This window comes from Exiguobacterium sp. RIT452 (assembly GCF_003598705.1).
GTDB classification, from domain to species: Bacteria; Bacillota; Bacilli; order Exiguobacteriales; family Exiguobacteriaceae; genus Exiguobacterium_A; species Exiguobacterium_A undae.
This window is the reverse complement of sequence record NZ_QXJB01000005.1, coordinates 57,672-173,014: the sequence shown is the minus strand read 5'-3', so window position 1 is coordinate 173,014 and position 115,343 is coordinate 57,672. Positions and strand designations below refer to the sequence as shown.

Annotated in this window: 113 protein-coding genes, 3 tRNA genes, 1 riboswitch and 1 other annotated feature (2 of these 118 cut by a window edge); of the genes, 43 read left to right on the top strand and 73 right to left on the bottom strand. The window is 46.5% G+C overall.

The window, feature by feature from the left end:
- Nucleotides 1–1,349, top strand: the 3' portion of a protein-coding gene (locus D3D03_RS12415; protein ID WP_119923729.1) for a sensor domain-containing diguanylate cyclase. 451 nt of this gene lie to the left of the window's left edge; only the last 1,349 of its 1,800 coding nucleotides appear in the window; its start codon lies off the left edge, out of view; it ends in the stop codon at nt 1,347–1,349.
- An 86-nt stretch (nt 1,350–1,435) separates the two neighbouring features.
- Here the strand turns inward: D3D03_RS12415 and D3D03_RS12410 are convergent, their stop codons facing one another.
- The 3 genes from D3D03_RS12410 to D3D03_RS12400 are packed head-to-tail and all read right to left on the bottom strand — an operon-like array spanning nt 1,436 to nt 3,712.
- On the bottom strand, nt 1,436–2,080 hold the full coding sequence (locus tag D3D03_RS12410; protein ID WP_119923728.1) for a hypothetical protein: 645 nt from the start codon (nt 2,078–2,080) through the stop codon (nt 1,436–1,438).
- Complete coding sequence (locus D3D03_RS12405; protein WP_119923727.1) at nt 2,077–3,252, bottom strand: DEAD/DEAH box helicase; 1,176 nt, start codon at nt 3,250–3,252, stop codon at nt 2,077–2,079. Before D3D03_RS12405 ends, D3D03_RS12410 begins: the two co-directional genes overlap by 4 nt.
- Before the next feature lie 28 nt (nt 3,253–3,280).
- On the bottom strand, nt 3,281–3,712 hold the full coding sequence (locus D3D03_RS12400; RefSeq protein WP_119923726.1) for a hypothetical protein: 432 nt from the start codon (nt 3,710–3,712) through the stop codon (nt 3,281–3,283).
- A 347-nt stretch (nt 3,713–4,059) separates the two neighbouring features.
- Here D3D03_RS12400 and pflB point away from each other — a divergent pair, with 347 nt between their 5' ends.
- From pflB to abc-f, 3 genes are all read left to right on the top strand, one after another.
- Nucleotides 4,060–6,309 carry a formate C-acetyltransferase gene (gene pflB, locus D3D03_RS12395; protein ID WP_119923725.1) on the top strand — a complete coding sequence of 750 codons (2,250 nt, stop codon included), beginning with the start codon at nt 4,060–4,062 and terminating at the stop codon, nt 6,307–6,309.
- 21 nt (nt 6,310–6,330) lie between these two features.
- Entirely contained in the window at nt 6,331–7,053 is a 723-nt protein-coding gene (gene pflA / locus D3D03_RS12390; RefSeq protein WP_026833823.1) for a pyruvate formate-lyase-activating protein, read from the top strand.
- 270 nt (nt 7,054–7,323) lie between these two features.
- Nucleotides 7,324–9,000 carry a ribosomal protection-like ABC-F family protein gene (abc-f, locus tag D3D03_RS12385; protein WP_119923724.1) on the top strand — a complete coding sequence of 559 codons (1,677 nt, stop codon included), beginning with the start codon at nt 7,324–7,326 and terminating at the stop codon, nt 8,998–9,000.
- A gap of 82 nt (nt 9,001–9,082) precedes the next feature.
- Here abc-f and rsgA read toward each other — a convergent pair whose 3' ends face one another.
- Entirely contained in the window at nt 9,083–10,132 is a 1,050-nt protein-coding gene (rsgA, locus tag D3D03_RS12380; RefSeq protein ID WP_026833825.1) for a ribosome small subunit-dependent GTPase A, read from the bottom strand.
- Nucleotides 10,133–10,403: 271 nt separating this feature from the next.
- Here rsgA and D3D03_RS12375 point away from each other — a divergent pair, with 271 nt between their 5' ends.
- The 5 genes from D3D03_RS12375 to D3D03_RS12355 all read left to right on the top strand — a co-directional run bounded on the left by D3D03_RS12375 (nt 10,404) and on the right by D3D03_RS12355 (nt 13,894).
- Nucleotides 10,404–10,781, top strand: coding sequence for a lmo0954 family membrane protein (locus D3D03_RS12375; protein WP_026833826.1), 378 nt, complete (start codon nt 10,404–10,406; stop codon nt 10,779–10,781).
- Nucleotides 10,782–10,843: 62 nt separating this feature from the next.
- Nucleotides 10,844–11,467 carry a PspA/IM30 family protein gene (locus D3D03_RS12370; protein ID WP_119923723.1) on the top strand — a complete coding sequence of 208 codons (624 nt, stop codon included), beginning with the start codon at nt 10,844–10,846 and terminating at the stop codon, nt 11,465–11,467.
- Between the two features lie 59 nt (nt 11,468–11,526).
- On the top strand, nt 11,527–12,246 hold the full coding sequence (liaF, locus tag D3D03_RS12365) for a cell wall-active antibiotics response protein LiaF (protein WP_119923722.1): 720 nt from the start codon (nt 11,527–11,529) through the stop codon (nt 12,244–12,246).
- Nucleotides 12,243–13,268, top strand: a complete 1,026-nt coding sequence (locus tag D3D03_RS12360) for a sensor histidine kinase (RefSeq protein ID WP_035414238.1) — start codon at nt 12,243–12,245, stop codon at nt 13,266–13,268. Before liaF ends, D3D03_RS12360 begins: the two co-directional genes overlap by 4 nt.
- Complete coding sequence (locus tag D3D03_RS12355; RefSeq protein ID WP_119923721.1) at nt 13,265–13,894, top strand: response regulator; 630 nt, start codon at nt 13,265–13,267, stop codon at nt 13,892–13,894. The genes D3D03_RS12360 and D3D03_RS12355 overlap by 4 nt, the downstream gene beginning before the upstream one ends.
- Nucleotides 13,895–13,998: 104 nt before the next feature.
- Here the strand turns inward: D3D03_RS12355 and D3D03_RS12350 are convergent, their stop codons facing one another.
- The 11 genes from D3D03_RS12350 to D3D03_RS12300 all read right to left on the bottom strand — a co-directional run bounded on the left by D3D03_RS12350 (nt 13,999) and on the right by D3D03_RS12300 (nt 24,897).
- Nucleotides 13,999–15,690: a b(o/a)3-type cytochrome-c oxidase subunit 1 gene (locus tag D3D03_RS12350; RefSeq protein WP_119923720.1), complete on the bottom strand. Its 1,692-nt coding sequence runs from the start codon at nt 15,688–15,690 to the stop codon at nt 13,999–14,001.
- Complete coding sequence (locus tag D3D03_RS12345) at nt 15,691–16,161, bottom strand: cytochrome c oxidase subunit II (RefSeq protein ID WP_026833832.1); 471 nt, start codon at nt 16,159–16,161, stop codon at nt 15,691–15,693.
- Nucleotides 16,162–16,173: 12 nt separating this feature from the next.
- The gene (locus D3D03_RS12340; protein WP_119923719.1) at nt 16,174–16,287 is read right to left on the bottom strand and encodes a cytochrome C oxidase subunit II; all 114 of its coding nucleotides are present in this window, start codon (nt 16,285–16,287) and stop codon (nt 16,174–16,176) included.
- Between the two features lie 200 nt (nt 16,288–16,487).
- Nucleotides 16,488–17,195, bottom strand: a complete 708-nt coding sequence (locus tag D3D03_RS12335; protein WP_026833833.1) for a Crp/Fnr family transcriptional regulator — start codon at nt 17,193–17,195, stop codon at nt 16,488–16,490.
- A gap of 149 nt (nt 17,196–17,344) precedes the next feature.
- On the bottom strand, nt 17,345–18,523 hold the full coding sequence (locus D3D03_RS12330) for a CDP-glycerol glycerophosphotransferase family protein (protein ID WP_233550702.1): 1,179 nt from the start codon (nt 18,521–18,523) through the stop codon (nt 17,345–17,347).
- Between the two features lie 21 nt (nt 18,524–18,544).
- Nucleotides 18,545–18,934 (bottom strand): glycerol-3-phosphate cytidylyltransferase, encoded by a 390-nt coding sequence (gene tagD, locus D3D03_RS12325; protein ID WP_028106910.1) that lies wholly within the window; start codon nt 18,932–18,934, stop codon nt 18,545–18,547.
- Nucleotides 18,931–20,148: a CDP-glycerol glycerophosphotransferase family protein gene (locus D3D03_RS12320; RefSeq protein ID WP_119923717.1), complete on the bottom strand. Its 1,218-nt coding sequence runs from the start codon at nt 20,146–20,148 to the stop codon at nt 18,931–18,933. The genes tagD and D3D03_RS12320 overlap by 4 nt, the downstream gene beginning before the upstream one ends.
- A 67-nt stretch (nt 20,149–20,215) precedes the next feature.
- Nucleotides 20,216–21,598 carry an aldehyde dehydrogenase gene (locus D3D03_RS12315; protein WP_026833837.1) on the bottom strand — a complete coding sequence of 461 codons (1,383 nt, stop codon included), beginning with the start codon at nt 21,596–21,598 and terminating at the stop codon, nt 20,216–20,218.
- Between the two features lie 101 nt (nt 21,599–21,699).
- On the bottom strand, nt 21,700–22,407 hold the full coding sequence (deoD, locus tag D3D03_RS12310; RefSeq protein ID WP_026833838.1) for a purine-nucleoside phosphorylase: 708 nt from the start codon (nt 22,405–22,407) through the stop codon (nt 21,700–21,702).
- 25 nt (nt 22,408–22,432) lie between these two features.
- A complete protein-coding gene (locus D3D03_RS12305; RefSeq protein WP_035387673.1) occupies nt 22,433–23,137 on the bottom strand; it encodes a response regulator transcription factor in 705 nt (234 codons plus the stop codon).
- Entirely contained in the window at nt 23,137–24,897 is a 1,761-nt protein-coding gene (locus D3D03_RS12300; protein WP_233550701.1) for a cache domain-containing sensor histidine kinase, read from the bottom strand. The genes D3D03_RS12305 and D3D03_RS12300 overlap by 1 nt, the downstream gene beginning before the upstream one ends.
- Before the next feature lie 206 nt (nt 24,898–25,103).
- Here D3D03_RS12300 and D3D03_RS12295 point away from each other — a divergent pair, with 206 nt between their 5' ends.
- Nucleotides 25,104–26,396, top strand: coding sequence for an NCS2 family permease (locus tag D3D03_RS12295; protein WP_119923716.1), 1,293 nt, complete (start codon nt 25,104–25,106; stop codon nt 26,394–26,396).
- Nucleotides 26,397–26,443: 47 nt separating this feature from the next.
- Here the strand turns inward: D3D03_RS12295 and D3D03_RS12290 are convergent, their stop codons facing one another.
- The gene (locus tag D3D03_RS12290) at nt 26,444–27,727 is read right to left on the bottom strand and encodes an ABC transporter substrate-binding protein (RefSeq protein WP_026833842.1); all 1,284 of its coding nucleotides are present in this window, start codon (nt 27,725–27,727) and stop codon (nt 26,444–26,446) included.
- Between the two features lie 189 nt (nt 27,728–27,916).
- Between D3D03_RS12290 and D3D03_RS12285 the strand changes: the two genes are divergently transcribed.
- The gene (locus tag D3D03_RS12285) at nt 27,917–29,380 is read left to right on the top strand and encodes a potassium/proton antiporter (protein ID WP_026833843.1); all 1,464 of its coding nucleotides are present in this window, start codon (nt 27,917–27,919) and stop codon (nt 29,378–29,380) included.
- A 49-nt stretch (nt 29,381–29,429) separates the two neighbouring features.
- Here D3D03_RS12285 and D3D03_RS12280 read toward each other — a convergent pair whose 3' ends face one another.
- The 5 genes from D3D03_RS12280 to D3D03_RS12260 form a co-directional block, all read right to left on the bottom strand.
- Nucleotides 29,430–30,023, bottom strand: a complete 594-nt coding sequence (locus D3D03_RS12280; RefSeq protein WP_026833844.1) for a DedA family protein — start codon at nt 30,021–30,023, stop codon at nt 29,430–29,432.
- Nucleotides 30,024–30,040: 17 nt separating this feature from the next.
- Nucleotides 30,041–30,262, bottom strand: a complete 222-nt coding sequence (locus tag D3D03_RS12275; protein WP_014969583.1) for a hypothetical protein — start codon at nt 30,260–30,262, stop codon at nt 30,041–30,043.
- Between the two features lie 172 nt (nt 30,263–30,434).
- Nucleotides 30,435–31,409 carry an aspartate--ammonia ligase gene (asnA, locus tag D3D03_RS12270; RefSeq protein ID WP_119923715.1) on the bottom strand — a complete coding sequence of 325 codons (975 nt, stop codon included), beginning with the start codon at nt 31,407–31,409 and terminating at the stop codon, nt 30,435–30,437.
- 67 nt (nt 31,410–31,476) lie between these two features.
- Nucleotides 31,477–31,736: a binding site (T-box leader), on the bottom strand.
- A 142-nt stretch (nt 31,737–31,878) separates the two neighbouring features.
- Nucleotides 31,879–32,766 carry a carbohydrate ABC transporter permease gene (locus D3D03_RS12265; protein WP_035387674.1) on the bottom strand — a complete coding sequence of 296 codons (888 nt, stop codon included), beginning with the start codon at nt 32,764–32,766 and terminating at the stop codon, nt 31,879–31,881.
- Nucleotides 32,763–33,653 carry a carbohydrate ABC transporter permease gene (locus tag D3D03_RS12260; protein WP_026833847.1) on the bottom strand — a complete coding sequence of 297 codons (891 nt, stop codon included), beginning with the start codon at nt 33,651–33,653 and terminating at the stop codon, nt 32,763–32,765. The genes D3D03_RS12265 and D3D03_RS12260 overlap by 4 nt, the downstream gene beginning before the upstream one ends.
- Nucleotides 33,654–33,819: 166 nt before the next feature.
- Between D3D03_RS12260 and D3D03_RS12255 the strand changes: the two genes are divergently transcribed.
- Both D3D03_RS12255 and D3D03_RS12250 read left to right on the top strand, forming a co-directional pair.
- Nucleotides 33,820–35,499: a formate--tetrahydrofolate ligase gene (locus D3D03_RS12255; RefSeq protein ID WP_028106920.1), complete on the top strand. Its 1,680-nt coding sequence runs from the start codon at nt 33,820–33,822 to the stop codon at nt 35,497–35,499.
- 19 nt (nt 35,500–35,518) lie between these two features.
- On the top strand, nt 35,519–36,472 hold the full coding sequence (locus D3D03_RS12250) for an alpha/beta fold hydrolase (RefSeq protein WP_081776050.1): 954 nt from the start codon (nt 35,519–35,521) through the stop codon (nt 36,470–36,472).
- A gap of 49 nt (nt 36,473–36,521) precedes the next feature.
- Here the strand turns inward: D3D03_RS12250 and D3D03_RS12245 are convergent, their stop codons facing one another.
- A complete protein-coding gene (locus D3D03_RS12245; protein WP_026833850.1) occupies nt 36,522–36,941 on the bottom strand; it encodes a hypothetical protein in 420 nt (139 codons plus the stop codon).
- A complete protein-coding gene (locus D3D03_RS12240) occupies nt 36,938–37,483 on the bottom strand; it encodes an imm11 family protein (RefSeq protein WP_233550700.1) in 546 nt (181 codons plus the stop codon). Before D3D03_RS12240 ends, D3D03_RS12245 begins: the two co-directional genes overlap by 4 nt.
- 370 nt (nt 37,484–37,853) lie before the next feature.
- Between D3D03_RS12240 and D3D03_RS12235 the strand changes: the two genes are divergently transcribed.
- Together D3D03_RS12235 and D3D03_RS12230 are read left to right on the top strand one after the other, a co-directional pair.
- A tRNA-Gly gene (locus tag D3D03_RS12235) sits at nt 37,854–37,927 on the top strand.
- 175 nt (nt 37,928–38,102) lie between these two features.
- Nucleotides 38,103–38,912 (top strand): MBL fold metallo-hydrolase, encoded by an 810-nt coding sequence (locus D3D03_RS12230; protein WP_026833852.1) that lies wholly within the window; start codon nt 38,103–38,105, stop codon nt 38,910–38,912.
- Nucleotides 38,913–39,369: 457 nt separating this feature from the next.
- Here the strand turns inward: D3D03_RS12230 and argF are convergent, their stop codons facing one another.
- From argF to argC, 7 genes are read right to left on the bottom strand one after another with little or no spacing between them, the layout of a single operon-like run.
- The gene (gene argF / locus D3D03_RS12225) at nt 39,370–40,314 is read right to left on the bottom strand and encodes an ornithine carbamoyltransferase (RefSeq protein WP_119923714.1); all 945 of its coding nucleotides are present in this window, start codon (nt 40,312–40,314) and stop codon (nt 39,370–39,372) included.
- The gene (carB, locus tag D3D03_RS12220) at nt 40,311–43,343 is read right to left on the bottom strand and encodes a carbamoyl-phosphate synthase (glutamine-hydrolyzing) large subunit (RefSeq protein WP_119923713.1); all 3,033 of its coding nucleotides are present in this window, start codon (nt 43,341–43,343) and stop codon (nt 40,311–40,313) included. Before carB ends, argF begins: the two co-directional genes overlap by 4 nt.
- Nucleotides 43,330–44,385, bottom strand: coding sequence for a carbamoyl phosphate synthase small subunit (locus D3D03_RS12215; RefSeq protein WP_119923712.1), 1,056 nt, complete (start codon nt 44,383–44,385; stop codon nt 43,330–43,332). The genes carB and D3D03_RS12215 overlap by 14 nt, the downstream gene beginning before the upstream one ends.
- Nucleotides 44,382–45,524 (bottom strand): acetylornithine transaminase, encoded by a 1,143-nt coding sequence (locus D3D03_RS12210; RefSeq protein ID WP_119923711.1) that lies wholly within the window; start codon nt 45,522–45,524, stop codon nt 44,382–44,384. The genes D3D03_RS12215 and D3D03_RS12210 overlap by 4 nt, the downstream gene beginning before the upstream one ends.
- Complete coding sequence (gene argB, locus D3D03_RS12205; RefSeq protein WP_119923710.1) at nt 45,490–46,263, bottom strand: acetylglutamate kinase; 774 nt, start codon at nt 46,261–46,263, stop codon at nt 45,490–45,492. Before argB ends, D3D03_RS12210 begins: the two co-directional genes overlap by 35 nt.
- Nucleotides 46,260–47,477, bottom strand: coding sequence for a bifunctional glutamate N-acetyltransferase/amino-acid acetyltransferase ArgJ (gene argJ / locus D3D03_RS12200; protein WP_119923709.1), 1,218 nt, complete (start codon nt 47,475–47,477; stop codon nt 46,260–46,262). Before argJ ends, argB begins: the two co-directional genes overlap by 4 nt.
- A gap of 14 nt (nt 47,478–47,491) precedes the next feature.
- Nucleotides 47,492–48,523, bottom strand: coding sequence for an N-acetyl-gamma-glutamyl-phosphate reductase (argC, locus tag D3D03_RS12195; RefSeq protein WP_119923708.1), 1,032 nt, complete (start codon nt 48,521–48,523; stop codon nt 47,492–47,494).
- 499 nt (nt 48,524–49,022) lie between these two features.
- On the opposite strand from argC, the gene nhaC reads away from it, so the two are divergent.
- Together nhaC and D3D03_RS12185 are read left to right on the top strand one after the other, a co-directional pair.
- The gene (gene nhaC, locus D3D03_RS12190) at nt 49,023–50,396 is read left to right on the top strand and encodes a Na+/H+ antiporter NhaC (RefSeq protein WP_119923707.1); all 1,374 of its coding nucleotides are present in this window, start codon (nt 49,023–49,025) and stop codon (nt 50,394–50,396) included.
- Between the two features lie 236 nt (nt 50,397–50,632).
- Nucleotides 50,633–50,842, top strand: a complete 210-nt coding sequence (locus D3D03_RS12185; RefSeq protein WP_119923706.1) for a DUF3006 family protein — start codon at nt 50,633–50,635, stop codon at nt 50,840–50,842.
- Nucleotides 50,843–50,935: 93 nt separating this feature from the next.
- On the opposite strand, the gene D3D03_RS12180 is transcribed toward D3D03_RS12185, so the two are convergent.
- The 5 genes from D3D03_RS12180 to nfsA form a co-directional block, all read right to left on the bottom strand.
- Entirely contained in the window at nt 50,936–51,385 is a 450-nt protein-coding gene (locus D3D03_RS12180; protein ID WP_119923705.1) for a hypothetical protein, read from the bottom strand.
- Between the two features lie 3 nt (nt 51,386–51,388).
- On the bottom strand, nt 51,389–51,934 hold the full coding sequence (locus D3D03_RS12175; RefSeq protein WP_119923704.1) for a TlpA family protein disulfide reductase: 546 nt from the start codon (nt 51,932–51,934) through the stop codon (nt 51,389–51,391).
- A gap of 142 nt (nt 51,935–52,076) precedes the next feature.
- Nucleotides 52,077–52,787 carry an SDR family oxidoreductase gene (locus D3D03_RS12170; RefSeq protein WP_026833864.1) on the bottom strand — a complete coding sequence of 237 codons (711 nt, stop codon included), beginning with the start codon at nt 52,785–52,787 and terminating at the stop codon, nt 52,077–52,079.
- Nucleotides 52,788–52,866: 79 nt separating this feature from the next.
- A complete protein-coding gene (locus D3D03_RS12165; RefSeq protein WP_233550699.1) occupies nt 52,867–54,090 on the bottom strand; it encodes an LCP family protein in 1,224 nt (407 codons plus the stop codon).
- A gap of 14 nt (nt 54,091–54,104) precedes the next feature.
- Nucleotides 54,105–54,851 (bottom strand): oxygen-insensitive NADPH nitroreductase, encoded by a 747-nt coding sequence (nfsA, locus tag D3D03_RS12160; protein ID WP_119923703.1) that lies wholly within the window; start codon nt 54,849–54,851, stop codon nt 54,105–54,107.
- A 188-nt stretch (nt 54,852–55,039) separates the two neighbouring features.
- On the opposite strand from nfsA, the gene D3D03_RS12155 reads away from it, so the two are divergent.
- Nucleotides 55,040–55,951, top strand: coding sequence for a hypothetical protein (locus D3D03_RS12155; RefSeq protein ID WP_026833867.1), 912 nt, complete (start codon nt 55,040–55,042; stop codon nt 55,949–55,951).
- Nucleotides 55,952–56,012: 61 nt separating this feature from the next.
- Here the strand turns inward: D3D03_RS12155 and D3D03_RS12150 are convergent, their stop codons facing one another.
- Nucleotides 56,013–56,276, bottom strand: coding sequence for a hypothetical protein (locus tag D3D03_RS12150; RefSeq protein WP_026833868.1), 264 nt, complete (start codon nt 56,274–56,276; stop codon nt 56,013–56,015).
- Between the two features lie 116 nt (nt 56,277–56,392).
- Here D3D03_RS12150 and D3D03_RS12145 point away from each other — a divergent pair, with 116 nt between their 5' ends.
- On the top strand, nt 56,393–57,232 hold the full coding sequence (locus D3D03_RS12145) for a GNAT family N-acetyltransferase (RefSeq protein ID WP_119923702.1): 840 nt from the start codon (nt 56,393–56,395) through the stop codon (nt 57,230–57,232).
- Here D3D03_RS12145 and D3D03_RS12140 read toward each other — a convergent pair.
- The 4 genes from D3D03_RS12140 to D3D03_RS12125 form a co-directional block, all read right to left on the bottom strand.
- Entirely contained in the window at nt 57,221–58,153 is a 933-nt protein-coding gene (locus tag D3D03_RS12140) for a hypothetical protein (protein ID WP_119923701.1), read from the bottom strand. The two genes, D3D03_RS12145 and D3D03_RS12140, sit on opposite strands and share 12 nt — an antisense overlap.
- A gap of 115 nt (nt 58,154–58,268) precedes the next feature.
- Nucleotides 58,269–58,628: a hypothetical protein gene (locus D3D03_RS12135; protein ID WP_119923700.1), complete on the bottom strand. Its 360-nt coding sequence runs from the start codon at nt 58,626–58,628 to the stop codon at nt 58,269–58,271.
- A gap of 56 nt (nt 58,629–58,684) precedes the next feature.
- The gene (locus D3D03_RS12130; protein WP_119923699.1) at nt 58,685–59,152 is read right to left on the bottom strand and encodes a GNAT family N-acetyltransferase; all 468 of its coding nucleotides are present in this window, start codon (nt 59,150–59,152) and stop codon (nt 58,685–58,687) included.
- Between the two features lie 30 nt (nt 59,153–59,182).
- Nucleotides 59,183–59,698 carry a GNAT family N-acetyltransferase gene (locus tag D3D03_RS12125; protein WP_119923698.1) on the bottom strand — a complete coding sequence of 172 codons (516 nt, stop codon included), beginning with the start codon at nt 59,696–59,698 and terminating at the stop codon, nt 59,183–59,185.
- Between the two features lie 265 nt (nt 59,699–59,963).
- On the opposite strand from D3D03_RS12125, the gene murB reads away from it, so the two are divergent.
- A complete protein-coding gene (murB, locus tag D3D03_RS12120) occupies nt 59,964–60,878 on the top strand; it encodes a UDP-N-acetylmuramate dehydrogenase (protein ID WP_026833874.1) in 915 nt (304 codons plus the stop codon).
- Between the two features lie 74 nt (nt 60,879–60,952).
- Here murB and D3D03_RS12115 read toward each other — a convergent pair whose 3' ends face one another.
- On the bottom strand, nt 60,953–62,176 hold the full coding sequence (locus D3D03_RS12115) for an aminopeptidase (RefSeq protein ID WP_119923697.1): 1,224 nt from the start codon (nt 62,174–62,176) through the stop codon (nt 60,953–60,955).
- 98 nt (nt 62,177–62,274) lie between these two features.
- Between D3D03_RS12115 and D3D03_RS12110 the strand changes: the two genes are divergently transcribed.
- The gene (locus D3D03_RS12110) at nt 62,275–62,694 is read left to right on the top strand and encodes a DUF1232 domain-containing protein (RefSeq protein ID WP_233550698.1); all 420 of its coding nucleotides are present in this window, start codon (nt 62,275–62,277) and stop codon (nt 62,692–62,694) included.
- A 112-nt stretch (nt 62,695–62,806) separates the two neighbouring features.
- Here D3D03_RS12110 and D3D03_RS12105 read toward each other — a convergent pair whose 3' ends face one another.
- Together D3D03_RS12105 and D3D03_RS12100 are read right to left on the bottom strand one after the other, a co-directional pair.
- Nucleotides 62,807–63,643, bottom strand: a complete 837-nt coding sequence (locus tag D3D03_RS12105) for a formate/nitrite transporter family protein (protein ID WP_026833877.1) — start codon at nt 63,641–63,643, stop codon at nt 62,807–62,809.
- A 183-nt stretch (nt 63,644–63,826) separates the two neighbouring features.
- Nucleotides 63,827–64,435: a hypothetical protein gene (locus D3D03_RS12100; RefSeq protein ID WP_119923696.1), complete on the bottom strand. Its 609-nt coding sequence runs from the start codon at nt 64,433–64,435 to the stop codon at nt 63,827–63,829.
- A gap of 141 nt (nt 64,436–64,576) precedes the next feature.
- Here D3D03_RS12100 and D3D03_RS12095 point away from each other — a divergent pair, with 141 nt between their 5' ends.
- On the top strand, nt 64,577–65,446 hold the full coding sequence (locus D3D03_RS12095; RefSeq protein WP_026833879.1) for a YitT family protein: 870 nt from the start codon (nt 64,577–64,579) through the stop codon (nt 65,444–65,446).
- 167 nt (nt 65,447–65,613) lie between these two features.
- A complete protein-coding gene (locus tag D3D03_RS12090) occupies nt 65,614–66,231 on the top strand; it encodes a CHASE3 domain-containing protein (protein ID WP_119923695.1) in 618 nt (205 codons plus the stop codon).
- 62 nt (nt 66,232–66,293) lie between these two features.
- Here D3D03_RS12090 and D3D03_RS12085 read toward each other — a convergent pair whose 3' ends face one another.
- From D3D03_RS12085 to D3D03_RS12055, 7 genes are all read right to left on the bottom strand, one after another.
- Nucleotides 66,294–66,659: an ArsR/SmtB family transcription factor gene (locus tag D3D03_RS12085; RefSeq protein WP_026833881.1), complete on the bottom strand. Its 366-nt coding sequence runs from the start codon at nt 66,657–66,659 to the stop codon at nt 66,294–66,296.
- Nucleotides 66,660–66,793: 134 nt separating this feature from the next.
- Nucleotides 66,794–67,234, bottom strand: coding sequence for a hypothetical protein (locus tag D3D03_RS12080; RefSeq protein WP_026833882.1), 441 nt, complete (start codon nt 67,232–67,234; stop codon nt 66,794–66,796).
- A 20-nt stretch (nt 67,235–67,254) separates the two neighbouring features.
- The gene (thiE, locus tag D3D03_RS12075; RefSeq protein WP_119923694.1) at nt 67,255–67,893 is read right to left on the bottom strand and encodes a thiamine phosphate synthase; all 639 of its coding nucleotides are present in this window, start codon (nt 67,891–67,893) and stop codon (nt 67,255–67,257) included.
- A complete protein-coding gene (gene thiM / locus D3D03_RS12070; protein WP_119923693.1) occupies nt 67,883–68,653 on the bottom strand; it encodes a hydroxyethylthiazole kinase in 771 nt (256 codons plus the stop codon). The genes thiE and thiM overlap by 11 nt, the downstream gene beginning before the upstream one ends.
- Nucleotides 68,637–69,443 carry a bifunctional hydroxymethylpyrimidine kinase/phosphomethylpyrimidine kinase gene (thiD, locus tag D3D03_RS12065; RefSeq protein WP_119923692.1) on the bottom strand — a complete coding sequence of 269 codons (807 nt, stop codon included), beginning with the start codon at nt 69,441–69,443 and terminating at the stop codon, nt 68,637–68,639. The genes thiM and thiD overlap by 17 nt, the downstream gene beginning before the upstream one ends.
- A 126-nt stretch (nt 69,444–69,569) precedes the next feature.
- Nucleotides 69,570–69,680: riboswitch (TPP riboswitch) on the bottom strand.
- Nucleotides 69,681–69,739: 59 nt separating this feature from the next.
- Nucleotides 69,740–71,032 carry a murein hydrolase activator EnvC family protein gene (locus D3D03_RS12060; protein ID WP_119923691.1) on the bottom strand — a complete coding sequence of 431 codons (1,293 nt, stop codon included), beginning with the start codon at nt 71,030–71,032 and terminating at the stop codon, nt 69,740–69,742.
- A gap of 207 nt (nt 71,033–71,239) precedes the next feature.
- Nucleotides 71,240–72,679, bottom strand: coding sequence for a murein hydrolase activator EnvC family protein (locus D3D03_RS12055; protein WP_119923690.1), 1,440 nt, complete (start codon nt 72,677–72,679; stop codon nt 71,240–71,242).
- 255 nt (nt 72,680–72,934) lie between these two features.
- On the opposite strand from D3D03_RS12055, the gene D3D03_RS12050 reads away from it, so the two are divergent.
- Entirely contained in the window at nt 72,935–73,342 is a 408-nt protein-coding gene (locus D3D03_RS12050) for a VOC family protein (RefSeq protein WP_119923689.1), read from the top strand.
- 57 nt (nt 73,343–73,399) lie between these two features.
- Here D3D03_RS12050 and D3D03_RS12045 read toward each other — a convergent pair whose 3' ends face one another.
- The 6 genes from D3D03_RS12045 to D3D03_RS12025 form a co-directional block, all read right to left on the bottom strand.
- Nucleotides 73,400–73,912 (bottom strand): type 1 glutamine amidotransferase domain-containing protein, encoded by a 513-nt coding sequence (locus D3D03_RS12045; RefSeq protein ID WP_026833889.1) that lies wholly within the window; start codon nt 73,910–73,912, stop codon nt 73,400–73,402.
- 29 nt (nt 73,913–73,941) lie between these two features.
- Nucleotides 73,942–74,112: a hypothetical protein gene (locus tag D3D03_RS16820; RefSeq protein WP_167498388.1), complete on the bottom strand. Its 171-nt coding sequence runs from the start codon at nt 74,110–74,112 to the stop codon at nt 73,942–73,944.
- A gap of 28 nt (nt 74,113–74,140) precedes the next feature.
- Nucleotides 74,141–74,581: an Ohr family peroxiredoxin gene (locus D3D03_RS12040; RefSeq protein ID WP_026833890.1), complete on the bottom strand. Its 441-nt coding sequence runs from the start codon at nt 74,579–74,581 to the stop codon at nt 74,141–74,143.
- A 142-nt stretch (nt 74,582–74,723) separates the two neighbouring features.
- On the bottom strand, nt 74,724–76,088 hold the full coding sequence (locus tag D3D03_RS12035; protein WP_051524049.1) for a hemolysin family protein: 1,365 nt from the start codon (nt 76,086–76,088) through the stop codon (nt 74,724–74,726).
- Nucleotides 76,089–76,251: 163 nt separating this feature from the next.
- A complete protein-coding gene (locus D3D03_RS12030; RefSeq protein ID WP_026833892.1) occupies nt 76,252–76,734 on the bottom strand; it encodes a DUF456 domain-containing protein in 483 nt (160 codons plus the stop codon).
- A gap of 62 nt (nt 76,735–76,796) precedes the next feature.
- Complete coding sequence (locus tag D3D03_RS12025) at nt 76,797–78,002, bottom strand: DUF2254 domain-containing protein (RefSeq protein WP_119923688.1); 1,206 nt, start codon at nt 78,000–78,002, stop codon at nt 76,797–76,799.
- 196 nt (nt 78,003–78,198) lie between these two features.
- On the opposite strand from D3D03_RS12025, the gene D3D03_RS12020 reads away from it, so the two are divergent.
- Complete coding sequence (locus tag D3D03_RS12020) at nt 78,199–79,683, top strand: aldehyde dehydrogenase family protein (protein ID WP_081776051.1); 1,485 nt, start codon at nt 78,199–78,201, stop codon at nt 79,681–79,683.
- A 63-nt stretch (nt 79,684–79,746) separates the two neighbouring features.
- A complete protein-coding gene (locus D3D03_RS12015) occupies nt 79,747–80,136 on the top strand; it encodes a tautomerase family protein (protein ID WP_119923687.1) in 390 nt (129 codons plus the stop codon).
- Between the two features lie 68 nt (nt 80,137–80,204).
- Here D3D03_RS12015 and yidD read toward each other — a convergent pair whose 3' ends face one another.
- A complete protein-coding gene (gene yidD, locus D3D03_RS12010) occupies nt 80,205–80,471 on the bottom strand; it encodes a membrane protein insertion efficiency factor YidD (protein WP_026833896.1) in 267 nt (88 codons plus the stop codon).
- A gap of 101 nt (nt 80,472–80,572) precedes the next feature.
- On the opposite strand from yidD, the gene D3D03_RS12005 reads away from it, so the two are divergent.
- From D3D03_RS12005 to D3D03_RS11995, 3 genes are all read left to right on the top strand, one after another.
- Nucleotides 80,573–81,538, top strand: a complete 966-nt coding sequence (locus D3D03_RS12005) for a quinone oxidoreductase family protein (RefSeq protein WP_119923686.1) — start codon at nt 80,573–80,575, stop codon at nt 81,536–81,538.
- 216 nt (nt 81,539–81,754) lie between these two features.
- Complete coding sequence (locus D3D03_RS12000; protein WP_119923685.1) at nt 81,755–84,112, top strand: YhgE/Pip domain-containing protein; 2,358 nt, start codon at nt 81,755–81,757, stop codon at nt 84,110–84,112.
- Entirely contained in the window at nt 84,099–84,659 is a 561-nt protein-coding gene (locus tag D3D03_RS11995) for a TetR/AcrR family transcriptional regulator (RefSeq protein WP_026833899.1), read from the top strand. Before D3D03_RS12000 ends, D3D03_RS11995 begins: the two co-directional genes overlap by 14 nt.
- A gap of 407 nt (nt 84,660–85,066) precedes the next feature.
- Here the strand turns inward: D3D03_RS11995 and D3D03_RS11990 are convergent, their stop codons facing one another.
- Nucleotides 85,067–85,801 carry a metallophosphoesterase family protein gene (locus tag D3D03_RS11990; RefSeq protein WP_119923684.1) on the bottom strand — a complete coding sequence of 245 codons (735 nt, stop codon included), beginning with the start codon at nt 85,799–85,801 and terminating at the stop codon, nt 85,067–85,069.
- 337 nt (nt 85,802–86,138) lie between these two features.
- Here D3D03_RS11990 and D3D03_RS11985 point away from each other — a divergent pair, with 337 nt between their 5' ends.
- Complete coding sequence (locus tag D3D03_RS11985; RefSeq protein ID WP_026833902.1) at nt 86,139–87,161, top strand: PTS sugar transporter subunit IIC; 1,023 nt, start codon at nt 86,139–86,141, stop codon at nt 87,159–87,161.
- Between the two features lie 93 nt (nt 87,162–87,254).
- Here D3D03_RS11985 and D3D03_RS11980 read toward each other — a convergent pair.
- Nucleotides 87,255–87,327: transfer RNA gene (locus D3D03_RS11980), tRNA-Val, on the bottom strand.
- 174 nt (nt 87,328–87,501) lie between these two features.
- On the opposite strand from D3D03_RS11980, the gene D3D03_RS11975 reads away from it, so the two are divergent.
- The gene (locus D3D03_RS11975) at nt 87,502–90,618 is read left to right on the top strand and encodes an efflux RND transporter permease subunit (protein ID WP_119923683.1); all 3,117 of its coding nucleotides are present in this window, start codon (nt 87,502–87,504) and stop codon (nt 90,616–90,618) included.
- A gap of 42 nt (nt 90,619–90,660) precedes the next feature.
- Here the strand turns inward: D3D03_RS11975 and D3D03_RS11970 are convergent, their stop codons facing one another.
- Both D3D03_RS11970 and D3D03_RS11965 read right to left on the bottom strand, forming a co-directional pair.
- Nucleotides 90,661–91,137, bottom strand: coding sequence for a DUF456 domain-containing protein (locus tag D3D03_RS11970; protein ID WP_119923682.1), 477 nt, complete (start codon nt 91,135–91,137; stop codon nt 90,661–90,663).
- Between the two features lie 92 nt (nt 91,138–91,229).
- Complete coding sequence (locus D3D03_RS11965) at nt 91,230–92,042, bottom strand: D-alanyl-D-alanine carboxypeptidase family protein (protein ID WP_026833905.1); 813 nt, start codon at nt 92,040–92,042, stop codon at nt 91,230–91,232.
- Between the two features lie 234 nt (nt 92,043–92,276).
- On the opposite strand from D3D03_RS11965, the gene D3D03_RS11960 reads away from it, so the two are divergent.
- The gene (locus D3D03_RS11960) at nt 92,277–92,822 is read left to right on the top strand and encodes a methyltransferase family protein (protein ID WP_026833906.1); all 546 of its coding nucleotides are present in this window, start codon (nt 92,277–92,279) and stop codon (nt 92,820–92,822) included.
- Nucleotides 92,823–92,844: 22 nt separating this feature from the next.
- The gene (locus D3D03_RS11955; RefSeq protein WP_026833907.1) at nt 92,845–94,332 is read left to right on the top strand and encodes a phytoene desaturase family protein; all 1,488 of its coding nucleotides are present in this window, start codon (nt 92,845–92,847) and stop codon (nt 94,330–94,332) included.
- Between the two features lie 48 nt (nt 94,333–94,380).
- Here the strand turns inward: D3D03_RS11955 and D3D03_RS11950 are convergent, their stop codons facing one another.
- The 3 genes from D3D03_RS11950 to D3D03_RS11940 are packed head-to-tail and all read right to left on the bottom strand — an operon-like array spanning nt 94,381 to nt 97,007.
- The gene (locus D3D03_RS11950) at nt 94,381–94,947 is read right to left on the bottom strand and encodes a histidine phosphatase family protein (protein WP_119923681.1); all 567 of its coding nucleotides are present in this window, start codon (nt 94,945–94,947) and stop codon (nt 94,381–94,383) included.
- A 13-nt stretch (nt 94,948–94,960) separates the two neighbouring features.
- Nucleotides 94,961–95,641 (bottom strand): response regulator transcription factor, encoded by a 681-nt coding sequence (locus D3D03_RS11945; protein ID WP_026833909.1) that lies wholly within the window; start codon nt 95,639–95,641, stop codon nt 94,961–94,963.
- A 4-nt stretch (nt 95,642–95,645) separates the two neighbouring features.
- Nucleotides 95,646–97,007, bottom strand: coding sequence for a sensor histidine kinase (locus tag D3D03_RS11940; protein WP_119923680.1), 1,362 nt, complete (start codon nt 97,005–97,007; stop codon nt 95,646–95,648).
- A 160-nt stretch (nt 97,008–97,167) separates the two neighbouring features.
- Here D3D03_RS11940 and D3D03_RS11935 point away from each other — a divergent pair, with 160 nt between their 5' ends.
- A complete protein-coding gene (locus tag D3D03_RS11935; protein WP_026833911.1) occupies nt 97,168–97,737 on the top strand; it encodes a YdhK family protein in 570 nt (189 codons plus the stop codon).
- A gap of 40 nt (nt 97,738–97,777) precedes the next feature.
- Here the strand turns inward: D3D03_RS11935 and D3D03_RS11930 are convergent.
- Nucleotides 97,778–97,850: transfer RNA gene (locus D3D03_RS11930), tRNA-Val, on the bottom strand.
- A gap of 162 nt (nt 97,851–98,012) precedes the next feature.
- Nucleotides 98,013–98,639, bottom strand: coding sequence for a nitroreductase family protein (locus D3D03_RS11925; protein WP_026833912.1), 627 nt, complete (start codon nt 98,637–98,639; stop codon nt 98,013–98,015).
- Between the two features lie 193 nt (nt 98,640–98,832).
- On the opposite strand from D3D03_RS11925, the gene yhfH reads away from it, so the two are divergent.
- On the top strand, nt 98,833–98,979 hold the full coding sequence (gene yhfH / locus D3D03_RS11920) for a protein YhfH (RefSeq protein WP_251135546.1): 147 nt from the start codon (nt 98,833–98,835) through the stop codon (nt 98,977–98,979).
- Between the two features lie 69 nt (nt 98,980–99,048).
- On the opposite strand, the gene D3D03_RS11915 is transcribed toward yhfH, so the two are convergent.
- Nucleotides 99,049–100,056 carry a serine hydrolase domain-containing protein gene (locus D3D03_RS11915; RefSeq protein ID WP_119923679.1) on the bottom strand — a complete coding sequence of 336 codons (1,008 nt, stop codon included), beginning with the start codon at nt 100,054–100,056 and terminating at the stop codon, nt 99,049–99,051.
- A 310-nt stretch (nt 100,057–100,366) separates the two neighbouring features.
- Between D3D03_RS11915 and D3D03_RS11910 the strand changes: the two genes are divergently transcribed.
- The 3 genes from D3D03_RS11910 to D3D03_RS11900 all read left to right on the top strand — a co-directional run bounded on the left by D3D03_RS11910 (nt 100,367) and on the right by D3D03_RS11900 (nt 102,877).
- On the top strand, nt 100,367–101,215 hold the full coding sequence (locus tag D3D03_RS11910; protein ID WP_233550697.1) for a polysaccharide deacetylase family protein: 849 nt from the start codon (nt 100,367–100,369) through the stop codon (nt 101,213–101,215).
- Between the two features lie 12 nt (nt 101,216–101,227).
- A complete protein-coding gene (locus tag D3D03_RS11905) occupies nt 101,228–101,878 on the top strand; it encodes a YkyA family protein (protein ID WP_233550696.1) in 651 nt (216 codons plus the stop codon).
- 93 nt (nt 101,879–101,971) lie between these two features.
- Nucleotides 101,972–102,877, top strand: a complete 906-nt coding sequence (locus tag D3D03_RS11900; protein WP_119923677.1) for an EamA family transporter — start codon at nt 101,972–101,974, stop codon at nt 102,875–102,877.
- A gap of 28 nt (nt 102,878–102,905) precedes the next feature.
- Here the strand turns inward: D3D03_RS11900 and nagE are convergent, their stop codons facing one another.
- The 3 genes from nagE to D3D03_RS11885 form a co-directional block, all read right to left on the bottom strand.
- Nucleotides 102,906–104,414 (bottom strand): N-acetylglucosamine-specific PTS transporter subunit IIBC, encoded by a 1,509-nt coding sequence (gene nagE / locus D3D03_RS11895; protein ID WP_026833917.1) that lies wholly within the window; start codon nt 104,412–104,414, stop codon nt 102,906–102,908.
- A gap of 157 nt (nt 104,415–104,571) precedes the next feature.
- Nucleotides 104,572–104,769: a CsbD family protein gene (locus D3D03_RS11890; RefSeq protein WP_026833918.1), complete on the bottom strand. Its 198-nt coding sequence runs from the start codon at nt 104,767–104,769 to the stop codon at nt 104,572–104,574.
- 100 nt (nt 104,770–104,869) lie between these two features.
- Nucleotides 104,870–106,072 (bottom strand): ornithine--oxo-acid transaminase, encoded by a 1,203-nt coding sequence (locus D3D03_RS11885; RefSeq protein WP_119923676.1) that lies wholly within the window; start codon nt 106,070–106,072, stop codon nt 104,870–104,872.
- Nucleotides 106,073–106,242: 170 nt separating this feature from the next.
- Between D3D03_RS11885 and D3D03_RS11880 the strand changes: the two genes are divergently transcribed.
- Nucleotides 106,243–108,276, top strand: coding sequence for a sensor domain-containing protein (locus D3D03_RS11880; protein ID WP_119923675.1), 2,034 nt, complete (start codon nt 106,243–106,245; stop codon nt 108,274–108,276).
- A gap of 78 nt (nt 108,277–108,354) precedes the next feature.
- Here the strand turns inward: D3D03_RS11880 and D3D03_RS11875 are convergent, their stop codons facing one another.
- Nucleotides 108,355–109,752, bottom strand: coding sequence for a basic amino acid/polyamine antiporter (locus D3D03_RS11875; RefSeq protein ID WP_199700019.1), 1,398 nt, complete (start codon nt 109,750–109,752; stop codon nt 108,355–108,357).
- 115 nt (nt 109,753–109,867) lie between these two features.
- On the opposite strand from D3D03_RS11875, the gene D3D03_RS11870 reads away from it, so the two are divergent.
- Both D3D03_RS11870 and D3D03_RS11865 read left to right on the top strand, forming a co-directional pair.
- Nucleotides 109,868–110,551 carry an MgtC/SapB family protein gene (locus D3D03_RS11870; RefSeq protein WP_026833922.1) on the top strand — a complete coding sequence of 228 codons (684 nt, stop codon included), beginning with the start codon at nt 109,868–109,870 and terminating at the stop codon, nt 110,549–110,551.
- 109 nt (nt 110,552–110,660) lie between these two features.
- Entirely contained in the window at nt 110,661–112,295 is a 1,635-nt protein-coding gene (locus tag D3D03_RS11865) for a peptide ABC transporter substrate-binding protein (protein WP_026833923.1), read from the top strand.
- 87 nt (nt 112,296–112,382) lie between these two features.
- Here the strand turns inward: D3D03_RS11865 and D3D03_RS11860 are convergent, their stop codons facing one another.
- Together D3D03_RS11860 and ade are read right to left on the bottom strand one after the other, a co-directional pair.
- The gene (locus D3D03_RS11860) at nt 112,383–112,640 is read right to left on the bottom strand and encodes a hypothetical protein (protein ID WP_026833924.1); all 258 of its coding nucleotides are present in this window, start codon (nt 112,638–112,640) and stop codon (nt 112,383–112,385) included.
- A 185-nt stretch (nt 112,641–112,825) separates the two neighbouring features.
- Entirely contained in the window at nt 112,826–114,556 is a 1,731-nt protein-coding gene (ade, locus tag D3D03_RS11855; RefSeq protein ID WP_026833925.1) for an adenine deaminase, read from the bottom strand.
- A 124-nt stretch (nt 114,557–114,680) separates the two neighbouring features.
- Between ade and D3D03_RS11850 the strand changes: the two genes are divergently transcribed.
- Nucleotides 114,681–115,220, top strand: coding sequence for a gamma carbonic anhydrase family protein (locus tag D3D03_RS11850; protein WP_119923673.1), 540 nt, complete (start codon nt 114,681–114,683; stop codon nt 115,218–115,220).
- Nucleotides 115,221–115,328: 108 nt separating this feature from the next.
- On the top strand, nt 115,329–115,343 hold the beginning of the coding sequence (locus D3D03_RS11845; protein ID WP_028106962.1) for a hypothetical protein. Its footprint extends 183 nt past the window's final position; the window shows 15 of its 198 coding nt (coding positions 1–15); the start codon lies at nt 115,329–115,331; its stop codon lies beyond the right edge, outside the window.

The following is a 115,343-nucleotide window of genomic DNA, read 5'->3' as shown; positions in this document are numbered from 1 at the left end:
ACGGTCTTAACGAATGGGTCAATCCTGCAATCAATCCGTTTCCCTATTCGTTAGTCGTCATCATCAATACATCACTTGGTCTGTTCGTATTTTTTTACTTTTTCTTCATCCAAGAGACCCATTGGGTCTCACGGACGACTCTATTTTTACTGTTTTTGTCGATTTTTATTCGGGGCATTTATGAAATATCATCCGTCTATTTCCCGGAATTCACGGCTCAATATTTGATTTTTTCACCGATATTGATTCGTTTAGCTCAAAGTGCAGCAATCCTTTGGCACATCGACCATATTTATGAGGGTTCGGATACGTCATCGATCGTTCAAAGAGCCTGGCTTCCCTTTTTGTCCTTACCTTTATTTGTTCACTACCTGATCGAGCAAGAAGGTGAGAAACGTGACATCTTTATCATTTTATTTTTATTGATCATCCGACAGATTTTGATTACGAGACAACATACATCGATCGTCAAACAATTAGATACACGAAATGAACAATTGGCGACACGCATTCAACACCGGACAGAACAGATCAGGGAAAGTGAACAGCAGGTCATCCCGCTTTTTTTAGGTCACCCTGACCCGATCGTCCGGTTGAATCAAACACAACAAATCATCTATGCAAATCGTTCTGCTCAACAGCTCTTCAAGTTATCCGCCATGACGATTGATACGCCGACAAATGAACTCCAACACTTGCAAGCGGCACTGGCTAAAGGAATTACCCGCTATCACAATGAAGCGCATCAACAATTTGAATTGATTCCGATTCCCATCAAAATCGCCACAGTACCTGTTGGCCATTTTTTGATTCTTCACGACATTACAGAGCGGATGAAACGAACACAACGGATTGAATACCATGCTTACCATGATGGATTAACGGATATCGGAAATCGCCGTTCACTCGAACGAACGTTTCATCAAAAATCGTCCTCCCTCAACTATCTGGCACTCATCGATCTGGACGGCTTTAAGCTCATCAACGATACGCACGGCCATGAAGCCGGTGACTTCATCCTGATCGAAGTCGCGCAACGTCTTTCCGCTGAACTGCACGGGGAGGAATCCGTTTATCGTCTTGGCGGAGATGAATTCGCCTTGTTGACGTCCGCTGAAGATGAGCTGTCGTTACGCCGGCGTTGTAAACACTTCTTGACGTTGCTGTGTCAACCGTACGTTTATCACGATCAAGCTTTATCTGTCACCGCTAGTATCGGCATCGCCCGTCAAGAGGACGGGGCTGATTTGGAACAATGGATCAAACAAGCTGATCTTGCCATGTATCGGGTTAAAAACCACGAAAAAAACGGGATTGGCGTATACCGATCCGACGAAAAAAACGAGTAACTTCGTCTGAACGAGAATGGGGGGCCGATTTTTACATCGGCCCCCCATTCTGTATAACGGCCAACTTTTGCGTCAGCCTTTTCTTCTTATGCTTCCGGACGTGGTGCGATATTGCCTTCTTCGATGTCGAGCAACAAATCAATCAGCTCGGCGCAAAATTCAGGGTATTGCCGTAACAGTGCATCTTCTCCGACCTCATCCACAAAATCAGCTAACAGAATCCGGACTTCCGGAACAAGTGCTTTAGCAACTTTCATATAGGCAATCGCAAAACGCCACTTGCCTGAGATATACAGCAACTTCCCAATCAGTAAGTCTCCTGTTTCGACCTCAATCTCCGCTAAGTCAGTCTGATACGTCTGTTTTGACATGATGTCGACGACGCCTTCTTCTTCGACGAGAAACAGCGACGGAACCGGATCCGCCAATCCTCTCAGCGCCCGATACAAACTCGGTGACATGTCTTCCTTGACTTGCTCCAAGAAACGACCGTGTGGTGTTTTTCCCTGTTCATCGGTTTCATAAAAAATCGCCCAATCGACAAACAGATCACGGAATAATTCAGCATCCTTTAGATACCAACGGCCTTCCGTTGCAATTTCTTCGATGAAGGCGACCCAGTCCGAACTTCGGGCAGTCGCCGCTTCTTGATACATCGTTTTAAGCGCTGTATTCATCTCTGCTTCCGATACAGTCGTCGGAAAAGGGATTATCTTTCGCTCACTTTTCATCGTGTCGGTCCTTTCCGGTGTGGGTTCGCCGGTCGTTTGATTGTTTCCGGTTCAGTGACTTCCCGTTTCGGAATCACTTCTCCCCGATAGATCTCCATCTCTTCCATCTCCACACCCATTTGTTTCGTCAATGTTTTCAGGTGTCTTAAATCGTGATCCGTGACAAGAGCTAACACCATTCCGGAAGCATTCCCACGTCCCGTACGTCCCGAACGGTGAACAAAGTCATCAAATGATTCAGGTAAATCATAATGCACGACATGTGTGACGGCTTCGATATCGAGTCCGCGTGCGGCTAATCCCGTTGTCACGAGTAACGGGAACTCTCCGCGTTTATACGAACGCAGCGTCTCCATCCGTTCCCGCTTTCCTTTTTCAGCATCTAAAATCCGATACTTCAATGAAAACTTGCTTAATTCTCCATTAAGCGGTCCCAAGAAAGAACGGTTATTGATGAAGGTCAGTACTTTTGCTCCCTGCATGTTTGCCAACCGGCGTAAATATTCAGGCTTGAGACGGCGTGACATTTCGATATAACCAAATTTCACTTGTGTGCTGACGGCACGTTCGACGCGAATGCGTTCCGGCTCGTTTGCAAACAATGTTTTCCCCCACTCGGCTGTCCGCTCCGGTAATGTTGCCGAAACAAAAGCCAACTGCCGGTCACGGAGTGCACTGTTGGCAATCCGCGTTGCCGATGCACTCATGCCGCTCTCATAAATTTGATCCGCTTCATCTAAAACAATCAGCTTTACTTTGTGCATCTTGAGTTTTTTAGAATCAATCAATTCCACCAGACGTCCCGGTGTCCCGACAATGATTTGAGGTTTTTTCTTCAACCGTTCGTGTTGACGTTTTAATTCGACGCCACCGATGAAGGCACCTGATTTAATCCCGCTGCCTTGTGCAAACAGTTGAATGACTTGGTGAATCTGCATGACGAGTTCACGTGTCGGTGCTGTGATGACGACTTGAATATGCGGCTCCGCTGCGTCAATCAATTCTAACGCCGGAATGACATAAGCCAATGTTTTTCCGGTTCCGGTCGGTGCTTCGACCAACACATCTTTTCTGTCCCGTAACAACGGAATCGCCTGTTCTTGGACCGGCATCATCGTCTCGAAACGTGCACGCTCCCATGCTTCTGTAATAAAAGGTTTCATAAAGTCCATAACGTGTATTCTCCTACTCTCTTCTGCATCATTCTGTGACATATTCAAATTGATCGGTCGTTTCGTCACGCAGACCACGTAACGTTTGTGTGTATTCGTTTCCGGCGTCGATGAGCCGGATGTGATATACCACTTCCTGGTCATTCTTTATTTCTTCCGTCAAAATATCGAACCCTTGAATGACCCGGTCTTGCAGTTCATTCGCCAGTTTCGGAAACTGACTGAGCACCGGGTAATCGGATCGGACATCACTCGGGCGACGAATCAGCTTCGCCAAGTATTTTTCTTTATATCCGATGAAGTCTTCAAAATCAAAGTCATCTTCAAAACGAATCCAAAAGCCGTCTTCCTCAAACTCCGTAATCATTCCCGTTCGCGGTGTTCCTTCAGTCGATACTTTTAACGTCACCCAATCACCTGCTCTATAATCGGCACGGTCTTCCAACAGCAAAAAATCCATTTTATGCACCTCCACGGTCTATATTCCCTTTTTCATTGTCAACGATACTTCATAAAATTACAAGACAACCTGATGTGACTTTTATCACAACACAAACTGTCCCTTTGCTTTTTGGAAAAAAAGAGTGATACAGATTCAGAATTCCTGTTTCTTTCCGCCAATCTTCTGTTTTTCCGCTGCTCGGCGATGAATGATACAGAACACGCGGAATCTAGTCATACCAACACTTTTCACATTCGCTGAGCTTTCACAGGGATGTAAAACTCTCGCATACGAATGTTTGTTACACTATTCACATAAGGGATATGTGTTGAACTGTCTACCTTACAAACGAAGGAGTGTTCATGATGTTACTCGAAAAAACGCAAGCATGGCAACAATTTGAAGCAGGACAATGGTCCAATCAAATCGATGTAGCCGACTTCATTCGACGGAATCGGACGGAATACCGCGGCGACGATCAATTCTTGGCCGGTCCGACGGCCGCGACAGAAACACTGTGGCAACAAATCATGAGTTTGACAAGCGAAGAACGGACACGTGGTGGTGTATATGCCGTTGACGCTGCGACACCCTCAACGATCCTGTCACACGGTCCCGGATACCTCGATCGTGACTTAGAAAAAGTCGTCGGTCTCCAAACCGATGAACCGTTCAAACGCTCGATTCATCCGAACGGCGGCATCCGGATGGTTAACGATGCGCTCGAAGCCTATGGTTTTAAGGCAGACCCTGTCGTGACCCGGACGTTCAGTGAATACCGGAAAACACATAATCAAGGCGTGTTCGATGCCTATACTCCCGAAATGCGCGCCGCCCGAAAAGCCGGTATCATCACCGGACTTCCAGATGCTTACGGACGCGGTCGGATCATCGGTGATTACCGTCGTGTTGCGTTATACGGAACAGCGTACTTGATTGAGCAACGGAAACAAGACTTACAGAACCGTGGTGGCTTTTTGTCCGAATCGATGATCCGCGACCGAGAGGAAATGAATGAGCAAATTCGCGCGTTGCAGGAACTGACCGAACTCGGCAATCGTTATGATTGTGACCTGTCCCGTCCTGCGGAAACGGCACAAGAGGCGTTCCAGTGGGTCTACCTCGCCTATCTTGCTGCCATCAAGGAACAAAACGGTGCCGCGATGTCACTCGGCCGTGTCTCAACGTTCCTCGATATCTATATCGAACGTGATTTGCAGACCGGACGCTTGACGGAACAAACTGCTCAGGAGCTCGTCGATCATTTTGTCATGAAACTCCGGATCGTCAAATTCCTTCGGACACCGGACTACAATGATTTGTTCTCCGGCGATCCAACCTGGGTCACGGAATCGATCGGCGGGATGAGTGAAGACGGCCGCTCAAACGTCACGAAAAGTTCGTTCCGCTTCTTACAAACACTCGTCAATCTCGGTCCGGCCCCTGAACCCAACTTGACCGTCCTTTGGTCGACGCAATTGCCGCGCGGCTTCAAGGAATTTTGTGCAAAAATGTCGATTCTGTCCAGTTCGATACAGTATGAGAACGACGATTTGATGCTGCCGGTTTATGGCGATGATTACGGCATCGCGTGTTGTGTCTCTGCCATGAAAATCGGAAAACAGATGCAATTTTTCGGAGCACGCGCGAACTTGGCAAAAGCACTTCTCTATACGTTAAATGGCGGCATCGATGAAAAACTCAAAATCCAAGTTGCGCCGAAAACCGATTTGATCCTCGATGATGTCTTGGATTATGAAACGGTCATGGCGGCTTACGACCGTCAGCTCGACTGGTTGGCCGAACTGTACGTCAACACATTAAATGTCATCCACTTCATGCACGATAAATACAGCTACGAACGCATCGAGATGGCGTTGCATGATCCGGAAATCCTCCGGACGATGGCATGCGGGATCGCCGGACTGTCCGTCGTCGCTGACAGTCTGTCCGCCATCCGCTATGCCAAAGTCTCACCGGTTCGCGACGAGAACGGACTCGCCGTTGACTTCAAGATCGAAGGAGACTTCCCGAAATTCGGAAACAATGATGCCCGTGTCGATCAGATGGCGGTTGATCTCGTCAAACTCTTCATGGAAAAAATCCGGAAACATCCGACTTACCGCGATGCATTACCGACTCAATCCGTCTTGACGATTACTTCAAATGTCGTCTACGGCAAAAAGACCGGGAATACACCAGACGGTCGTCGTGCCGGCGAGCCGTTCGCACCCGGAGCCAATCCGATGCACGGACGGGATACGAATGGCGCTGTTGCTGCACTGACATCCGTCGGAAAATTACCGTATGAGCATGCACTCGACGGCATCTCCTATACGTTCTCGATTGTTCCAAAAGCACTCGGTAAGGATGAATCGACACGGATTCAAAACACCGTCGGACTGCTCGACGGCTATATGGGTGGAACCACCTCGAAAGGACACCATTTAAACGTCAATGTCTTTGACCGCGAAACCTTGCTCGATGCGATGGAACATCCGGAACTCTATCCACAACTGACAATCCGTGTTTCCGGTTACGCCGTCAACTTCATCAAGTTGACCCGTGAACAACAGATCGATGTCATCAACCGGACATTCCACGGAGCACTTTAACGAAGAAAGGACTGAAGGATTATGACATACGGAACGATTCATTCTGTTGAATCTTGCGGGACAGTGGACGGACCCGGTATTCGCTTCATCGTCTTTACGCAAGGTTGCCCCTTACGTTGCCAATATTGCCATAACGCGGATACGTGGGAATTCGGATGTGGTCGTTCCGTCTCCGCAACAGCGATTGTCGAAGAAGCGGAAAGTTATCGGTCCTTCTTTGATGCGACAGGCGGCGGTATCACGTTTTCCGGCGGAGAGCCGCTTGCCCAACCGGAATTTCTTGAAGCTGCCCTGCGTGAAGCGAAACAAAAAGGATTGCACACGGTCATTGACACAGCCGGCTCGGTCGTTCCTAAAAATCTCGATCGCATCCTCGACTACACGGATCTGGTTTTACTCGATATCAAACATATCGATGACGCGACCTGCCGGCTGCTGACCGGTCGGAGTAATGCCAATACACTTGCCTTTGCAAAACGGTTAGCCGAACGAAATATTCCGGTTTGGATCCGCCACGTGCTGGTCCCGGGTTTGACGATGACGGAAACTTTCCTCCGTCAGACCGGTGAATTCATCCGAACGCTCGGCAATGTCGAACGGGTCGAAGTCCTTCCCTATCATCAGCTCGGCGTCTACAAGTGGGAAGCACTTGGTCTTGACTATCCGTTAAAAGACGTCCTTCCCCCGAGCACGGAAGAAGCAACGGCTGCTCAAGCATTACTCGATTCTTACTTGTCTTGCTGACCACAAGTTGCTACACTGAACACATAGTCTATGAATAGGAGGTACAATACCGAAATGAAGCATTCACTCGCTACTGTCTAATGATGAAAGAATTCATCACTTTCGCAATGAGTTGCGGATGACTGACGCTACGAGTCTGCTCATTTTCGGTATTTCCCTCATCAGGAAGATACCTTCTTTGATTTGCACTCCTGCACACCATCCGCTCGCTTTCGGATGGTGTGTTTTCATTTCATCTGTATCGAAATGAACTCCTAAGGAGCTGAGAATATGCCTACTGAAATCTTATCGATTCACGATCTACACGTTGAGCTTCCGCAACAGACGTTGTTCCAACACATCTCGTTTTCCGTTCATCCGGGTGAGCATGTCGCCTTGGTCGGTGCCAATGGCGTCGGGAAGACCACGTTATTACAGATCATCCTCCAGCAGATCAAGCCGACGTCCGGCGAGATCTTCCGTGCCTATACAAACGCCGGTCATGTCGCCCAACACCTCTCTTCTGATGAACCGGCACTCCGCCTGGTCGAACAAGCCGATCAAGTTCGTTATCAGGCACGGGAACAAACACTCCACTCGACATCCATCGAAGCGTACCAAGTCGCGCTGGATGCTGATGCTTTTTCACTCGAAGCGGACGCAGCACGTGCATTAAAAGAAGTTCAATTGCCTGAACATGTCTGGTCCCACCCCTTTGACACACTCAGCGGCGGCGAACAGACCCGGATCCAACTCGCCTGTCTGTTGGTCCAACAACCCGATTTCATTCTGCTAGACGAGCCGACCAATCACTTGGATGCCGACACATTGGATTGGTTGATTGACTGGATGCACCAGACACCCATCGCGATTCTTTACGTGTCACATGAGCGTGCCTTCATCGATGCAACGGCCGATGCCGTCATTGAGCTGACACCGAGTCTCGCAACACGTTATAAAGGCAACTACCAAACGTATCGCCAGCAAAAAGAACAGGAACGCCTGACCCAGGAACGCGAATATGAAAAACAGGAAAAAACACGCAAGGAACTGAAGCGGATGATCCATCAATACCAAAACTGGCATCAACAAGCTGTCGCCCACGCAAGTGAACGAGATCCATACGCCAAGAAAAAGGCAGCCAAACAAGCTAAAAAGTTTAAAGCAAAAGAAAAACAGCTTGAACAGGTGCTGGATCAACGGGTTGCCAAACCAGAAGCGGCACCGTCCGTTCATGTCGCGTTTGAAGCCGCATCCTTTGCAGCCAAGCAGTTGCTTTCATTAGATGCCGTTTCCTTTTCTTACGCGAGTCTCCCACTATTGGAACAGCTGACCTTCTCCATCCGGCAAGGAGACCGGATTGCCGTCATCGGTCGGAACGGTTCCGGAAAAACGACGCTGCTCCGTCTGATTCAAGGTGAACTGAATCCGACTCACGGAACCATCACACGTCATCCGTCCCTGACGACCGGCTATTTTTCTCAGGCACTTTCGAATTTGCCGACTTCCGGTTCCCTGTTGGACGCTTTGATGGAAGAGACAACGATTACCGAAACCGATGCGCGGACACTTCTCGCCTGTTTTTTATTTCGGCGTGACCGTGTCTATCAACCCATTAACGCAGCGAGCATGGGCGAGCGATGCCGAATCGCCTTCTTACGGCTCTATTTTTCCGGTGCCCGTCTGTTGATTTTGGATGAACCGACCAACTACTTGGATTTAACGACCCGCGAACAAATCGAGGCGGCTCTCGATGTCTTTCCGGGTGAACTGTTGTTCGTTTCGCACGATCGTTACTTCAATGATCGACTCTCGAACCGGACGATCCTGCTAGATCAAGAAGCTGCCGTCCATCCTGTCGGAACGAAGCTACTCCGGGAACAACAACCAAGTGACATTCAAGCGATCCAGGACGATTTAAGACGTCTCGATGAATTGACGGGAACGATTCATTTTGATCAGGATTGAATCCTTTATCTATTTTTACAAAACGAACGACGCCTCTCTGTTTAATCAGAAGGGCGTCGTTCGTTTGTGATGTTAACTCACATCAGCGTTTTTGATATTTTAGTTTCGTCCGGGCCTGTGCCTGCTTGTGGATCTTCTTCCACTTCTCTTTTTCCGCTGCCTGCATAGCGACATTTTGTTTTCGTTCCGCATATGCCACCTCGCGTTGCAACTTCAGAAAACTTTCCCAACGCTCGTGCGACAAGCTTCCGTTCGCCAAAGCGGCGTGCACCGCACAGCCTGGTTCTTCGCCGTGCTGACAGTCGCGGAAACGGCAGGACTCTGCCAGCGTCTCGATGTCTGAAAACGTCGATGCCAGCCCTTCGGTTCCATCCCATAATCCAAGTTCACGCATACCCGGTGTATCGACGAGTAACAAGCCACTCGACAACCGTTTTAATTCCCGGTGTGTCGTCGTATGACGTCCGCGCTCATCGTCCTCCCGAACGCCACCCGTTTCCATCAGCTGTTCTCCTGCCAAGGCATTAACGAGTGTTGATTTTCCGACACCGGACGATCCGACCAACACAATCGTCTCATTGGGTTGCAATACTTCCTGTAATGCACCCAGCCCGTCTCCCGTCAGCGAGTCAACGGCAAAATAGGGTGTTCCGAAGGCGATGGCTTCAATCTCGGAAAGTGAATCGTCCACTGAATCGATTAAACTTTTTTTCGTTAAAACGATGAGTGGTGTGACCCCGGCCTCCCAGGCAAGCGTCAAATACCGTTCCAGGCGGCGGACGTTGAAATCGTGTCCAAACGCCATGACGAGTAATGCCACATCAACGTTCGCACAAATAATTTGTTCTTCGGTCTCCGTACCGGCTGCCTTTCGGGAAAATTGTGAGGTCCGCGGAAGGACACGTTCGATTCGTCCTTTTCCAGCTTCTCGCTCAGTCTGAATCACCCAATCGCCGACTGCCGGCAGTTCGGCTTTCGTCAATGCATCAAAACGTATCTTTCCCGACAATTCGCTTAATGTTTCCCCATCAGCCGTCATCACGCGGTACTGCTTTTGGAAGACCGCCGTGACACGTCCTAGTTGTTCATTTGTTCCGACCTTGTCTGTCGGTACTTTACCCCATTCGTTCAAATGGTTTCCTCCTCTGATTTTAAGGGAGGGAAACCCCTCCCTGTACTCCGGTAATGTGATCTGTTACGTGGCTAGTTGCACTCATCAAACACCACTCCTCTCGTTTCTGTTAGTCGAATTTTACCATATTATACGGACCGCACCTAGCGAAGCTTTGGAAGTCAGACCTTCACACTCCGCCTCAAGTCGGAGACAAGTACGGTCCGAAGGGCGTCGTGCCTCCCTGCGTCTTCCCTTAAGATAAGAGTATCAAGAAAAAGGAGGCTTCATCATGAAGCAATCAAAAGGAAAACAGGTCTTGATGGCACTTGCCGGTCTCGCCCTTCTCGCTGTCGTCATCGGTACATTACCGCACATGATCGGACTCGGGCTCGGTGCGCTCCTCGCATTTTATGCCATCAGTAAGTTTGTCCAAACATCAAAAGTTTTCGCAAAAATCGGATTCGGATTACTCGCTGCACTCGGAATCGGTCTTGCCTTGTCGAACATTTGGGCTGTCGTCGGAATCGCTGCTGCACTCGGACTTTACATCGGATACATGCGTATGAAAATGCAACGCGTCGATTTAAATCAATTGTTTGCCCGCCGTCGTCCAACCACTTCGACCCACTTTGAAGCCGATTGGAAAGACCTCGATCAGAAACGCTGACACGCAGACAGTACATCACTGCCAAACATTTTGCTAACCTAACATCCAAGGAGGAATTTTTCATGAAAAATGTATTTGATCAATTAAACGAGTTTGCGAACCAAATGATGACGGAAGTAAAAAAAGCGGCCGATCAAGGGGAAGCGCCGGCTAAGAAGCTGGTCCGCCACATTCGGACGACTGAGTCGGATTTAAAAGAAATTGATCGTTTACTTGAACGTCAGCGGACGTTGCTTGTCGAACTGACGCATAAACAAGATGAAGCCAAAGAGTTGGCAGACAAACGCTTTACGCAGGTCGAAATCGCCAAAGAAGCAGGAGAACAAGAGCTTGCCGAACGGGCTGCCATCGAGTCGAAGCACTACGGCGAACAATTCCGCTTCTTCGAGGAACTGATCGAAGAGACGAAACGCGAATTAAACGAACTTGAGCGGGAAGCACTTGAATTAAAACTAAAACTCGAAGATTTACAAAACAAACGATATGAATGGATGATGCGTGAAAACGTCTCGAATTTAAAATCGAAGATGAACCAGGTGCTAGAACGTGAACCAAATGCTACTATTAAACAAGAACCACATCCATTCACAACAGAGGAAACTGAAACGAAGGTAGAGGAAGCTCCTATCGCAGAAGATGATATCGATGCCCGGATTGCCGATCTCGAACGTCGTTTCCAAAAATAAGTATTCGGACGAAGGAGGCATTGATGCCTCCCTTTGTCATGTCAGGAAGGAGATTGCCCGTGCGACGATTAAGTACAAAACAATTAGTCGGCTACGTGTCGATCCTGTTCGCCCTCGGACTCTTTTATGATTTGATGACAGGTGCAGGAAATGTGTTATTCGGGATTCTTTTCCCGTTCTTGCTGTATTATGTCGGCATTCATTTCCGAAAAAGAAATCATGAAAAACTGGCTATCTTGTTTTATGTCGTGGGTACCATCATCTTAGCCGGTGTCGTCCTCAGTTCAGCAGCAATCGGATTCGTCATTGCCGGAATCCTGCTGTATCTCGGAATCATTCTCGTGACCCGCCACTCCGTCCGGGAATTTTTCTTCTCTAAGATTTCACCGAGTCTTTACGAAGAAGAAGGCATTAAGATTCAACCCGCCTATTCATTTGCGACACAACAAGAACTTCCGTATGTCTTAAAAGATTTGAGCGAACAGTTCATCGTCCGCGATTTGGAAATCGACTTGACGCACGCCTATGTCCCGGAAGGCGAAACGCTAATCGTCGTCAGTGGTGTCGTCGGAGACGTCCGGATTTTATTGCCGTCCGGTTACGACTATACACTCGATACGTCAATCGGGTTCGGCAGTGTCAAAACAGATGTCCGACGTATTCCGACGTTCTTTAACCGCCGAATCCAGTACCGGGCGCCTGAATATGATGAAGCGACCCGAAAAGTCCGGATTCACGTCATGCTTGGTATCGGAAATGTCGAGGTGACTTCCATATGAAACGTGATCAATTCCCGCTTGGTGTCATCGCGCTCCAAGTCATGACCGGTTTTTTGACTGCCGTGATGACGACGTTATTGTTTTTAAGTACACGCCAAGTTGATTGGCATGTACTTTTCGTCCGTCAACAGGACTTTCCCGTTTTCCTGCTGGTCGTCGGCTTATCGCTCTTATTGCCGTTAGCAATCGGAAGTATCCACTACTTCTTTTTGCGCCGTGATTTTAAAAAAGTCACGACTGCCATCATCGAACTGGAGCAAGGAAAAGAAGTCACGATCGTGAATGGTCCTTACTTCCACACGTTGACACGTCTGTCCCGTATCGGCAAACGGATTGACGAGCAGGTCGAAACCGTTCAAAAAATCAGCACCCGCCCGCAACACATTGAGCAAGTCCGCGTTCAGGCCATCACGGAGGAACGAAAACGGCTTGCCCGTGATTTGCACGACTCCGTCTCCCAGCAGCTGTATGCGATTTCGATGATGACGACAGCCGCGAAACAGACGATTCTGACTCAACCTGAAACCGCTGCGAAACAAATCGATTTGGTCGAAACGATGGCCCAGACCGCTCAGTCCGAAATGCGTTCCCTGTTGTTACAGTTACGCCCGGTCGAACTGGAAGGCATGACCCTCCAACAAGGATTAACGCAACTGTTAGAAGAATTATCTAGAAAGCAGTCCACTGAGTTGAGTTGGAAGCTCGAAGCCATCGAACTCCCCCGTCCGATTGAGAATGAACTGTTCCGGATCGTCCAAGAAGGGTTGACCAACGCGTTACGCCATGCGAAAGCGTCACATATGGATATCGAGTTGCGTCAATTTAATGATACGGTCATCTTAAGCATGAATGATGACGGTGTCGGCTTCATCGTCGATGAGAAAAAACTCGCTTCTTACGGGATCAATTCGATGCGGGAACGGACAGCTGAGATGGGTGGAACGATTCGCCTCGTCAGTGTTCCGGGACAAGGGACTCAAATTGAAGTAAAATTAAGAAAAGATCGGATGGTGCAAGTATGATACGTGTGTTATTAGTCGATGATCATGAGATGGTCCGTGCAGGTGTATCCGCTTTTTTATCGACACAGCCAGATATCGAGGTCGTCGCGGAAGCATCAGACGGGCAAGTCGGAGCGGAACTTGCCTTGGCACATCGCCCTGATGTGATTTTAATGGATTTAGTCATGGAACCGGTTGACGGTGTTGAGGGAACACGCTTGATCCGCAAAGAGTGGCCGGACGCAAAAATTCTTGTCGTTACAAGCTTTTTGGATGATGAGAAAGTGTATCCGGTCATCGAAGCCGGTGCAATGAGTTACGTCTTAAAAACAGCCAGCGCCTTCGAGATTGCGGAAGCCATCCGGAAAACAGCGGGTGGTCAATCCGTCATGGCTGCTCAGGTGACCGGTAAAATGATGGAACGATTACGAAAACCGACCAGTCATCTTCATGATGATTTGACAGAGCGCGAGCAGGAAGTCCTGCAACTGATGGCCCGTGGTATGGCGAATCAGGAAATCGCCGATGAACTCTTCATTTCATTAAAGACGGTCAAAACACATGTTTCGAACATTTTATCGAAGCTTGATGTCGTGGACCGGACGCAAGCCGTCGTCTATGCTTTTAAACACGGGATCGTCAAATAATCTTCAGCATTTTTCTTATACTTATAATTGCTCTTATACTCAACGAAAACGACCGGATTCCCCTGTATGCCAGAGGAACCCGGTCGTTTGTCGTTTTAAGTGGCTTACCATAATTTCCATCCGGGTGCCCCCGGCGGTGCATTTTCAATCATATGCCAAATCGGAACGGTGTAAGCAAACGCAATCAAAGCAAAGGTCACAAAAATCCACAACTTCCAATTCTCAAAGAAAAGTGGCGTCTGCATCGCTGCTTCTTCTGTTTCCGCAACCGGAAACGCTTCGACACCTTTTGGAGCACGGAAAGCGAGCTGGAACATGGCGAACAGGAACAACAGAATTGAGATAAACAAAATCGTTCCGCCGATCGCCATCGCAACGTGATACGGAATCCAGTCGGCAACCAGTGAATCTTTAAAGTACGCGGCCGGACCGGTCCGTCTCGGGTTACCAAGCAGACCCGAAATATGCATCGCGGTCGACATGAAAAGCATACCGATGGTCCACGTCGCCGTCTGGATTAGTCCGATGCGATTGATTCGTTTCGTCAACGTCCGTCCTCGCAGTAATGGTACGAGCCAATAGGCTGTTCCAAAAAATGTTAAAGCAACGGCCGCTCCGACCGTGATATGAAAGTGACCGGTGACCCAAAGTGTATTGTGGACAACGATATTCAATTGATGCGACGCATTGATGACTCCCCCCGCTCCAGCCGGGATGAAAAATAGCATTCCGACAAAAGGAGCCAAGAAACGAACGTCTCGATACGGCATCTTCTTGATCCATCCGAATAAGCCGGTTGCCCCTTGACGCCGCCCTGCCAATTCAAAAGTCGCAAACATCGAGAACGCCGTCATCAAGGACGGAATGATGACAAGAAACGTCAACACGACTTGAATGTATTTCCAAAAAGCCGATATCCCCGGTTCCAGTAATTGATGGTGAAAACCGACCGGGAAGGAAAACAGCAAAAACAATAAAAAGGACATCCGGGCCAACGCATCTGAAAAAATCTTTCCACCGACGATTTTGGGAATCACGGTATACCAAACGATGTACGCCGGAAGTAACCAAAAATACACAAGCGGATGTCCAAAGTACCAAAAGAGCGTCCGCGATAACTCAATCCCGACCTTATCCGTCCAACCAAGCGACAACGGCAAGAGTTGGAATAAAATCGTCGCGGCGACACCAAGCGTCGCGACCACCCACAACAATACCGTCATGATGCTCATGTATGCCTGCAGCGGCGGATGAACACCTGTATGCTCCCGCTTATAATCCGCATACATCCGGAACATCGCTGCTGAAGAGATCCATGTTCCGACGACGAAGATGACAAGTCCGATATAAAAGACAGGATGTGCTTTTAACGGCGCATAGAACGTATACAACACGGATGCCTCACCCGCCAGCACCATCCATGTGACGAGTACGACACCAAACATCATGAACCAAAAACCGACCCAACCGAGCCGTCTCGGAAACTCTTCAAAACGACCAAACGATTGTCCTAAAAAAGAAAACAATAATCCAAAAATAAATAAGGTCGTAAACACAATCGCTAACATCAATCCATGGGCCGTCAGCAATTCATAATACCCGATTCCTGCAATTTCCGGAATGACACCTGTCCGGACAAGCGTTTGTAACAATCCGCATAATCCACCGATCAACAAGGCGACAAGAGAAAAGCTGACGTGTGCAAAGGCCAGTTTCGCTTCCTTTAGACCGATTTCTGTCGCCGGCATTCCGCGCTCCATCTCAAACTCTTTTAATTTTTGGGAAATGGCATTCATTTAGTCCACCACCTTAATTTTTGTCGACATCATATGGTGTGCTGTGCCGCAATATTCGTTACAGACAATCAAATAATCGCCTGCCTTTTTAAAGGTGTACTCGATCGAGTTGATATGACCGGGTACCACCATCATGTTGACGTTAGTCTTCACAATCTCAAACCCATGAACGACGTCTTTTGAGGTCACCAGAAAATTAACGGTCGCGCCTTTTTTGATCACCATATCTTGCGGGGTGAATTGAAAAGCTTGGGATACCATGACCGCTTCATATTTGTTGTCGTCAATCTTTTTCAGACCCGGTTTATCAAACGGTTTTGTCTGATCAACTTGCGTCGGATCAATCAGTGTCGCGTCAGATGGCGGTTGATTTCCGGATGCGAACGCCGAAACACCGATGATGCCTAAAAAGACAGCCAACATGACGCAACCAAACCCCAACCAAATTTTCTCTAAGCGATGAATATGCATCGTCTTTCCTCCTTATCTGGAACTGAATAATAGAAAAATGGATCCCCACATCCCGATGATGACGCCGGCGACGATAAAAACGGCGACGAGTGTGCCATGTAAGTTTGATTCTGGTTTTATGTTCATTTTGCTGTCTCCCTTCTTTTTTAACTTGATGTCGTATCTTCATTTTAGAAAAGCAACATGGTCCGAGACCGTGATAAAGATCACATCATTTGTGACAATTTCGCTGTTTCGCTTTGAAAAACACACACAAAGTTCACATACTGGATCTGTATGCACAAAAAAATCCCCTTGTCTTAAAGACAAGGGGATTGGTTGCATCTTTAGATCCGGCAAACACCGACCGGGCATCCTTCACAATGGCATAAATCTCTCAGATATTTGGCATCATGAACGATAATTTTAGTTGTCGTGGATGAAATGACCTTCTCTTTTTTCCATTGGGAAAACATCCGGTTGACGGTTTCACGCGGTGCTCCGATCAATTGACCCAGTTCACTGTCGGATGGACGTTTTGACAGGACATAATCTTCTCCGACTTGTTTTCCGTTCATTGCAATCAACCGAAGTAAGGTCGAGGCGAGTGCCCCTTGTTTTCCGAACAGCAGCAGGTCCCGTAACTTCGTTTCGGACTGCTTGCGCATCAATGCCTGCCAACGCATGATTTCCAGCGCGAACACACCGTCCTGCTTCATTAATTCCTCCAGTTTACTCTTTGCAATCACACCGAGTACACTGTCTTCCATCGTTTCCACGCTGTAGGAGCTGGGGAATGCTTCTCCGACATCAAACTCGCCAAACAGGTCCCCTTTGAAATATAAAAACATCATCAAAGGACTTCCTTTTTTCGTCAGCTTCGACAGTTTGACGCCTCCTTGCTTCACGTAAAACAGTTTATCGTTTAACTCCCCTTCCCAACAAACGATGGAATCTTTTTTGAAAGTCACTTCTGTCATGAAGTCCTCCAGTATCATCCGGGTCTCTGTCGATAAGACAAACGTGTTCGCTTCTGTCGTTCCGCAAGCAAGCATTCCGCATTCTCCTTTCCTTGATTCCTTCTGACCTTAGTATAGAACATCACACGTCAGAAAGGCGTTTTTTCAAAAGATTGTCAAACATTGTTCACCTTTTCACAATTTATTTTAAATAAAAAAACGATTTAAGGTCTCAGCAAGAACACTTAAATCGTTTTTTGATAGTAATGGTTGATAATTCTGCTTGTCGCTTGTCCCGGTTGTTCCGTATACCAGAGCGTCTTGAATTGTTCCATCGCCCTCCGGCTTTCCTGTAGAGCTGTATCGGAATCAATCCAGTTCAGCACACCGTCAAATTGTGTCGTAGACATGACAGGTAACGGATTCGGATACGAATCAACGATCCCCGGAATTTGCCGATACGTATCGAGATCGGGTGTGTAAAGGATCGTCGGAATGCCGAGAAGGCAACTTTCAAACGGAATCGAAGAATAATCAGTGACAAGGACGTCTGTAATCAATAGATAATCATTGATGGAAAACTCATCGGTGACGAAATGAACATGTGTTTTCTTGTGCGTAAACATCGTCCGGACCGTCGGATGTAACTTCACGAGAATCGTCCATCCACGATCAGTCAGCTGTTCGAGCTGACGAACCGTCTGCCCTTCCATCCCGTTATACTCGCGGTAGGTCGGAGCATATAATAAAATGCGACGATCCTCTCTTGCATAGGCACTTTGGAGCTCTTCTTTAATGGATTCGTGCTGCTCATTAAACCAATAATCCGTCCGTGGGACACCAAATGATTTAAATACGCTTTTCTTTAAATCATGTGGTGCCATGAACTGCTCGGCACATGACTCTCCCGGGACGATGAAGTCCCCGTACCGCTGATAAACACGTTTAAAGCGTTGAAGAATCGGTTTGGATACGATCAAGCTTCGGGCAGACGTCAATCCGAATTTCTTTAACGTACCCGCTGCGTGCCAAAGTTGTACCCGTTGTGTTCCTTTTCGAATCGGTGCGACGCTGAACTCACCGATGTAATTATCGATGAAGACATGTTTAGACGTCGCCAGTAAATAAGCCAATCGAATGAAACGAAGTCTGCGGTACGGCAAAATCCGTTCGGTCGACCAGCTTTCTGGATACTTCACGAACTTTCTATCGTAAATCAAATAACGTTTTTCTTTCGGAAATCCCGTCAGGAGTGCATCATTAATCGGTTTTACATTATCACCGTATGTGACCCAAAAGAGCGTTACCGGCTTCACGGGTAACAAACAGAAGATACGATAGAAGATCCGAAAAAGTAGCAAATAGATTTGCACGATACTCTCTCTCACGTTAATCCCGTCCTTCCAAGAAGAAAGACCGCACATATCGTGTGGTCTTGTTGTTTCTTAACCGTTCCCTAATTCAGTTTTAATTTGGCTTGTCGAAATGCCTTCCGTCCGACTGAGATATACGACTTCACAATACTCTTTCAGGAAGTCAAATTCACCCTTCCAGTCGTCGCCCATGACAAACGTATCGATTTGGTGTTCTTGTACATCACTGATTTTTTGATCCCAATTGTTTTCAGCAATGACTTCGTCCACATACCGGATCGATTCCAAAATCAATTTACGGTTTTCAAAACTATGGTACGATTCCTTGTGCTTTAAGCGGTTAAACTCATCCGTAGAAATCGCCACGACTAAATAATCGCCCATCTCTTTTGCCCGTTTGAGGATATTGATGTGTCCCCAGTGTAATAAATCAAATGTTCCGTACGTGATGACTTTTTTCATGATGATTCTCCTTTATGCTGATTGCTGGCGAGTTGCAGGATTCGGTTGCATGCTTGCCGAGAAGCTGTTCCGTCATCCCATTGACAAAACTTCTGATCGAATGTCGCAAAACGGACGCCGTATCGGCTGTTCCATTCGGACAACCGATTCATTTCTTCAAATAATCGTTCTTCTTGTAATACAAGTGGTCCCGGCGCTTCTTGCTCGAAATCGAAATAAAATCCGCGCAATCGATCCCGGTAATGTTCTAAGTCATACGTGTAAAAGATCATCGGACGTTTCAAGTGCGCATAATCAAACATAACAGAAGAATAATCGGTAATCATCGCATCCGCCGCGATGTATAGGTCGGAGATATCCGGATAATCCGATGCATTATGGACAGACGGATACGCTGACGTATCAACCTGATCCGCCACCAAATAATGCATCCGAATCAACAGCGTGTACTCCGCTCCAAACCGTTTTTCAAACTGTTCGAGCGAAAACGGGAGCGTAAAGGAATAGGAGCCTTGTGCCGCGTACTCATTATCCCGCCAAGTCGGCGCGTACAGAATAATTTTTTTACTCCGGTCAATTTGGTAACGGGAGTAGACACGTTCAAGGATTTCCGGATGCCGGTCCGTCTGATAGAACAGATCATTCCGCGGATAACCGATTTCAAGTAACTCTCCTGTAAAATCAAACGCCCGTCTGAAGATTTCACTTGAATACGCATTCGGTGAAATCAACAGGTCCCACTTCGCCGCCTCGCGCGCAAAATCACGTTTGTATCGTTCTGTCGTCGTATTCGCCATCTGAACATCATCCATGTCGAGCGCCAATCTCTTCAACGGTGTTCCGTGCCATGTCTGTAAATAGATTGTCCCGCTTCGCTTGTATAACCAGAATGGCAACCGACTGTTCGAAATCCAGACCCGTGATGTCGCGAGCAGATAAATCCAACGAATCGTCATCCGATCCACCGTTTGAACCGCGGAATCGTCAAACGTACTCCGGCGGTCTTTACTGAACAGCAATTCGAATTCCGGATGTTCCTGTTGGAAGGCTTCATAAATCGCACGTGGATTATCACTGTACTGTTTCCCCAAAAAACTTTCGAACAATATTCGATTTTTACGAACCGGCAGACAGGCAAACAACCGCATCATGAGATGCAATACCGCTTCAATTAGTTTGACTTTTCTAATCCACTGACGTAGTTGACGTTTCAAAACGCATACTCCTTATTTCAACAAAATTTACTTTTTTTAGAACTTCTTATTTAACAAACCTCAATCATCATAACAAAAAGCGCATCCATTTGGAATCAGTATTTGAACGCATGTAGCGGAAAGGTAAATCGAACTTCGTCGTATTATGGACAAGCCCTTTGCGGTGACTGAACGTTTCAAAACTATACTTGCCGTGATAACCACCGATCCCGCTTGCTCCGACTCCACCAAACGGTAAATTGTGCTGAGCGACATGCATCAACGTATCGTTCACACATCCGCCTCCGAAGGAGACCCGGCTCAAGACACGCTCTTTGACGAATTCATTTTCAGTGAATAAGTAAAGCGCAAGCGGCTTGTCACGTTCGGTGACGAATGTGATGACGTCTTCGATTTCTTCATAGACAAGAACCGGTAAGATTGGACCAAAAATTTCTTCCTGCATCAGCTTTGAATCGGCAGAAACATTTGTCATGACCGTCGGTGCCATCTTTCTTGTTTCCGGGTCGACTTGTCCACCAAATTGAATATCCCCTTGCTCCAAGTAACCTGTCAGCCGTTCGAGGTGACTATCCGAGACGATCTTGACATACGACCCGACACCGACACCGTTTCCGAATTGGGAGAAGGCTTCTTCTTCGATGAGACGTAAAAAGGTTTCCTGGACGTCTTGATGAACCAATACATAGTCCGGTGCGATACACGTTTGCCCGGCGTTCAACCATTTTCCCCAAGCAATCCGTTTTGCCGCAAGGCGTAAATCCGCGTCTTTATGGACGATTGTCGGTGACTTTCCGCCCAGTTCAAGGGTAACCGGTGTGAGGTGTTTGGCAGCCGCTTGGTGCACGATTTTCCCGACGCGTGTCGAACCGGTAAAGAAGATATAATCAAATTTTTCTTCCAACACGGCCGCGCTGACGTCGGCATCACCTTCGATGACCAAACCAAAACGTTGATGGAATGCCGTTTCAAATACTTCCCGTAATACCCGCGAAACGTTTGGCGTCAACTCGGACGGTTTTAGAACGATCGTATTTCCGGCCGCGATTGCTCCAACGACCGGGGCAAGCGCGAGTTGGAACGGATAGTTCCACGGTGCGATGACGAGAACATTCCCGTAAGGCTCAAACCGGATTTCACTTTTTGATCCGAAGTGCAACAATGGTGTTCCGACACGACGCGGCTTCGCAAGGCGACGCAACTGTTTCTCCATCCGATTGATTTCACCGTAAACGAATCCGATTTCCGTCGTGAATGCATCTTGGCGTCCTTTATTCAAATCAATTTTTAACGCTTCATAGATGGCTTCCTCATGTGTTTCAATCGCTTGCTTCAAAAACGTCAACATGCTTAATCTGAAGGCGATACTCCGCGTTGCGCCCGTCTTGAAAAACGTTCGTTGTGTTCCGATATGGCTTGCTACATCTGATGCCGTTGCCGTCAATTCCATCAACTGTTCCCCCTTATTTTCTCACTCATTTCTTCTTCTCCATTCTACCATAGCTGTTCGAGCAAATAAAAAAAGCGGAGAGTTCTATCTCCGCTTTCCGTTTACAGTTGAATCGCTGTTTCGAGTGCCACTTTCATCATATCGTTGAATGTCGTTTGACGTTCTTCCGATGTTGTTTCTTCTCCTGTCAACAGGTGATCCGAAATCGTCAATATCGTCAACGCATTGACTTTATGTTTTGCCGCAAGCGTATAGAGACCTGCTGCTTCCATCTCGATCGCGAGGCAACCGAAGTCCGCCCATTTTTTGAAGTGATGGAAATCATCTTGGTAAAATTGATCCGTCGTGAAGATTTGACCGACTTTCGCGTCGATGCCGTGTTCTTTTGCTGTCGTATAAGCCTTATGCAGTAAATCAAACGATGCTGTCGGCGCATAGTCGAGTCCGTTAAAACGGACACGGTTTTGTGCCATATCGTGTGAAGCACTCATCGCGATGACGACATCACGAACTTTGACGTCCGGTGTGATACCACCGGCTGTTCCGACACGAATGAGGTTTTTCGCGCCGTACGATTGGATCAATTCATTGGCATAAATCGACATGGACGGTACACCCATCCCTGTTCCTTGAACCGATACTTTTTTACCTTTGTATGTTCCTGTAAAACCGTACATTCCACGGACTTCGTTATACAGAACGACGTCCTCTAAAAACGTCTCCGCAATATATTTGGCACGTAGGGGATCTCCCGGAAGTAAAACTGTTTCTGCAATCTGACCTTCTGCTGCGTTAATGTGTACGCTCATGTACGATTCCTCCTTGAAATATCGACTAAACAGACAACAACTCTCTGAATTCGTTTGGGGTCATCCCAAACTGCTTCTTAAATACTTTCCGGAAATATTTATCATCGTGATAACCGACTTCGAGCGCAATCTCATAAATCCGGGCATCCGTGTCGCTTAACAATTCCTTGGCACGATTTAAACGAATCGTTTGGATGTAGTCGGACAAATTGACAGAGAAACGCTGTTTGAAGCGTCTCGAAATGTATTCCCGACTGAGATAAAAGCGTTCACTCATGAGTTGAAGCGTTAGTTCTTCCGCATAATGTGTCGCAATGTACTTTGCAATCTGATCAATCGCCTCACCCTGTTCTTGAACGGGACAAATCAATTCCATCGCCCGTGCAAGTGCATCGTTCAAGATATCCGGGTCGATCGGCTTCAGTAAGTAATCAAAAGATTGATGTAAAATCGCACGACGCATATACGTATAATCATCATACCCTGTCAGTACGATCGTGACGACCTTTGGATGATGATTTTTTGTCCATTCCAGTAAACTTAATCCGTCCAGACCGGGCATCTCGACATCGGTCAACATCAAATCGATTTTTTCCTGGTCCAAGAAACGTTTGGCGGTCATCCCGTCATCTGCTTCAAAGATGTTGTCAACCTTCCACGTATCCCATTCTCCGAGCAACTTCACTGCATCCCGCACATGCTTTTCATCGTCTACAATCAATACATTCATCATAGTTCCTCCTGTTCAACCGGAATTCGAATGACGATTCTAAATCCACCTTCCGGCGGGGATTGGAGCACCATGCTCGCTTGATCCCCGTAAAAGATGAGTAAACGTTCATAAATATTGTGCAGCCCGATGCCGGACGTCTGTTGGTCCTCGGGTCGTCTGTGCATCCGCATCGTTTGATCAATCGTTTCAAGGACGGCCGGTTCCATCAGGGGACCGCTGTTCTCGACTTGAATGATCAACTGATCCCCGTCACTTCTGACTTTATAAGCCAAATAATTTTCCGTCGCATCGGTTTGTTGATTAAAAGCATGCTTGAAATAGTTTTCGGCAAAGGGTTGTAAAATCATTTTCGGAACCTCGATTGGATTCATATGCCATGGAACATCGACGATATACCGAAAACGATCCGGAAACCGTTGTTGTTGCAGACGCATATAAGACTGCAGATGGTCGACTTCTTGTTTTAAGGTCACAATCGTTTGCTCGTTGTTCATCGAGTAGCGCATCATCTGGGACAGTCCCGTAATGGAACGGTAGGCGATTTTTCGATCGCCTTGTAATGTCGTCGTACCGATCGATTGCAACGCATTAAATAAAAAATGCGGGTTGAGCTGGGATTGCAGGGCACGCAACTCGTTTGTCCGATTCTCAAGCGCAAGACGGTACTCCCGCTTGATCAATCGATCAATCCGTTGAATCATCCGCTGGAATTGCCGGTTCAGCAATCCAATCTCATCATTCGTCGTCGCAACGAATCGGGCGGACAGATCCCCTTGTTCAACACGCCAGACATTTGCTGTCAGTTGTTTGATCGGTTTCGTAATCTCAAGCGCCACGAGACTGGCCGCAATGATCATTAGAATCAACGATACCCCACCGATCAACATCAGGATGAGCGCCGTTTCATTTGCACCTTTAATGACTGTAGCATACGGTGTCGTCTTCACTAACGTGATCGGGACACCTTGTGTTTTCGTCTTGGCATAAACGACAAAGGAATCTCCGACCCGCATGCTTCCACTGTCTCCCGTAAACCGTTCACTCGTAACCGGAAGCGTGTTTCCCGTTTTCGCAATCAAACGGTTGCCGCTCATCAGCCAAAGTGATTCTCCCGGAAAACTTTCAAACAACTGCAGTTGCCGCTCAAATACACTGGTTGGAATATCGACGGATAAAAAGCCAAGCGGCTCATCCGTTTCCACCCGGTCGATCCGGTAACGGAAACTGACGACTTCCTGTTCATCCAAAATCATCGTATGCGTATTATAGGCTGCAATACGGTGCGCAGGATCAATCAGCCATCCATTCCGTTGTTTCATCAACCGAAAATAATCGGTTTCCTGTAACCAATCAAATTTCCCGCGACTGGATGTCTTCATGTTGTAGACCGAGTATTCCGAGTTCCCTTTTAAAATCACGAAATGAAGTTGTTCAATGTCTTGTTTGGATAAAAACAATCCGAGCAACGCCCGTGAAATCACACCTTCCGATTCACTCAGCTCCGCGTCGGCACCGACATTCATGATGTTGATCAAAGAACGATTGGCGTACAAACTTGTCGGTAACCGACGGACATCTTCCATATAATGACTGATTTGGTTACTCCCTCTTTTTAAGGTGTTCAAACTCGAGCGTTCAGCCTGGGCAACGTTTTGATGGCGGACGTAAAGGTAAGAAGCTGACGTAGCAAGCGTTGTGGGGATCAGAATCGCTAAAACGACTAGTCGAATCAAACGTGTCCGGATGCTTTTCACCATCGTCCCTCCCATCCTTTTTCTTCTAATAAGTAGTATAGCACAGCTGTATCCGCTTACATGTATGTCTTTTATTTGTTTGTCTTTGTCACCATTCTTCTTAAATTACCTTTTCTGAAAAACAACACTTGATTCCGAATGAATATTGCTATAACATCGTTAATGTTCGTTTTTAACAAACTTTTTGAGATTAAGGTGGTTTCTGACTCATGTTCAAACTTTCCGAACACAATACAACAGCCAAACGCGAAATCCAAGCTGGTTTCATTACGTTCATCACCATGGCTTATATTCTTTTCGTCAATCCGACGATCCTGTCGGAAGCAGGCATTCCGCAAGATCAAGCGTTCTCGGCGACCATCATCGCGACACTCGTCGGGACATTACTGATGGGATTTTATGCGAATCTGCCGATCGCCGTCGCCCCGGGCATGGGGTTGAATGCCTATTTCACGTATACACTGGTCATCGGAGAAAAGATTCCGTATCAAACTGCATTGTCTGTCGTGTTTGTTGCCGGAATCATCTTTCTGTTGCTGTCCTTGTCCCCGTTGCGGACTAAACTCATCGAGGTCATTCCAGCAACTTTGAAGTTAGCAATTACCGGCGGGATTGGTTTATTCATCGCCTCGCTCGGTTTAAAGATGTCTGGTATTCTCGTCGCAGATCCGGCGACGTTGATGACGATCGGTTCCCTGACTTCGCCGGAAGCTATGATTACCTTGATTGGTCTGCTTGTAGCTGCTGTCTTGACACTCAAACGAGTTCCGGGTGGTTTGCTGTACGCCATGTTATTGGCTGGACTGCTTGCTTTCCTGAGCGGCGAATTGACGTTCTCGAAGACGCTGATTGCCTTACCGACGTTGCCGGAAGGTATTCTTGTCGCCAATCCTTTCTCTGCTGTGCAAGACGTCATTCAATATGGATTGTTCGGCGGTGTCCTTTCATTTGTGCTCGTCACGATGTTTGATACAACCGGAACAATGGTTGCCGTCGGCGAACAAGCCGGCTTGATCGAAAAAGACGGCTCTTTAAAAAACAGTGAGCGTGCCCTGTTATCCGACTCGACTGCCATGGTCGTCGGATCAATGTTCGGGACAAGTCCTACTACGGCTTATGTTGAATCGGCTTCCGGCGTCGCGGCCGGTGGACGGACTGGACTGACATCCATTACGGTGGGTCTCTTATTCGCTCTTGCTGCCGTCTTCGGTCCAATCGTTCAGTCGATTTCAGCTGTTCCGGCCATCACGGCACCTGCATTGCTGCTTGTAGGCGCATTGATGCTTCAAAACATCAAACAAATCAATTGGGATGATTTCGGCGAAGCCTTTACAGCGTTCATGATCATCGTCATCATGCCGTTGTCAGGAAGCATCGCAACGGGAATCGCCTTTGGATTTATCATCTATCCCATCATGAAGGCTGTTCAAAAACAGCATGTCCATGCTTTGATTTATTTGTTCGCCGTTCTATTTTTCATTCAGTTGTTTTTCTTGCACTAAGAAAAAACGTGTTGCTCCCGATGATTCGGGAACAGCACGTTTTTGTTTTACTTCTTCATTTTCTCCCACGTCTTCGTAAAGTCTTGCAACATTTCTTCCGACGTCTTCTGCTTACCGACATATGCCTGCATGATTGCACCCATTTCGTTTACAGCGCCGTCCGGATATTTGAACCAGTTCCATGAAATTGTTTTATCTTCTTTTGAATACTTGATGATATCATCTGCCAACGGTCCAAGATCAGCGGCTTCAATTGATTTGAAGGCAGGAATGAACTTGAATTTGTTGACCATATAATCTTTCCCTGTTTCAGATGTCGCCATCCACTCCAAGAATTTTTTACCTTCTTCTTTATTTTTCGAGTTTTTATTGACGACCCAGTTGTTTGGAACACCAACAGGAAGACGGTCCATTTTTTCTTTGTCATCATTGATCGGCATCGGAATGAAGCCCATCTCGATATCCGGATTAACATCCGTAATCAGCTGTTGTGCCCAGTTCCCTTGTTGGATCATCGCTGTTTTTCCTTCAGCAAATTGCGAAACCTGTGTATTGTAATCCGTTGTCAGTGGATTTTTATTGCCGTATTTAATCGTCAAGTCAAACAAGTTCATGAATTCCTTGAACTGTTTGTTGTCTTCGAATTTTCCTTTTCCAGCATTCAGATCGGCAATGAATTGATCCGGATCATCCTGTTGCGCCACCGGAATGTTCAGCAAATGGTTTCCAAGGATCCACCACTCTCCATATCCGATTGAGAATGGTGTGACACCGTCTGCTTTAAGTTTTTCCGATGCTTCCGTCAGTTCCGTCAATGTTTTCGGTAACTCTGTAATTCCGGCTTTTTTGAAGATTTCTTTATTGTAAATGAAGCCGTATCCTTCCAGGTTCATCGGCATGCCGTACAGCTTCCCGTCAATCGTCATCGGCTCTTTTGATAAATCCGTCAAATCACTGACCCATTTTTCGTCGGATAAATCTTCTAATTTATCTTGCCAGGTTTTAGCTTCCGTGAATCCACCGTTGTTGAAGACGTCCGGTTCGTTACCTGAAGCGAACTGCGACTTTAACGCTGCTCCATAGTCTGATCCGCCGCCGACCGTTTGAACGACGACTTTTACGCCGGTTTCTTTTTCGTAATCCTTCGCCATCTTTTCCATGTCTTTTGCGATTTCAGCTTTAAATTGGAATACGTTGAGGGTCTTGCCATCTTTGGAAGAGCCACTGTCCTTTGAGTCATCACTATTGAGTGTTCCACCGCCACACGCTGCAAGTGCTACGACCATCGCCGTCGTCACAACTGGTAGTGCTGCCCATTTACGTTTACGCATTCGGATACCTCCCTGATTTCGAGTTGATAATCGTGCTACGCTTTTACATTAAATGAAAACGCTTGCAATAAAAATAGATAATTTTGTCCGGTGAGGTGGAAAATATTGAACAATCGTTATCCGACAGAAAAACTCGGGATTAGTGTATGATAAAGGAAAGAATGTTAATTAATGAAGGAGTTTGATGCAATGTCCTTACAATTCACGATTTTATTGATTGGTTTACTGCTGTTTACTGCCGTCTGGACGACTAAGCTGTCGAGTCGCCTCAACATTCCGGCCCTGTTGATTTTCATTGCACTCGGCATGATTGCCGGCAGTGACATTACCGGATTCATCCGTTTTGACGATGCCGAGTTGGCACAATTGCTTGGTACTGTCGCTTTAATCATCATTTTATTTGAGGGGGGACTGCAGACGGTCTGGAAAGAGGTAAAAACCGAACTCGCTCCGTCCCTCTCCCTGGCGACATTCGGTGTCTTCATCGCTACGACAATCGTAGCTGTCGCCTCTCACTACATTCTTGGCTTCAGTTGGGCAAATGCCTTTTTATTAGGGGCCATCGTCGGCTCCACCGATGCCGCCGCTATTTTTTCCGTGCTCAGCGGACAATCCGTTCGGCGGAAAGTCGGTTCGACGCTCGAAGTCGAATCCGGTACCAATGACCCGATGGCTGTTTTTCTCACAGTCCTATTCCTCGAGTTCGTGACGAATCCGAAGGAAGCTTCGCTTCTTTCCGGCTTATCTTCACTTATTTGGGAAATGGTGATTGGTCTGCTGCTCGGATTATTGATCGGATGGGTCGCATCGACGTTGCTGAACCGGATTGATTTAAGTTCATCCAGCTTTTATCCGATTCTCTTGATGTCCTTTGCTTTTCTTTCCTTTGGTCTTGCCGATACGATTCATGCCAGTGGTTTCTTGGCGGTCTATGTGACAGCCATCTACATCAGCAATCATGAACTGGTTTATCGCCAGACACTTGTCCGCTTCACGATGAGTATGGCGCATCTTGCCCAAATCGGTATGTTCATCGTTCTCGGGTTACTCGTCTTTCCGAAACAGTTGCTTGATCCTCAGGTCATCCTGTCATCCATCGCGTTGGCCCTGATTCTGATTTTCATTGCACGTCCGGTCTCGGTCTGGCTCAGCCTGCTTCCTTTTAAATACTCATGGCAGGAAAAAGTGTTTATCTCCTTTGCCGGTTTAAAAGGTGCGGTTCCGATCATCCTGGCGACGTATCCACTGGTTGCCGGAATCGAGAACGCCGGTATGATTTTCAACATCGTCTTCTTTACCGTTCTTCTGTCAACATTGATCCAAGGGAGCATGCTCACCTTCTTGGCGGATCGCCTTCAGTTAAATGAGACCGGTTCTTCGACCATTCAAACCGTCATTGAGTTCATGTCGATTGGTAAACCGAATGCTGAAATCATTGAACTGACGATTCCGAACTCGCATCCGTTTGTCGGACAAGCCATCTCAGACATTGATCTGCCGCAGGAATTTTTGATCACCGCCATCATTCGTAATGATCAAATCATCACGCCGCGGGGAGATACGGTTTTTGAAGGACGCGATCAATTGCTTCTATTAACACCGAAACACCGGATCAAAACGCTGAAACGCTTTTTATTCCCGAAAACCTCATGACAAAAAGGACGAATCGATCGACGATTCGTCCTTTTTTTGTGATCTACACTCACCGTTTTGCTTTTAATCGACGATACAAAATGTATCCCACAATCCCGATGACGATGATTCCGAGAATCCACCATAACTCTTGTTCTAATCCCTTGAGCATCGATTCCGCCCGTTCGACCCCAAACTTTTCGCCCAACCAGACATAGAAAAACGACACGGGAAACAACCCTAGACTCGATGCAAGTAAGTACCGTTTAAAAGACAGGTTGAACAAGCCGCACGGAATGGAGACGACGGAACGCACAACAGGGAAAAAGCGGCCAAATAATGCTGACCAGGAACCATACTTCGAGACAATCCGTTCCCCCTGAACAATTTCCCGTTCTTTAATCATCAACCATTTTCCGTAACGGATTAAGATTGGACGTCCGGCGTAGCGACCAAGAAAATAAAACAATGTGGCGCCCATCAAACTGCCGACAAATCCAATCAGGACGGCTGCTGTCCATCCTAGTGTCCCGTTTGAGACATAGAGGCCAAGTAACGGTAATCCCACTTCAGCCGGGATCAACTCGGTTCCGAGCCCGATAATCATGATTCCTAAAAACAGCCAGAGATTCGACTCTCCGGCTGAGAATAACCATTCTAACATCCAACCACTCCTCTAAATCAGCCTCGTGCAGGACGAAGAAGATAATAAATAATGACGACAAGGGTCGTCCAGACACCTGTGAAGATTCCGATGATTCCGACTATAAAGAATCCAAGCGCCATCATCGATCCTGTTCGTTTGTAATCACGCCACATCGTTCGAAGTCCTTTGATGTTGAACCAAAGAAAAACTACAAAAAGTAAGGCAAACACTAATCCCGTAATGAGTATCGCTGACATGTCTTCACCTCTTTCTTATTAGTTGTTATCCCCATTATACCTTACTTTTACACGTCTTCCCTCCGTCTGAGGTCTCATGAACCTACTTTCATCATGAAAAAAAGCGATGTTCATCACCATTACTGGCGCGAACATCGCTTGTTTCTATGATTTATGTGTGAATCACTCGTTTTTACAACAGGTGTACGCCTTGCTCACGATAAGCAGTCCGTGTCTCTTCTGACCAGACCGACGCTTGAACTTCACCGATATGACGTTTCTTCAACAAGAACATCGCCATACGTGATTGCCCGATGCCTCCACCAATCGTTAACGGGAGCTTTTCTTCCAATACGCCTTGATGGAACGGGAAATCAAGTTTCGCATGTTCCCCAGTCGTCTCGATTTGTGCCAGTAACGTTTCACGGTCGACACGAATGCCCATTGATGAAAGTTCAAATGCTCCGATTTCCGGATGGTGGACTAAAATATCACCGTTGAGTGTCCAGTCATCGTAGTCAGCTGCTCGACCATCATGTTTTTCTCCGGATGCCAGCGCACCGCCGATCTGCATCAAGAAGACCGCACCATATTCTTTCGTCACTTCCGTCTCCCGCTCTTTTGTAGAAAGGGTCGGGTATGCATCTTCGAGCTCTTGTGTCGTCATGAAGTGAATCGTCTCCGGCAAGATGGCCTCGATTCCGAACTGTTCTTCGACTTCACGCTCTACTTGATGAATCGATTGATAGATGGCCCGTACTGTCGTCTGCAAGTAATCGATCGTCCGTTCTTCCTTCGAGATGATCCGCTCCCAATCCCATTGGTCGACATGAATCGAGTGGGTCGCGTCCAAGACTTCATCGCGACGAATCGCATGCATCAGCGTGTATAATCCTTCGCCTTTTGCGAATCCGTACGTATGGAGTGCTTGACGTTTCCACTTCGCGAGAGATTGAACGATTTCGAGTTCAGCCTGATGATCAAGCGCATCAAAACGAATGACGCGTTCGATTCCGTTCAGGTGATCGTTGACTCCGAGTGTGCTTTCGACGAATAAAGGCGCTTCGACGCGTGTTAATCCGAGTTGTCTTGAGAATTGCTCCTCAAAGCGTTTTTTTACGAGTGTGATTGCTTCCTGTGTCTGTTTCATCGATACGAGTGTTGTCATGGTATTCTTCCTCCTCAATTGTGTGTTTGAAAAAGAAGCCATAAAAAAGAGCCCTTCTCTCCCAAGAATATGGGACGAAAGACTCGGTTCCGCGGTACCACCCATGTTAACAGCTCAGCTGCTCACTCAAAAGACTGATGATCAATTATCATCTCAATCTTCGGCCATATGATAACGGACAGGCAACTCCGGCTACGCCTACTGACTCGTGTGTTCGGGTAGCGACTCCGGGATGTTCTTCGCAACTTGTTTCCGACTGGGCTCTCACCGTCCCCAGCTCGCTAATCCGGTTTTACAAGATGTTACTCTTCCCTTCAACGTCGTTGTTACAATTGAATTGAGAACATCGTACACCATGCAACAAGTGTTTGAAAAGCCCTTTTTTCAAAAAAAAATAAAATAATCTGACTAATCAGATTAGCTATCCCAAAGAAAAACGTTCCCGCAGAAGCGAGAACGCGCTTACAATTTATTTGATTGAACCACTCGTAATTCCTTGAATAATTTGCTTTTGCATCGCGAAGAAGAATAATAACAGCGGAATGATACCGAGGATCAGTCCCGCCAAGGCCAAATCCCATTGTTTTGTATATTGACCGAAGAAGTAGAACGTGGCGAGCGGAATCGTCCGCAGTTCGACGTCACGCAACATCAGCGACGGCAACAGGAAATCATTCCAAATCCATAGTGTGTTCAAGATGACGATTGTCACCGTGATCGGTTTGAGCAACGGGAACACGATGCGCCAAAACACGCCCCACTGGGAACAGCCGTCAATGATTGCCGCCTCTTCGATCTCTTCCGGAATCGATTTCATGAAGCCGTGATACAAGAAAATCGACAATCCGGATCCAAACCCAAGATACATGAGGATCAAGCCCCAATAACTGTTTTGTAATCCCAAGTCACCAGACAGCTTCGATAACGGAATCATGATCGACTGGAACGGAATGATCATCGCGGCGACAAACAGGAAAAAGATGATTGTCGATAACCGGGTTTTCGTCCGAACCAGCTTCCAGGCAGCCATCGAACAAAAAATGACGATGACGGCATTCGCCCCGACAGTAATGATGACAGAGTTCAAGAACACCTTTCCAAAATTCATCGCTTCCCAGGCATCGGTATAGTTCGAGGTGATCCATTCTTTCGGAAGTCCTGACGTATTCGTAAAAATATCACCTTGCGTCTTAAACGAGTTCGAAATGACATAATAAAATGGAATCATATACAGTAAGCCCATCAGCAAGGCGGCGATTTCGACAGTTCCGAGTCGCACCGAGTAACGGCCCCGTTTTTTCGGTGCCGGTTGTTCCGGCTTCAGTTCTGGTTTCGGTAAAGGTTGCGCGGTACTCATGCTTCCACCTCCCGTTTTTTCGTCAAGTAGACCTGAGTTACGGTAATCGCTGCGACGACCACAAAGAAGATGATCGCTTTGGCCGAACCAAGACCAAGGTTGTTGTTCGTAAACGATTCTTTATAGATATTCAGTGCGAGCATCTCGGTTGATTTAAACGGTCCACCGTTCGTCAGCGATAAGTTTGTATCAAATAATTTGAACGACCATGAAATCGTCAGGAACAGACAGATTGTCACCGATGGCATGATCAGCGGAATCGTGATGTTGCGTAACGTCGACAAGCGGTTCGCGCCATCGATTTTTGCAGCCTCAATCAGTTCCTGCGGGACATTTTGCAGGGCGGCAATGTAGATGACCATGATATAACCGCCACCTTGCCAGATCGAAACGATGACGATGCCCCAAAATCCGGTCTGGGCGTCACCAAGCCAGGGAAGTTCAAATAAACTCCAACCTGTCAGCTCTCCGATCGATGCAAATCCTTTAACATAAATGAACTGCCAAACGAATCCTAAAATCAAGCCGCCGATCAAGTTCGGCATGAAGAAAATTGTCCGTAAAAAGTTACGGGTCCGAATGTTTTGTGTGAGTAAAAACGCTAACAGGAAGCCGACTAGATTCGTCAGAATCACGGCAACAACTGTATATTTCGTCGTCAACCAAAATGACTGTTGGAACTGGTCATCGACCGTAAAGAGCCGTACATAATTGTCGAATCCAATCCAATTCAATTCACCTGTAATCCCGTTCCAATCCGTGAATGAATACATGACACCGTTAAAAAAAGGTACGAGAACAATTACCGCGAAAACTAGAAAGACGGGTCCGACGAACATCCAAAACTCGAGTCCGCGTTTTACTTTTTTCTTATTGCTTACTGCCATTGCTCATCCCTCCTCTGTCCTAAGCGTACGGAATTTACCACAAAATGAAAACGCAACCATTTGACACATTGGGTGGAAAATATTGAACGATTATTTGGCGCGACCCTTTCGGATGAGCTACTATAAAGAAATATAAAGAAATTCATCTTGAGAGGAAGATTATGCCATGGAGAAAACCATTCGTTCTGATCTAGAGATTGCCCAACAAACGACTTTACAACCTATTTCTGAAATCGCCCGTCAAATCGGGCTGACGGACGCAGATTATGACTCGTACGGAAAGTACAAGGCGAAGTTGACGGATGGGCTAGCCGAACGGTTGGCAACGAATGCCGACGGAAAATTGATTCTCGTCACAGCCATCAATCCAACGGCTGCCGGTGAAGGAAAATCAACGGTGACGGTCGGACTTGGTCAGGCACTGCACCGGCTCAAGCACAAAACGATGATTTGTCTGCGGGAACCGTCGCTCGGACCCACGATGGGATTAAAGGGTGGCGCTTGCGGCGGCGGCTACAGCCAAGTGTTGCCAATGGAAGAAATCAACCTGCATTTCACAGGTGACATGCACGCCATTACCTCGGCCCACAATACAATCAGCGCTCTGCTCGACAATCATCTTCATCAAGGCAATGACTTGCGGATCGATCCGCGTCGCATCACATGGAAACGTGTCCTCGACCTGAATGACCGGGCGTTACGCAACATCACGATCGGACTCGGTGGAGCGGCTCATGGTATTCCGCGTCAAGACGGCTTCGACATCACCGTTGCATCAGAAATCATGGCGGTCCTTTGTCTCGCTGACTCGATTGCCGATCTGGAGGACCGGATCAGCCGAATCGTCGTCGCCCACTCGTATGAGCAACAGCCGGTGACCGTCAAGGATATTCAGGCCTCCGGTGCTGCGACCTTGCTCTTAAAAGAGGCATTCCGTCCAAATTTGGTACAGACTGTTGAAGGAACTCCGGCCTTGATTCACGGCGGACCGTTCGCAAACATCGCCCATGGCTGTAATTCGCTGATTGCAACGCGAACGGCTCTCAAGCTGAGCGATTATGTCGTGACAGAAGCCGGATTCGGCGCTGATCTTGGTGCTGAAAAATTCTTTAACATCAAATCACGGATCGGCAATTTGCATCCCGATGCCGTCGTGCTCGTCGCCACCGTCCGTGCGTTAAAAATGCATGGCGGTGTCGCAAAAGACCAGTTGGCTGAAGAAAACCTATCTGCCTTGGTCGAAGGACTCGCTTTGCTCGAAAAACACGTCGAGACAATGGATTTGTTTGGTGTTCCGGCGGTCGTAGCCTTAAATCGTTTTTCAAGCGATACAGAAACGGAACGTCAGACCGTACTCGACTGGTGTCGCGAACGAAAAATCCGCGTTGCGGAAAGTGAAGTATTCAGTCAAGGTGGAGCCGGTGGAGAAACGTTGGTCGAACAGGTTTTCGAAGCACTGGAAGAAGACAGCCAGTTCACGCCTCTTTATCCAACCGATTTGCCACTCACTCAAAAAATCGAGCGGATTGCGATGCGTGTCTATGGTGCAGCCGGAGTCCATTTCGAGGAAAAAGCATTGCGTGAACTGGAACGTTGCACGGATCAAGGACTTGGCCATTTGCCGATTTGTATGGCAAAAACGCCGTTTTCATTGACGGATGATCCGACTAAGTACGGACGAGTCGAAGGGTTTATGATTACGGTCCGCGAAATCAGACCGGCGATCGGGGCGGGATTCATCGTCGCCTTGACCGGGAATGTATTAACCATGCCGGGTTTACCGAAAAAACCGGCGGCTAATACGATGGGAATTTCTGAAGATGGAACGATATTCGGGCTTTCTTAATCAAGGAAGGATGATATACATGACAATCGATCATACACACTGGATTGCATCTGACGGTCATACGACGAACATGCATCTTTTGGAAGCAAGTGCGCCTAAAGGTGTCGTCATCGTTTTTCACGGCATGATGGAACACGGGGAACGTTACCAGGAATTTGCCGAGTTTCTGTATGCCCATCACTATCACACCGTCATCCCGGATCTACGCTGCTTTGGTGCTCAGGCTCCTCAGTTGGGTCACTTAGAACCAAATCAAGGGTTTGATCAGTTGGTTCAAGATGCGGAAGAATTGGTTTACGACATTAAAGACCGCTATCCGGACTTACCGATTTTTGCATTTGGTCACAGCTTCGGTTCGCTGATTTCAAGACGCCTTGGACAAACACTCGGTCACGAACTGGCTGGCGTCATTGCCAGCGGTCCCCCGACCGACAGCGGAATACTCGGAAATATCAGTAAAAAAATCGTTCGGCAATTGATCGAGCAAACATCGGCGCAGCACCCGGCAGAAGGCATGAGTAAATTGGTTTTTGGCCGCTACAACTTACGCTTTTTCCCGGCCTTGTCGCCAAATGCCTGGTTATCGTCCGACCCGCAGTCGGTCATGCGTTATGATGAAGACGTATTGTCTGGTCAAACTGTGACACTTGGATTCTTTCATGAATTGCTTTCTGCCACAAAAGCCGTGAACTCCCTGTCTTATCTTTATCAGCATCCGCGGCATCTTCCGTTGTTACTGATTGCCGGTGAAGATGATCCCGTCGCCTTTGATGGAAAAGGGATTCATACCTTGTTCGATGCCTATAACCGGGTTCGTGTTGAAGGTGTTCAACTCACCGTCTATCGCGGGCTGCGCCATGAACTGTTTCATGAATTTGAGCGGATTCGTGTCTTCGCGGATATTGCGGGCTGGCTGAATAAACAGGTTGGATCCCGTCTTCCTTCTTCTGTGCGGAGACAAGGACACCCATAATCAAAAAAAGGAGTCATCCTCTATCGCTTAGAGGGTGACTCCTTTTTGATCAATGGATCCAGCTCAATGAACGGATCATCGTTTCGATTTCTTCTAATTCCAATGACTCTCGATCAGCAGAATAAGTCAACAGCACAAGACGTTCGCCGTCGGAGTAGGCAAAGATGCGGATAAACACATCTTCTTCTTTTCCATCAACGGCAAGCAAGGCTTCTTTTGGTGTATTCCGACGCGCTTCAAGAGGTCCCGTTAATTCAATGCCAAACTCTTCTACCAACAAATTGATTTCTTGTTCAGCCGCTTCAAACGGTGTCAGTTCTTCTGCATCCGACTCATAAATCGACAACTGTAAAGTGCCCATCGCATTTTCTTCCGTCGAATAAAAACTAACGAACGTTTCCTCTTCCTGGTATTCAAACGTCTGTGGATATTCAAGAGTAATCCAATTATCGACCGTGTAATGTTTCATATAATTTCCTCCATTCGATTTATCTCGCCAAAATGTACTCCTGTCACGGTCAGTTGTTCCAAATACCGTGCTAGCGTGTCCGAAAGGAAAATACGATCCGTCCGTTCATCTCGCAAGATGTGGTGGGGACCAAGCGACTCACTGATGATCCGCTCCGTCATGAAATAGACCTGTCTCTTCCGAATGGTGCGGAAAATATTTGTCTTATGTAAATGCTCCACCCGCCTTACCGCTAGTATATTGATGAGATAGTAATTGCTTAATCCCGACCGCGTCTTCAACTGGACCCGAAGACATTGTACAGAAAACGGAGTCAACCGTTCCAATGTCTGTTTCATCCGTTCCGATACCAGCGGGATATTCAATTCGTTCGGAAGCACGTCCGGTAACATATCCGCATCCTGTTCGATTGAAAAGGCAAGTAAGCTTGTGTTCAGAAACCACTCTCCTGTCATGAAGCGATAACGATCGATTTGATGGTGACAGGTCGCCCTCCATCCTTTTCCCATCGCCTGTTCGCTCCAAACTCGAACTTTGTTCACCAGTCATTCGCTCCTCTTTCCATCCTCGGGCATTCATGCTCGTCGCAGGAAGCTCATGTAAACGATTTAGCTATTGTTATTGTACACTTTAAATGCGCCCGATTGGAATCACAAGATTCAGCCGTCGCCCGATTCAAACGGTGAAATCTTCGAACCAGATCGATGACAGGCAGCACCTCGCATCGATTGTGGTTGGCGTACCCAAAGAACAGCCGCTCTTTAATGCTCGACGGGTGTTTTTTGAGCCACAAGAGCCCTGTTCAATCCGTCTGGAAAAATCAAAACTATTGACTTTTTTTCTAAAAGTTATGGATATCTATTCTTTGCTATGCTACTATATCTCATGTAGCAACTTTATTGAGTAACTTTTGCGGGTGTAGTTTAGTGGTAAAACCTCAGCCTTCCAAGCTGATGATGAGAGTTCGATTCTCTTCACCCGCTCCAATTTATGACATAACATAGGTCAACGACACATAGGTCAACGACTTTTATAACCCTCTTGAGGGGAAGACGATTCGCACGATGCGAATCGTCTTTTTTTGTCCTTCGCGATACAGGCCGCATCTTTTTGGGTATAGTTCGGTATAAAAGTTTCTACTTAGGAATGAGGAGGAGTCTTATGATCCAGATGAAGATGCCCGGTGTAACGGTCTACCAAAGTACGTTAATGAAAACGACTTCGACGTTGATTGAAACACCTGACTGTCTGATTGTCGTTGATCCAGGCTGGCTACCGGACGAAATCGCCACGATTCGCCGGGACGTCGAAATCATCCGGCACGACCGTCCTCTTTATATCGTTTATACGCACGCCCATTTCGATCACATATTAGGTGCTTACGCCTTCAAAGATGCGATTGCGATTGCCTCTCGTCGGTTCATCGATGTCGATCAAGCCGCCGCGTTGGAAGAAGTTCAAAATTTTAATGATGAATATTACATCGAATCCCCGGTCTTGTTTCCGAACATCACACATGTCATCGATGAATCAGAAACCACTTTGACAATCGGTAAAACCAAGCTGATTTTTTTCCTAACACCCGGTCACGAAGCGACACATCTGTCCTTTGTCGTCATGCCGCTCCACCTTCTGGTCTGCGGCGATTATGCGTCCGATGTTGAAATTCCATTGATTGAACATGATTCCAACGAATATTTGACGACGCTCGAATTGCTCGAATCCTTTATCTATGAATATGAAATCAAGTTACTGATTCCCGGTCATGGCCATATTTGTGACGTCCGGACTGAAATGATTGAACGGCTCCACCTCAGCTATGACTATATCTTAGCCTTACGTGCCGGAAAGGAATCGAACTGGTCTCCGTCTTGGCAACGGACATCTTTCATGAGCCGCTTACACGAAAAAAACAAGCGCCAAGTCAAGAAAGAGCAATCCGAACAACTCGCTCGGCGTCAGTACGACTAAAAAAGAGACAGCGTCCACCGCTTCTGAAGCAATGGACACTGTCTCTTTTTATCAAAATCAGTCGAGAATACTCCCACTTCTAAACGTTCAGGGCGAAGCCCTAGTGCAAGTGGGAGATGAATTGTCTTCGGGCAAAGCGTGTCTTGCGACACGTCAATTGCCCGACACCTTGGTTTTAAAACAATTAAAATCAGGAATAAAAAAAGAGTCATGTTCTTTGAAAACTGAAGATATAGGGTTGTGACAGGAAGTTCGTCTGTCACGTAAAATCTTCAACGTTCACCTTGCGGATGACCGAAGTAGCGAAAACCAAGCAGAGTAGGCATCCGCATAAAAGAAACGGACAAGATCAACGTTCAACCGTCGGGACGACGGGGTTAGCCTGATAAATTTTTGACCGCTAGGTTGAATAACTCAGGAATCCTCCACCTCTTAGCGAAGCGTAGGTAGAGGTAGTTCAACACGGTGTCGATCCGATTAATTCCAACATCAAGGCTTTTTGCGCGTGCAGACGATTTTCTGCTTGATCAAATACAACAGAATGTGGACCATCAATAACTTCTGCTGTCACTTCTTCTCCCCGGTGTGCCGGGAGACAGTGGAGGAAGATGACGTCGGCAGCGGCTACATCCAGCAACGGTTGATTGACTTGATAGCCCGAGAATGCCGCCAGTCGTTGCGCCGTCTCCTCTTCCTGCCCCATACTCGCAAAGACATCACTGTAGATGACATCCGCTCCCGTTGCGGCTTGAACCGGATCCGTATACTGTTCGATTTTCCCGCCTGTCGCTTGCGCCAATCGGCTCGCCTCGGCGACAATCGTTGCGTCCGGTGCATACGCGGCAGGACTGCAAATCCGGACTGTCATTCCACTTAAAGCCCCGCCAATCAACAACGAGTGAGCCATGTTGTTTCCGTCCCCGATATAGGTCAGTACTTTCCCGGCTCGTTTTCCGAGATGTTCTTCAATCGTGAGTAAATCGGCTAAAACTTGGCACGGGTGATGTAAATCCGTCAATCCATTGATGATTGGAATCGTTCCGTGCTCCGCTAACGTTTTCACCGTCTCATGTGAAAACGTCCGAATCATCAGCGCATCGACATACCGACTCATCACTTGTATCGTGTCGCTTAACGACTCCCCTCGTCCGATTTGCATGTCTGATCCGTTCAAGACGATGGGATGCCCACCCAACTCGATGACCCCGACTTCAAACGAAATCCGTGTCCGGGTAGAGGCCTTTTCGAACAACAACGCTACTTTTTTTCCACTCAGTGCCTGTTTATATGTCGCCGGCGTCTGTTTGACTGCTTTCGCCAACTCCAATAACTCGGTTAATCCCTCCGCCGTCAATTCTTCGAGCGTCAATAGATGCTGTAACTGCTGTTTCGTATTCGTCATTGGATTAACTCCTTTCGTGTCGTCCACTCTGCCAATCGTTTGACAGGCAACATGTCGATTTCCTCCACGCTGTCAAAATACTGCGCAAGGTGTTGTTCGGTAATGACGACGGCTCCCTTCGTCAGAGCCAGGGCACGTTGTGCTTGTTCGTCCTCGCTGATCGAGAAGAAGACACGACACTGGTCGAAATCCGTTCCATCGTCTAGCGGTACGGCATCCGTCCATCCTTCTGTCCCTTTACCGGCAATATGCAACGCTCGTGTCGTCAACAACGTTTTTGTTGTCTCGTCATGCGCAAAACGTTCTTTCGCCAATCCGTTTGTCGTCCACTGCAAAGTTTCCCCGGTAGACCGCATGACGGGTCCTGTCATCGGGTCCACATGACGTAACTTCAACGTCGAGAAAACCGGTGTCTTCACTGCATGAAACGGCAAACTCGTCCGTTTGACCGGTAACGCATGAACACGTTGTCCACTCGCTGCCTGGACTGCCCATTCGAGTAACGGTTGACCCGTGACTTTAGCGACAATCGGTAATGTCCGGGAAGCACGGGGGTTGATCTCTAAGACATACAGGCTTTGATCTTTGACGACGAACTGAATGTTAAAGGCCCCTTTATACATCAGCTGTTGTCCGATGGCCTGCGCAATTGCTTCGATCTCATCCTGCAATGCCTCTGTCGCTGAAACCGGCGGCAGGATCATCGTCGAATCTCCGGAATGGACACCTGCAGCTTCAATCTGTTCCATGATGATTGGAACATATGTCATTGTCCCGTCAGAGATGCAGTCCACTTCGAACTCTTTCCCCTCGATGTAGGCATCGACTAAAATCGGAAATGCCAGTTCAGGTAACAACGCCTCTAAATCAGCGTCTGTTTTCAAGCGATGCATGCCTTTCCCGCCGATGACATACGACGGACGGACCATCAACGGATAACCGAGTTGCATGATGACCGCATTCAATTCTTCCTCGTTCGTGACCTCTTGACCGGGAATATGTGCGATATCCAGTCGATCTAAAAATTGATAAAACCGCTCACGATTTTCCATTTCATCAATCGTATCTGCCGTCGTGCCGAGCAGATGATAGCCGCGTTGTTCCAGTTCGGCGGCCAAGGCAATCGCCGTCTGTCCGCCAAACTGCACCAAGACGTCGTGACAGTTCTCCGCTTCGAGCACATGAACGACGTCTTCAATCGTCAACGGCTCCACATAGAGCCGGTCGGCGACTTCAAAATCCGTCGAAACCGTTTCCGGATTGTTGTTGATCATAATCGTTTCATATCCGCTGTGCTGGAGCGCCCGAACGGCATGCACCGAACAATAATCAAACTCGATCCCTTGTCCGATCCGAATCGGACCGGCCCCAAGGACGGCGACCTTTTTATAATTGGATGGCGTGACCTCTGTCCGTCCTGACCAACTGCCGTAAAAATAAGGTGTCGGACTTGAAAATTCAGCAGCACACGTGTCAATCATTTGAAATGCCGGTGCAATCCCGAATCCTTGACGCTGACCTTGCACCGATTCCACCGAGACACCCAATACACCAGCGATTTGTTGGTCGGTAAACCCATGCCGTTTTGCTGTTAAAAGCGACTCTTCCGACGTCAAATCCAATGTATCTTGAATCGTTAACAGTCGTTCGAGGATTGTAATGAACAGCGGTTGAATCTGCGTCAATTCGACAATCTGTTGCGAGGTCGTTTCTTTTCGATCCAATAACGCAAGCAACGCAAGCAGACGGCGATCCGTGATCTGTTCCACTTCCTCCCAGAGTACCGTCGTGTCGGCTTGCTTCATCCAAGTCGGATAAAGCGGAGCCTGTTCAACGCCTGCACCGCGCCATGCTTTTTGTAAAGCTTCTTCGAGCGTCTTCCCCATCGCCATACTTTCCCCGGTCGCCTTCATCTGGGTTCCGAGGCTGCGGTCGCTTTCCGGGAAGAGATCAAACGGAAAACACGGGACTTTGGCTGTTACGTAGTCCATTGTAGGTTCAAAACTTGCCATCGTCTCCTTCGTCACGGGATTGATGCAGTCATCTAAACGTTCGCCGAGAGCAAGACGGGTCGCAAGTTTCGCAATCGGATAACCCGTTGCTTTCGAGGCGAGAGCCGAAGAACGGCTGACCCGTGGATTTACCTCGATGACATAATACGTTTGTTCGGTCGGATGAATCGCAAATTGGATGTTACACCCTCCGACGACCCCGAGGGCGGAGACGATTTCTCGTGCTGCCGTCCGGAGCTGTTGATTCATCTGGTCAGAAATCGATTGAATGGGCGCAAATACAACCGAATCGCCGGTATGCACACCCACCGGATCAATATTTTCCATGTTACAGACGATAATCGTCGTATCAAACGCATCACGCATCACTTCGTACTCAACTTCTTTATAACCGGCGATGCTGGCTTCGACGAGACATTGTGAAATCGGACTCGCCTGTAAGCCGTTTGCCGCAAGCAGACGGGCTTCTGCTTTTGTCTTGGCGATTCCGCCGCCCGTTCCCCCTAACGTAAAGGCCGGACGAATGACAAGCGGAACACCACACGTTTCCATGAACTCCTCCAGTTCAGCCAATGTTTCGATTGTCTGACTCGTTGGGAGAGGTTGATTCAGTTCAAGCATCCGCTGTTTAAAACGTTCGCGGTCTTCGCCATCACGAATCGTTTCGAGTGATGTGCCCAGCAGTTCCACTTGATACTGATCGAGCACACCGGCTTCTTCGAGCGATAGTGCCAGATTCAGGGCCGTTTGTCCGCCGACCGTCGCGAGCAGGTGGGTGGGACGTTCACGCTGGATGATGGCCGTGGCCTTCTCAAGGGTCATCGCTTCGATATAGATATGGTCCGCCGTCGACGGATCCGTCATGATCGTAGCCGGATTCGAATTCATCAGCATGACCTCGCATCCCGCTTCCCGAAGTGTCTGACATGCCTGTGTCCCTGAATAGTCAAATTCCGCTGCTTGTCCGATCACGATCGGACCCGATCCGATGACCAGCACTTTTTTATGATCTTGCATACGCTACCTCCTGTTTCAAAATATTTGCTACGAATTGATCAAAAATCACCATCGCTTCGACAGGTCCGGGATGGGCTTCCGGATGGAACTGGACGGTCAAAATCGGATAAGCCGGATGGAGCAGACCTTCGATTGAGCCATCATTGATATGTTGATAGGCAGGAACAAGTTCCGATGCTTCGACACTCGCCGTTTGAACGACATAGCCATGATTTTGTGAAGTCATGAAAACACGTCCTGTCGCCAGTTCCCGGACCGGATGATTCGCCCCGCGGTGACCGTGATGTTGCTTCTCGATTTGACAACCAAAGGCTTTGGCAATGATTTGATGCCCCATACATATGCCGAGCGTCGGATACGATAATGCCAGTTGTTTAATGTCGGCAGTCAGGTGATCGAGTTGCATCGGGTCTCCCGGTCCATTGGAGAAGAGTAATCCGTCCGGTTTTAATTCCTCAATCACGGATTTTGGGGTATCAAACGGAACGACCGTCACTTTCATCCGACGCGCATTGAGCGCGTCAATCATCGATTTTTTCACACCGTAGTCCAGGCAGACCACGTGTCCGTCCGCTTGATCCGTCTCATGAACCTGATGCGCTTTTGTCGAAACCATCGCAATCAAATTCGACGGTTGTGAAGACGATTGCTCGTTCAGCCCGATCGAGCCGACTTGATCACCGTGAGTACGCAGGTGATGGACGAGAGCACGGGTGTCGACTTGACTGAGAACAGGAATGTCGGATGCTGCCAGCCAGTCGGCCAAATCCGATTTGGTTCCGTTATTCGCAAGCGTCTGAACGACGACACCCGCCACTTGAATCTGCTGACTTTCTGAATCCGTCGCAGAAACACCGTATTGTCCGATCAACGGATAGGTAAAGACAATAATCTGTCCACGATAGGAAGGATCGGTCAACACTTCCTGGTAACCGGTCATGCCGGTAAAAAAGACAACCTCTCCTTGAACCGATGCCGTTCCGGTTAGTTTCCCCGGATACACCTGTCCATCTGCCAGTTGTAATGCTCCTGTTGTTTTCACATCATGACCTCCTGTTGGCATACTGATTTGATTTTTTCGATTGCCAGATCCAGTTCTGACTCCGTGACGAATAGTGACGGTAATAATCGAATGACGTTCGGACCTGCACTGACAACGAGCAGTCCGGTTTGCTGAAGCGCTTGAATCAACGGTGCGACGGCTTGATGACACTCGATCCCGATCATCAGTCCACGACCACGCACCTCCCGAACCATTGTTCCAGGCAATTCACTTAACTGTGCCATCAAATATTTCCCTTTGTTCTGTACCTGTTGCATTTGCTCGTCCGGTAACAACAATTCCAGTGTCGCTTCTGCCGCTGTCATGGCGAGCGGATTTCCGCCAAATGTTGAACCGTGTGTCCCCGGTGTGAAAACCGTTGCCGCCTCAGCTGTCGTGATGAGTGCTCCGACCGGAAAGCCGCTTCCGAGTCCTTTGGCGACGGTGATGATATCCGGCTTCAGCGGGGTTTGTTCAAAGGCATATCGTGATCCCGTTCGTCCGATTCCGGTCTGAACTTCATCGACGACCACTTTGACGTCATATTTTTTCGTTTGTTCCATCAAAGCCTGTAACCATCCATGATCGGCCGGGATGACACCGCCTTCTCCTTGGATGACCTCGAGCCACACGGCAGCCGTCTGCTCACTGATCATGTCAAGGCTCTCAAAATCATTGAAGGTGAGATGCTTAAAATCGGGAACCATCGATCCAAAACCGTCTTTGATCTTCTCTTGCCCCGTCGCTCCCATCATCGCGAATGTTCGACCGTGGAATGATTGACTGAATGTCAGGATTTCCGTTTTTTGTGTCCATTTTCGAATCAGCTTAAAGGCTCCTTCATTCGCTTCTGTCCCGCTGTTACAGAAGAAGACGTGACTGAGGTGACTGTCTTTTGTCAACAGCTCAGCGACACGTTCCTGCTTACTGCTGATGAACAGGTTCGATGTATGCCACAGTTTCCCGAGTTGTTCCGTTACTCGTTGTTGAACAAACGGATGGCGGTGTCCTGTGTTACAGACCGCAATACCCATCGTGAAATCGAGATAGCTTTGCCCTTTCGTATCCGTCACAAACGATCCTGAACCCTCAATCAACTCAATGTCATGACGCTGATACGTCGGTAGTAATGCGCTCATTGTTCTCCTCCTTCACTTGAGTTCCGGGACTGGTCACTTCTTGTCCGAATCGAATCCGGACATGCTTGATTCCCTGTTTTGCCGCTTCGATGACAGCCATCGACTTCGGAATCATTCCTCCGTTAATTTCGTTTGATGCGAGTCCCGCTTCCAAATCGGAGACGGTCACTTCTGATTGCATCCGACCGTTTAGCTTGATGCCGGTCACATCGGTCAACAATTCAAATTCATCCACTTGCAGAGCGGTGGCTAACGCGACAGCACACGTATCTCCGTTACAGTTCAATGTCCCTTCAGAACCGGTGATCAATGATGTAACGACTGGAATGAACCCCGTTTGCATCAGGGTCTGAAACAACTTTTCTTCGACGTGTGCGACGTGTCCGACCGCACCGACGTCCGGCTGCCGTTCTCCCCGAATGCTCGCGCCGTCGATGCCTGTCAATCCGACGGCAGGTAACGCCTGTTGATTCAACTGGTAGACGATTTTAGACTGCACTTCGCCTCCGAGTACACGTTCCGCCCCGAGCAAAACGTCATCTGTCGTGACCCGGACCCCTTGTTCGAAGACGGATTCAATCTGTAACTGTTGGCAGTAGGCAGATAAGGCCGGTCCACCACCATGCATGAAAATCAATTCGTTGTTCGCTTTCAACCATTCGGACCATTCCTCGTAATAACGGGGATCCAGTTGCTCCAATACACTGCCACCGAGTTTGATTAACTTTCGTTTCGTCATGTCCGGTAACTCGCATTGATTTTAATGTAGTCGTACGTTAAGTCACATCCGAAAGCGTGTCCGCTTTTTGTCCCCTGATTCAAATCGACTTCGATTTGAACGACATCTGCCGCAAGCTCAGCCGACGCTATCGTCTCGTCAAACCAGACCGGCATGCTTTGGCGGAGGACGGCTTGGGAGCCGATCCGGATATCAATCTGACTGACATCAATCGGTTCATCGATACTGCCGATTGCAGCAACGATACGTCCCCAGTTCGCATCTTCTCCGAAAATCGCTGTTTTCACGAGCGAAGAACCTACGATTTGTTTGGCAATCTTTCGGGCAAGCAGTTCCTCGTTTGTCCCATTGACCTTGACTTCAATCAGTTTTGTTGCCCCTTCACCGTCCCGTGCGATTTGTTTCGCCAGGTCCTGACAGACGCCCTCGACGGCCTGCTGGAACTGTTCGGCTTCTGTTGAACCCCGTTCGATCGATTGTGTTTGTGCTGCTCCGCTCGCGAGAATCATCACCATGTCATTCGTCGAACTGTCTCCGTCCACCGTGATGCAGTTGAACGTCCGGTTGACGGCTGTTTTTAAGACCTCTTGGAGAAACACGCTGTCAATCGAAGCATCTGTCGTCAAAAATCCAAGCATTGTCGCCATGTTCGGATGAATCATGCCGGATCCTTTAGCGACACCGCATACCGATACGACATCCCCGTTCAGCAGGATTTGTCGCCCGGCTGTTTTAGTCCCCGTGTCCGTCGTCAGAATGGCAGTCGCAAAGTCCTCTGCCTGGACTTCTTTCGTATCAGGTTCCAGTTGTTCGATGCCTTGAAGTAACGTGTCGATCGGAAGCGGTTGACCGATGATACCGGTCGAGGCTATGACGACATGTTCCGGTGCCAGTTGAAATTGCTCGGCAACAGCTTGTTGTGAAGCATAGGCATGAGTTAATCCCAGTTCGCCTGTACAGGCATTGGCATTTCCACTGTTGACCAAAACCGCATGCACTTTTCCGCCTGATACCGCCATCGCTTCTTTCGTCACGGTGATCGGAGCCGCTTGGATTTGATTCGTCGTGTAGACAGCCGCCGCATCCGCACCGCCTTCACACAACAGAAGTGCCAAATCCTTTCGTTTGCGTCTCAACCCGACATGGATCCCCGTTGCCTTAAATCCTTTTGGTGTCGTTACCGTCAATACTGGTGTCACTTGTACATTTAACATATTCATGGTCCCTTCTATATAAAGAATGGCTGTTGTGTCAGTCCGAGTGTTTCGTGATACCCACTCATGACATTGGCATTTTGAATCGCCTGTCCCGCAGCACCTTTTTGCATATTATCGAGTACGGATACGACCGTCAGCCGTCCTGTCCTCGTGTCCAGATACACGGATAGATCACAATAGTTACTGCCGGCAGCCGATCTGATTTCCGGATCGGCCTGATTGATTCGAATGAACGACTCCTGTTGGTATCGCTCGCTGAACCAGGCTTGCCATTCATGCTCTGTCTTCTCGACAAGCGGTTGTAACGTCATCGTTGCCATGATTCCTCGATTCAGCGGGACCAGATAGGTTGCAAGGGATACAACGACCTTTTGACCGGTGATTTCTTCGACGACGGACTCGACTTCCGGAATGTGCTGATGACGATTCTGTTTGTACATCCGAACATTTTCATTCGATCGCACATGGTGTGTTTGTTCCGTCAACGTTTTTCCGGCACCGGATAGTCCGGAGCTGGCGTGGATGATAATCTGATCCGGATCAATCATCTGTTGCTCAAGCAGGGGCAGTAAACCTAACAAGATTGCTGTGGCGTAACATCCCGGGTTCGCCACCAACCGACTGTTTTTGATGTCTTCCCGCTTCCACTCGGTCAATCCATATGTGGCTTGTGCCTGAATGGATGAATCGATGGCGTCGTGTGCATACCACGCCTCATACAATGTTTTCTCGAGACGCAGGTCTCCGCTCAAATCGATTGTCTTCCCGTCCCACTCGGTCAATTGTTTGAGGTATTCCGTCGATATACCGCTCGGTGTTGCGAGAAACAGAAGATCCGTTTCGACCTCCTTAATATGGGCCATCGAAAATTCCGTTAAGACGGGATACTGATTTTTATTCATGAAGCTGTATAATCGTTCTATCTTCTCATCTGTTTTCGAATCACTGATCAGCGAAACGATTTCCAGCTGAGGATGAAGCTCAATCAACCGTATAAGTTCAATCGCAGCATATCCTGTTGCGCCAACAATCGTACATCTCATCTGAGGAACTCCTTTGAAATAAATGATAAACCGATTTAAACATATGTATAATTATACTGTCAACTGTATTTTTATTTATATATTATTCAGAACGACAAAAAAGGCTTTGATCAATGACATCAAAACTGATGTGACTGATCAAAGCCTTTTTTTAAATGATTATCGTTTTTCTGCACGCTGTGCGACGAGATGATCGATTCCAAAAACACTTGCTCCCATTAACGCGATGACCACTACAAAAATTGCAGTAAACATATGTATTCTCCCCCTGTTCACAAAATAGACATCTCTTATTTCCTATTGTGCAAGATTTCCGGCAAAAAAGAAAGCGTTTACGACAAAAAATCGTCACATTTTGCTTTATTTTTTATTTTTAATTAAAATCCAAACAGTTGACGAACCGGCGCATCTTCGATAACATAGCAACTGTTCCACATTTTACTTTCACACGTAAAAGCAAACAAGCATAAACGCATTATAGAAACAAGGAGGTGGAAGCATGCGCATGTCCTTTCGTGAATCCGCAGCTATCCTAGGAATCAGTATCATTATTTTATTATCCGTTTTATTCGGTGCCAAAGCCGAACCGCATCTTGCCATCTTATCCAGCTTAATTTTTGTGACGGTTTACGCTGCCTTTCGCGGCTTCGGTTATGAAACACTCGAACAACATATGATCAACGGCATTCGTGAAGCCATCAAACCGATTTTGATCATGTTGCTCGTCGGAATGACGATTGCTGTCTGGATGATGAGCGGGGCCGTCCCGACACTGCTTCATTTCGGACTCGAGACCTTATCCGCCACCTGGTTCGCACCAAGTGCTTTGATCATCACGATGATTGTCTCAACGTTTACCGGAAGTTCGTTTACGACGATTGGAACCGTCGGCGTTGCCTTGATGGGAATCGCCGTCGCGCTTGGTGTCAATCCGGCACTCGCCGCAGGTGCGATCATCAGCGGTGCTTGTTTCGGGGATAAGATGTCTCCGTTATCGGATACGACAAATTTTGCACCCGGCATCGTCAATGTTTCCGTGTTTGATCACATCCGTTTCATGATGGGGACAACGGTTCCCGCCATTACCATCACCTTCATCCTGTTCTTTATTTTCGGACGGGGGAACGGTTCAATCGATGCAGAAACGATCGGATCGACCCAACAAGAGTTGGCACGGTTGTTCCAATTATCACCTTGGACACTGCTTTCCCCGCTCCTTGTGATGATTCTTGCTTTGCGTAAAACGCCTGTCGTTCCGACGTTGATTGCCGGTGTTTTGAGTGGTCTTCTCTTAACAGGTCTCACACAAGGCAACTGGAATATCGGCCAATGGATGAGTGTCATCCAAAACGGATTGCAGTTAGAAACAGAAAATCAAACCGTCGCCAGCATCATCAGTAAAGGTGGTCTGCAATCGATGATGTGGTCTGTTTCCCTCGTCATGCTTGCATTGGCTTTTGGGGGTGTCCTCCGAGGCATCGGCGTCATCGATGTCATCATCGAGAAAACTGTTTCGAAACTGAAACGGGACGGCAGCATCATCTCATCTGCTGCCCTTGCTTCGATCGGTGTCAACATCATGGCCGGCGAACAATACTTGTCCATCTTGTTGCCCGGACAAGCGTTCAAAAAGATTTTTGAGGATCGTTCGATTGATCTTCGCTTCTTGTCTCGTGCACTGGAGGATGGCGGTACACTCGTCAATCCGTTAATCCCGTGGGGCGTCTCAGGTGCCTTTTTCGCATCAACACTTGGTGTTCCCGTGACAGCGTACGTTCCGTTCGCGTTCTTCTTGTTGTTGTCGCCGTTCTTTACGTTCCTGCTCGCCTTTATCCGCCCCACTAAAAAACCGGCACAGGATCTGGTGGCTTAATCTGTATTCCGGTCGTATTTTTTCGAGTAAAACTGTGTATTCAGTTTTACTCTTTTTTTAATTACTTTTACAAAAACTCTACAGAATGCAACGATTGTCGAGAAAGATGTGTAAATCTAAAGTGAAATGGGAATATACCAAACATAAGATAAAAAAATTACAGCGAATTGAGAGAGAGAAACGTGCACCCTGCTTCAGGAGATGCTTTCGGTGTAATTTGTAGGAGGAGTTCGATTATGATCAAACGTGGCACATTAGAACGGCTTGATGGCAAATATGCTGTTCTTCTCTGGGAGAATGGATCTAGTTTTATTCCCCGTCGTTATTTGCCGACTGAAGCACGACTTGGTGATACAATTTTATTTGATGGTACAAGTTACTCGATTGACGCATCCAGCTCTAGTCAATCTTCCTTTCAAACGTTTTCGTTTCGGCAAATGGGTTGATACGTAAAAAAGCCTTCTGGTGATAAGAATTGACTAGTAGACACACTTGTCTTCTTCAGTCCTTCCTTACCTACAGATGGCTTTTTTTGTTGTTTAACGGATTCGAAGTTCCCTGTTGGAACATTGTGGACACTGAATGTGATGGATATCCGATAACGAAAGTCGTCTTAGTTTCGAACCGTCGTGTTCACATTGATGCAACGGTTCGATGATTTCCGTTTTCAGAAACAGGGCACACCAGAAATGCGTCGAGATACGGAGACAACACGGGCATTGAAACAAATCATATTGATGCGGCACCCATCCCTCTTCGATTTCATCGATGTGTGCATGATAGGTCTTGATGATATAAGCGCGCATGGAATCTGTGATTTTTTGGCGGCTCACAAGCGGTTCCTGATACGGTGGTACGAATAAAAACGGCAACGCTGACGTGTAGTTTCCCATGCCGTATGTCAGCATGGACGGGAATGCCTTCCATTCTTCTTGCTGTCCGACTTCAATGATTTGGTGATACGTACAGGCCCCACAAGACAGCTCCATGTTTTATCCTCCGATCTTCTGCACCATCTCTTTCAACATTTCTTCCGTGACCGGTCCGACATGTTTCCCGACAATCGTGCCTGTTTCGTCAATCAGATAGGTCGCAGGCATCGCGAGAAGCCGGTACTCTTTCTCCGACTGCCCTTTCGTATCGTAAAGTACCGGATAGTCCACGGGGGTTTTCTTTAAAAACTCTTCGACATCGGTCAGTCGTCTTTCGGATGTCGTCACGTTGATGCCATATACCGGAATGGACGTCGACTCAGAAAAGGCGTTCAATTCCGGAATTTCCTGCCGGCAGGGCGGACACCAGGTTGCCCAAAAATTAATGACGATGAGCTGATCCGTCAAGTCAGATAAACGAATCGGTTGACCGTCTTGTTCTATTTCGAGGTCCGGCGCTTTCATTCCTGTTTCGAGTCCGCCTTCCGCCTGTTGTTTTGCTTGAATCTGTTGTTGGTCTTGTTTGGTTTGATAGGCGTTGTAGCTGGTGTAGGCAATGCCTGAAAGGACGACCGCTATCACTAGATAAAAAACATATTTTTTCACTGATATCTTCACTCCTCTATGTATTCAGTGTAGCAGAATCTTTCGCTACATTTGTGACAAAAAAAGTGTCCGAATCCCTGAATCGGAATCGGACACTTGCCTTGCCATCTATATTTTATGAGATTTTGTTCCAATCATCTGCTTAATTGTATCGTGGCAATTGTTTTTTGACTTGGCGGTTATCTTTGACGCTTCCAACCGCTTCATCTCCGCCAAGCGCTTCATTCAATGCCGTCTTCCCTTGCTTGACTTCGAGACGGCGGTTAAACACGGCTCGGTTGTCGACAGCTGCGACTAGAATCGACGCGACATCCGTTTCAGAGATCGTAGCTTCTTTGACATCTTTTAAATCTTCGTCCGCTTCAATCAATCCGCGTCCTTCACCATCCACGATATTCACGGGACAGATGATGGTATAAGTGAGTCCGCTATGCTCGATCTGTTCTTCCGCCGCATTCTTTGCCGCGTAGAAAGGATACATGTCTTTTTTAAATTGATTCGGGCGGTCAGCGCCGTATGCACTGAGGAGGACGAAATGACGAACACGCGCCTTTTTCGCAGCATCAATCGTTTTCAGAGCAACCGTCCGGTCGAGCAACTCGATTTCGGTTGCTTCTCCGTCAACACCGGCCGTCGCTGCACAAATGACAGCATCCTGCCCCGAAACTCCATGTTCGATGACCTTTTCGAGTTCTGTTTCGATGTCGACGTAATGCGCCTTGACACCCAGTTTCTCAAATCGTTCGACTAAATGCTGATGCCGGACGATGACAGTGACTTGATGACCTTTGGCTAGCGACTTGACGACACGAGCTCCGATTGTACCTGATGCACCTACAACTAATACTTTCATATGATAGGTCCCTCCTCGATAGATTAGTCACCTTTAGTAAATTCCACTGTTCGAGAAAGAACAAACCCTTTTTGAAGAATTAATCGTTTTTTAGTGTCCCGTAAAACGTCGTCTCCAGTTTGGCACGGAGTTCCGCCAATTCTTTTTCCTTCGGGAAATCATAGAAAATCCCGTTCAGCCGCTCACTGACACCCTCGACTTCCAGGTGCTCCCGTTTGGAAAGTAACGCCAGCGACAGACCTGCTGTCATCATTTGTCGGACGCTGACATCCAGGTTCATTTCTTCTTTCATATAACGGTTCGCAGCAGGAATACTCGACCAGCCGGTTGGTTTCATCAAGTCTGTCGCGACAGCTTGAATGACTTCCGATTGACGGTTCGCCCGGGCCACGTCGGTATCCGTTTTCCGGTGGCGTGAATAGGCTAACGCCATCGCGCCATCCATGTGATATTCTTTCCCTTTTTGGAAAGCATACTGATTGGCTTTTCCACTCGCATCTTGTTCACTGAACGTACCGGTCGACACGAGATCAATCCCGCCAATTTCGTCAATCAAGCCGATGAAGCTGTCGAACGAGATGACAATCTTACTGTCGATGTCTTGTTCCAGCAATCCGCCGACGGCACTGCTGGTGCAATCTTCTCCCCCGTAAGCGAAGGCATGCGTGATTTTATCTTTTTTCCCGTCTTCGCAAGCAATCGGTGTGTACGTATCACGGGGAATCGACGTCAATTGGATCGTCCGGGAGAGCGGAACAAACTGCATGACGGACAAGGAATCTGATCTGGAACCGCGCAACGATTCACCCGGTCGTGCATCACTTCCGATCAATAAAAACGTAAATGGTTGTGAGGCAAATACGATAAGACCAATTAAAACAATCAGCAGCAAACCGATCAGCTTGGATTTGAAACGACGCTTCTTTTTTTGAACCGGTTGTTTTTTCAAGCGTTGGTCTGATGTTTTTTCGCGAACCGGTTGCTCGGTCCTCCGGCTCCGTGACGAACGACGTTGACTCAAGCGATGTTGGACAAGCCCCGCCATTTTGCCTCCTGAACGCATGATGCTTCCAAAACCGGATGAAAGACGTTGCTTATTTGACGTTTTTTTCGAAGAAGATGCCCGCTTTTGCTCCGCTTCCGACGGTTCATCTAAATAACGTTGACGGGCGGACAACTTTTCTTCCGGTTGTTCCGGTTGTTCCGGTTGTTGATGAATCTCTTGATTTTTTTCTTCTTGTTCACGTAACTCTTCCTGACGTTTTCGCTCTAACCGTGAACGCCCTGAATGAAACTCTTCCATAGATTACCTCCGTTTTAATCGCGCGATAAGTGCTTTTCCTGTAAAAAGTGACGCAAATACGTCCGTTTCGGATCCTTCATCGAAGCAGCCATCTGGTTCACCCAGCCTTCTGTCCGACGTCCGTCTGTCCGTTCGCCGTAATAAGAAGATGTTTCTTTTTCGTATTGGGACAGCAACTGACGCATCGTGTCGTCATCAGTATACGTATTTCGGTGGAAGACCGCATCCATCGGAAGGCGGGGTTTTTTCCCGGGCTGTTGATCCGGAATGCCGACGGCAACGCCAAACAGCGGCACGACATGACTTGGCAATTCGAGTAATTCACTCACTTTAGCAGCGTCATTTCGTAATGAGCCGATATAAACCGTCCCGTATCCTAACGATTCTGCCGCAACTACAAGATTTTGAGCCGCCAGTCCGGCATCGACGGCACCTACAATCAAGGCCTCTGTCGTTTCGACGGTTTGATCAACTGAACCGGATGCGAGTTCGGCCGCAAGCACATGCTTATGGTAATCGATGCAAAAGACGAAAAAATAACTGTTTTCAGCGACGTATGTCTGTCCGCTCGCGACTTCGACCAGTTGTTGTTTAAGATTGTCTTCTTCCACACCAACGATTGCATAAGCTTGTTGGTAAGAGGAAGTAGACGCCGCCTGTGCGGAACGGACCAGGATTTCAATCGTTTCCTGATCAAGTTGATGCGGCTTGAATTTACGGATGGATCGGTGATTAAGTAGATGCTGAATGGTTTCGTTCATGAATAATCGCTCCCTTGAATTAATGATTCTCTTAACGATAGGCAAACATCTCCTGAAAGTGCAACCGAAAGACGTTCGGTTTTTACACTTAAAATCGCTTTCGTTCTTCATCCTATCGATTAACTTCTAAAAAAAGCGGGAAAGGGATAAGAGAAGTATTGTGTCTTTTTTGTCGAAGGAGGGCGATTATGAGAATTCGTAAACTACGTCTTTTACTCGAACAATATGGCGATACGACCCTTCGCGACATCATCGTAGAAATCTATCGCCAACTCCCCAAACAAGTCATCGAAGAAAAAGAACTGGATTTAATGTTGGCTCAATTCGCTAAATACAAAAATCTTCAAAAAGAACAGGAACAACCGACGGTCGAACAAACGATCGAACAGACGGATCAGTTCATTCAACTCGCTTACGATCTTCAGTATCTAGAACCCAATAAACTGGTTTCGGTCCGCGAACAAAAAAACTGGTACATCACCGCTAAACGTTTGCTCAAACATTTACGGCATTACATCGGTCGTAAAAACGGCACGCGTGTTGCGTTTGAGGAATTCTTTTTTCTACTCTCTTCCGCTGCAGGCGAGGAACCTCTCTTTTTGAGCAATGACCCCTTTCGACTCATCAAAGTCACTCAGGTTGAATTATTTGAAGAACTGGTCGGCTATTATAAACTCGAGTCCAAGGACCAAACATGGATGCAACGGGCCATCTACACTGCCGTCAAGGTACCGATTGATGTCGATACGGAACGGAGTGACCTTTTTCTTGCCGTGCTCACACATTGTACAAACGCTTCAGAACGCGAAGCCTACGTCGCGTTGCTGAATGCACACGCTAAAAAACTCCAAATGAAAGTTCGAATCGATGCCGATGTCCTGTTACTGTATCAAGAAATCCGATTTGCCGAGCTTCATGCCTTGATTGCATTACGCGAACTCGAACGGGCGGAAGCGATGTTATTCACAGAATATATTCCTTATTTTTCACATCGTTCGACGCCGTTTCGCTATTATCTTGATTTACTTGAACAAGCCGGATTAAACGAAGAACATGACCGGATTGAACGGGTCGGCCGGAGAAAACATATTCATTTTTAATCCTTCCGCATCAAAAAGGCGCGTTTCCTCTAAGTTTGTTAGAGAAAACGCGCCTTTTTGTTTAGTCCGTCGCATTGACGATCCCGAGACCCACCGTCGCAAGCAATGCGATGCAGGCAAACAGGAAGGCCATGTCATTTGGCGAATCAAATCCATCATAGGTCGGCTCTTTTTGATCGGTAATGATTTCATCGACTGTCCCGTAGTTCCCATATGTCGGCGACTCACGGACACTTATTTCATTTTTCTCTAACTCTTGTGCGTGAACCGATGGAATGCCGATCAAGAAAAACAAGAATCCTAACGCCATTAAGCTTTTTTTCACGATGTGATCACCACCTTATACTTTTCCTTATTTTTCAAAATAAAACCATATTATATCTATATTTTTTTGTATACTGAATTTGCTTTGCATCATCTTTATGAAAGGACGTGTCTGTTGTGCACATCTTACCCTATGGGCAGTTGTCCCATTACCAACGTCGTCTCGTTCATCAATTATTGCAAAACAACCGCTTTTTCCCTCCGGTCATCACACCCCCACCGGCTGAACATCAGCAATGGACCATCTGGGAAGGGGATACGGTCTGTGCGACAATCGGGCTCCATGTTTTTGAACACTCCGTCCAAATACTCAATGCAGCTTACACCAACCTGCAGGCATTTCGTGCTCTTGCACACGATGTTCATTACAGGGCACTTTCTTATTCCCCCAAACATATCGATGTACAAATCATCCCACCACACGATTTCGGACTTGTATCAACCTGGACGACGCTTGGTTATGTGCTGTCCAGTGAACAGTTCCGCTTAATCGGTCTGACGCATGAACGTGTCCCCTCTGTTCAGTTCAAGCCCCTTACCCTGCGGAACCGTCATCTTTTTTTGAACATCCGAAATGATGCGGTGCGCACTTCCGATTTTCTTTTTTCCTACGAGCTCGAACACTTGAATTACCTAATCGATCAGGGTGCGCTGCCTTATCTCGTCTATGATCAGAAAACAGTCATCGGAACCATCGTCATTCAAACACATAAACAAACGGTTCGCCTTCTTGAAATGGCATGTCTGCCCCAGCTCAAGAATCAAGGATATGGTCGACGTATTTTAGATACGTTTCAGGCTAAGCTCCGGAAAAAGAACATTCTCTCTTTTGAAGTCTATTGTTTTTCAGCGCATCAGGAGGCGCTTCGCCTTTATCAACCTGCACTCTTTTGTGATCTTCAAATCTTTTCCCACTGGCATCGTTACTGTTGTGACACGGTGTCCTTAACGACGTAACTGTTCTACAAGTTCTCGATACTCCGGCAATACATATTGATCATCCAGCTGATTAAAATCTACCTTCGCATACGTCTTCAGCTGATGCCCCATCTCGAATAGACTTTTTTGATAAACCTCACCCATACTCGTCGCCAGTCCCGGCTGATAATTATGAAAAGCAAGCAAAGCATCCTTGATCATCGCTTCATGATGCGGTTGTCTTAATGCATCTTGAAGCATTTGTTCAAACAGATCCGTTTGACGGCCAACGATTGCGTAAAACAGCGGATAGTGTTTCGCGTATTGAAAAGACACATCATAGTTCGTTTGGTCGACGATATACTTGAGACTCTTTGCATTCGAACGGTGCAAGCGTTCGACTAACCCGACGGTCGTCGGTCTGTCGAATGCAACGAGACTCCGTTCATCCAGTTCCTCTGTATGGGTAAGCAACAGAACGATGTCGAGCGTGTTGATTTCATGCGTTTCCAAAAAACGATCACTCCGTTGTAATGTCGTCGTGTACGCAAGATCCAGACCGTTTTTGACAGCCAAATCAAATAAGTCGTGATCATAAACGCCGTATAGTCCGACCGGGAATGCCAACGGTTGCCGGACGAGTGAACGGTGACCATCAATCACGACTAACTGATTTGGATCTACGCCGGACGTGAACAAGTTTTCTAACAAGGTTTTTCCTGTTTTCGTGTTTGCTAACCCCAGGAAAATCCGATCCAGCTCCACGACCGGTTGATCGGTTTCAAGTGCCAATGATAAATGTTCGATCGACTGAAGAGAAACCGCTCGGTTGATAAAATTGAGTGCCCGACGTTCTTCCGGCGTCAACTGCTGATTGTATGTATAAAAACTCTCCCGATCCATCGTTCGAAAGGCTTCTACCGCAAGACCCACTGCTTCATTTTTAACAAATCGTTTCATAAGTACGCCTACCTCCTGAATAGTATCTCTCCTAGTAGTGTACGCAATATCGGTTCTTCTTGAAAGGCTCAAAAAAATCCTGATGGTTCTCTACTTCAAGAACACACCAGGATTTTTAGTTTTCACTCACCTTTAAGTGTGAATTTCGAAAGGCTTCATCTTGCTTACCAGTCTTTTCGACACTTGTTCCGACCGAACCGATATACTCGATTTGTTGTTTAGGTTGAATGAATTCATACGTAACAGCAGGTTCTCCACGTAAACGCACCGTGATGACTTGTCGATGCTTCAGTGAAAAGGACGCCTTAACTTCGAGAAGCGACGTTTTACTAATGTTGTGTCGTGTTTGAAGCACCTTAGCTAACTGTTCTTCCGAACGGCGTTGGCTGCTTTGGAGTTCGGCGTACGAAATGCCGACTGCAAACGATAAGACGCCAATCAGACTTAGTGCGAGAATGACCAGTACTTTTTTCAATGACTGACTCACCTCCGAATAGACTTCTTCCTGCTATCATCATCGGTTTGTCTCCTCTATTCCTGAAGTCTTTTTGAAACTTCTTCTATCCGCATTTGCATATCGAGATGCGGAATTCCGTCTTCCAAATAGACTTCTGACTTTTCTTCAAATCCAAATGAAGCATAAAACTTCTTTAAATGAGCCTGCGCCTGCAAGTCAATCAAGATTTCGCCCTGCTCTCGAATCGATTCAATCGCTTCATTGAGCAGCTTTCTTGCTATGCCGTTCGAACGGTAATCAGCATGTACGGCAACCCGCCCAATGGCTACTGCTCCGGCTTGATTTCTTGGAAGAATACGCAGACAACCGATCAAGGTGTCATTTTCATATGCCAGACCATGCAACGATGCTTGATCCCGATTATCCAGTTCCGGATATGGACAGTTTTGTTCGACGACAAAAATGTCTGTTCTCAGCTTTAACAATTGGTATAGGCTCGCACCATCCAACTCATTAAATGAAACCAACTTGGTTTGATACATAAGTGACTCGCTCCTTTAGCTTTTAATCTGTCATCCTCTAAACAGACGAGAGAGTCGACAGGAATAGATGACGACAGGAACCCCTTTGAACACTGTTTCTTTTTCCCATTGTAACCCGTTTGCCCGGGCTACGTTTTGAGAAGACGTATTTTCCGGATGAATGATGGAAATCAACCGGTCATTGCCTCGCTCAAAGGCTTCACGCATCAAGCGGTTGGCGGCTTCGCGGCCATACCCGACTTTCCAATGGATCGGTGTTAACCAGTATCCGACTTCTAACTCCTCCACTCCATCCACTTCTTGAAGCACAAGACCGGCAAACCCGACAGCTTCTCGCGTTTCCTTTTTCTCTAACAGTAAAAAACCGGTTTGCCGTTCATCTTCATACCGTTCGAATTGTCGCTCAAACCAAATCTGAGCTTCTGCGTCATCCAACGCGACTCCACCGTTGATATAACGCATGACGAGTTCATTTTGGACAAGCGTTTTGTAAAATGGATAGTCTGCCTCTGAGAATGGCCGCATTCTTAACCGTTCACTTTCCATGTTAAATCCCCCTATCCTCATTTGAGCTGGTTCTTTATTTTTTTCCCCTTTTTTCTTTGATTCATGCTTCATCCCGTTGTGTTCTTTCAGAAAACACCACAGCGCTTGCATGACTATTCGATGACATTCTTCTAGAACGACTTGCTTTTTACCTGTCAACTCTGTATTTTGGGAACTGTATGTTGAACATCAAACACTGAATTAGTGTAAAATATATTTTGAGCGCTTTTTAGCTGAATGGAATTTATGAAAAAAGGACTGAGAAATGATGACTGAGCAATTATTGGCCGGATTATATGAAGGTATCGCAAAAGAAGCTGTTTTGATCAATGAACCATTAAAATATCATACGTACACAAAGATGGGTGGATTAGCGGACCTGTTCCTCATTCCGTCGACATACGAAGAAACAGCATTCGCTGTCCGATACGCGTACGAAAATGACCTCCCCTTGACGATGCTCGGAAACGGCTCGAATCTTGTCGTCCGCGACGGTGGGATTCGCGGTATCGTTCTGTCGTTCGAGAAACTAACCGATATTTCAGTCGAAGGACACGAGCTCGTTGCCCAGAGTGGAGCCGCGATTATTCAGGCTTCACGCGTGGCTTACGATCACGCCCTGAGTGGTCTGGAATTTGCGTGCGGTATCCCAGGCACGATCGGCGGCGCGCTCATCATGAATGCCGGTGCTTACGGCGGGGAAGTAAAAGATTGCCTCCACAGTGCAACCGTTCTGACACGTAAAGGCGAGCTGTTGAACATTTCACATGAAGAGCTTGAACTCGGATATCGGACAAGCTGTTTCTCGAAAAAAGAGTACATCATTTTAGAAGGCCGGTTTTCGCTTACAGAAGGTGATCCGACTTTAATCAAAGAGATGATGGACGATTTGACACATAAACGTGAAACGAAACAACCGCTCGAATATCCGTCTTGTGGCAGCGTCTTCAAACGTCCCGAAGGTTATTTTGCCGGGAAATTAATCCAAGACAGTGGTCTGCAAGGAGCGCGGATCGGCGGCGCCGAAGTCTCTCAAAAACATGCCGGCTTCATCGTCAACATCAAAGATGCGACGGCAACGGACTATATTTCACTCATTCGCCATGTGCAAGAAACCGTCCAAGAAAAGTTCGGTATCCTACTCGAACCTGAAGTAAAAATCATCGGCGAAGAATTGTAACCAACAACTTAAAAACAGGGAGTGGACAGATCGTATGATCCGTTCACTCCCTGTTTTCTTATGCAATGAGATCTTTAAATCGCCCAGTTTCCTTCACGCATGACGGGTTCACGTGTTCCGTCCGCCAGTTCGCCGTCAATCGACAAACCTGCTGAACCGATCATGAAGTCGACGTGGGTCATCGAATCGTTGGCACCTTGCTCGGCCAACTCTTCGTTTGATAAACTCGGTCCATTTTCAAGACACGTCGAGTACGCGCGACCGATGGCCAAGTGACAAGAAGCATTTTCATCAAACAACGTATTGTAGAATAAAATACCCGAGTCTGAAATTGGTGAATGATGTGGCACGAGGGCCACTTCACCGAGATAACGTGCGCCTTCATCCAGTGAAATCAACTCATCCAGCGCTGCCTGCCCTTGTTTCGCCTCGGCTTTGACAATCTTCCCGTCTTCAAACCATAACGTGAACTCATCAATCAAGTTTCCGCTGTAGCTGAGCGGTTTCGTACTCGAAACATGACCGTTGACACCCGTCTTGTTCGGTAACGTGAAGACTTCTTCCGTCGGCAGGTTCGCGATGAAGTCGACTCCGTCCGCGTTTGGACCACCGCCACCGAGCCACACATGACGTTCCGGTAATTCGATCGTCAATTCTGTTCCAGGTGAAGTGTAGTGTAATTTTTTATATTTCTTTTCTGTCAGGAAGGTCGCTTTTGTCCGCAAGTTGGCATCATGTTGTTCCCAAGCAGCGACTGGATTGTCTTGGTCGACACGTGTCGCCTTCAAGATAGCATCCCACAGCTCTTCTACTGCTCGTTCGGAGTCCGGGAATACCTTAGCCGCCCAAGCTTCTGACGGCGCAGCAATGACACACCAGCTGACGTTATCACTCATGACGAATTTACGCCAGTTGGCTAACGCGACACCTGCTGCTTTGTTCGCTCTTGCAATCCGGCTCGATTCGACTCCGTTCAATAAATCCGGATCTTCGCTGACGACGGATAAAAAGGCTGTTTTTTCTTCAGCCAACTGATCAAAACGGGCTGTCAGCCATTGCGGAAATACATCAAATGAATCTTCCGGTGCATCGAAGTAACGAATCTTCGTCATTTCGTCATCAGACCATTGGACGTAAACGTTTGACGCACCTACTTCGTAGGCAACACGTGTGATTTCACGGACGAGTGGTGCATTTTCGATTCCGGCACGAATTTCGAGTTGTTGGCCTGCTTGCAGGTTGACGCCTGTTCGTACCGCAAGTGCGGCATATTTTTTTAACTGTTCTTGAGTCGGCATTATGTAATCCCCTTTCAACTATTACTCTTATTTTCACGAAATAGTTGCAATTTTGCAAGAAATAAGGTGAAACTAGAGATATAGAAGGAGTGTTGATGATGGAATTTACACCAGGCGATTTTAAATCCGCGTATACCTATTTTCACCGGCAAGCATTAGCAGCTGTCGGTAATACACAAGCACAGGAAGATTTATTGATTCAAGGCGAACTCGGATTGGCACGATTGACGACTGATCTCGCGTCAGAAGACGGGTCGGATATCGAACGTGAAGCTGAACTCGTGCTCTATTTCCAACTCAAACAGTTGCTGGACATGTTACGCGCTTTATCTCACAAACGTTTCGAGATGCAACCTGAACAAGAACAACTCTTATTGACGGCAGTTCTCTATTTCACGTCTCCCGTTGATGCCTTACCGGATGAAAACATCTTAGGTTTGTTTGACGATGCTCAAATCGTCGAAGCCATCTACGAGGAACTGGCGGCGGACGTCGATCGTTTTCAGCACCTCGAATAAAGACAGCAGATTTTGGTCACTAAAGAACATGATTGCATACACACAGCAAAAAATGGACCCGACGGCTAACCGTCAGGTCCATTTTTGTATAGGCTTCATCGTCTGTACGATATTATGCTTTTTGTTTTGAAGCGATATTAATCGTTGCTGCTTGTTGATTTGATTGATCCACTTCTAATTTCGATTTGTTCAACCATGTGTAGACCATCCCCATGAAGACAGCTCCACCAACGATGTTACCGAGCAAGGCCGGAACTAGATTGTGGATTGCGCCGGCGAATGAGATCGCTTCAGGGTGTGGTACGACTAAAGCAAGTGAGAACAGAGCCATATTGGCAATAACGTGATCAAATCCAGAAGCAAAGAATACAGCTACCAAAATCATCATCATCATGATCTGAGCCAACTCATTTTTCATGTTTTTCGGAATGAAAATCGCTAGACAGACCATCCAGTTACAAAAGATGGCACGTGTGAAGATTTCCCATGTCGTATGGTGAATCTTCGTTTCGGACACTGCAAACAACCAGTTATTCATACCAAGTTCTTGGATGATGCCGGTTTGTGAAAACAGTAAGGCGAATGCCAGACCACCAAGACCGTTTCCGATGAAGCAAAGTGTCCATACTTTAAACGTATCCATTTTTGAAGTGAACCCACGCATCGTCGCTGTCGTAAAATACATCGTATTCCCCGTAAACAGCTCAGCTCCACCGTAAACAATTAAAACGAGGGCAACACCAAACGTCAATCCGCCAACAAGTGTCGTGACCGGTGATTCGTTTAAATATAAACCGTTGATTGCTTTAAGTGTAAATATGATTGCAAAACCAATGAAAACGCCTGCCAGCATCGCACGAACCAAATATTCGAGTGGACGCATCTGTAACATTTGCGTCGATTTGACGGCTTTTTTTCTTAATCCTTCTAATGCTTCTACCTCGTTCATCGTAGAAACCTCGCTTTCTCTTGTTCAACACTTCACAATGTCTGTTCATTTATTATCATACTTCCATCTTATAAGATGTTCAAGTGATGAATAGACCTTATTTACTGTTTTATTGAAAGAACGAGATGAAAACGATACCATTGTGTCAAGTTTGTGAAAAATGCTTTTTCTTGCTAGATACAACTACTTTTCAGGAATGATTTTTAAGGAATCCGCGAACTTTTCTAAAAATACCAACCGTCTTGAATCCACGAGAATGTAGTCTTCGACGACGACCCGATTGAAGCGGTCGGAGGACGAAGTGGCTCGATCAATGTCTTGCGGTGTGTAGGCTTCAATCCTGGGGCGATCTACGCTGAACACGATACGTGTGAACGGATCACTGTATTGAATCTCTAACTCCATCAGATCTGAAATGCTGAGAAAAAGAGCCAACGTATGATGCATGATCAACTTTGACAGTCGACTTTCCGAAAAAGATTGGCTGTCCCGTGTGATATTCTCCGTATTCACGCCTGTCCAATCAATGCGTTCCTGTCCGGTCACACGATAAGACACCTGGACGGAGGATCCGTCAATCGACACGTTGTCAAGCGCGTCTGAGAACGGAAGTTGTTTAATCAATTCCTGAATGGCAGCTGTATTCGATACCGATGTTCCGACATGTCGCACGACTACGCGACCATCTTTCCACCCCTCTTCTTCCGGAGGTTTTTCCTGTTTCAGGACAAACAAAGAACCACTCGACAGTCCAATCCCGATACAAAGGAGGACAAGGATGATTTTTTTCAAGATGACCGTCTCCCTTCTCGAAATTCCAAACGTTCTGCTGACCTTTTTCAAATCAGGGGTTGAATTTATCCGAATATCAGCGTACTCTTGCAGGCAGATACTTTTTTTAGAGGAGGAGCATGAGATTTCTCATCAATCACAATGAAAACTAAACAACCCGCAAAGAAAAAACGGACGGAAAAAATTGGCTTCCTCTTGATTGGAACGCTGTTGTACTCTTTATACATCAGCTTACTGTTATCACCAAACGATATCGGTTCGGGTGGTATCATGGGAATTACACTGATTGCACAAGAACTGTTTCACACACCAATCGGATTAACCCAGCTCGTATTAAACATCCCTCTCTTTTTACTCGGTTTTCGTTTCTTAAGAAAACGATTCATGTTTTTATCCGGAATCATTGTCCTTGTATCCTCTTTTTTAATCGATTGGATTCCGACACAAATTGTCCCTGAATCTCTAAATGACCCTCTTGTCGCCTCGATTTTTGCAGGACTCGTTTCCGGCCTTGCGATGGCCTTGATTTTCTTTGGTGGTGCCTCGACAGGCGGGCTTGATATCCTCGGGAAATTTTTCTATGCTCGTTTTCATAACTGGCCGCTTCCCCGTATATTTTTGATGCAAGACTTGGTGATTTATATTCTGGTCTGGTTCGTATTCGACTTGAAACACGTCATGTACGCTTTAATCATGAGCTTCGTTCGTGCCAAAGCACTCCAAACCGTCTACAGTTTCTATTCAGCCTCAAAACAGTGCATCATCATATGTGAAAAAGCAGATGAAATCAATGAAGTCATCACGAAAGAACTCGGTCGGGGCGTAACGATTCTTGATGCCCGTGGCGGGTACTCGAAACGGACAAAAAAGATGGTTTATGTCGTCGTACAAAACAACGAGATTCTCAAGCTCCAAGAGATCGTCTCTTCTGTTGAATCCAACGCTTTTGTGACTTTCTCAGAAATTCATACCGTTTTTGGAAACTACAAGGAACATTCGTATTCATTTTAATAATCCTTATGTACTTCTATCGTCGCAACTATGGGTTGCGACGGTTTTTTTGTGTATAATACGCAAGTCAGCAGAAAATGTTCCATATTTTTTGAAGAACTCTTCACTTTTTGGGAAATAGTGGTTAAGCTAATGACATGACGTTTTACTGAAAAAGGACGGATTACATGAATCAGCTTTGGCGCCAACGTATTGTTCTCATTCTTATTATCAGTCTGTTTGCTTCCATTCCATTAATCTATGCATTAGGCGGATACCAAACCATTTCGAAAATGACTGAAGGTATGCACACGCAAGATATTCCGACAATTCAACAAGTCGATCAATTAATTGAACATAACCGGGATCGGGCTAACGCTGTCCGAGGCCTCCTGCTGTATGAAGACGACCGGTACATCGAACAGTATTATTTTTCCACTTCAAAAGCTCATGATTTACGCCGATTGCTCAACGCTTCGAATCAAACGCCGGGAGCCGTCAAAGATTTACTGATGCGAAATGATGCGTGGGAAGCGGAAATCGAAAAAGTCTTTACCGTCTATGAACAAGATAATCCGCAGGCCGCCAAAAGATTGGCGAAGCAAACGACGCAAACGACCCAAACAATACTCGAGGATCTTTCGCAAATAAAAGACAAGTTATATGGTGAACTGGAGCAAAAACTGGAATTGACGACGGAGATGACGACAGAATACAAACGAATGTGCTTTAGTTTATCAATCTTAGCCTTTTTACTTGTTGCGACGACTATCATCGTCTTCCATCGCTCCAAAAACGCTTCTTAAAACAAAAAAACACGTATCGGATACGCCGTTTCTTTTCATGGCATATTCGATACGTGTTTTTTTTAGTGTGTTGCTTTACCTTCATTGACGTGCTCCATCGCCAAATGAACAAGAGAGGAGACATGGTAGTCATCAAGTGAATAATAGACAACTTTGCCTTCTTTTCTATATTTGACCAATCCTTGTTTCAACAAGGTCCGCAGATGGTGAGAAGCGGTTGCAATCGAACAGTCGACTGAAGCCGAGACGTCACAAACACACAGTTCATCCTCAACAGTTAAGGCGTACGCAATTCGTAACCGCGTCGCGTCTGATAAGACTTTAAACAGTTTTCCGATTTCAAGCGTCGGAATCGTATCGACGACCTGTTCAATTTCTTTGGCGCGTTTCGCATCAATGGCAATCGTTTCACAACGGGGTGCTTCCATTGTCATCACCTCTTTCCTTCCAATTGCACCACCGTTTTGTCTCAATTGCAAGCAAATGAAATCAAGCATGAGCTTTTGGTCAGAAGAGCTGAATCAACACTCTGTTTGCAACGAAGTCTGATGTCTTTACGAAATCATCGTTTATGGTGATTTCGTCTCGTGATCGAGTAAAAAAGCCAACCCCCTAAAAAATTTCCGATATCCCAGACAATTCGATTGTTATCGACGGCCCGGACGCCAATATCGATGATGCCTGTACTCGTCAACCGTTCCCGGTATCGTCTCCGCAACAGTTTGGGCAACGGCAGACGCAACATGACCCGGTAGTAAAGATCCAGATGGGTATGACCCCAAATCTCTGTCGCAATGGAGCTTGTTTGAATGAATAACGATCGTTTATACCGTTGTTGATATTTATTTTTTAACAGAACGGCTAATTGATAAGAATAACGATTGGGAAAAGGAAACAGTACTGCCCCTAAATGATATTTCCCACGATTATCGACCCGAATGATTTGTGGTTCGATTCTGTATCGAATCCACCGTCCCCGAAATCGAATAGACTGCCATTTCACGTACATCACCTCTCAGGTGATTATACCCTGTCTGAAACGCTCTGATGCACCTGTTTGGCGGCTTCTAGAAATTCTCTCGTCGCCCGTTCGACATCCGGTTGGGCAAATAACGCGGAGACGACGGCAAATCCATCCACCGCCGCCCCTACTTCTGAAACATTTTCCAGCGTGATGCCCCCGATCCCGACCAACGGAAGCTCAACCGCTTGCCGGATTGCATGCAATGTCTCTTTCGACATGAACGTCGCATCGTTTTTGGTTGCAGTCGGGAAAAGCGAACCGACACCAAGATAATCCGCCCCGTTTTGTTCCGCCGAGATGGCTTGTTCGACTGTCGAGACCGAGACACCGATTGTAGCGGTCGGCATGAGTCGACGGGCTTCGGATAACGGAATGTCTTCCTGCCCGATATGCAGTCCTGCCTGCACGAGCTGCGCGATATCGATCCGGTCATTGATGATAAGCGGAACCCTGTACCGGTCCGCGAGTGCTTTCAGTTGAGTGGCCGCTTCTAGAAATTCCTTTCCGGAGGCTTCTTTTTCCCGCAATTGAACGATCGTCGCCCCGCCCTTGATCGCCGCTTCCACTGCTTCGACCAGCCGGGGTCTGGATTGAAGACGTGGATCCGTCACGGCATACACTAAATAATCAGGCTTCATTAAAGTGCACCTCCCGGAGTGTCTCCTCTGTCATCAAGCTGACGGCATTAAACAAACCGGTCCGAAAATCACCGATTCCTTTTTTCTCATCCGCCTGCTCCCCGGCTTTCCCCATCAAATAGGTTCCTAAAGCAGCAGCTTCAAAACATGCATAACCAGTCCCTAACAGCGTCGCAATCAAAGAAGCTGTCATACATCCCGTCCCCGTCACTTGACCGAGCCGTTTCGTTCCAACATCAAGATGAAGCTCGTGCTGTCCGTCCGTCACGAAGTCAACCGGTCCTGTGACCACAATGACTTGATTGGATTCGGCCGCAAACACCCGGACTGCATGAAGATCAAGCGATTCTCCTTCGGCGACGTCGACTCCCTTTGTTGTCGTCGCCTGCCCAAGTAGCGTTTTGATTTCTGAAGCATTTCCTTTAATCACCGTAAATTGAATCTGTTGCAGCAATTCCTTCATAAAATCCGTTCGTAAAGTAGTCGCACCTGCTCCGACCGGATCCAAAATGATCGGTTTCCCTAAACGATTGGCGGTTTTACCTGCCAACAGTTGCGCCTTTCGCATCGCAGGATTCAGCGTTCCTGTATTGATCACGACGGCATCGGCAAGTGCCACCATCTCTTCAACTTCTAACAAATCGTCCGCCATGACAGGAGATCCGCCGAGTGCAAGTGTCATATTGGCACAATCATTGATGGTTACGGTATTCGTCAAATGATGGATCAATGGTTTTTTTTCCTCAATGGTTCGTAACATGATTTTCCCTCCAGAATTCATAAAAGTGATGCGTCGGTCCAATCCCGTGACCAAGCGCAAAACCATGACGAATCGCTTCCGTCACATACCGCTTGGCATGGGCTACACTGTCGGTAAGCGAGTCCCCTAACGCAAGGCGTGCTGCAATCGCAGCTGACAACGTACAGCCTGTCCCATGTGTATGCAGACGATCCAGACGCTCCTGCTCAAAGAAATGATGTTGACCTTGAGTGTATAAAAGATCCGTGGCTTGTTGCCCTTCCAAATGTCCGCCTTTCAGCAAGACGGCATCCACCCGTTGTTTAGACAGCTCGATTGTGGCCTGCCGCATCTCCTCGATCGATTGAACCGGATAACCGATCATCCGCTCGATTTCCGGAATATTGGGCGTCACGAGTGTCGCGAGCGGTAACAGTTCCTCCATCAATGCCTGCTTCGCATCCGTCTGCAGTAAATCGTGCCCGCCTTTCGCGACCATAACCGGATCTAAAATGATCGGAACGCGACAGTGCTTGAGTTGTTGCGCGATGACGTGGATGGTTTCTTGATTCGAGACCATCCCGATTTTGACGGCATCCACACGAATATCTGAAAAAATCGAGGTGAGTTGTGCCTCGACGAGCGCCGGCGACACATCTTCAACCGCCTGGACCCCCAACGTATTTTGGGCAGTGATTGCTGTAATGACACTCATACCGTAGACACCAAGGGCGGAGAATGTTTTTAAATCTGCCTGGATTCCCGCTCCACCACCAGAATCAGATCCTGCAATCGTCAGTACATGTTTCATATCGTTTCCTCACTTTCGTGTGAGCAAATCTAAGGAGAGAAAACGGACGACAAAACAAAAAGCGCCGTCCGCTGTAAAAAAGCAGACGACGCCATGAACGACCGGTTATACCGGACGATACTTTCATGTCTTCGATCTCAACTTTCCTACGCTGGTATTATCCAGTTCAGGTGACAGGGTCGAAAACAGAATGGTTTTCCTCTCAGCCGGACTCCTCCAGCTCCCCTAGTTGCTCGTAATAATATTCTTTTTCACTGTAGCACAGCCATAAAAAAAAAACGAGCCGAAGCCCGTTTTTAGAAATATCCGAGAGGATTGACCGTATTCGCCGGTCCTGTCGCACTATACTGGTATCCACCAACATGTAACTCAAAGTGAAGGTGTGGACCCGTTGAATTTCCTGTGCTTCCAAGTGTTCCAAGTGATTGTCCTTGTGATACGGTTTGACCCGCCCCAACAGATAACGAATTCATATGCGCATAAACCGTCGTATACACTTGTCCATCCAGGAAGTGTGAAATCATGACATGATTTCCGTATGGTCCGCCACTTCCGGCTGTAATGACTGTTCCTGCTGCTGCTGCGCGAATCGGCGACCCGACAGGACCACGGATGTCGACTCCATTATGGAATGTATACCCATTTACACCACTTGCTGGTCCGAATCCTTGTGAGACACCACCGGCTGCCGGTCGAATAAACTTCGCCGATCCAGCAGGCACACTGACGACAGGTGCAGGACTGTCTGCTTTTCCAGTCGACTTACGTGTCGTGTCAGCCGCTGTTTTTGAGGCTTGTTCAGCTGCTGCTTGTTCAGCCGCCGCTTTTTCTGCTGCCGCCTTTTCTGCTGCTGCTTTCGCTGCGGCTTTTGCTGCCGCAATGGCACGTTCCTGTGCTTCCAGTGTTGCCTGTAATTCTTTTGCATCGAGTAGCTCTGTCGTAAATTTCACTTTCCCTTTACGCAGCTTTTTCAACGTTGCACTTCGCTCTTTCATCTGCTGTTTCAACTGTTTCTTTTGAACAAGTAAAGCTTCTTTTTCTTGAACACGTTCTGCTTTTTTCGTAACAAGTTCAGCTTTTGCTTCAGCTAATTTTTCTTGTGTTTCCAAATACGACACGATCATCTTATCATCTTGTTCAGCGATCTTTTTTCCTGCCATGACACGACTGAACAGATCCCCTAAGTTTTTTGATCCAAAAATGACTTCTTCCCATTTAATTGAATTCCCATCATTTTCTTGAAGAACCCGTAACCGATCTCCGAGCAATTCCTCTTGCTTGGCTAACATTTCTTCATAACGAATAATCTCTTGTTCAAGATCTTCAATTTGCACATTCAACTGACGAATTTGCTTATTTTTTTCCGAAATCCGGAAGATGTTTTCATTAATCGCAGCATCAATTTTGTTAATTTCTTGTTGTTCGCTGGATATTTTAGCTTCCTGTTTTTTGATGGCTTTTTCCAACTTACGCTGTTCTGCTGCATTTTGCGATTTTTTCTCTTTAATCGTCGCAGCATTCGCTGAAATCGGTACACTTGTAAACAATAATGTTCCGAATAATACCGTTGAAAGTAATTTTTTTAACATGTATGGTTTCCTCACTTATGTATAAATTCTTATTTGAAAAGCATTTAATTCGAAGTATTTCTCTCTGAGATTGATTATATCACCGGGATAGTTTCAGTAACGTTTCATTTGTGTTTCAAGTGAAAACGTTTTTTTGTCATATTCACGTATGACAGTAAACCGCAAAAAAAAAGAAACCCTTGCCGAAGCAAGGATTCCTGTGGATTTTTATAACATAGACATTGGATTAACTGTATTTGCTGGACCGGAAGCACTGTAGCTGTATCCACCTACGTGAATCTCGAAGTGCAGGTGAGGACCTGTTGAATTCCCTGTGCTACCGAGGGCTCCAATTTGTTCCCCTTGACTGACACGTTGTCCTGCACGAGCATTTAATGAACTCATATGGGCATACACTGTCGTATACGTTTTTCCATTTAACTGGTGTGCGATCATGACGTGGTTTCCGTACGGTCCACCACTTGATGCTGTAATGACAGTCCCCGTTGCTGCTGCAACGATTGGTGTTCCGACGGGTGCACCAAAGTCAATTCCGTTGTGGAACGAGTAGCCGTTTGAACCATTCGCTGAACCATATCCTTGTGTGATTGATCCACTTGTTGGATGAATGAACAGAGAAGATGATGATGGAGCAGGTGCCGGTGCTGGTTCCGGTGTCGGTGTCGGTGCTGGCGTTGCTTTTGGTACTGTTACGGCTGGTGCAGATTGTTTCGTTGAACCTGTCGCAGGTGCCGACGATTTCTGATTCGCTTTAGCTTCAGCTGCTGCTTTTGCCGCCGCTGCTTCAGCCGCCTGTTGCTCTGCCGCTGCCGCTTGTGCCGCTTGAGCTTCCGCACGTGCTTTAGCTTCCCGTGCTGCTTGAGCTTGACGCTCTTTCTCGATTCGTGCTTCACGTTCGCGTGCTGCTTTTTCCGCTGCAATCGCTTGTTCCTGTGCAATCAAGATTTGTTGAACTTCTTTAGCGTCCATCAACTGTGTTTCAAATTTCTTTTTCTGTTTTCTGAGTTCTTTCAAACGTTGGTTACGTTCTTTGATCTGTTGTTCAAGTTCTGCTTGTTGACGTTTCAGTTCTTGTTTTTCTGTCACTAGTTTTGCTTTTTTATCCTTTAGCTCTTGTTGAGCAGCTGCTAATTTCTTCTGTGTGTTTTGGTAATCAGTGATCATCTTATCATCTTGTTGTGAAATCGATTTTCCTGCCAAAACACGGCTGACGAGATCGCCTACGTCCTTAGAACCGAAGATGACTTCTTCCCATTTAATTGAGTTTCCGTCATTTTCCTGCATGACGCGTAAACGGTCACCCAATAATTTTTCTTGTTTTTTCAGTTTTGCTTTATACTTCTCGATCTGTTTTCCCAGTTCAACAATTTCAGCTTCCGTTGCTTTAATTTGACGATCTTTTGCTTCAACGGCAAACATTTTTTCGTTTAATGCTTGATCTAAACGATTCACTTCTTGTTGTGTTTTTGAGATTTTTTGACCTTCTTGATTAACGGAGGATTCTAACTTTTTCTGAGTTTTAGAGTTTTCTTGTTGCTTTTGTTCGTTTTTGGCTTTTTGTTCACTTAAATCATCTGCTGATGCAAAATGAGGAGTTGATGAAAGGACAAGTGCGGAAACGATGAGCGACGCGAACGTTTTTTTCATGTAGTAATCCCTCTTTTTCTGTGTAGTTTATATAAGTAATTTAGTCGTTTTATTTAAATTTCATAATAGTTTTTAAAAATTATAAGAACGTTTTTGATTATAGCATCCATTCTGCCTCTATTATATTTCAGTGGTATGTCATTTTTGATAAGTTCTCTTTTCGGGCTTTGGCAACATCTTGATTGGTTTCTCGTCGTTGCGTGTTGTGGAAGAGTTTGACACACTAAGACTATGGAAGTAAAGGAGGAACTAGTTATGCATTTAGATCATACCGGCATTGCCGTTCGCGACATGCAAGAAGCCATTACGTTTTATACCACTATCTTAGGCGGGACATTGATTCGTGAATACTCGAATCCAACTCCAGGTGTTGCCTCAAATATCGCTGTCATCGCCTTTGAGGATGCCCACATCGAACTGTTGACACCAACAAGTCCTGAAAGCCCGATTGCCCGATTCTTAAAACAACGTGGAAAAGGGGTACACCATATCGCCTATCGCGTTGATGATTTAGATCAAGCCATCCAAGAAGCCAAGGAACGCGGGATTACGTTCTTAGAAGATACGTATCGAACGACACCACTCGGACGACGACTGATTTATATGGATCCCCGTCATTCCCATGGCGTGATCACAGAGCTGTGCGATTATCCGGAAAACTAAAAAAACGAGCGTCTAGACTTTTTAAGGTCTAGACGCTCGTTTTGTTTGAACATTTTTTTAAGACAATTTTGCTAACATTTCACGGTTAAATGCCGGGATGTCATCCGGTTGACGGCTGGATACAAAGTTATCGTCGACAACGACTTCTTCGTCTTCAAACGTTACGCCCGCATTCTCCAAGTCAACTCGAATCGATTTATAGCCTGTCATTTTACGTCCCTTGACGATTTTTGCGTTAATCATCAATTGTGGACCATGACAGATTGAGAAGATTGGCTTTTTCGATGAATCAAATTCTTCCGTAAATGTGACGAAACGATCGTCTTCACGGAGTAAATCCGGTGAAAAACCACCCGGAATCAATAATGCGTCAAAGTCTGAAGAAGAAGTCTCATCAATGGTTACATCAACTGTGACTTTTGCTTCCTCTTGTTTTCCGACTAATTCTGCACCTTTTTTTGTTCCGATGACTGTCACTTCATGACCCGCTTCTTTTAAAGCATCAACAGGTCCAGTGAATTCGACATCTTCAAAATGATCGGCAAGTACGACTGCTACTTTTTTACTCATTTCGTTCATCCCCCAAATAAAAGTTTACCTTACTTGTCGAATCCCCGATCTCTTGACGAGACCGGATCATCTGGCATCTGATCTTTTCCTTTCAGCACTTCTTTTTGCTGTTCGGGCGAAAGCTCAAGTTCCTTGTCCGTCAAACGTTTTCGTTCATCTTCAAACTTTTCGTTTGGTCGATCCGTTCCTTTTGGAGCCATTTTGCTTTCCTCCCTCTTCAAGACAAAATCAGTTGTCTAAGGACTCTACTACTTTTACCGACAAATCAACATCAATGTTGCCGCGTGTTGCTTTTGAATACGGGCAAAACTGGTGTGTTTTCTCGAGTAAATCTTTTGCTTCTTCTTCTGTTACTCCAACCACTTCAACGACAAGTTTCGCTGCGATTTTGACGCCGCCCGCTTCTTCATCCTCGATGAGGCTGACTTCAGAATTCGTGCGTGTTTCTACTCGCTTTTTATCTTGACGTGCCATTAAGTTAAAAGCCCCATCAAAACAAGCCGCATATCCGGCTGCAAATAATTGTTCCGGATTCGATGTTGGTATATTTTCTTTGCCCTTTGTACCAGGCATTACGAGATCTAAATTAATTACGTTATCGTCAGAGGCGACCTTTCCATCGCGTCCCCCTACTGCAGTTGCGCGTGAAGTAAGAATTGTTTTCGTCATGAATAAGAACCCCTTTATCAGCTAATTTTTAGTAGCATGTTTTGGCCACATAAACAGTAATACCACTGTCAGCATGAGAATAAACAATCAATTATCTTTAAGCGAACAAAAAAGGCTACGCGTGCGCGCAACCTTTTTTTGTTCAGACGATGTCTTCCGTCACCGGTTCTTTCTCCGGTAATTGGAGATAAATCGATTTCACCTGATGATTGTCGACCTCCATCACTTTGACCGTATGGTTTTTGTAACGGAACTCCTGTCCACTTGATACTTCCGTATCTTGCGCCATCACCCATCCACCAATCGTATCGATATCCTCTTCCTCGATTCCGAGATTAAAACGTTCGTTTAAATCATCAATCAAGACACGACCGGAAATCCGATACAACCGCTCATGGATCTGCTCGATATCTGCTTTTTCATCTTTATCGAATTCATCCCGGATTTCGCCGACGATTTCTTCCAGTATATCCTCCATCGTGATGACACCGGCTGTCCCGCCGTACTCATCGATGACAAGAGCCATCGGTGTCCGTTCGACTTGCATTTTCAGCATGGCGTCCTGTAATGGGGAGTATTCCGAAACAATCGGTAAATTGTGCACGTAATAGCTCAACGCCTTGCCTTTGTTTGCCATATGATCCGTAAACAATTGTTTCGCATTGATGAAGCCAAGAATTTTATCCTTGTCGCCTTCTTCCGCGACAGGATATCGCGTGAACTGATATTCTTCGACCAAGGCGATGATATCCTGCATCGATGCGTCATTTGAAATGGTGATCAAATCCGTCCGTGGCAACATGATATCCTTTGCGATTCGTTCGTCAAAAGAAAAGATGTTCTGCATGTAAGACAATTCGGTTTGATTGATTTCACCGCTCTTATAGCTTTGTGTCATGATGATTTTAATCTCTTCTTCCGAATGGGCATCTTCATGTCCGGCCGGTTCGACACCAAACAAACGCAAGAATACACGGGCTGATCCGTTTAATAACCAGATGACCGGTTTCATCACTTTACCGAACCAGTAGAGTGGTGGTGCCAGTAACATCGTGATGGCTTCCGTTTTTTGAATCGCCAATGACTTAGGGGCAAGTTCGCCGAGGACGACGTGTAAAAACGTCACGACGGAAAATGCCAAAGTGAACGAAACGACGGTTGAAACGGATTGCGGAAGTTCAATTTCCTTGAAGAGCATCTCAAGAATAGCCCCTACCGTCGATTCGCCTAACCATCCTAAACCAAGTGCCGTCACGGTGATCCCGAGCTGACAGGCAGACAGATAATAGTCGAGGTTCTCCACTAATTTTTTCGCCGTCTTTGCGGTCTTACTGCCTTCTGTGATCAATTGATCGATTCGGGACATCCTCATCTTGACAACCGAAAATTCTGCTGCGACAAAAAATGCGGTCAACACAATTAATAATGCAATGATCAAAAGCCGAATGATAATCGTTGTTGTATCGAATGTCTCCACTGCGTGTGTACTGTCCAATCGTTTCCCCAAACTAAGGGGATTCACCTCCATTTAATTAAGCCGGCATGCATTATGCCGGTCTTCTCCATCAAAAAGAAGCCTGTTTTAAGGAACAAGCTTCTCTACTTTTTCATATTCATACTATAACGGAACTCTTACAAAATGTGTACTTGCAGGCAAATCTTCTTTTCATTCAGACGACGTACATGATAAACACGACGATCATCAACAACATCGCGATCCCTTTCAGCAAAGCACTCGAGAGAATTCCGAGCACCGTTCCGATCCCGATGGAAACCGAATCTTTCCATGTCTTTTTACTGATGATTTTTTCGGTCAAGATGGCAAATACAAACGGAAAAATCAGCAGACCGATTCCCGGAATGATAAACGGTCCTGTAATCAAACCAACGGTCGTTGCAATCTTTGCCGCCTGTGATCCTCCACGCCGGTCGACGGTATAAGAGCTGACCAGATAATCCAAGGTAAAGAGCAAGACGATAAACACTGTCTGGATGATCCAAAAGCTGACGGTTAGTTCCGTGAAGCTGAATCCAAATCCGTAAATTAAAAATCCGACGATGAGTAATGGTGCACTTGGTATGACAGGATACACAAGACCGGCGAAGGCCGCTAAAAAACATAATGCAATTAAAATCCACAATAAGGTCGTCATGCCAATCTCCTACTTTCTGATTTCTTTCCTTTTTCTATTACGTTTAGTGTCTTCTTCAGGTTTCATAAAAGAGCTTTTTCCTGTGCCTGTTCCAGATGTCGACGATCCCACTCATTTAACGCGGACCAGTTCACTTCCGAACAAACAAACGGAATGAATCGGTCAATGCTCGCCTTATGTTCCAGCAGGGCATCCCGTTTCATGATTTCAAGGGCTTCAAGCATCGTCGCAAGGACTGAAATATCTTCTTCACCGTAATGTCTCAGTTGGTAAAACGTCAGATAAAGGAAGTCTGAAAACGCTAATCGATTGACCGTAACAGTCCCTTCTCCGGTCACCAACAAATCCCCGTCCTGCAAGACAGTGTAGCGTCTCAACAAATCTCCGATTTGCCGCAACGCATGACGTGCCGTGTTTGGATCGTTGATACCGGGTGAAATTGCTCGAAGTGCTACTTCCGTCAGCTTTTGGATGACAAATGGAAAGTCCTGTTGAGCTGAGCGAGTCGGTCCGATGATGATTCCCTGTTCCACTTCTTGTTGAGCGGCACTGCCGATGCGCTGTCCTTGTGTGACGTAACTTCCGATTGCAACATCGATTGTCACCCGTTGACCCGATTTCATTACGACATCATAATCGATGGCTTGTAAATAACCCGTTTGCGCGGCTGTCACATGGAAGGGGTAAGACTCTTCCTGACTCGATACCAGTTGATAGTCCCCTTCTTTGATGGCATCGATGTGTTCGGTAATCAGTGTACATCCTTCTTCATGCAGACGATCGAGTAATGTCGTCACCCGGATCGACTGACTGACGATGTGGACGAAAGCAACAAACGCAATGATGGCAATTAAGACGACGATGACTGCAACAGCAGAGGCGACGACGCTGTCCTTTAGCGAAGGCCGCATGAAAAACAGCATTGTGATCGAATAGGTGACGGTCCCGATAAAAATTCCAAAGATGTGCTGGACTTGCCGGTTCTCAATGAAATTCGGTAACGTCCGGGGTGAAAATTGGGATGAATAGGTTGTCAGGACAACTAAAATCGTCGAGAACGTGAATGTCATCATCGTCAGCAAGCCCGTAAATACAGCGCTGTGGATGGTTTGTGCCAGTCCGAGTGTCGTTTTCCAATCGTTCGGGAACAACTCTTTTGCGTATAAATCGATGGCCAGGACCAACGCTGTTAAAAACGCTCCCCCTACACCATACAGGAGAGGCCACCACCAATTTGTCTCTCGATACAATAATTTCAACTTCTGCATGCCTCAATCACTCCACTCTTAAATATACCGCTATATTTTTTAATTCCTGTTTCTTCATCTAGTAAAACGTGTTCGATATATCTTTTTAAAACTTGCCGAGTCAATTCATTTTGTGAAAGTGTAAGTTTGTGTTTTACTTCTCCACATAACGTGAATAACTTAACTGTTATCAAAAACGAATTGGAGATGAATATCCATGCAACAGCAAACAGAATCAACAATCCATACAGATTTCACGAAGATTTTTATTAACGGTCAGTGGCGCAAAGGCGCAAGTGACAGCAATATGACAAACACAAATCCCTTCACAGGCGAAACATTATTTGAGATTTCAGCAGCAAACAACGACGACTTGGATGATGCTTATCAATCTGCGAAAGTCGCGCAAAAAGAATGGGCGAAAGTTCCGGCATTGAAACGCCAAGGACTCATCGAACAGTTCTTAAAAGTCATGTACGAAGAAAAAGAAACAATCATCGACTGGCTGATCAAAGAATCCGGCAGTACACGGATTAAAGCAGAAGGCGAGTTTCTCGCGTCTGTCTTAATCGTTAAAGAAGCTGCAACATTCCCGTTGCGGATGCACGGAGAAATTCGTCCATCTGTCGTTCCGGGCAAAGAAAACCGGATTTACCGGAAAGCACTTGGTGTCATCGGCATCATCAGTCCTTGGAACTTCCCGTTCCACCTTGCTATCCGTTCGATCGCTACGGCTATCGCAATCGGAAACGCGGTCGTCGTTAAACCGGCAACCGATACACCGGTATCAGGCGGCTTGATCTTTGCAAGTCTCTTCGAAAAAGCGGGTCTGCCAAAAGGTGTCTTAAACGTCATCGTCGGTCGCGGATCAGAAATCGGCGATTCCATCGTCGAGCACCCGGTCCCACGTTTGATTTCCTTCACAGGTTCAACGGAAGTGGGCCGCCATATCGGTGAGCTGGCCGGGAAACACCTGAAAAAAACTGCTCTTGAACTCGGTGGAAACAACGTCTTCGTCGTTCTTGATGATGCAGACTTAGATCGTGCGGTCGAATCCGCTGTTTACAGCAAATTCTATCACCAAGGTCAAATCTGTATGTCGACGAACCGAATTCTCGTTGCTCAATCGATTCACGATGAATTCGTCGAAAAATATGTCGCTCGTGTCAAAGAGCTTCAATTCGGTGATCCATCAAACGGTCGGACGCAAGTTGGTCCACTGATCAACCAATCACAAGTTGATCGCATCATGGAAGAAATCGAAAAAACAAAAGCTGCTGGTGCAACAGTTCGTGTCGGCGGTGAAGCAGACGGTAACGTCATCGCACCTACTGTCGTCACTGGTGTTACAAATGATATGCCGCTCGCTAAAAACGAAATCTTCGGACCGGTCGCTGTCATCATTCCATTCAAAGATGATGCAGAAGCACTTGAATTGGCCAACTCACTTCCTTACGGATTAAGTGGTGCTGTTCACGGTTCTTCTATTGAACGGGCAACAGAATTTGCGCTTCAAGTTGAAACAGGCATGATCCACATCAACGATCAGTCGGTTAACGATGAGCCACATATGCCGTTTGGCGGCGAAAAAGATTCAGGTCTTGGCCGCTTTAACGGAGAATGGGTCCTCGAAGAGTTCTCGACGGTACAATGGTTATCCGTCATGCACGAACGCCGTCAATACAAACCATTTTTCGAATAAGATAATCTTACGACATGAAGTACGGGTTCTCCCGTACTTCTACATATGAAAGGAAGATGTAACATGCCATTACTTCGTTTTGATGTCATCGAAGGACGCTCGGATGAAGAATTAAAGTTATTACTCGATACAGCACATGAAGCGATGCTCGAAGCGTTTGATGTACCGGAACGAGACCGCTATCAAATCGTTCATACTCACAAAGCAAACGAAATGGTCATCCAAGATACCGGTCTTGGGCTCACACGGACGAATCATGTCGTCCTGATCAGCGTGACAAGTAAGACACGAACCAAGGAAAAGAAACAGGCACTCTACCGTTTACTCGCTGAGCGGCTGGAAGCGGTATGCGGACTGGCGCCAAGTGATTTAATGGTTTCCATTGTTGAAAATGACGCTGCAGATTGGAGCTTTGGTCTCGGCAAAGCACAATTTTTAACAGGTGATCTTTAAACCGTTTTTCGTGTTTATAAAAAGGAGTCTGGACTCGAGCGTATGCCGAGTTCAGACTCCTTTTCCAATTACTTTTGCTGCTCTGCCGGATTTTCGCGTTGTAGCGGTGCCTTCCAGTCAAAGGTCTCCGGCACAAAATCAAGACCACCCGGATGAAACGGCTGACACCTCATCAATCGTCGGGTCGTTAAATAGCCGCCTTTAATGGCGCCGTGTTTTTCGATCGCTTCTTTCCCGTAATGAGAACACGTCGGATAAAATCGGCACGTCGCCGGTTTCATCGGTGAAATCACTTTCTGATAAAAGTGAATACCGCCAAGCATGATTTTTTTCATTTTTCCCCACCTTCTTTTCCTAACTGTAACGCATATCAAAAGGATTTTCTGTTTGAGTGAATTATACTACTTCTGACAACTACTAAAAAGGAAGTGTACCTATGAAGGCTCTTACGTTTCGCTCCTTCGGAGATTCCAGTGTTCTGACCTATCAAGAACATCCGACGCCTGAACTTCGACCAAATGAAGTAATGATTGAGATGAAAGCCATCGGTCTGAATTTTGCCGACATCTACCGTCGCAAAGGAAATTATCATTTAGAGGGAACCCCACCCTATCTGTTAGGATATGAAGGGGCAGGTATCATTACTAAACTCGGAGACGCTGTACCGGACTTGCAGATCGGTCAACGGGTCGCTTTCGCCGATGTTCCAAATGCCAATGCCGAGTTCGTCGCGGCACCATTTGATAAAGTCATTCCGTTACCGGATTCGATTTCTTATGAGACAGCTGCTTCGATCTTATTACAAGGATTGACCGCGCACTATTTGACACGGGACAGTTATGACATCCACCCGCGTGATCTGGTGTTGATTCATGCAGCAGCCGGCGGTGTCGGGCAACTGTTGACACAAATCGTCCGGTTACGCGGTGCGGTTCCAATCGGTCTGACATCCTCGACGGCGAAAGCAGATATCGCAAAACAAAATGGCTGTGAGCATGTATTCCTGTATTCAGACGACTGGGTCGAACAGATTCTCACGCTGACGGATCAACGAGGGGTTGACGTTGTTTACGAGTCCGTCGGTTCCACGTTGATGGAAAGCTTCCGGGCAACGAAAATCCACGGGACCGTTGTCTTTTACGGTATGGCGGGTGGCGATCCTGTCGCCGTCGATCCCCGCTTGTTGATGGACAGTTCCAAAACATTGACGGGTGGCGACCTTTGGAATGTCTTGACGACTCGGGAAGAACGGATTCACCGCGCCGGCGAATTATTCAGTTGGATTGCATCAGATCAATTACAACTCGCTTCCCCTACACTTTTTGCGCTTTCCGATGGTCGACGGGCGCACGATTACCTCGAGAGCCGGCAAAGTACAGGCAAAATTTTGTTAATCCCATGATGGTTAAGTAATGGCCGAACCATGATCACTCCCTCACTTTGGTGCAGGGAGTTTTTGATGTTTTTTGTTCTTAATGATTACAAACAGGAAACAGTTCTCTTGCTCAGCAATTCATTTGCTTAAGTAGTTGCATTCCACTCTTAAAAGGCGTAAAGTAAATCTCATCAAAACCAGAAACTCAAATTAGTTTTTAGTTTCAAGAAGGAGATCTGATTTATGTTTCGCTCAGAATGGAAAAAATTAAAAAGCCCGATGATGATTATCGTGATTCTTGCTCTCATCCTTGTGCCGTTCCTTTACAATTCGATCTTTTTATCTGCGTTCTGGGATCCGTACGGTCAAACGGAGAACATTAAAGTAGCCGTTGTCAACGAAGACAAGGCGACGAAATTTGAAGGCGAAAAAATTGATATCGGGGATCAATTCGTCAAAAAGCTGAAAAAAAACAACGATTTTGATTGGCAGTATCTGTCCCGTAAAGAAGCTGCAAAACAATTGCGCTCCGGGGATATTTACATGACAGTCGTCATCCCAAAGAAGTTTTCGCATAACGCAACGACTTTACTGGACGATCATCCAAAAAAAATCGAGTTGGAGTATTATCTCAATCCAGCAAAAAACTATTCCGGTACTCAAATTTCAAGTGCCGCTGCTAAACAGTTAAATGAAAAAATCCGTAAATCCGTAACCAAACAGTACAGTAGCGCGATTTTTGGATCACTAAAAAAAATCGCCAAAGGATTCGAAGATGCTTCGGAAGGTTCTGCTAAACTCGAGGATGGTGCCAAAAAAACGACAGACGGCGCCAAGACGCTTACGACCAACCTCGGAAAACTGACGAGCGGAACCGATACTTTATCGACGAATTTAACGAAAGCGAATGAGGGTTCTGCTCAAATCTCAAGCGGTTTGAACACCCTTACTGACGGAACACAAACACTTGCAGAAAAGTCCGGTGAACTATCAAGCGGTCTGAACCAACTTGATGACAACAGTGCAAAACTGATTAAAGGATCAACAGACCTGCAGGCAGGATCGGCTAAACTGCGTCAAGGCATCGAAACAGCTTCCGGTGGAACGACTGAACTTCGCCAAGGTCTTGAGACGGCTTCTGCCGGAGCATCGAAGCTCGACAACAACCTGCCGAAATTTACTGCTGGTCTTAATCAACTAAACGATAAAGCGCAAGAGGTCAATGCGACGATTACAGACTTAAACAATGCAGCTGCGACGTTAAAAACAGACTTAAGTGCACGTCGCGAAGCGATTGAAGCCAATGTCGCTAAAATCAAAGGTGTCATTTCGGCTTCCGAAACTTTATCTGAAGAAGAAAAAAATGCGTTACTTGCATCCATTGCAACCATGGAACAAGATGTACAAAATCTATCGCAACAGGAAACCGCACTTGATGCAAGTCTTGCTGCAGCTAATGACGCCACAGATAAAATCAATCAACTGGCGGTTGGTGGCCAAGAAATTGCATCCGGTGTCTCGCAACTGGATGGTGGTTTAGCAGAGCTGCTTGCCGGTTCAAAACGTTTGGAACAAGGGCAGGCTCAACTGCTCACTGGAGCTAAAAGCTTAGAACAAGGACAAAACTCGCTCACTCAAGGCTTGACCACCTATACTGACGGTGTTCATAAAGCAGCCGAAGGAAGCACACAGCTGACGGCAGGTGCTCAAAAAATTGCAACCGGTACGAATGATGCGAGCACGGCATCCGGCAAATTGACGTCAGCACTCGGTCAATTATCTGACGGTGCAGTTTCTCTTTCATCCGGTGCAGGACAATTAACAGACGGCGCTTCTCGTCTCGCGGACGGGAACTCAAAACTTGTCGACGGTGCTAACACCTTAAAAACAGAGCTCGGTAAAGGTGCTAAGGATGCTACCGTCAAGCCGTCCAACGAACGGGACAATATGCTCGCTGAACCGGTTGTCTTAAAAGAACATGACTATTCGACCGTCAACAACTATGGTTCTGGTCTGGCAGCCTATATTCTCAGCATTGCGTTATTCGCCGGTGCCTTGATGTTCTCGTCGGTCTATCAAATCCGTCCGGAACACGGAGAAACATTGACATGGCGTTTCCTTGTCGGGAAATTATCGCTCGTCTTACCGATCGGCGCCTTGCAGGGAATTGCCGCTTCCGCCGCCATCGTCTATGTACTGGATGCTGACGTCGCAAGCACTCCTGCCCTGTACGGCTTTGCTGCATTGACCGGTATGACGTTCATCACACTGCTGTTTACTTTAACGATGCTCTTTGGTCGTGTCGGTCAATTCAGTGCTTTCTTACTGCTGTTACTGCAAATCGGCGGCAGTGGCGGAACATTCCCGGTCGAAATGACACCAAGCTTCTTCCAGGCGATTCACCGCTTCCTTCCGATGACCTACTCGGTGACCGGTTTCCGGGAAGCACTCGGAATCGGTGTGACGGACACACTTATTTCAAACGGTCAGGTACTTGGTTTGATTCTATTCTCCGCCCTTGCGATCAGCTTTGCCGGTGCTTTAGGCGGAAAACGAATCCTACTTTCGACGAAAGCGAGAAAACGCCATGACACTGTCTGATAAGGAACATTTGATTTTAGATGCGGCAATGGCTTGTTTTTCTGAACTGGGTTATAAAGGAACGACGATTGAACGGATCGCAAAACGCGCTCACGTCGGTAAGCCGACCGTCTATCAATTATTTGAAAGTAAACTCGATTTATTTGAATCGCTTGTTACACGTGTCCTGCAAGAAATGAAGGCCGAAGCTGAGAATGCCTATACAAAAACAGCTTCTGTCGAAGAGAACAAACAGGCGATGATTGATGCGATCGTCAATCATCAACAGCAACACTTGTTCATTCTGCAAATCACCCAAGAGACACACACTTTAAAATTACAGGAAATGTTTGAGTTGCGCGTACGGATTGAGCAGCATATCGTCGAGTACATCAAGAACTTGCTCGAGACACGTTTAGAACTCGAGCAACGCTCTCCGGAAGTTCCGGTCGAAGTAACGGCTTTCTTACTGTTCAAGACCTATATTGCGTTGATTTCTGAATGGCCGTTGATCGGCCCGCCACTCGATTTGAAAACAATCAGCCAAGCGATGTTAAAGTTGTTATAATAAAATAGCCTCTCAATAAATTGAGAGGCTATTTTTGCGTTATCGATTCCGAATCGTACCTGAATGGAGTGTTTTATTTGTCTCAACTTTTACTGTCCAATCTTCTCTTTACGTTAGCTTTACTGGTCTACGTCATTGTTTCGCTTTTTGATATGTGGAAATCCTACACCCGTACCAGTTCTAAAACAGATTTTCTATTTTTTATTTTGACGTTAATCACCTTATTTATCGGATTTCTTGCATCCCCTTTTCTCGCACTTGCTTTTCAGTGGAAACGAAGCCGGGCGAAGCGGGTCATCGGGATTCTACTGATTGGTATCCCTTTGACTCTTGTTCTGGTAAGTCGCTTTTTATAATACAAGCGTTCCTGACGAAACGACCCGTAACTTTTTGTGCGGGTCATTTTGTCATGTTCTCCCGCCTAAAAAAAGTTTACGCAACAGTTCTTTTTCCGGCATCGGTGCCGCATTAAACGCTTCTAAGTACGGTCGGTCATCATACTCCACTTCAATGACATCCACCTTCCACTCTCCGCCGCTCCGCTCGACTAAGGCGAATGGTGCCACAGCTTCCGGCTGACAGCCGAGCGCTCCCGGGTTTAAGTACGTTACGCCCTCTGCCCGGATGACTTGTTCCGGATGATGGTGTCCAAAACAAATCAGGCTCGCCTCGTGTCCTTTAAAGAGATTTGGCAAGGATTGTTCTGTTCCGTCAACCGCTTCCGCCAATGGTTCCTCTCCGATGGGCTTCTGTTCATCCAGATACGCATAATGTGTAAACAATGCTTCCTGTTTCGAAAATGTCTTTCGGACGGTTCTTGGGAGCTGCTCCAAAAAACGTTGATTGTCCGGGGTTAACTGATCGGCAATCCATTGATGATGGTTTTTCGCATGACGGTAACTGTCCGGATATTTTTGACCATGTATCAACGCAAGGACATTCTCGTCATGATTCCCGCTGATGGTCGTCATTTGTGGTGTCGATCGCACAATTTCGATGACTTCATTCGTTTGTGGTCCGATACCAATCAAATCTCCGAGACAAAAAATTTCTGAGACACCTGTTTCTTCCGTTATTCTTTTTAAAACTGCTTCTAATGCCGTTGCATTGCCGTGAATATCCGTAATGACTGCAAATTTCATGAAACCGCCTCCATTGCTAATTTAACGCCATTCCTGCCTTTTCCCTTGTTTCATACGAAAAATTCATGAAAAATAAATTGTCAGAAAATATTGATTATTCGTTTTAGCCATGTTAGGCTTAGAAAAATTCACGGAGAGGAGAACACCTTTATGTCTTTACACCAAACTGCAGGCCGACTGATTATTCTATGCTCGAGGGACTGAAACCTTTCCGGTTACATTTCGGAATTGATTTTGGGCCCTCCTTTCGATGCATCGAATGAGGCGCCCGCAGGAATAATGGCGCCTATCCGATAACGGATAGGTTTTTTTAATGGCAAAACGAAAAAGAGAGAGGATGAGTGAGTTGAAGGAATATGCGATGGATCGAATGGTGAAAGTGTCTGCCGGTATGGCGAATGCCGTCTTGGTGACGTTAGGAGTAGGATTATTGATTGAAACGTTCGGCAACTTGTTACATATTGAGATGCTGTTGACGATTGGCGGTGTTGCCAAGGTCCTGCTTGCACCTGCTCTTGGAGCCGGCATCGCTTATCAACTCGGCGGGAATACACTTGTTTTATTCAGTGCCATGATTGCCGCAACGATTGGCGGAGCGGCACTTCAGCCAACGGACGCCGGACTTGTCCTCGTGCCGGGTCAACCAATCAGTGCATTGCTCGCTGCTGCCGTCGCCGTATTCGTCGGTAAACGAATGACCGGAAAAACCAAATTCGATATGATGGTTATTCCCGTCAGCGCCGTTCTTGCCGGTGGTGTGACAGGCATCGCTGCCGCTGCTGTTACGACACCTTTATTAACACGATTCAGTGCTATGGTCACGACATCCGTCGAATCTTCTCCAATCGCGACATCACTTGTCATCGCCCTTATTTTTAGTGTCTTATTGATGTCACCTGCTTCATCTGCTGCACTCGCGATTGCTCTTCAGCTCGATCCCGTCGCCAGTGCTGCCGCCTTGATCGGTTGTTCCGCCCAGTTTGTCGGCTTTACGTTGATGGCTTATCGTCAGACCGATCCCGGTGGATTGATTGCTTCTTTCTTCGTCACACCAAAAGTCCAGTTTCCAAACATCGTCAAAAATCCACGATTGGTCGTCGCTCCGTTCTTGGCTGCCATGATTTCAGCGCCGATCGCGACACTTGTTCTCTCACTGGAAGTACCATACGAATTAGCGGGACTTGGCCTAAATTCAATGATTGCGCCGCTCAACATTTTCGTCAATCAAGGATTCAATGCCTTCCTTGTCTTTTTCGCAACCGGCGTGCTTCTTCCCGGTATCTTGACGCTCGTCTTTTACCGGATGACGACGATGGTAGGTTGGACAAAAATGGGCGATCTTCGTTTAGAGATCCAATAAGGCACAGTTGCTATTCCTTTCATTGTTAATGAAGGAATAGCTTTTTTTATACAAAAAAATCCCGTTCATCTTTTGATGAACGGGATTTTGGTATGATTCTGACTGGGCTCGAACCAGCGACCTCTACCCTGTCAAGGTAGCGCTCTCCCAGCTGAGCTACAGAATCATGTGATGTCGTACTGGGTATATGTTTATTATAGCAACATATCGAAATGTGTAAAGTATTTTTTATGATTTTCTTTTATTTTTTTTCTTCTGCGGCAACAGTTCAAAGTTGCAGGGTTTTCTCCTGTCCTCTACTATGTAAATAAGCACATATAAAATAAAGGAGGGGTACCCGTTGAATTTTTTAACAAGATTTAGTTTGAAGAACTCAGTTGCCGTGTTTATTATTGCCATTCTTTTAATTTTAGGCGGCGTGTATTCGTTTACTCAACTCAAAGTAGATCAGTTTCCTGAAATTGAATTTCCTCAAATTTCAGTAGAAGCCGTTTATCCAGGTGCATCTCCAGATGATGTCGACAAACAAGTCGTCTCAAAACTGGAAACCGCACTCAAAGGAGTCGAAGGCTCCACCAAAATTACGAGCTCTGCCTATGAAAGTATCGGGATCATCAATATCGAATTCCCATTTGATACGGATATGGACAAGGTCGAGCAACAAATTGATGCTGCCATCCAAGATGCAAATCTTCCGGAAGAAGCAACAACAAAGTTAAATCGTTTTTCATTTGGATCGTTCCCGATCTACAACATTTCCTTCTTTAGTAAAGATGGAAAAGAAATTGAATCCTTATTAAAGGATGAAATCGAACCAGAACTCAACAAAATTCCCGGCATCAACAGTGTTTCCGTCGGTGGTTACAAAGACGACCTCGTTCAAATCACTGTCGACAATGATAAGGCGACCGCTGCCGGCTTGTCGTTAACCAGCATCAAAGAACAAATCAATGCCAAATACGTATCGTTCCCGTCTGGTCAACTTGCAGAAGGTGATTCAAAAATCCCGATTCGGGTCGAAGAAAAGCTGGAAAACTTAGATAAGTTAAAAAATCTTCAGCTGACATCTACTGTTGCGTCAAGTCCGGCAACAGGCGCCCCATCAGGTCCTCCTGCAGGAGGATCCGGTTCAGAAGCCGGAGCACCGGGTGCAACAGGTGCACCAGAAGAAGCAGAACCAGCAGAACCAATCCGTCTCGGAGATATCGCAGAAATCGAAGCCGTTTCCGAGCAAAGTGAAAAAACACGTTACAACTTAAAAGATTCGTTATCGATGGCCATCACGAAAAAACAAGATGCCAACACTATTGAAATTGCAGATGGTGTCACAAACATCTTGAACAAATACGATGATCAAATCGATTATACGATTGGAATCGATTCAGCTAAAGATATTGAGGAATCGGTTGCCACTCTCGTAAAAGAAGGATTACTCGGTGCCTTGTTTGCTTCTCTTGCCGTCCTCCTCTTCTTACGAAACATCCGGGCGACCATCATTGCCATCGTCTCAATCCCGCTGTCGATTTTAATTGCAGCGATCTTCTTGAACTGGCAGGACATCTCGTTAAATATCATGACCCTTGGTGGTATGGCGGTTGCGGTCGGTCGTGTCGTCGATGATAGTATCGTTGTCATTGAAAATATCTTCCGGCGGGTCCGAAAATCAGATTCAGGTATGACGAATGAAATCATCGAGCAATCGACGAAAGAAATCTTAAAAGCAATCACGTCTTCTACCTTGACGACCGTCGTTGTCTTTTTACCAATCGGTTTTGTCGGTGGTATCACAGGGAAGTTCTTCCTGCCATTCGCCTTGACGATCATCTTCTCGTTGCTCGCTTCGCTTCTCGTTGCGATCACGATTGTACCGATCTTAGCGAAATTTGCCTTCAAAAAAGTACCTGCTGAAGAAAAAGAAGGTGCCTTGCAACGTTGGTATGGAAAACTGATTGAAAAATCACTGTCGCACAAAGCGATCATTCTCGTCGTTTCATTCCTATTGCTTGGCGGTTCGCTTGCGATCGTGCCGCAACTCGGGTTTACGTTCATTCCAAACGAAGCTTCCAAAACATTGACGGCTTCGCTTGAACTTCCCGCTGCAACGTCTCTTGAGAAAACAAGTGATGTTTCGCTTAACATGGAAAAGATGTTCGACCAGGAAGACGCGATTGCCGATGTCACGACTTCAGTCGGTGCCCGTGATTTCACGACAGGTCTGCGTCTTGATAACAAAGCAAGTTACTTCTTGAATCTAAAAGACGGCGCTGATGTCGAACAGACAATCAAGTCGCTCGAAACACAGATGGAAGACATTGCGAAAGAAGACGACGTTGATGTTAAAATCAGTATCGCTGAACTTTCGACAGGTGGTCCGCCATCGAACAACAATGTCGACGTCGACCTATTCTCAACGGATCTTGAAGCGTTACAACAAGCAGCAAAACTCGTTGAAGATAACATGACTAAAAACAACGATTTGAAATACGTCACGAATAACTTCAGCGAGAAACAGAAACAGTTCCTCGTTGAGATTGATCCTGAAAAAGCAAGTGATCGTGGTTTATCCGGCTTCCAGATTCTTGGTACGGTCAACGATCAAACCAAACCGGTTACCGTCGGAACGCTTAACCTCGACGATAAAGACCAAAACGTTCAATTGTCTTACCAAGAAGATTTGACATCAAAAGCAGATCTTGAAAACGTACAATTGTTCTCGGCAGCTGGTCCTGTCGCCTTAAAAGATGTCGCAACAGTAAACGAAGTCGAGACATTCACGTCGATTCAGAAACTGGATGGAAAAGTGTACGCACGTGTTTCTGGACAAGTGAAGGGCGATAACGTCCAAACGGTTTCAAGCGACGTCAAAGCAGACGTCGAAAAAATCAACTTGCCAGACGGTGTCTCGTTAACGAGTGGTGGCGGAAACGACGATACAGTCGAAATCTTCCAATCGCTTGGTATTGCCATCGTCGTCGCTATCGGACTTGTCTACTTGACGATGCTGATCACGTTCGGAAAAGCACGGATTCCGTTCATCATCTTGTCATCGCTCATCTTCGTTCCGATTGGCTCACTCGTCACCTTGTTCTTGGCAAACGAGCCGTTATCCGTCAGTGTCATGATTGGTTTCTTGATGCTCATCGGTATCGTAACGACCAATGCCATCGTACTCGTCGACCGGATTGGACAGAACATCACACGTGGTTTACCGATCCGCGAATCGTTGATTGAAGCCGGTAAAACACGACTTCGCCCAATCTTAATGACAGCATTCGCAACCATCATGGCCCTTGTTCCGCTGGCACTCACTACGTCATCCGGCACATTGATTTCAAAAGGTCTCGCCTTGACGGTCATCGGTGGATTAACGACTTCAACGCTCTTGACGTTGATCATTGTCCCTGTCGTCTACGAACTGTTCTTCTTCAAAAAAGTGAAAAAAGAACGTCAGTCCTAACAAAAAATCCTTCTCTCAGTTATGAGGGAAGGATTTTTTTGATTATTTCTCAAGCACTTCATCAGTTCGATCAATCGTTCCGTTATGTTTAGCAACAAGACCGTCCAGTACAGACGGTTCAAATTCTTCACCAATCGCAATGATTCCTGTTTTTCCGGGTGGAATCACACCGAGTGTGCGTTTAAACGTTTCCTGGACGGCTTGATTTTCTTTTAAATCCTTTGAGCCGCCAATCAACATCCCTGTCATCGAGCCTAACATAATGCCGAACGGTCCTCCGAGAATCCCGACGGCCATCCCAATTAAAGAACCTTTGAAAGCTTTATTCGAGCCGCTTAAATCGACCGCATCTTCAAACGAAAACGCTCCGCTTTCGCTTCGTTTAATGACAGCGATTTGTTCAAAATCAACTTGACCGTTGGCATGATACTTTTTCAGTTCGCTGAACACTTGATACGATGTCGCCTCTTCTTCGAATGTAAAGGTAATGATATGATGCTTCTCTTCTTTTTTAGCCACAGCTTCCACCTCTTTCACAAAAGACAGACCGCAACCGTTGACGATGAGTGACACACCATTTATTTACCATTCGTCGCTTGAAACGAAACCTGTTACGGCGTCATCGGTTTCCCCGGTTCCAACTTGTAGTATTCTTCCATCGTCAAGCCGCTCACCTTCAACTGGGCAGCAAGCGTCGCCCCGACATAACGAAAATGCCAGCTTTCATACGTATAGCCGGTCCATGATTCTTTACCGAGCGGATAGCGGAGATGGAACCCGTAACGGTGGGCATTCGCAGCCAGCCATTTTGCCTCTTTTGTACTCGAGAAGCTGAACTTCGCATATTTGGAAGAGTCTGCTCCGCCGATATCAAAACCAAGTCCTGTCTGATGCTCACTTCTCCCGGGTTGTGCACTGTACGTACTTGCTTTTTCAAAACCGTCCCGTGCCACATACTTGTCAAACAGAGCTTTTTGATAGGCATACGAACGGTATGTACTGAATGCAACCAAGGTGATTTTTTCTTTTTTGGCAGCGAGCTTCATCTTTTCAAAGGCAGCTCGCGCCACCGTACTCTCACCGGGAGCATACGACGAACGGAGTGGGTAATTCGGATTGACGATCAACGTCTTGCCGATGCGTAATCCGCCGATTTGTTGATCGGTCAGTAAATATTTTGAGCTGGCATAACCCGTCTTCGTTCCATATCGCACTTTCGACCAGGTTCCGAGTCGGCTGATCTCGTTTACATAGACGCCCGTTGGAATGATCGTGACCACTGCTTTTTCCGTCGATGCACCGGCCCGCAGGTTAAGGGGTGTTTTCGCTTGACGGTAACTCGAAGCTTCTGCCGCGAGAGAAAAGCTGACCGTTGACGTGACGACTGCTAATAAAACGAGCATCGTTTGTTTCATCTTTTTCATGGTTCGTATAAACTCCTTTTTTCAAGAACAGGGTAATGAATCTTTGATTTTAGAATAACATTCATTTCAAGACGTCACCATTTTTTGTTCATGGTGTAATCAAAATGAATTAATTCCCTGTTTTATTCAAATGAATGCGTTCTCGATGATTGAATCTCGTCTGGTTCGGGTAAATATCGGTTGTATGCGTTTTCTTTGAATAATGATTGGCATCAGTCAAGGGGGCGAATCTTCATGACCATTTTAGATGGGGTATTCATCGCCGTCTCCGTATTTTGGTTACTCGAATTGTTTCTTTTTCGAAACCGGCAGAAAGAACCGTCTCCACTTGAAGAACGACGAAGTTTTTACTCCATTTTGGCTACTTTAGTCGTTACGATTCTGTTGTCCATTTTGTTCAGCAGATCAGAACCATCCGTCCTCTTACAACAAATCGGACTCACCTTCTTAAGTATCGGGGTTCTGTTGCGTTATTGGGGGATTTATCATTTGAAACATCAATTTACCCGTCACGTTGCAGTCAATCCGGGAGATCAACTTGTCAGCACAGGTCCTTATCGTGCCTTACGTCATCCGCTTTACACCGGTTTACTTTTCATCACGGCCGGCTTTCCCCTGTACTTCGGACACTTGATATTGACGTTATTCGCGACAGTGCTGATGTTTTTTGCTTTATTACATCGCATTCGAATCGAAGAACGGCTGTTAACCGAAGGCTTCGGACCGGCTTATACTGCATGGGCACGTAAAAGAAAACGATTAATTCCGTTCATTTACTAAGACATAAGGAGATGTGATTTTTTTGAAAAAACAAGCTGTAGTCATTGGAGCAGGTTTAGCAGGTATGTCCGCCGCAATTCGCCTCGCAGGAGACGGATACAACGTCACGATGCTTGAGCAAAACGGAAATGTTGGCGGGAAGTTGAACCAACGGAGTGGTCAAGGGTTCACCTTTGATACCGGTCCATCCATCTTGACAATGCCTTGGGTGCTCGAACAACTCTTTACGAGTGTGCATCGTCGCCTGGACGATTACTTAGAAATTGAACGAATCGAACCGCAATGGCGGACATTTTTCGAAGACGGGACACAGCTCGATGTCAAAGGCGATTTGCCAGGGATGCTCGAAGAGTTTAAAAAAGTCTCTGATCAAGCTGACTTCGTCGAACTGTTCAGCTATTCGAAAAAAATGTATGATCTCTGCTTGGACAGCTTCTATAAATATAGTCTCGAAGATTTAAAAGACTTAAAAAAATACCATACGATGTCAGAATTACTGAAGATGGATCCGCTTAATACCGTTGCAAGCGGTACAAAAAAACATCTCAATAACAAGTATCTCGAACAGTTGTTCAACTATATGGTTATGTACGTCGGATCCAATCCGTACGAAGCACCTGCTGTCTTCAATCAAATGATTTATGTTCAGATGGGGCTCGGCATCTACTATGTCAAAGGTGGTATGTACAATATCGCCCGTGCGATGAAAACCGTCCTCGATGAGCTTCGTGTTACGATTCACGTCAACACACCGGTTGAGCGGGTCGTCACGGAAGGAAAACGCGCGATTGGCGTGGAAGCAAAAGACGGTACTTTCTATCCGGCTGATGTCGTCGTGTCGAATCTCGAGGTCATTCCGACGTATGAGCGTCTCGTTGCTGACAAAAAAGGACCAAAACAGGCTAAAAAACTTAATCAATCGTTTGTTCCATCTGTCTCGGGTCTTGTCCTCCTCCTTGGTGTCAATCGCGAATACAAAGACTTAAAACATCATAACTTCTTCTTCTCCGACGATCCGGAGCGTGAATTCGCGCAAATGTTCAAGGAAGGTGTACCACCGGAAGATCCAACGATTTATGTCGGTGTTTCGTCTAAATCCGATGCTTCGCAGGCGCCAGAAGGAAAGGATAACTTGTTTGTCCTGACACACGTTCCGCCACTGACGAAACAAGGTGGAAAAACCGATTGGGATGCTTATCGCGAAGTTGTCCTCGATAAATTGGAACGAATGGGGTTAACAGATTTACGGGAAGCGATTGAATTCGAATACCGTTTCACACCGGAAGATTTACAATCGCTGTACGGTCCAAACGGCGGCTCCATCTATGGAGTGGCTGCTGACCGCAAAAAGAATGGTGGATTTAAAATCCCATCGAAGAGTGATCTGTATGAAGGGCTCTATTTTGTCGGTGGATCAACGCATCCGGGCGGAGGCGTACCGATGGTCACATTGTCTGGTCAGCTCACGGCTGATTTAATCCAGAAACATGAAAATCCCGTCAAAGCGTGATAACTAATAAAACAGGAGATCGTCCCTTAAGGGGGATGATCTCCTGTTTTATTTTGATGATGAAGCTAGGGATACTTCTTCGATTTGAAGGCATCTCTCGCCGTCAAATACTAAACGATAAACGGCTGGCATCGCTAAACGCGACCAAAAGGAGTAATCGTATGCCGGATCAAAATGCTGCATCAACAACACCATGATATTCCCGTGCGTCCCGACGACAACTGTCTCATTTGTGTGTTTCCTGATTAACTGCTGCGTACCTACAACAACACGGCGCTGCGCAATGTCGTTTGATTCTCCGCCATATGGATTTTTGTCCGGGTGATTCCAGACGTACTCGACAGCTTGCTGAAAATCATCCAGTTGACCGGGAGCCAGTAATCGTTCTTGAAATGCTTCCGCCTCCTCGATCGGCAGTCCATAGTGTTCCGCTACAGGTTGAACGGTTTCAATTGCCCGCCGGTACGGACTCGCATAAATGTAATCCGGTTGAACCTCTCGAAAAAGTGAAATCAGTTGTTTGGCATCAGTCATGCCCCGCTCGGATAGTGGTCGTGCTATTTCGTCCGGCGAATAGGTCGAATGGGCGTGCCTTACTAAATAGATGGTTGTCATGATGTCTCCCTTCTCAACTCTCATTTGTTGTTTCGAGCAATCGATACCCCACTCCCCGGACTGTCTCTAAATGAACATCAATTGGAAACCCGGCACGGCGTAATTTTTCGCGCAGGTGGCGGATATGTGAATCGATGGTTCGTGGTTCAATGGACTCGTCATCTCCCCACAGTGAGAGGACGAGCTGCTCCCTCGATAAAATACGATTCTTCGAGGCGAGCAATTTCCCTAACAGCTGAAATTCCGTTTTCGTCAGGAGGATTTTTTGTTGATTGAATTCACAACGGTACGCAGCAGCATCATAAGACAGTCCATGAAATGTCTCTTGTTCCTGTTTGACTCGACCAATCAATAGTTCGATCCTTGCCAGTAGTTCTCCTTCATGGATTGGTTTCGCGACATAGTCATCCGCCCCTACTTCATGACCTCGTAAAATGTCCTCTTTTTGATTACGTGCTGTCACCATGATGATTGGAAAATCAGCAACCCGTCGGATTTTTTGGCATAATATCCACCCATCCATTTCAGGCATCATGACATCCAACAAGGCCAAGTCGATCGGTACGGTTCGAACCAGCTCTAACGCTTTTTGGGCTGAATCGACCAAATGACAGGTATGTCCATAAGGTGCCAGATATAACTTCATCAATTGAAGCATCCGTGGTTCATCATCTACGATTAATATTCGTGCCATTTTTTCACGCCCTCCATTGAACTGTGACGCATGTCCCGGCATGCCACTCGCTTTTTATATCGAGTGTCGCATCATGTGCTTGGACGATTGCCGTCGCAATCGTTAACCCGAGACCCGACCCGCCGTGGCTTCTGGAGCGTGATGGTTCACTCCGGTACAAGCGCTTTTTCACATGCGGCAATGCCTCTTCGGAAATCCCTATCCCTGTGTCTTTTACTATAAAATATGCTCCGGTCTCATTTTTTCCATACTCTACTTCAATTTGACCGACTTCCGTGTATTTCCGTGCGTTATCCAGCAAATTTAACAGGACTTGACCAAGCCGGACTTGATCTCCCATTACGGTTACAGGATGACCTGACACCACAAATCGCAGTCCCTTTTCTTCAATCGCCGGTCGCATTTTGTCGGCAATGGATAAAATCACCTCGTCAAGTGCAAGCGGCAAACGATCTACCGAAAACTGATTTTCGTCCAAACGAGCAAGTAACATCAATTGTTCGATCAGTTGACTTAGGTGATTACTTTCTTCCTTGATGATCGACAGATACATCGTTTTGTCAGAGTCGGGCAAACCGGGACGACTCAAGATATCAGCGTACCCTTTGACATACGTCAGTGGCGTTCGCAATTCATGCGAGATGTGTGCTAAAAATTCTGTGCGTTCACGGTTTACGTAGTCGAGATCTTTTGCCAGTTGGGTAATCGATCGTGCCAATGCACCCAGTTCATCTGAACGCTCAATCGGTAAATCCACTTCCAGGTTTCCGTCCCTCAACTTTGCGGTTGCCCGTTCCATGTTAATCAGCGGTTTCGAGATTAAACGTGTACAGAGCGCTACAGTGACCAGTGACAGTAGGACTGCGATGATTCCCACTTGAATGAACTGTTGCTGCAACGGTTTGACGACTTGTTGAATCAATCTTTCAGGAGCAAACATAAAAACATGTCCGCGATGACTGTCCGCGATGGTGATCGGACTATCCGTCATCAAAAAGTTTCCATGCTCCGTCGGCGTCTGAAGCACTAAATCCTTTCGTTGATCTTGAAATTCGGTATGCGTCAATTCTGTTTTCATTTCTTCCGTTAAACGATTGGAAGACTTCAGGATTTTTCCCTTTTGATCGGTCACGACGACAGTAAATTCAGAAGCAGATTCCATTAAACTGACGTGATCAATTGTTTCTTGATCAAATGATTTCTCCAAAACGTCTCGATGCGTATTTCCGCGACTCAATAATCCGGACAACACTTCATCGGTACGTTGATTCACAAGATTTAAATACAACGTACTAAAAAGAATACTCCCTATCAGAAAAAGCGCTGTTAAAAACAGCAGACCGATGTAATGAGAAATATGCCGCATGTTCCCCCTCCTTATCTTCCCTCTGCTAAGTATAAGGATTTTTGATTTGAAAATGTGTGTCAGGACACAGGAACCACAAATCGTCACGCTTTCTGCACGGTTTTTGCACACGCAACGGGTATAGTCGTAATGTAATCAGATCCATACAGGAGGTACACACATGAAGAAACAACTGTTTGTTACAACACTGGCTCTCACTGCCGTTTTAGGTCTCGGTGCTTGTGGAACCGACTCTGATTCCTCCGGTTCGCATGACATGCATGACGCTGATAAAAGCAGCTCACATGATGGAATGATGCATTCAAGTGACGGAAAAGTTCCAGAAGGAATCAAACAAGCTGAAAATCCGAAGTTCGAGGATAACAGTAAAGTCATTCTTGCTTCTGATCATATGCAAGGGATGGATGGTGCGAAAGGCACGGTCGTCGATTCGTTTGACACAACGGTCTATGCGGTCAGTTACACGCCAACGACCGGCGGAAAAAAAGTCACCAATCATAAATGGGTCATCCAGGAAGAACTCGACCCTGTCCCTGCTTCGGCTTTAAGTAAGGGAGACGACGTGACACTTGCCGCTGATCACATGAAAGGAATGGATGGCGCTGAAGCCACGATTGACAGTGCGGAACAGACGACGGTCTATATGGTTGATTTTAAACCGACGTCGGGTGGAAAAACCGTTAAGAATCATAAATGGGTCACAGAGGATGAACTTCAGGCAGATAATTAAAAAAAGCCCGCTCATCAAAGGATGAACGGGCTTTTTGGTATGATTCTGACTGGGCTCGAACCAGCGACCTCTACCCTGTCAAGGTAGCGCTCTCCCAGCTGAGCTACAGAATCATGATGCAGTACGTTATGTACTTGCTAGGACATGTATTAATATAGCAAGAAACTAACAATCTGACAAGTGCTTTTCTAAAAAAATATGAAAAAGAACGAGAAACGGGACTGAAGCACACCATGCATCAAGAAATACAGGATTTTTTTCAGTCCCGTCTCCTGTTATAAGATCGTTGTCACCTGATCAACCGGTAATCGGAGTGTCGGACGTTTTTTCGCATTTTCAACTGCTTTACCAACAGCAATCAACATGACGGGCACATATCGCTCATCCGTAATGAACGTATCCGTAAAGGCTTGGTGGTTGAAGCCACCCATTGCGAGCGTCGATAATCCCTTCGCTTCCGCAACCAACATGAGTTGCATCGCAGCCAGGCTCGCATTCGACATCGCTGCATCACGGGCGTAGGCTTCGCTTTGATAAGCTCCCTCAACTTGCCCTTTAATGGAATCAAACAGATCTTCCGTCATTCCGCCCGCCTCGACTGCCGGTCCGTATACGGGATTGTAGTTCCGGTTTGCCTGCAGATCCCCGAGCACTGCAATGACGACTGAAGAGGAACTGACGGCCGGTTGATTATAAGCAATCGGAGCCAGTTGCTGTTTCGCTTCTTCTGAATGGAACGCTAAGAAATGCCAGTGTTGCAAGTTCCAGGCACTTGGTGCAGCTGTCGTCAATTCAATCAGTTCCTCGACTTCTGTTTGCGAAAGTGTAAAGGTTTCGTCGTAATGACGAACTGATCGGCGTTCCGTCAAAAGCGATAGTGTTTCAGTTAATGTTTGATTCATGATAATCCCCCTTAAAATACATCTGTTTACTTTGTTATCGTATCATCCTCTGTGCCAGCTGTCATATGACAAGACTCGTTTAACTGCCTTCTGTTATAAAACAATAATTGACACAATCACACTGTACTAGTACAATAAAATTATTCAAGTGCCACCTACTGACACAACGAGGACTAAGAGGAGGAATCTAATCATGGAACAACCCCTGTATCAAGAGACGTCTCCAGAATTTTACCGCCAACTTCCCGTCAAAACTTGTTCACATTGCGGAAAAGAAATGGACGAACAGTGTGAATCGTATAAAACAGAGTGCGATGAGTGTGCTGTAACGGAACATTAAAAGGCACAGCACGAAAAAGAAGAGCGGACGCCACAATGCGTCCGCTCTTCTTTTTTCTATGTTTGATGATCAACGGATTGTAAAGGTCTTCGATGCCAGATTGCTAAACTCACGCAGATAATGAAGATAGTTGCTGCCGCCGTAGTTATACCGTTTGTTGTACATCCTCACTACAACAAGTTGTTGTTCTGGTACGACAAGTAAAAGTGGACCTGTGTTTCCAAGAATTTGATAGGACCCCTTTGGCACTTGTTCTCCGATTTCACTTCTGTCCTTTGCTTCGTCTTGTACATACCAAAACAATCCATTGTCGGGAAGTCGTGCATCATCATATTGCAGATTTTGAATGGATGTATAAAGTCGAATGACTTCTTCCGGGACTACTTGAATCCCTTCATGTCGTCCCATATTCAGGTGCAGGTTTCCCCATATTGCCAATTCTCTTGCGCTGGTATGCAGATTTGAACCCATTCCGTCAGCAAAAGGATAAAGCTGAAAATCTGCCGCTTGTTTGGGATCATCGATGACTTTAACTAAATTGGTCGATATCTCCGTCGACCATTCGGTGTACTTAAACCCTAACGGAACAAAAATCCGCTCTTCTAACAGTCGAGGGAAATCATACCCATACAGATGCTTAAAAAGTTCGGTCATGATTTTGACATTGATTCCACGATAGGCCCACCCTTCACCAGCAGCGAACTCCCTGTAAATTGATCCGTCAGCTCGTTCATTCAATCCATACGAATGCGTGACCAGATGGCGAATGGTCGTACCTTGAACGACCCCCGTATCATACGTATTCAAATAGTGTGAGATCAAATCGTTAAGACTGTGGATTTTCTTTTCATACAAGGCGAAACCGATGGCCAATGCCAGGTAACTTTTACGGGCGGAAGCGATATTGAACATGGAATTTATATGAATCGGGTTCGAGTCCTCATTGGAATGATACCCTTCATAATGCTCGAGAATGATGTTGTCATGCTGCATGACAAGCAACGCAGCGGCACTACTGTGATTCCGATTCTTGATTTCACTTACATACGAAATTAGCTGACGGTATGACGCTTGCAAATGAACAACGCTCCTTTCCAATTCTTAATCAAGTATTCTCTCTCCTCGTCGTACTTCCTCTACATGTCTTGATATTGCCTACATATAAAATAAAGACATCAATTCGTCTGATTTATGATGCGACACTTCACATTAATGCCGCTGCATCGATCCTGTTTTTATACAGAAAAACACTCTTCTTCTATTTAAAATTAGTTTTTTCAAAAAACAGACCTTCCAGTCATCTTTTTGTAATATTTTTGTTACAAATGAAATAGACAAAATGTTACAGTTAACTCATAAGATTTTCCGTAAAGGAGCTCAGACAGCGATGGACTCATACAACTCAGGTAATCCAATCGGACTTGGTCCAAGACAACGTAAACAAAAACGAAAATATCTTGCGAAGCTTTTTATTTTTCTAGCCCTTCTGTTGCTTCCGATCGGCGGTTATGTCATTTATCAATACCTCAGTTCAAACCAACAGCAAACTGCCGTAAAATCTGTGCAATCATTAAGTGAGGTCCCGGTTGCAAATCTCGACAAAGCACGTGTCGAAAAATGGAACGGTATTACTAAAAAAGTGGCTTACCTGACTTTTGAAGATGGTCCGACAGTTTTGACGTCAGATATTTTACAGTCCTTAAAGGAACAAAACGCCAAAGCAACGTTCTTTTTGATCGGTCCAAACATCGATCAGCAACCGGATGTGGTGCGTACGATGTCAAACGACGGTCACTACATCGGATTACACAGTGAAACGCATGACTACGATACGTTGTACAAAAAGAAGCAGTATGTTCCCGAAATGTTGCGTGTTCAAAAACAAATCAAGCAACTGACGGATCATGCCCCACTTCTGACACGTCCGCCGTACGGTTCGTCTCCCGGCATCACCAAATCAATTGCGAAAGAAATGGAACAATCAAATCTTCGGGTCTGGGACTGGTCAATCGATTCGATGGATTGGTACTACAAGGACAGCGCCAAGGAAGTTGCTAAAACAGTCATTGATCGGGCGGAGGATCCCGTCGAAATCATCCTGTTACACGAACAACCGCAAACGTTGCGCGCATTACCGGCAATCATTGCAGGTCTCAAGAAAAAAGGTTATCAATTCTCGATTTATGATGAAGACTTTCATATTCCCTATAATTTTGCGAAATACCCAAATCTGTAAGGAGCCATGATAATGAAAAAACGGATGTTTTTAGCTAGTGGTTTGACCGGTCTCAGCATCCTTCTACTCAGTGCATGCTCGGCTGACCCTGTTTCCTCGATCTACGATCGGCTGGAAGAACAAGCTCAGCTCGAACAAAAATCCGGACCGATCGCGGAGCAACGAACGCGTCAGGATGAAGTTTCTGTCAACACGTATCAGGCGGTGCTAGAGGCCGGAGCCGACGACATCAAACGTGCTCAAAATGAACGTGATGAACTGACGGCTTTGAATCAGAAGCGGGTTGATCTATTAAAACAAGAACAAAAAGTCCGGAGCCGTGCGTTCGAAGAGTTCGATCGACAGGAATTGGCGGATGAAATAGCGACCTTACCGGCTGCTGCCAAAAAAGATGGTACGGCATTACTGGATATTTTTGATCAGCGAAAAAAAGCCTTTAATACCTTTTTGAAGCGTTACGAAGCGGCAATCGCCTCTGAAAAGAAAGTGCTTTCCTACTTGACCGAAAAACCAAATTTCGTTAAGATTGATGAAGCAACAGCCGATTTAAACCGGACTTCTCGTCAAGCGACAGACGCTTTAAAGACGTTTAATCAATTGACAGTCCGTTATAACGAATTAAAGCCAACCTTCTATGACAAGGCTGGACTCAACATTAAATAACTCACACAGGTTGCAACCAAACCCTGTCCAAAAAACCTGGACAAGGCCCCGTTGCAACCTTTTTTGTGCGTTCTAAAACATGGAGGAATCTGTATGAACCGTTCAAAAGCAACACTTTTTGTCCTAATCGGCGCCATCAGTTACGGCGTCTTATCGACCATTGTCAAGCTGGCTTACAGCGCCGGTTTTGACTCTGCCGCTGTTTCCGGCAGTCAGTTCTTTTTCGGCTGGCTGATGATTTTCATCTTGGCCTTACTGACCAAAAATTTACGTCTGTCTCCCGCTACTGCGCTTACCTTGATGGCAATCGGGATTTCCAGCGGAACGACCGGATATCTGTATTATCAAAGTCTGCAAACCGTTTCCGCTTCCGTCGCCATTATCCTGCTGTTCCAATTCACATGGATTGGAGTCGTCATTGATTCACTTCTGACAAGACGTCTTCCGTCACGTCCGCATTTCCTATCCGCCCTGTTGTTGATTGGCGGGGCTATCTTAGCCAGTGCGGCATATTCCAGTGCCCTTGATCTTCGGGGAACGCTGTTCGGACTCGGCGCGGCGGTCAGTTTCTCGATCTTCCTGCTCGCAAGCGGTCGTGTCGCGAATCACGTCCCGGTCATCAAAAAGAGCTTTTATATGATGACGGGCGGCTTATCGTTTGTGATGATCATGTATCCACCGACGACGTTCTTGACGACAGCGAACTTAGAACAGGGATTGATTTGGTACGCTCTCCCACTCGGCCTCTTTGCTTTGATTTTGCCGCCACTGCTGTTTGCTGCCGGAGCACCTCACCTCAGTCCGGCAAGCGTTTCGTTGCTTGGCGCAGCGGAACTGCCGACCGCGGTCATCTGTTCAGTCCTTATTTTAGGGGAACACCTCGCGGCTTCACAATGGATTGGGATCGTCATCATCCTGATCGGGATCTTTTATCCCATCTATGTCAGCAGCCTCAAACAAACAACCACGTCCACTCAACGCCAAAACGACCTTTCCTGATTCGTCAGGAAAGGCCGTTTTTTTATGATCATTTTTGTCGTTTCATGGCATCTGCGACGAATTCAACATCCGTACCAATGATGATCTGGACATTTTTTGCCCCCATCTTCATGACACCTTTCGCACCCGCTGCTTTGATTGCGGCTTCGTCGATGATACTGGCATCTTTTACTTGCAGACGAAGACGTGTCGCACAGTTATCAATCGCCGTCACGTTCTCCGTTCCTTGTAACCCTGCAAAAATCCGGGCTGCTTGTTGCTCGTACTTATCATCCGAAACGTCTGCTACAAGTCCGGCGTCTGTGACGAGCGTCTCATCTTCACGACCTGGTGTTTTCAGATCAAACTTCGTGATCATGAAGTAGAACAGGAAGTAGTAGATGACCGCGAACGCGAGACCGACCAGAAGTAACAATAACGGTTTCGTTGCGATTCCAAAGTTTAAGACATAATCGATGAATCCTGCCGAGAAGGAGAATCCGTGCAGAATACCGAGCAGGTTGACGACCGCCATCGAAACTCCTGTCAAGACCGCATGGATGACATACAGAACAGGTGACAAGAACATGAATGAAAACTCGATCGGCTCTGTGATTCCCGTTAAGAACGACGTTAATCCCAAACCAATCATTGCCCCTGCGACCGCTTTCCGGTTCTCTTTGCGGGCAGCCATGACCATGGCTGCTGCCGCTGCCGGCAAGGCAAACATCATGATCGGGAAAAAGCCGGCTTGGTAGATTCCAGCTGTAGGATCGCCTGCGAAGAAGCGGGCAATATCCCCGTTCGCAATTGTTCCGTCTGCTTTCTCGTATGAACCGAAAACAAACCAGAAAATATTATTTAAGACATGGTGCAGACCAACAGGAATCAACAGACGGTTGAAGAAACCAAACAGTGCGGCTCCACCTGCTCCGAGGCTGACCATCCACTCCCCTGCATTGTTAATACCGTCCTCAATGAACGGCCATAAGTAACCGAAGACAAACGCCAGGACCAACATCGCTGCCGATGTGACGATCGGAACGAAACGACGCCCACCAAAGAAAGCCAACCAATCCGGTAATTTGATATTATAGAACCGGTTGTATAACAGTCCGGCGACGATACCGGCAATGATTCCGCCGAAGACGGCCATGTTGACCATCGAACCTAACGTCGCCTGATTCGCAATGGACGTCAAGGTGGCTCCGTCGACTTTGGTCGAGGAATCATTGACAATGGCGGCAATCGCATCATACTTTGCCTGAATCTGGGCATTCGAATAATCTTTGTTCATGGAGTCGACACCGGTCTTTAAAACCAAGTAACCGACGGCTCCGGCTAAACCGGCTGCCCCGCTTGCGTCAATCGATAACCCGATTGCTACACCAATCGCAAAAATCAGCGGAAGGTTATCAAAAATCGCTCCGCCCGCTGCCACCATCAGCGGAATGTCCAACATATCCGCCGAACCAAGTCGAAGGACAATTCCTGCGGCCGGTAGAACGGCAATCGGCAGCATTAAAGCTTTACCGATTCGTTGTAAAAACTGCAACATATACTTCACCCTTTCTAAATAAAAACAAATAATGACATGACGATGAAAACGCTTTAACACTTATTATTATTCCACATACACATCTAAATGACTAGACCTTTATACAAATTTTTTAATAAAAAAAGATCCCTTGTGTAAGGGACCTTGTACGTATCAATTAACGACGGTTTGTGTCATCAAGATTTTGTTGAACGTTCCCGACTGTTTTTTTCGCGTCGCCTTTTAATTGATCTTTTTTGCCTTCGCGTTCTGTTGATTTATCTCCTGTTGCTTTCCCAAGCGCTTCTTTCGCTTTACCGGCAACTTTATCAACTAGACCATCCACTTTTTTGTTTAATCCGCTATCGTTTGACATATTCATTACCCCCTATTTTTTAACCGCATAATAGTATGTTCCCACGTCAGACAGAATCAAACCTAAAACTCCCTGCAGTTTCCTGCAGGGAGTTTTGTTTTTATTGGGCGACGGAAACGCCAAGCACTTGTTCAATCCGTTCAAACGCCCAATCCAATTCTTCTTTTGTAATGACGAGTGGTGGTGCAAATCGGATGACCGTGTCGTGTGTTTCTTTACACAGCAATCCTTTTTCCTTTAACGCTTCACAATACGGACGCGCCGCTTCTGTCAACTCGACGCCGATAAACAGACCACGTCCGCGAACATCCTTGATTAACGGATTATCGATTTCTTTAAGACGGTTCATGAAATACGTTCCCAGTTCTAATGAACGTTCCGGTAATTTCTCTTCTTCCAATACTTCCAGTGAAGCGACGGATACCGCACAAGCCAACGGATTACCACCAAAAGTCGAACCGTGTGATCCCGGATTAAACACATTCAGGATATCGCGATTCGCAGCAACACAAGAAATCGGGAACACACCGCCACCAAGTGCTTTACCTAAGATATACATATCGGGTGTGACTTCATCCCAGTCGGATGCGAACCATTTTCCTGAACGACCGAGCCCTGATTGAATTTCATCTGAGACGAGCAATACATTGTGCTCCTTACAGACGTCTTGTGCGTCTTTTAGGAATCCTTCATACGGGATCAGAATTCCTGCTTCGCCTTGGATCGGTTCGACGATGAAGGCCGCTGTATTTTCTGTGATTGCCCCTTTTAAAGCGTCCAGATCGCCGTACGGAATCGTTTTGATGCCCGGTAAAAGTGGACCGAAACCACGTTGATACTCCGCTTCTGTCGACATCGAGACCGCTGTCATCGTCCGTCCGTGGAAATTCCCCTCACAGACGATGATTTCTGCATCACCCGGGATTTGTTTGACTTCATATGCCCAGCGGCGCGATGCCTTGACTGCCGTTTCGACAGCCTCTGCCCCTGTATTCATCGGCAACACCATGTCTTTGCCGGTCAATTGTGCCACTTTCTCATAAAAGAATCCAAGCTGATCGTTATGAAACGCACGTGATGTCAGCGTAATTTTATCCGCTTGACGTTTTAAGGCATCGATGATTTTTGGATGACGGTGTCCTTGGTTGACGGCCGAATAGGCACTGAGCATATCCATATACTGTCGTCCTTCCGGATCTTTGACAAAGACCCCTTCGGCTTCCGAAATGACGATTGGAAGCGGATGATAATTGTGTGCTCCGAACTTCTCTGTTTGTGTGATGATTTTTTCTGTTTGGTTCATAAATAATTCCCCCTTCACTTAGAAAACGCTTTCAAAATGATTATAACAGATTATCACGAATAATCTTCAATCGAAATACAGGATTTCTTTGCTTGAGAATTGAATATATTGGGAATAGACAAGACAAGTGAACCGTCAACTCGGATAACTAAAAGGAGTGTGCGCCTGTAATGGATCGTTCGACCATTGATTCCTATGAAATCGTCATGCAAGGATTTCCTTTACCCGCATTCATTTTAAACGTGGATTTAACCGTCCATTCGTGGAATGAAGCCGCTGAATCCTTCTGGGGGTGGAAGGCTGAAGATATTTTAGGTCTCACGATTCCTCTCGTTGAACCAGAAGATGCCGCTTTCAGTCAACAAATTTGGCACTCTTTTTTGGAGCGCCGTCAAACCATCCAACTTTCTAATACGACTTTCTTGCACAAATCAGGGGAACGCACGACATCGACATTGGTTGTCTCGCCCCTGTTTGACGCACAAGATCAAATATCCGGTGCCTTCTTCTGTAACCTTCCTACCTCTAATGCGTCATTAGGAAGTAAACCCTTGTTTCAAGGATTGATGGACTTGCGTTACGCGTTTGATCAGATTGCCTGTGTGCTTGTTTTTGATGCGCGTGGAACGATCAAGTATTCCAATGCTAACATGACAGATGTAACCGGATTTTGTCCCCGGATGTTGCTCGACCAGCCGTGGACGAAATTATTAAATCCTTCAGCAGAGGCGGTAGCGGAAATCCGTTCGCAAATTAAGAACAGAAAAGCCTGGTCAGGTAAATTACCGCTTCAAACCAATGACACGGGTGAAAAGATTTTACAGGCGACACTAATCCCGATTTATGATGTGAACGGTGTCCGTTTCCAACATATCTTCATCGGAACCGACATCACAGAAACCGAACAACTCGAACAAGAACTTGATTTTCTTGTCCATCACAATGAGATGACGCATCTGTTAAATCGGCGCGGTTTTCTTCGCGAAGGGGATGCTCTGTTTACACACGCGACGGAGACGGATCCGATTGCTCTCATTTTATTTGATATCGACCGCTTTAAAGTCATCAATGATTCGTTCGGGACGCATGTAGGTGATCAACTGCTTCAATCGCTTGCGACCCGCCTTTCTCAACATGCGGAACGGATGTTGACCTTCCATCCGACAAGTGACTTGTTTGGATTACTCGTTACCGTGACAGATCGTAACTCTTTATTTCAATACGCTCGGAAATTACAACAGATTTTACAACGTCCCTATTACATCAATGGACATTCCTTGATTATTTCGTGTACGTTCGGCATCACGGTTTATCCGTCTCAAGCAAAATCACTGGAAGATTTATATCGCCGTTCTGAAATGGCGTTATATTCCGGGAAAACGGTCGGCACCGGAACGATTCAATATCTGACTCACGAAATGGACGAACAGTTCACACGAAAACTTCAGCTCGAACGGTCACTTTTTACCGCACTCGAAGATGAAGCATTACACCTGGCTTACCAACCAATCATCAATTTAAAAACCAAACATGTTGATGGATTTGAAGCCTTACTGCGTTGGGATCACAAAGCACTTGGTAGCATCCCGCCTGATGAATTCATCCCCCTTGCTGAAGAAGCGGCTTTGATTACGCCGATTAACAACTGGGTCGTACTCGAGGCGTGTGATCAATTGGCCAAGTGGCATCAACAGATTTCACCTGACTTGACGATGGCCATCAATATTTCACCTCACCAGTTCCAAAGCGACTCTTTTGTCCGGACATTGCAACATGTCGTGGCTGAGAAAAAAATTCATCCGCGGTTTGTCACTCTGGAGATAACGGAGAACATCGCCATTCTCCAAACGCAGCGGACCATCGAACGGATGCAATTGATCAAATCATTGGGTTTCCGCCTGTCAATTGATGATTTCGGGACAGGTTACTCTTCCTTACAGTATCTTCGGGCGTTCCCGATTGATGAACTCAAGATTGATAAAGTGTTTATCGACGGCATCGACTTAGGTGAAAACGGTTTGTTGGATTCAATCATCCAGCTTGGCCGGAACTTGAACTTGAACCTTGTCGCTGAAGGCGTCGAGACGTCAAGTGCTCTGCACTATTTAGAAAAGACGGATTGCCAGCAAATGCAGGGCTTCATCTTCGCAGAGCCGTTATCCGCCGACGAAGTGGCCGCCCGTTTCGGTGACGCGGCGCAATAAAATCGTGTTCCTTCAGCAAACAGATTAACGCCCTCAACCGTATTGGATGAGGGCGTTCGTTAGTATTTTTCGATTGCGTCACAATTGAATTTGTCCACCGACCATCCCGTAGACGGCAACTGCTGCTAAAATCACGAGTACACCGCTGGCAATGAGTTCGTAACGCGACATACCGCCGCGTTTTTGTTCCCGCTCGGCCATCAAATAAGCAATGATACCCGGCGCATAAACAAGAGCCGCGATCACGATATACCAGATCCCGGAAGCATAGACCAACCAAAGGGAATACAACGCGGCAATCGTTGAGAAAATCAGCATTTTTTTATTGCGCTCGGCTTTTGAGAAGCGAACGCTGTAGATGGCTGACAACAAGTAAGGCAACAAGGCACAAATACCGGCAATGCTCGACAGAACCAGATAGGTTTGAGCCGAGAACAAGGCGATGCCCGCCACGAGTTGTGTCGCGATTTGTGTAATCAACAAGGCACCGACCGGCGCCCCTTTCCGATTGGTTTTCGCGAAGAATTTCGGAAACGCACCATCTTTCGCCACCAAATAAGAAATTTCAGAAGCAAGAATCGTCCAACCTAACAAGGCGCCTGACAAGGAAATGATTAACCCAATCATGATCAACGTCGCACCAAATGGACCAATCGCCGCTTCCAACACATACGCCATCGTCGGTTCTTGCAGACCCGCCAATTGTCCTTGACTCAAGACACCAAGCGACAAGACAGAAATTAAGATGTAGATGACAAGTACACCGACAAGTCCCATGACCGTCGCCTTTCCGACATCACTCCGTTTTTTCGCGCGCGTCGACAGGACGACCGCTCCTTCGATTCCGACGAAAGCCCACAGCGTGACAAGCATCGTTCCTTTGACTTGTGTAAAGATGCTCCCAAGCTCCGTTCCTTCTCCCCAAAAATCGAGATTAAACGTCTTCACATTAAAGGCGATCGCAACCAATAGGATGAAAATCAAGATCGGCACCAGTTTTGCGATTGTCGTGATTAAATTGACAAGTGTCGCTTCCTTGATCCCGCTGGAGACGATAAAGAATAATCCCCAGACGACGACAACGCTCATCGCCAGCAAAAATAAGCGATTTTCCGATGAGAAAATCGGGAAAAAGTAACTGAGTGCATTAAAGACTAACGTAATGTTGGCGACTGTCCCGATCCAAGCCGATACCCAGTATCCCCAGGCACTGTTGAAACCGATAAAACGCCCGAATCCTTCACGCGCATACGCGTAGATTCCACCCTCCAGTTCCGGTTTGCTGTTCGCAAGGTGTTGAAACACAAGTGCCAACATGATCATTCCAAGACCGGTGATACTCCATCCGATTAAGATGGGACCCGCACTTGCTTTTTGAGCCATTGCTCCCGGGAGGTTAAAGGCGCCTCCACCGACCATCGAGCCGATGACCATGGCAGCGAGTGCAAAAAAGCCAATTTTTTGTTGATTCATTATTAAACACGTCCTTTTAATTCTGTATATCTATTCATATCAAACGTATATTCATTCGAAAGACACAAAATTCATTATAACAAAATCAGAACTAATGTAAAGAAAGGATTTGTTCATCATGAATTGGGTCCATTCGTTCCAACTGGAAGATTTCTTAAAATTAATGATTGCTGCAGCATTTGGAATCATCATCGGTTTTGAACGTGAAATTAAAAATAAGCCAGTTGGTATACGTACTAGCCTCGTAATTACCCTGATCAGTTGCCTGTTAACCATCGTTTCCATTAAATCTGTGGTTCTTTACAGCACGATTGCTCCGAACGTTCAAATGGATCCAATGCGACTTGTCGCTCAAGTCGTCGCCGGAATCGGTTTTATTGGAGCAGGAGTGATTTTAAGACGTCCGCACGATATCGTCAGCGGCCTGACTACAGCGGCCATCATCTGGGCTTCAAGCGGAATCGGAATTGCTGTAGGCGCAGGATTCATCTTAGAAGCAACATTCTTAGTCTTGTTTTTATTTTTTTCTTTAGAAGGCATCACTTGGATCATGAAACGTTTCAACAATAGTCGCTTCGAAGCAAATGTGATTGTTGCTCACTTGACGTTATCAAACAAAACGGACGCCCAACAGATTAAAGAAGCTTTGGAACAACAAGGTATTCGCATTACGAACATCCGGTTACGCGGTCATCCGCAACAGCTGACATTACGGATGTATTCCCCTCATAAATTAACGATTTTCATACTTTATGACTACTTGAAATCACTCGGAATTGAGCATATAGACCTTGATCAATAAGAATTGTCAGAAAATTTGTGTTGCATTTTCATTCGTTTTCACTTAAATTTACATTATGTTCACACTTTTCTGAAATTATTTTAAATTAAATCGGGGGGTCATCTTTCACATGAAGAAACACACTAAGATCGCTTTCGCTGGTTTATCCAGCGCAGCGCTGCTCGCAGTAGCAGCTTGTGGCCAAGGTAATGAATCGGATGGAAATTCTTCTTCATCAAATGAGAAGAAACAAGAAGTGACACTCGTCTCGACGACGGATGTTCCACAACTTGATCCGACCAAAACAACAGACTCGACATCCATCATCGTCACAAACAACGTCTTTGAAGGGCTGTACCGTCTCGATGGAGAAAATAAACCGACTCCAGGTATCGCGGAAAGTGTTGAAGTATCCGATGACAAGAAAACTTATACATTCAAACTCCGGAAAGATGCGAAATGGTCGGATGGTTCGGCTGTTACGGCGGACGATTTCATCTACTCTTGGAAACGCGCCCTCAACCCAGAAACGGGAGCTGAGTATGCGTACATCCTTCAAGATTTGAAAAACGCTAACAAAATCTTAGCCGGTGAAGCGGAACTGGATTCACTTGGTGTCAAAAAAGTGGACGATCAAACACTCGAAGTTCAACTGGAAGCTCCGGCACCTTATTTCCTAGGCTTAACAAGCTTCCCTACTTACTTACCGCTGAAGCAATCATTTGTGGAAGACAAAGGTGATAAGTTCGCAACGAACGTCGAATCGATGATCTTCAACGGACCATTCATCCTCGATAAATGGCAGTCAAACGCAGGCTGGACATACAAAAAGAACCCGGATTACTGGGATAAAGCAAACGTTAAAATGGAAAAAATCGACGTGAAGGTCGTTAAAGAAATCTCGACCGGCGTTAACTTATTTGAGTCAAAAGACGTCGACTTCGCCCCGATCACTTCGGAATTCGTTTCGCAGTACGAGCAATCGGAAGATTATAAGACACGTCCGGATGCTCGGATTAACTTCCTGCGTTTCAACCAGAAAAATAAAGCGCTCAAAAACGAAAACATCCGTAAAGCGTTGGCACTCGGTTTTGAGAAACAAGGCATCACGGATGTCATCTTAAACGATGGTTCAAAACCTGCGAACTTTATCGTCGCGAAAGACTTTACGTTCACACCGGACGGTGCAGACTTCCGTGAAAAATATCCGGATCTTCAAAGCTTCGATGCAACTGAAGCGAAAAAAGCTTGGGATGCCGGCTTAAAAGAGTTGGGTGTCAAAACTGTTGAAGTGGACATGCTGTCACGTGACGAAGATGCCTTCAAAAAGGTTTCTGAGTTCTTAAAAGGTGACCTTGAAAAGAACTTACCGGGTCTGACAATCAACATCAAACAACAGCCGTTCAAAAACTTCTTGGATCTTGAGGCAAAAGGTGATTACGATATCTCAGCTGCCGGTTGGGGACCTGACTACCAGGATCCAATGACGTTCCTTGATATGTGGTTAACGGACGGAAGCTTTAACCGGATGGAGTATTCGAACAAAGAGTTCGACAAGATGATCAAAGATGCGAAAGCGGAGCCGGATGAAGCGAAACGTTGGTCGACTCTCCAAGAAGCTGAAAAGATGCTCTTGGCGGACGACTATGCGATTGCGCCAATCTACCAAAAAGGTGAAGCGTACTTGCAACGGGCGAACATCGATAAATTATACCGTCACCCATTCGGAGCAGATATGAGCTTCAAATGGATGGAAGTTAAATAAGAGGATTTCTGCCGGTAATCGAGGTCTCCTTGATTACCGGTTTTTCTATACAACAAAGACCCCTTCTGCCGGAGCCGATCGGGGTCTTTACTGTGCGATTTGTTTGTAAAACTCGATTTCTTCCCGTTGTCCTTCTTCGACGGCGCGGAAAAATTCGGCAAAGAATGCGTACAAGACGGTACGTTCCTGATAGGTCGGACCCGCTTGGCGAATGACCGAAAACGCAAGATTACGCAACTGACGTTTCGTCCGGCGATTCGTCGGTAACTCATGAAACCGGTCGATAAAGGAACGGTAAACATCAGAAATCAACTGTTCGTGACCTTCAAAATATGACTTATCCATCAAATCTGTCCTTTCCTGATCATTAATTTCTATACTCTTCTTTACGAAAATAATCGCTGAAGGTTTCAAAAAATCAGCGCTTTTCATCAAGATGATAAGACCTACTATAACAAGGATCAAATAATGATTCAACCGGAAAACTATTAAGAAAAGGTAAAGTCCAGTCGATGGACTTTACCTTTGAATCAAGCTTGAACGGAAATATGTTGGAACGTCTTCACATCAAACAACCCACTGTCCGTCAATTTCAAATTCGGAATGACCGGCAAGCAAAGAAACGACATCGTCAAGTAAGGATTAAACGAACGATCCGCTTCGAGAACATCAAGCGCGTCGTTCAGCGCTTCGAGTGTATCGCCGACTTCCTGGAATGGTCGACTCGTCATCAAGCCGGCAATCTCAAGCGGCAGCTCCGCCAAGATATCTGTTCCATTCACCGCGATGACCCCTCCCCCTGCTTTGACAAGACGTTCCGCAGCCAGTTTCATTTCGGCATCAGACGTTCCCACTACGACAAGGTTGTGCGAGTCATGGGCAACGGTTGCGGCAATCGCCCCGCGCTTCATACCAAAACCTTTGACGATGCCGACTGCCGAAAAATCAGTCGCATTATGGCGTTCGATGACGGCAATCTTCAACAAATCCTGTTCGGGTACAGCGACGAATTTTCCGTCCTGCAAGGGCACCTCTAAAATCAAGTGTTCGGTGACGATACTTTTGGGAATGATTCCGATGACATGCGCTTTCGGTTTCTCCAACACCAATTCAAAGACTTGATCCGTAATCGGTTTTGTTTTCAATTCCCCGCGCAGTGTCGATGGAACAGGTCTCTTTTCAGATGCAATAATCGTTTTCCCGTTCCGCACAACCTGTTGGCCTTTGACGAATACTTCGTTGATTGTCACTTGATCGGCATCACTTAAAATGACGTAGTCGGCACGACGACCCGGTACGATGGCTCCCCGGTCGTTTAGTTGATAGGCGTTCGCGGCATGAAGAGAAGCCATCGCATAGGCAGTTTCCCGCTTGATGCCATGCTTGATCGCATAGCGGATGTTGTAGTCGATCGTTCCTTCGCGTAATGTATCGTCGAGATGTTTATCGTCCGTACAAAACAAGAATCGGCTCGCATTACTTTCTGTGACGGCGTCGAGCACCTCTTTTAGATTCCGGGCAGCTGACCCTTCTCGTACTTCGACGTACAACCCGCGACGCGCGCGTTCAATCGCATCCTGTTTACTGACGGACTCATGATCCGTCCGGATGCCGGCGACGCCGTAAATGTTCAATTCACGTGCTCCGAGTCCTGCGGCATGCCCATCCACCAGTTTACCGGCGGCTTCAATCTGTTCAATTTTTTTCAGCATATCCGCATCAGCCCGTTCGACTGCCGGATAATCCATGACTTCCCCCAAACCATGCACACCGGGATGGTGAAGGAACGGCTCAAGTGATTTTGCATCGAGTGACGCGCCTGCGTGCTCAAATGAAGTCGCGGGCACACAGCTTGGTAACATCATCCGGACGTCCAGCGCCAGTCCTTCCGCATCGTCTAACATGAATTGCAGACCTTCCGCCCCCTTCACGTTCGCAATCTCATGCGGATCCGCGATGACGGTCGTCACACCGAGCGGTAAAATTGCCTGTTCATATTCACTTGGTGTCACCATTGACGATTCGATATGGACATGTCCATCGATGAAACTTGGCGCGATGAACTTTCCGCTCCCGTCGATCGTCTCCAGCCCTTCATATCCGTCGCCGACGGCAACGATGTAGCCGGAATCCACCGCGACATCCGCCTGATAGGTTTCCCGCGTCATCACATCGATGACTTGAATACCTTGATAGACGACCGCTGCTTTTTCTTTTTTTGCAGCAATCGCGATAAGCCGTGCCCGAACTGTTTGATCCATCCTGTTTCCTCCTGTTGTGAACGGTATTTTTACCATCTTACAATTAGTGTGTAAGCAGTTGCAATTTATTTTTCGACAAGTCAAGATGAAAACGTACATTTAAAAGCGAAAGTGAGGAATCCACATGAAATATCGTGTAGGTCAACTTGTCCCGAACGTCGATTCGAGTGTCTATTTAGCCGACGGGGCAAAAGTCATCGGTGAAGTCGAGATCGGGAAAGATTCAACGGTTTGGTTCAATACGGTCATCCGTGGCGACGAAGGACCGATCACCATCGGCGAACGCGTCAATATTCAGGATGGATCGATGATTCACCAGTATGAAGGGTACCCGACCATTATTGAAAATGATGTCACGATTGGGCATATGGCGATGATTCACGGCGGGATTATCCGTCAGGGTGCTTTAATCGGTATGTCCGCAACGATTCTCGATGAAGCCGAAATCGGGAGCGGGTCGTTTGTCGCTGCCGGAAGCGTCGTTCCTCCGAAGATGATCATCCCGCCAAACTCAATGGTCATGGGGGTACCGGCTAAAGTCGTACGCGAAATCAATGACCATGACCGGTTTATCATGGAACGGACCATTCGAAAATATGTGAAACGTGGACAACAGTACGCTGCGGAATGTGAGCCGATTCAAGAAGATTTGACAACCATGTGAAAACGTTTACAAAGTTCACCTGTTTTTAACAATTCCCTGCTACATGGTTTACATCCATCGATTACACTACAGGTGTAAGACATGAATCGAGACTGAGGGGGATTTGAAATGACTCCATTATTC

Excerpts from the sequence above, each read along its gene's own strand:
- D3D03_RS12410 (WP_119923728.1), bottom strand. The coding sequence starts at position 2,080 with ATGAAAAGTGAGCGAAAGATAATCCCTTTTCCGACGACTGTATCGGAA.
- D3D03_RS12405 (WP_119923727.1), bottom strand. The coding sequence starts at position 3,252 with ATGGACTTTATGAAACCTTTTATTACAGAAGCATGGGAGCGTGCACGT.
- D3D03_RS12400 (WP_119923726.1), bottom strand. The coding sequence starts at position 3,712 with ATGGATTTTTTGCTGTTGGAAGACCGTGCCGATTATAGAGCAGGTGAT.
- pflB (WP_119923725.1), top strand. The coding sequence starts at position 4,060 with ATGTTACTCGAAAAAACGCAAGCATGGCAACAATTTGAAGCAGGACAA.
- pflA (WP_026833823.1), top strand. The coding sequence starts at position 6,331 with ATGACATACGGAACGATTCATTCTGTTGAATCTTGCGGGACAGTGGAC.
- abc-f (WP_119923724.1), top strand. The coding sequence starts at position 7,324 with ATGCCTACTGAAATCTTATCGATTCACGATCTACACGTTGAGCTTCCG.
- D3D03_RS12375 (WP_026833826.1), top strand. The coding sequence starts at position 10,404 with ATGAAGCAATCAAAAGGAAAACAGGTCTTGATGGCACTTGCCGGTCTC.
- D3D03_RS12370 (WP_119923723.1), top strand. The coding sequence starts at position 10,844 with ATGAAAAATGTATTTGATCAATTAAACGAGTTTGCGAACCAAATGATG.
- D3D03_RS12360 (WP_035414238.1), top strand. The coding sequence starts at position 12,243 with ATGAAACGTGATCAATTCCCGCTTGGTGTCATCGCGCTCCAAGTCATG.
- D3D03_RS12355 (WP_119923721.1), top strand. The coding sequence starts at position 13,265 with ATGATACGTGTGTTATTAGTCGATGATCATGAGATGGTCCGTGCAGGT.
- D3D03_RS12350 (WP_119923720.1), bottom strand. The coding sequence starts at position 15,690 with ATGAATGCCATTTCCCAAAAATTAAAAGAGTTTGAGATGGAGCGCGGA.
- D3D03_RS12345 (WP_026833832.1), bottom strand. The coding sequence starts at position 16,161 with ATGCATATTCATCGCTTAGAGAAAATTTGGTTGGGGTTTGGTTGCGTC.
- D3D03_RS12340 (WP_119923719.1), bottom strand. The coding sequence starts at position 16,287 with ATGAACATAAAACCAGAATCAAACTTACATGGCACACTCGTCGCCGTT.
- D3D03_RS12335 (WP_026833833.1), bottom strand. The coding sequence starts at position 17,195 with ATGCTTGCTTGCGGAACGACAGAAGCGAACACGTTTGTCTTATCGACA.
- D3D03_RS12330 (WP_233550702.1), bottom strand. The coding sequence starts at position 18,523 with ATGTGCGGTCTTTCTTCTTGGAAGGACGGGATTAACGTGAGAGAGAGT.
- tagD (WP_028106910.1), bottom strand. The coding sequence starts at position 18,934 with ATGAAAAAAGTCATCACGTACGGAACATTTGATTTATTACACTGGGGA.
- D3D03_RS12315 (WP_026833837.1), bottom strand. The coding sequence starts at position 21,598 with ATGGAATTGACGGCAACGGCATCAGATGTAGCAAGCCATATCGGAACA.
- deoD (WP_026833838.1), bottom strand. The coding sequence starts at position 22,407 with ATGAGCGTACACATTAACGCAGCAGAAGGTCAGATTGCAGAAACAGTT.
- D3D03_RS12305 (WP_035387673.1), bottom strand. The coding sequence starts at position 23,137 with ATGAATGTATTGATTGTAGACGATGAAAAGCATGTGCGGGATGCAGTG.
- D3D03_RS12300 (WP_233550701.1), bottom strand. The coding sequence starts at position 24,897 with ATGGTGAAAAGCATCCGGACACGTTTGATTCGACTAGTCGTTTTAGCG.
- D3D03_RS12295 (WP_119923716.1), top strand. The coding sequence starts at position 25,104 with ATGTTCAAACTTTCCGAACACAATACAACAGCCAAACGCGAAATCCAA.
- D3D03_RS12290 (WP_026833842.1), bottom strand. The coding sequence starts at position 27,727 with ATGCGTAAACGTAAATGGGCAGCACTACCAGTTGTGACGACGGCGATG.
- D3D03_RS12285 (WP_026833843.1), top strand. The coding sequence starts at position 27,917 with ATGTCCTTACAATTCACGATTTTATTGATTGGTTTACTGCTGTTTACT.
- D3D03_RS12280 (WP_026833844.1), bottom strand. The coding sequence starts at position 30,023 with ATGTTAGAATGGTTATTCTCAGCCGGAGAGTCGAATCTCTGGCTGTTT.
- D3D03_RS12275 (WP_014969583.1), bottom strand. The coding sequence starts at position 30,262 with ATGTCAGCGATACTCATTACGGGATTAGTGTTTGCCTTACTTTTTGTA.
- asnA (WP_119923715.1), bottom strand. The coding sequence starts at position 31,409 with ATGACAACACTCGTATCGATGAAACAGACACAGGAAGCAATCACACTC.
- D3D03_RS12265 (WP_035387674.1), bottom strand. The coding sequence starts at position 32,766 with ATGAGTACCGCGCAACCTTTACCGAAACCAGAACTGAAGCCGGAACAA.
- D3D03_RS12260 (WP_026833847.1), bottom strand. The coding sequence starts at position 33,653 with ATGGCAGTAAGCAATAAGAAAAAAGTAAAACGCGGACTCGAGTTTTGG.
- D3D03_RS12255 (WP_028106920.1), top strand. The coding sequence starts at position 33,820 with ATGGAGAAAACCATTCGTTCTGATCTAGAGATTGCCCAACAAACGACT.
- D3D03_RS12250 (WP_081776050.1), top strand. The coding sequence starts at position 35,519 with ATGACAATCGATCATACACACTGGATTGCATCTGACGGTCATACGACG.
- D3D03_RS12245 (WP_026833850.1), bottom strand. The coding sequence starts at position 36,941 with ATGAAACATTACACGGTCGATAATTGGATTACTCTTGAATATCCACAG.
- D3D03_RS12230 (WP_026833852.1), top strand. The coding sequence starts at position 38,103 with ATGATCCAGATGAAGATGCCCGGTGTAACGGTCTACCAAAGTACGTTA.
- argF (WP_119923714.1), bottom strand. The coding sequence starts at position 40,314 with ATGACGAATACGAAACAGCAGTTACAGCATCTATTGACGCTCGAAGAA.
- carB (WP_119923713.1), bottom strand. The coding sequence starts at position 43,343 with ATGCAAGATCATAAAAAAGTGCTGGTCATCGGATCGGGTCCGATCGTG.
- D3D03_RS12210 (WP_119923711.1), bottom strand. The coding sequence starts at position 45,524 with ATGAGCGCATTACTACCGACGTATCAGCGTCATGACATTGAGTTGATT.
- argB (WP_119923710.1), bottom strand. The coding sequence starts at position 46,263 with ATGACGAAACGAAAGTTAATCAAACTCGGTGGCAGTGTATTGGAGCAA.
- argJ (WP_119923709.1), bottom strand. The coding sequence starts at position 47,477 with ATGTTAAATGTACAAGTGACACCAGTATTGACGGTAACGACACCAAAA.
- argC (WP_119923708.1), bottom strand. The coding sequence starts at position 48,523 with ATGAGATGTACGATTGTTGGCGCAACAGGATATGCTGCGATTGAACTT.
- nhaC (WP_119923707.1), top strand. The coding sequence starts at position 49,023 with ATGCGCATGTCCTTTCGTGAATCCGCAGCTATCCTAGGAATCAGTATC.
- D3D03_RS12185 (WP_119923706.1), top strand. The coding sequence starts at position 50,633 with ATGATCAAACGTGGCACATTAGAACGGCTTGATGGCAAATATGCTGTT.
- D3D03_RS12180 (WP_119923705.1), bottom strand. The coding sequence starts at position 51,385 with ATGGAGCTGTCTTGTGGGGCCTGTACGTATCACCAAATCATTGAAGTC.
- D3D03_RS12170 (WP_026833864.1), bottom strand. The coding sequence starts at position 52,787 with ATGAAAGTATTAGTTGTAGGTGCATCAGGTACAATCGGAGCTCGTGTC.
- D3D03_RS12165 (WP_233550699.1), bottom strand. The coding sequence starts at position 54,090 with ATGGAAGAGTTTCATTCAGGGCGTTCACGGTTAGAGCGAAAACGTCAG.
- nfsA (WP_119923703.1), bottom strand. The coding sequence starts at position 54,851 with ATGAACGAAACCATTCAGCATCTACTTAATCACCGATCCATCCGTAAA.
- D3D03_RS12155 (WP_026833867.1), top strand. The coding sequence starts at position 55,040 with ATGAGAATTCGTAAACTACGTCTTTTACTCGAACAATATGGCGATACG.
- D3D03_RS12140 (WP_119923701.1), bottom strand. The coding sequence starts at position 58,153 with ATGAAACGATTTGTTAAAAATGAAGCAGTGGGTCTTGCGGTAGAAGCC.
- D3D03_RS12130 (WP_119923699.1), bottom strand. The coding sequence starts at position 59,152 with ATGTATCAAACCAAGTTGGTTTCATTTAATGAGTTGGATGGTGCGAGC.
- D3D03_RS12125 (WP_119923698.1), bottom strand. The coding sequence starts at position 59,698 with ATGGAAAGTGAACGGTTAAGAATGCGGCCATTCTCAGAGGCAGACTAT.
- murB (WP_026833874.1), top strand. The coding sequence starts at position 59,964 with ATGATGACTGAGCAATTATTGGCCGGATTATATGAAGGTATCGCAAAA.
- D3D03_RS12115 (WP_119923697.1), bottom strand. The coding sequence starts at position 62,176 with ATGCCGACTCAAGAACAGTTAAAAAAATATGCCGCACTTGCGGTACGA.
- D3D03_RS12110 (WP_233550698.1), top strand. The coding sequence starts at position 62,275 with ATGGAATTTACACCAGGCGATTTTAAATCCGCGTATACCTATTTTCAC.
- D3D03_RS12105 (WP_026833877.1), bottom strand. The coding sequence starts at position 63,643 with ATGAACGAGGTAGAAGCATTAGAAGGATTAAGAAAAAAAGCCGTCAAA.
- D3D03_RS12095 (WP_026833879.1), top strand. The coding sequence starts at position 64,577 with ATGAAAACTAAACAACCCGCAAAGAAAAAACGGACGGAAAAAATTGGC.
- D3D03_RS12090 (WP_119923695.1), top strand. The coding sequence starts at position 65,614 with ATGAATCAGCTTTGGCGCCAACGTATTGTTCTCATTCTTATTATCAGT.
- D3D03_RS12085 (WP_026833881.1), bottom strand. The coding sequence starts at position 66,659 with ATGGAAGCACCCCGTTGTGAAACGATTGCCATTGATGCGAAACGCGCC.
- thiE (WP_119923694.1), bottom strand. The coding sequence starts at position 67,893 with ATGAAGCCTGATTATTTAGTGTATGCCGTGACGGATCCACGTCTTCAA.
- thiM (WP_119923693.1), bottom strand. The coding sequence starts at position 68,653 with ATGTTACGAACCATTGAGGAAAAAAAACCATTGATCCATCATTTGACG.
- thiD (WP_119923692.1), bottom strand. The coding sequence starts at position 69,443 with ATGAAACATGTACTGACGATTGCAGGATCTGATTCTGGTGGTGGAGCG.
- D3D03_RS12060 (WP_119923691.1), bottom strand. The coding sequence starts at position 71,032 with ATGTTAAAAAAATTACTTTCAACGGTATTATTCGGAACATTATTGTTT.
- D3D03_RS12055 (WP_119923690.1), bottom strand. The coding sequence starts at position 72,679 with ATGAAAAAAACGTTCGCGTCGCTCATCGTTTCCGCACTTGTCCTTTCA.
- D3D03_RS12050 (WP_119923689.1), top strand. The coding sequence starts at position 72,935 with ATGCATTTAGATCATACCGGCATTGCCGTTCGCGACATGCAAGAAGCC.
- D3D03_RS12045 (WP_026833889.1), bottom strand. The coding sequence starts at position 73,912 with ATGAGTAAAAAAGTAGCAGTCGTACTTGCCGATCATTTTGAAGATGTC.
- D3D03_RS16820 (WP_167498388.1), bottom strand. The coding sequence starts at position 74,112 with ATGGCTCCAAAAGGAACGGATCGACCAAACGAAAAGTTTGAAGATGAA.
- D3D03_RS12040 (WP_026833890.1), bottom strand. The coding sequence starts at position 74,581 with ATGACGAAAACAATTCTTACTTCACGCGCAACTGCAGTAGGGGGACGC.
- D3D03_RS12030 (WP_026833892.1), bottom strand. The coding sequence starts at position 76,734 with ATGACGACCTTATTGTGGATTTTAATTGCATTATGTTTTTTAGCGGCC.
- D3D03_RS12025 (WP_119923688.1), bottom strand. The coding sequence starts at position 78,002 with ATGCAGAAGTTGAAATTATTGTATCGAGAGACAAATTGGTGGTGGCCT.
- D3D03_RS12020 (WP_081776051.1), top strand. The coding sequence starts at position 78,199 with ATGCAACAGCAAACAGAATCAACAATCCATACAGATTTCACGAAGATT.
- D3D03_RS12015 (WP_119923687.1), top strand. The coding sequence starts at position 79,747 with ATGCCATTACTTCGTTTTGATGTCATCGAAGGACGCTCGGATGAAGAA.
- yidD (WP_026833896.1), bottom strand. The coding sequence starts at position 80,471 with ATGAAAAAAATCATGCTTGGCGGTATTCACTTTTATCAGAAAGTGATT.
- D3D03_RS12005 (WP_119923686.1), top strand. The coding sequence starts at position 80,573 with ATGAAGGCTCTTACGTTTCGCTCCTTCGGAGATTCCAGTGTTCTGACC.
- D3D03_RS12000 (WP_119923685.1), top strand. The coding sequence starts at position 81,755 with ATGTTTCGCTCAGAATGGAAAAAATTAAAAAGCCCGATGATGATTATC.
- D3D03_RS11995 (WP_026833899.1), top strand. The coding sequence starts at position 84,099 with ATGACACTGTCTGATAAGGAACATTTGATTTTAGATGCGGCAATGGCT.
- D3D03_RS11990 (WP_119923684.1), bottom strand. The coding sequence starts at position 85,801 with ATGAAATTTGCAGTCATTACGGATATTCACGGCAATGCAACGGCATTA.
- D3D03_RS11985 (WP_026833902.1), top strand. The coding sequence starts at position 86,139 with ATGAGTGAGTTGAAGGAATATGCGATGGATCGAATGGTGAAAGTGTCT.
- D3D03_RS11965 (WP_026833905.1), bottom strand. The coding sequence starts at position 92,042 with ATGAAAAAGATGAAACAAACGATGCTCGTTTTATTAGCAGTCGTCACG.
- D3D03_RS11960 (WP_026833906.1), top strand. The coding sequence starts at position 92,277 with ATGACCATTTTAGATGGGGTATTCATCGCCGTCTCCGTATTTTGGTTA.
- D3D03_RS11950 (WP_119923681.1), bottom strand. The coding sequence starts at position 94,947 with ATGACAACCATCTATTTAGTAAGGCACGCCCATTCGACCTATTCGCCG.
- D3D03_RS11945 (WP_026833909.1), bottom strand. The coding sequence starts at position 95,641 with ATGGCACGAATATTAATCGTAGATGATGAACCACGGATGCTTCAATTG.
- D3D03_RS11940 (WP_119923680.1), bottom strand. The coding sequence starts at position 97,007 with ATGCGGCATATTTCTCATTACATCGGTCTGCTGTTTTTAACAGCGCTT.
- D3D03_RS11935 (WP_026833911.1), top strand. The coding sequence starts at position 97,168 with ATGAAGAAACAACTGTTTGTTACAACACTGGCTCTCACTGCCGTTTTA.
- D3D03_RS11925 (WP_026833912.1), bottom strand. The coding sequence starts at position 98,639 with ATGAATCAAACATTAACTGAAACACTATCGCTTTTGACGGAACGCCGA.
- yhfH (WP_251135546.1), top strand. The coding sequence starts at position 98,833 with ATGGAACAACCCCTGTATCAAGAGACGTCTCCAGAATTTTACCGCCAA.
- D3D03_RS11910 (WP_233550697.1), top strand. The coding sequence starts at position 100,367 with ATGGACTCATACAACTCAGGTAATCCAATCGGACTTGGTCCAAGACAA.
- D3D03_RS11905 (WP_233550696.1), top strand. The coding sequence starts at position 101,228 with ATGAAAAAACGGATGTTTTTAGCTAGTGGTTTGACCGGTCTCAGCATC.
- D3D03_RS11900 (WP_119923677.1), top strand. The coding sequence starts at position 101,972 with ATGAACCGTTCAAAAGCAACACTTTTTGTCCTAATCGGCGCCATCAGT.
- nagE (WP_026833917.1), bottom strand. The coding sequence starts at position 104,414 with ATGTTGCAGTTTTTACAACGAATCGGTAAAGCTTTAATGCTGCCGATT.
- D3D03_RS11890 (WP_026833918.1), bottom strand. The coding sequence starts at position 104,769 with ATGTCAAACGATAGCGGATTAAACAAAAAAGTGGATGGTCTAGTTGAT.
- D3D03_RS11885 (WP_119923676.1), bottom strand. The coding sequence starts at position 106,072 with ATGAACCAAACAGAAAAAATCATCACACAAACAGAGAAGTTCGGAGCA.
- D3D03_RS11880 (WP_119923675.1), top strand. The coding sequence starts at position 106,243 with ATGGATCGTTCGACCATTGATTCCTATGAAATCGTCATGCAAGGATTT.
- D3D03_RS11870 (WP_026833922.1), top strand. The coding sequence starts at position 109,868 with ATGAATTGGGTCCATTCGTTCCAACTGGAAGATTTCTTAAAATTAATG.
- D3D03_RS11865 (WP_026833923.1), top strand. The coding sequence starts at position 110,661 with ATGAAGAAACACACTAAGATCGCTTTCGCTGGTTTATCCAGCGCAGCG.
- D3D03_RS11860 (WP_026833924.1), bottom strand. The coding sequence starts at position 112,640 with ATGGATAAGTCATATTTTGAAGGTCACGAACAGTTGATTTCTGATGTT.
- ade (WP_026833925.1), bottom strand. The coding sequence starts at position 114,556 with ATGGATCAAACAGTTCGGGCACGGCTTATCGCGATTGCTGCAAAAAAA.
- D3D03_RS11850 (WP_119923673.1), top strand. The coding sequence starts at position 114,681 with ATGAAATATCGTGTAGGTCAACTTGTCCCGAACGTCGATTCGAGTGTC.